The sequence below is a fragment of the Streptosporangium amethystogenes genome, assembly GCF_000721075.1.
Classification (GTDB): Bacteria; Actinomycetota; Actinomycetes; order Streptosporangiales; family Streptosporangiaceae; genus Streptosporangium; species Streptosporangium amethystogenes.
On record NZ_JOEQ01000010.1, the window covers coordinates 171,091 to 286,433 of the forward strand.

Annotated in this window: 108 protein-coding genes (2 of these 108 only partly in view); 31 read left to right on the top strand and 77 right to left on the bottom strand. The window is 69.2% G+C overall.

What is annotated here, in order from left to right; translation table 11 throughout:
* On the bottom strand, positions 1–842 hold the 5' portion of the coding sequence (guaA, locus tag IG98_RS0116725) for a glutamine-hydrolyzing GMP synthase (protein ID WP_425428052.1). Its footprint begins 730 nt before the window's first position; only the first 842 of its 1,572 coding nucleotides appear in the window; it begins with the start codon at positions 840–842; the stop codon falls past the left edge of the window.
* 36 nt (positions 843–878) lie between these two features.
* Complete coding sequence (locus tag IG98_RS0116730) at positions 879–1,712, bottom strand: SDR family NAD(P)-dependent oxidoreductase (RefSeq protein ID WP_051752230.1); 834 nt, start codon at positions 1,710–1,712, stop codon at positions 879–881.
* A 147-nt stretch (positions 1,713–1,859) separates the two neighbouring features.
* Between IG98_RS0116730 and IG98_RS0116735 the strand changes: the two genes are divergently transcribed.
* Positions 1,860–2,606, top strand: coding sequence for an SDR family NAD(P)-dependent oxidoreductase (locus tag IG98_RS0116735; protein ID WP_030912718.1), 747 nt, complete (start codon positions 1,860–1,862; stop codon positions 2,604–2,606).
* A 45-nt stretch (positions 2,607–2,651) separates the two neighbouring features.
* On the opposite strand, the gene IG98_RS50570 is transcribed toward IG98_RS0116735, so the two are convergent.
* A complete protein-coding gene (locus tag IG98_RS50570; RefSeq protein ID WP_483855312.1) occupies positions 2,652–4,028 on the bottom strand; it encodes an NsdA family TPR-like regulatory protein in 1,377 nt (458 codons plus the stop codon).
* A gap of 229 nt (positions 4,029–4,257) precedes the next feature.
* On the opposite strand from IG98_RS50570, the gene IG98_RS0116750 reads away from it, so the two are divergent.
* The gene (locus IG98_RS0116750) at positions 4,258–5,097 is read left to right on the top strand and encodes a class I SAM-dependent methyltransferase (RefSeq protein WP_169750130.1); all 840 of its coding nucleotides are present in this window, start codon (positions 4,258–4,260) and stop codon (positions 5,095–5,097) included.
* A gap of 11 nt (positions 5,098–5,108) precedes the next feature.
* Here the strand turns inward: IG98_RS0116750 and IG98_RS0116755 are convergent, their stop codons facing one another.
* Positions 5,109–6,473, bottom strand: coding sequence for a UDP-glucose dehydrogenase family protein (locus IG98_RS0116755; protein WP_245651592.1), 1,365 nt, complete (start codon positions 6,471–6,473; stop codon positions 5,109–5,111).
* Between IG98_RS0116755 and IG98_RS0116760 the strand changes: the two genes are divergently transcribed.
* A complete protein-coding gene (locus IG98_RS0116760; protein ID WP_030912730.1) occupies positions 6,457–7,776 on the top strand; it encodes a UDP-glucose dehydrogenase family protein in 1,320 nt (439 codons plus the stop codon). The genes IG98_RS0116755 and IG98_RS0116760 overlap by 17 nt on opposite strands.
* On the opposite strand, the gene IG98_RS0116765 is transcribed toward IG98_RS0116760, so the two are convergent.
* Positions 7,752–9,287 carry a DUF885 family protein gene (locus tag IG98_RS0116765; RefSeq protein WP_030912733.1) on the bottom strand — a complete coding sequence of 512 codons (1,536 nt, stop codon included), beginning with the start codon at positions 9,285–9,287 and terminating at the stop codon, positions 7,752–7,754. The genes IG98_RS0116760 and IG98_RS0116765 overlap by 25 nt on opposite strands.
* 135 nt (positions 9,288–9,422) lie before the next feature.
* Positions 9,423–9,545: a hypothetical protein gene (locus IG98_RS54305; RefSeq protein ID WP_281178491.1), complete on the bottom strand. Its 123-nt coding sequence runs from the start codon at positions 9,543–9,545 to the stop codon at positions 9,423–9,425.
* A 150-nt stretch (positions 9,546–9,695) separates the two neighbouring features.
* Between IG98_RS54305 and IG98_RS0116770 the strand changes: the two genes are divergently transcribed.
* Positions 9,696–10,016 carry a winged helix-turn-helix transcriptional regulator gene (locus IG98_RS0116770; RefSeq protein WP_030912941.1) on the top strand — a complete coding sequence of 107 codons (321 nt, stop codon included), beginning with the start codon at positions 9,696–9,698 and terminating at the stop codon, positions 10,014–10,016.
* Between the two features lie 28 nt (positions 10,017–10,044).
* Here IG98_RS0116770 and IG98_RS0116775 read toward each other — a convergent pair whose 3' ends face one another.
* The 3 genes from IG98_RS0116775 to IG98_RS0116785 form a co-directional block, all read right to left on the bottom strand.
* Entirely contained in the window at positions 10,045–11,436 is a 1,392-nt protein-coding gene (locus IG98_RS0116775) for a pyridoxal phosphate-dependent decarboxylase family protein (protein ID WP_051752234.1), read from the bottom strand.
* 70 nt (positions 11,437–11,506) lie between these two features.
* Positions 11,507–13,198 (bottom strand): GMC oxidoreductase, encoded by a 1,692-nt coding sequence (locus tag IG98_RS0116780; RefSeq protein WP_030912738.1) that lies wholly within the window; start codon positions 13,196–13,198, stop codon positions 11,507–11,509.
* Positions 13,199–13,342: 144 nt separating this feature from the next.
* A complete protein-coding gene (locus IG98_RS0116785; protein ID WP_030912740.1) occupies positions 13,343–14,908 on the bottom strand; it encodes a succinic semialdehyde dehydrogenase in 1,566 nt (521 codons plus the stop codon).
* An 89-nt stretch (positions 14,909–14,997) separates the two neighbouring features.
* Here IG98_RS0116785 and IG98_RS0116790 point away from each other — a divergent pair, with 89 nt between their 5' ends.
* Positions 14,998–17,064: a beta-propeller domain-containing protein gene (locus IG98_RS0116790; protein ID WP_037970547.1), complete on the top strand. Its 2,067-nt coding sequence runs from the start codon at positions 14,998–15,000 to the stop codon at positions 17,062–17,064.
* Between the two features lie 202 nt (positions 17,065–17,266).
* Positions 17,267–20,173 (top strand): M36 family metallopeptidase, encoded by a 2,907-nt coding sequence (locus tag IG98_RS0116795; protein WP_030912745.1) that lies wholly within the window; start codon positions 17,267–17,269, stop codon positions 20,171–20,173.
* Positions 20,174–20,315: 142 nt separating this feature from the next.
* Here the strand turns inward: IG98_RS0116795 and IG98_RS0116800 are convergent, their stop codons facing one another.
* Entirely contained in the window at positions 20,316–22,058 is a 1,743-nt protein-coding gene (locus tag IG98_RS0116800; protein WP_030912746.1) for a glycerol-3-phosphate dehydrogenase/oxidase, read from the bottom strand.
* Between the two features lie 182 nt (positions 22,059–22,240).
* Between IG98_RS0116800 and IG98_RS0116805 the strand changes: the two genes are divergently transcribed.
* Together IG98_RS0116805 and IG98_RS46945 are read left to right on the top strand one after the other, a co-directional pair.
* Positions 22,241–22,831 (top strand): RNA polymerase sigma factor, encoded by a 591-nt coding sequence (locus tag IG98_RS0116805; protein WP_245651593.1) that lies wholly within the window; start codon positions 22,241–22,243, stop codon positions 22,829–22,831.
* Positions 22,815–23,729 (top strand): hypothetical protein, encoded by a 915-nt coding sequence (locus IG98_RS46945; protein WP_030912751.1) that lies wholly within the window; start codon positions 22,815–22,817, stop codon positions 23,727–23,729. Before IG98_RS0116805 ends, IG98_RS46945 begins: the two co-directional genes overlap by 17 nt.
* Before the next feature lie 121 nt (positions 23,730–23,850).
* On the opposite strand, the gene IG98_RS46950 is transcribed toward IG98_RS46945, so the two are convergent.
* From IG98_RS46950 to IG98_RS0116825, 3 genes are all read right to left on the bottom strand, one after another.
* Positions 23,851–26,061, bottom strand: a complete 2,211-nt coding sequence (locus tag IG98_RS46950) for a phosphatidylinositol-specific phospholipase C domain-containing protein (RefSeq protein WP_169750131.1) — start codon at positions 26,059–26,061, stop codon at positions 23,851–23,853.
* Between the two features lie 537 nt (positions 26,062–26,598).
* Positions 26,599–27,024: an OsmC family protein gene (locus tag IG98_RS0116820; RefSeq protein ID WP_030912757.1), complete on the bottom strand. Its 426-nt coding sequence runs from the start codon at positions 27,022–27,024 to the stop codon at positions 26,599–26,601.
* A gap of 328 nt (positions 27,025–27,352) precedes the next feature.
* Positions 27,353–28,885 (bottom strand): HD domain-containing phosphohydrolase, encoded by a 1,533-nt coding sequence (locus IG98_RS0116825; protein WP_030912760.1) that lies wholly within the window; start codon positions 28,883–28,885, stop codon positions 27,353–27,355.
* A gap of 288 nt (positions 28,886–29,173) precedes the next feature.
* On the opposite strand from IG98_RS0116825, the gene IG98_RS0116830 reads away from it, so the two are divergent.
* The 5 genes from IG98_RS0116830 (at position 29,174) to IG98_RS0116850 (ending at position 33,341) form a co-directional block, all read left to right on the top strand.
* Positions 29,174–29,587 carry a nuclear transport factor 2 family protein gene (locus IG98_RS0116830; protein WP_051752239.1) on the top strand — a complete coding sequence of 138 codons (414 nt, stop codon included), beginning with the start codon at positions 29,174–29,176 and terminating at the stop codon, positions 29,585–29,587.
* 116 nt (positions 29,588–29,703) lie between these two features.
* Positions 29,704–30,777 (top strand): methyltransferase, encoded by a 1,074-nt coding sequence (locus tag IG98_RS0116835; RefSeq protein ID WP_037970549.1) that lies wholly within the window; start codon positions 29,704–29,706, stop codon positions 30,775–30,777.
* 164 nt (positions 30,778–30,941) lie between these two features.
* A complete protein-coding gene (locus IG98_RS0116840) occupies positions 30,942–31,643 on the top strand; it encodes a hypothetical protein (RefSeq protein ID WP_030912768.1) in 702 nt (233 codons plus the stop codon).
* Entirely contained in the window at positions 31,640–32,473 is an 834-nt protein-coding gene (locus IG98_RS0116845) for a hypothetical protein (RefSeq protein WP_030912770.1), read from the top strand. Before IG98_RS0116840 ends, IG98_RS0116845 begins: the two co-directional genes overlap by 4 nt.
* Before the next feature lies 1 nt (position 32,474).
* The gene (locus tag IG98_RS0116850) at positions 32,475–33,341 is read left to right on the top strand and encodes an ABC transporter ATP-binding protein (protein ID WP_030912772.1); all 867 of its coding nucleotides are present in this window, start codon (positions 32,475–32,477) and stop codon (positions 33,339–33,341) included.
* A gap of 123 nt (positions 33,342–33,464) precedes the next feature.
* Here the strand turns inward: IG98_RS0116850 and IG98_RS0116860 are convergent, their stop codons facing one another.
* Entirely contained in the window at positions 33,465–34,802 is a 1,338-nt protein-coding gene (locus IG98_RS0116860; protein WP_030912774.1) for an SWIM zinc finger family protein, read from the bottom strand.
* Positions 34,803–34,956: 154 nt separating this feature from the next.
* A complete protein-coding gene (locus IG98_RS0116865; RefSeq protein ID WP_157594369.1) occupies positions 34,957–35,220 on the bottom strand; it encodes a hypothetical protein in 264 nt (87 codons plus the stop codon).
* Between the two features lie 337 nt (positions 35,221–35,557).
* Between IG98_RS0116865 and IG98_RS0116870 the strand changes: the two genes are divergently transcribed.
* Together IG98_RS0116870 and IG98_RS0116875 are read left to right on the top strand one after the other, a co-directional pair.
* Positions 35,558–36,103, top strand: a complete 546-nt coding sequence (locus tag IG98_RS0116870; protein WP_051752242.1) for a DUF5753 domain-containing protein — start codon at positions 35,558–35,560, stop codon at positions 36,101–36,103.
* A complete protein-coding gene (locus tag IG98_RS0116875; RefSeq protein ID WP_030912780.1) occupies positions 36,091–36,303 on the top strand; it encodes a DUF397 domain-containing protein in 213 nt (70 codons plus the stop codon). The genes IG98_RS0116870 and IG98_RS0116875 overlap by 13 nt, the downstream gene beginning before the upstream one ends.
* 323 nt (positions 36,304–36,626) lie before the next feature.
* On the opposite strand, the gene IG98_RS0116885 is transcribed toward IG98_RS0116875, so the two are convergent.
* Together IG98_RS0116885 and IG98_RS0116890 are read right to left on the bottom strand one after the other, a co-directional pair.
* Positions 36,627–37,502 (bottom strand): DMT family transporter, encoded by an 876-nt coding sequence (locus tag IG98_RS0116885; protein WP_030912782.1) that lies wholly within the window; start codon positions 37,500–37,502, stop codon positions 36,627–36,629.
* 301 nt (positions 37,503–37,803) lie between these two features.
* Complete coding sequence (locus IG98_RS0116890) at positions 37,804–39,321, bottom strand: DUF2079 domain-containing protein (protein ID WP_245651594.1); 1,518 nt, start codon at positions 39,319–39,321, stop codon at positions 37,804–37,806.
* Positions 39,322–39,754: 433 nt separating this feature from the next.
* On the opposite strand from IG98_RS0116890, the gene IG98_RS46955 reads away from it, so the two are divergent.
* Complete coding sequence (locus tag IG98_RS46955) at positions 39,755–41,356, top strand: MDR/zinc-dependent alcohol dehydrogenase-like family protein (RefSeq protein WP_157594370.1); 1,602 nt, start codon at positions 39,755–39,757, stop codon at positions 41,354–41,356.
* A gap of 223 nt (positions 41,357–41,579) precedes the next feature.
* Here the strand turns inward: IG98_RS46955 and abc-f are convergent, their stop codons facing one another.
* Positions 41,580–43,214 carry a ribosomal protection-like ABC-F family protein gene (abc-f, locus tag IG98_RS0116900; protein ID WP_030912788.1) on the bottom strand — a complete coding sequence of 545 codons (1,635 nt, stop codon included), beginning with the start codon at positions 43,212–43,214 and terminating at the stop codon, positions 41,580–41,582.
* A gap of 302 nt (positions 43,215–43,516) precedes the next feature.
* Here abc-f and nagA point away from each other — a divergent pair, with 302 nt between their 5' ends.
* Positions 43,517–44,653: an N-acetylglucosamine-6-phosphate deacetylase gene (gene nagA / locus IG98_RS0116905; RefSeq protein ID WP_030912790.1), complete on the top strand. Its 1,137-nt coding sequence runs from the start codon at positions 43,517–43,519 to the stop codon at positions 44,651–44,653.
* A gap of 121 nt (positions 44,654–44,774) precedes the next feature.
* On the opposite strand, the gene IG98_RS0116910 is transcribed toward nagA, so the two are convergent.
* Both IG98_RS0116910 and guaB read right to left on the bottom strand, forming a co-directional pair.
* The gene (locus IG98_RS0116910; protein WP_030912794.1) at positions 44,775–45,893 is read right to left on the bottom strand and encodes a GuaB3 family IMP dehydrogenase-related protein; all 1,119 of its coding nucleotides are present in this window, start codon (positions 45,891–45,893) and stop codon (positions 44,775–44,777) included.
* A gap of 72 nt (positions 45,894–45,965) precedes the next feature.
* Positions 45,966–47,447, bottom strand: coding sequence for an IMP dehydrogenase (gene guaB, locus IG98_RS0116915; RefSeq protein ID WP_030912796.1), 1,482 nt, complete (start codon positions 47,445–47,447; stop codon positions 45,966–45,968).
* Positions 47,448–47,740: 293 nt separating this feature from the next.
* Between guaB and IG98_RS0116920 the strand changes: the two genes are divergently transcribed.
* Positions 47,741–48,118 (top strand): DUF5319 family protein, encoded by a 378-nt coding sequence (locus IG98_RS0116920; protein WP_030912798.1) that lies wholly within the window; start codon positions 47,741–47,743, stop codon positions 48,116–48,118.
* Between the two features lie 55 nt (positions 48,119–48,173).
* Here the strand turns inward: IG98_RS0116920 and IG98_RS50580 are convergent, their stop codons facing one another.
* The 4 genes from IG98_RS50580 to groES form a co-directional block, all read right to left on the bottom strand.
* Entirely contained in the window at positions 48,174–48,317 is a 144-nt protein-coding gene (locus IG98_RS50580) for a hypothetical protein (protein ID WP_157594371.1), read from the bottom strand.
* 142 nt (positions 48,318–48,459) lie between these two features.
* Entirely contained in the window at positions 48,460–49,098 is a 639-nt protein-coding gene (locus IG98_RS0116930) for a sigma-70 family RNA polymerase sigma factor (RefSeq protein ID WP_030912801.1), read from the bottom strand.
* Between the two features lie 273 nt (positions 49,099–49,371).
* Positions 49,372–50,991, bottom strand: a complete 1,620-nt coding sequence (gene groL, locus IG98_RS0116935; RefSeq protein ID WP_030912803.1) for a chaperonin GroEL — start codon at positions 50,989–50,991, stop codon at positions 49,372–49,374.
* Between the two features lie 90 nt (positions 50,992–51,081).
* Positions 51,082–51,393, bottom strand: coding sequence for a co-chaperone GroES (gene groES, locus IG98_RS0116940; protein ID WP_030912806.1), 312 nt, complete (start codon positions 51,391–51,393; stop codon positions 51,082–51,084).
* Positions 51,394–51,635: 242 nt separating this feature from the next.
* On the opposite strand from groES, the gene IG98_RS0116945 reads away from it, so the two are divergent.
* Both IG98_RS0116945 and IG98_RS0116950 read left to right on the top strand, forming a co-directional pair.
* Positions 51,636–52,802 carry a class I SAM-dependent methyltransferase gene (locus IG98_RS0116945; protein WP_030912808.1) on the top strand — a complete coding sequence of 389 codons (1,167 nt, stop codon included), beginning with the start codon at positions 51,636–51,638 and terminating at the stop codon, positions 52,800–52,802.
* A gap of 192 nt (positions 52,803–52,994) precedes the next feature.
* A complete protein-coding gene (locus IG98_RS0116950) occupies positions 52,995–54,254 on the top strand; it encodes a hypothetical protein (RefSeq protein ID WP_051752246.1) in 1,260 nt (419 codons plus the stop codon).
* Between the two features lie 81 nt (positions 54,255–54,335).
* On the opposite strand, the gene IG98_RS0116955 is transcribed toward IG98_RS0116950, so the two are convergent.
* A complete protein-coding gene (locus IG98_RS0116955) occupies positions 54,336–54,863 on the bottom strand; it encodes a MarR family winged helix-turn-helix transcriptional regulator (RefSeq protein WP_051752248.1) in 528 nt (175 codons plus the stop codon).
* Positions 54,864–54,969: 106 nt separating this feature from the next.
* Between IG98_RS0116955 and IG98_RS0116960 the strand changes: the two genes are divergently transcribed.
* A complete protein-coding gene (locus tag IG98_RS0116960) occupies positions 54,970–56,028 on the top strand; it encodes an alkene reductase (RefSeq protein WP_030912814.1) in 1,059 nt (352 codons plus the stop codon).
* Between the two features lie 76 nt (positions 56,029–56,104).
* Here the strand turns inward: IG98_RS0116960 and tsaD are convergent, their stop codons facing one another.
* The 12 genes from tsaD to glmS all read right to left on the bottom strand — a co-directional run bounded on the left by tsaD (position 56,105) and on the right by glmS (position 67,957).
* Positions 56,105–57,136: a tRNA (adenosine(37)-N6)-threonylcarbamoyltransferase complex transferase subunit TsaD gene (gene tsaD / locus IG98_RS0116965; protein WP_030912816.1), complete on the bottom strand. Its 1,032-nt coding sequence runs from the start codon at positions 57,134–57,136 to the stop codon at positions 56,105–56,107.
* Positions 57,129–57,581 carry a ribosomal protein S18-alanine N-acetyltransferase gene (rimI, locus tag IG98_RS0116970; RefSeq protein ID WP_030912820.1) on the bottom strand — a complete coding sequence of 151 codons (453 nt, stop codon included), beginning with the start codon at positions 57,579–57,581 and terminating at the stop codon, positions 57,129–57,131. The genes tsaD and rimI overlap by 8 nt, the downstream gene beginning before the upstream one ends.
* On the bottom strand, positions 57,578–58,261 hold the full coding sequence (gene tsaB, locus IG98_RS0116975) for a tRNA (adenosine(37)-N6)-threonylcarbamoyltransferase complex dimerization subunit type 1 TsaB (protein ID WP_030912822.1): 684 nt from the start codon (positions 58,259–58,261) through the stop codon (positions 57,578–57,580). Before tsaB ends, rimI begins: the two co-directional genes overlap by 4 nt.
* Positions 58,262–58,332: 71 nt before the next feature.
* Positions 58,333–58,887 (bottom strand): class F sortase, encoded by a 555-nt coding sequence (locus IG98_RS0116980; RefSeq protein ID WP_030912825.1) that lies wholly within the window; start codon positions 58,885–58,887, stop codon positions 58,333–58,335.
* Between the two features lie 6 nt (positions 58,888–58,893).
* The gene (locus IG98_RS0116985) at positions 58,894–59,571 is read right to left on the bottom strand and encodes a hypothetical protein (protein WP_157594372.1); all 678 of its coding nucleotides are present in this window, start codon (positions 59,569–59,571) and stop codon (positions 58,894–58,896) included.
* A gap of 169 nt (positions 59,572–59,740) precedes the next feature.
* On the bottom strand, positions 59,741–60,193 hold the full coding sequence (gene tsaE, locus IG98_RS0116990) for a tRNA (adenosine(37)-N6)-threonylcarbamoyltransferase complex ATPase subunit type 1 TsaE (RefSeq protein WP_030912828.1): 453 nt from the start codon (positions 60,191–60,193) through the stop codon (positions 59,741–59,743).
* A 41-nt stretch (positions 60,194–60,234) separates the two neighbouring features.
* Entirely contained in the window at positions 60,235–61,311 is a 1,077-nt protein-coding gene (locus IG98_RS0116995; RefSeq protein WP_037970554.1) for an alpha/beta fold hydrolase, read from the bottom strand.
* 20 nt (positions 61,312–61,331) lie between these two features.
* On the bottom strand, positions 61,332–62,459 hold the full coding sequence (alr, locus tag IG98_RS0117000; RefSeq protein ID WP_245651595.1) for an alanine racemase: 1,128 nt from the start codon (positions 62,457–62,459) through the stop codon (positions 61,332–61,334).
* Positions 62,456–64,045, bottom strand: a complete 1,590-nt coding sequence (locus IG98_RS0117005) for an NAD(P)H-hydrate dehydratase (protein WP_030912836.1) — start codon at positions 64,043–64,045, stop codon at positions 62,456–62,458. The genes alr and IG98_RS0117005 overlap by 4 nt, the downstream gene beginning before the upstream one ends.
* A gap of 10 nt (positions 64,046–64,055) precedes the next feature.
* Positions 64,056–64,406 (bottom strand): holo-ACP synthase, encoded by a 351-nt coding sequence (locus IG98_RS0117010; RefSeq protein WP_030912838.1) that lies wholly within the window; start codon positions 64,404–64,406, stop codon positions 64,056–64,058.
* Between the two features lie 116 nt (positions 64,407–64,522).
* Positions 64,523–65,938, bottom strand: a complete 1,416-nt coding sequence (locus IG98_RS0117015) for a PhoX family protein (protein ID WP_030912840.1) — start codon at positions 65,936–65,938, stop codon at positions 64,523–64,525.
* A 177-nt stretch (positions 65,939–66,115) separates the two neighbouring features.
* Entirely contained in the window at positions 66,116–67,957 is a 1,842-nt protein-coding gene (gene glmS, locus IG98_RS0117020) for a glutamine--fructose-6-phosphate transaminase (isomerizing) (RefSeq protein ID WP_030912842.1), read from the bottom strand.
* Positions 67,958–68,079: 122 nt separating this feature from the next.
* Between glmS and coaA the strand changes: the two genes are divergently transcribed.
* The 7 genes from coaA to IG98_RS0117055 all read left to right on the top strand — a co-directional run bounded on the left by coaA (position 68,080) and on the right by IG98_RS0117055 (position 74,174).
* Positions 68,080–69,015: a type I pantothenate kinase gene (coaA, locus tag IG98_RS0117025; protein ID WP_030912844.1), complete on the top strand. Its 936-nt coding sequence runs from the start codon at positions 68,080–68,082 to the stop codon at positions 69,013–69,015.
* A gap of 153 nt (positions 69,016–69,168) precedes the next feature.
* Positions 69,169–69,696 (top strand): DinB family protein, encoded by a 528-nt coding sequence (locus IG98_RS0117030; protein ID WP_030912846.1) that lies wholly within the window; start codon positions 69,169–69,171, stop codon positions 69,694–69,696.
* 46 nt (positions 69,697–69,742) lie between these two features.
* Positions 69,743–70,693 carry a DUF389 domain-containing protein gene (locus IG98_RS0117035; protein ID WP_030912848.1) on the top strand — a complete coding sequence of 317 codons (951 nt, stop codon included), beginning with the start codon at positions 69,743–69,745 and terminating at the stop codon, positions 70,691–70,693.
* A gap of 74 nt (positions 70,694–70,767) precedes the next feature.
* Positions 70,768–71,673 (top strand): ABC transporter ATP-binding protein, encoded by a 906-nt coding sequence (locus IG98_RS0117040; RefSeq protein ID WP_030912849.1) that lies wholly within the window; start codon positions 70,768–70,770, stop codon positions 71,671–71,673.
* A complete protein-coding gene (locus IG98_RS0117045) occupies positions 71,666–72,544 on the top strand; it encodes an ABC transporter permease (protein WP_030912851.1) in 879 nt (292 codons plus the stop codon). The genes IG98_RS0117040 and IG98_RS0117045 overlap by 8 nt, the downstream gene beginning before the upstream one ends.
* Positions 72,541–73,455 carry an ABC transporter ATP-binding protein gene (locus IG98_RS0117050; protein WP_030912854.1) on the top strand — a complete coding sequence of 305 codons (915 nt, stop codon included), beginning with the start codon at positions 72,541–72,543 and terminating at the stop codon, positions 73,453–73,455. Before IG98_RS0117045 ends, IG98_RS0117050 begins: the two co-directional genes overlap by 4 nt.
* Positions 73,456–73,457: 2 nt before the next feature.
* The gene (locus IG98_RS0117055) at positions 73,458–74,174 is read left to right on the top strand and encodes an ABC transporter permease (protein ID WP_051752253.1); all 717 of its coding nucleotides are present in this window, start codon (positions 73,458–73,460) and stop codon (positions 74,172–74,174) included.
* A 49-nt stretch (positions 74,175–74,223) separates the two neighbouring features.
* Here the strand turns inward: IG98_RS0117055 and IG98_RS0117060 are convergent, their stop codons facing one another.
* From IG98_RS0117060 to rplM, 5 genes are all read right to left on the bottom strand, one after another.
* Positions 74,224–74,874: a DUF11 domain-containing protein gene (locus IG98_RS0117060; protein WP_030912859.1), complete on the bottom strand. Its 651-nt coding sequence runs from the start codon at positions 74,872–74,874 to the stop codon at positions 74,224–74,226.
* 67 nt (positions 74,875–74,941) lie between these two features.
* Positions 74,942–86,629, bottom strand: a complete 11,688-nt coding sequence (locus IG98_RS0117065) for a DUF7927 domain-containing protein (RefSeq protein ID WP_051752255.1) — start codon at positions 86,627–86,629, stop codon at positions 74,942–74,944.
* Positions 86,630–86,952: 323 nt separating this feature from the next.
* On the bottom strand, positions 86,953–88,308 hold the full coding sequence (glmM, locus tag IG98_RS0117070; protein ID WP_030912862.1) for a phosphoglucosamine mutase: 1,356 nt from the start codon (positions 88,306–88,308) through the stop codon (positions 86,953–86,955).
* A gap of 1 nt (position 88,309) precedes the next feature.
* Positions 88,310–88,831 carry a 30S ribosomal protein S9 gene (gene rpsI, locus IG98_RS0117075; protein WP_030912863.1) on the bottom strand — a complete coding sequence of 174 codons (522 nt, stop codon included), beginning with the start codon at positions 88,829–88,831 and terminating at the stop codon, positions 88,310–88,312.
* 69 nt (positions 88,832–88,900) lie between these two features.
* Positions 88,901–89,344, bottom strand: a complete 444-nt coding sequence (gene rplM / locus IG98_RS0117080; protein ID WP_030912864.1) for a 50S ribosomal protein L13 — start codon at positions 89,342–89,344, stop codon at positions 88,901–88,903.
* Between the two features lie 507 nt (positions 89,345–89,851).
* Between rplM and IG98_RS46960 the strand changes: the two genes are divergently transcribed.
* The 3 genes from IG98_RS46960 to IG98_RS46965 all read left to right on the top strand — a co-directional run bounded on the left by IG98_RS46960 (position 89,852) and on the right by IG98_RS46965 (position 93,353).
* On the top strand, positions 89,852–90,541 hold the full coding sequence (locus tag IG98_RS46960) for a CAP domain-containing protein (protein WP_157594373.1): 690 nt from the start codon (positions 89,852–89,854) through the stop codon (positions 90,539–90,541).
* A gap of 260 nt (positions 90,542–90,801) precedes the next feature.
* Entirely contained in the window at positions 90,802–91,545 is a 744-nt protein-coding gene (locus IG98_RS0117090; protein ID WP_030912867.1) for a hypothetical protein, read from the top strand.
* Between the two features lie 95 nt (positions 91,546–91,640).
* On the top strand, positions 91,641–93,353 hold the full coding sequence (locus IG98_RS46965) for a hypothetical protein (protein ID WP_157594374.1): 1,713 nt from the start codon (positions 91,641–91,643) through the stop codon (positions 93,351–93,353).
* On the opposite strand, the gene truA is transcribed toward IG98_RS46965, so the two are convergent.
* From truA to fusA, 35 genes are all read right to left on the bottom strand, one after another.
* Positions 93,343–94,221 carry a tRNA pseudouridine(38-40) synthase TruA gene (gene truA, locus IG98_RS0117100; protein ID WP_030912870.1) on the bottom strand — a complete coding sequence of 293 codons (879 nt, stop codon included), beginning with the start codon at positions 94,219–94,221 and terminating at the stop codon, positions 93,343–93,345. The genes IG98_RS46965 and truA overlap by 11 nt on opposite strands.
* An 89-nt stretch (positions 94,222–94,310) precedes the next feature.
* The gene (gene rplQ, locus IG98_RS0117105) at positions 94,311–94,835 is read right to left on the bottom strand and encodes a 50S ribosomal protein L17 (protein WP_030912871.1); all 525 of its coding nucleotides are present in this window, start codon (positions 94,833–94,835) and stop codon (positions 94,311–94,313) included.
* A gap of 89 nt (positions 94,836–94,924) precedes the next feature.
* Entirely contained in the window at positions 94,925–95,941 is a 1,017-nt protein-coding gene (locus IG98_RS0117110; RefSeq protein WP_030912872.1) for a DNA-directed RNA polymerase subunit alpha, read from the bottom strand.
* A gap of 100 nt (positions 95,942–96,041) precedes the next feature.
* The gene (gene rpsD, locus IG98_RS0117115) at positions 96,042–96,668 is read right to left on the bottom strand and encodes a 30S ribosomal protein S4 (protein WP_030912875.1); all 627 of its coding nucleotides are present in this window, start codon (positions 96,666–96,668) and stop codon (positions 96,042–96,044) included.
* A gap of 19 nt (positions 96,669–96,687) precedes the next feature.
* Positions 96,688–97,092, bottom strand: coding sequence for a 30S ribosomal protein S11 (gene rpsK / locus IG98_RS0117120; RefSeq protein ID WP_012887860.1), 405 nt, complete (start codon positions 97,090–97,092; stop codon positions 96,688–96,690).
* Between the two features lie 45 nt (positions 97,093–97,137).
* Entirely contained in the window at positions 97,138–97,518 is a 381-nt protein-coding gene (gene rpsM / locus IG98_RS0117125) for a 30S ribosomal protein S13 (protein ID WP_012887859.1), read from the bottom strand.
* Between the two features lie 210 nt (positions 97,519–97,728).
* Positions 97,729–97,842, bottom strand: coding sequence for a 50S ribosomal protein L36 (gene rpmJ / locus IG98_RS0117130; RefSeq protein WP_003956441.1), 114 nt, complete (start codon positions 97,840–97,842; stop codon positions 97,729–97,731).
* A 23-nt stretch (positions 97,843–97,865) separates the two neighbouring features.
* The gene (gene infA, locus IG98_RS0117135) at positions 97,866–98,087 is read right to left on the bottom strand and encodes a translation initiation factor IF-1 (RefSeq protein WP_012887858.1); all 222 of its coding nucleotides are present in this window, start codon (positions 98,085–98,087) and stop codon (positions 97,866–97,868) included.
* A gap of 407 nt (positions 98,088–98,494) precedes the next feature.
* A complete protein-coding gene (locus IG98_RS0117140) occupies positions 98,495–98,932 on the bottom strand; it encodes a DUF1707 SHOCT-like domain-containing protein (protein WP_245651596.1) in 438 nt (145 codons plus the stop codon).
* A 50-nt stretch (positions 98,933–98,982) separates the two neighbouring features.
* Positions 98,983–99,801, bottom strand: coding sequence for a type I methionyl aminopeptidase (map, locus tag IG98_RS0117145; RefSeq protein WP_030912882.1), 819 nt, complete (start codon positions 99,799–99,801; stop codon positions 98,983–98,985).
* 123 nt (positions 99,802–99,924) lie between these two features.
* On the bottom strand, positions 99,925–100,575 hold the full coding sequence (locus tag IG98_RS0117150) for an adenylate kinase (protein ID WP_030912884.1): 651 nt from the start codon (positions 100,573–100,575) through the stop codon (positions 99,925–99,927).
* The gene (gene secY / locus IG98_RS0117155; protein ID WP_030912888.1) at positions 100,575–101,894 is read right to left on the bottom strand and encodes a preprotein translocase subunit SecY; all 1,320 of its coding nucleotides are present in this window, start codon (positions 101,892–101,894) and stop codon (positions 100,575–100,577) included. The genes IG98_RS0117150 and secY overlap by 1 nt, the downstream gene beginning before the upstream one ends.
* A gap of 179 nt (positions 101,895–102,073) precedes the next feature.
* The gene (gene rplO / locus IG98_RS0117160) at positions 102,074–102,529 is read right to left on the bottom strand and encodes a 50S ribosomal protein L15 (RefSeq protein WP_030912890.1); all 456 of its coding nucleotides are present in this window, start codon (positions 102,527–102,529) and stop codon (positions 102,074–102,076) included.
* 2 nt (positions 102,530–102,531) lie between these two features.
* Positions 102,532–102,714 carry a 50S ribosomal protein L30 gene (gene rpmD, locus IG98_RS0117165; RefSeq protein WP_030912892.1) on the bottom strand — a complete coding sequence of 61 codons (183 nt, stop codon included), beginning with the start codon at positions 102,712–102,714 and terminating at the stop codon, positions 102,532–102,534.
* Between the two features lie 3 nt (positions 102,715–102,717).
* Entirely contained in the window at positions 102,718–103,350 is a 633-nt protein-coding gene (rpsE, locus tag IG98_RS0117170) for a 30S ribosomal protein S5 (RefSeq protein ID WP_030912894.1), read from the bottom strand.
* Between the two features lie 61 nt (positions 103,351–103,411).
* Complete coding sequence (gene rplR, locus IG98_RS0117175; protein WP_030912897.1) at positions 103,412–103,795, bottom strand: 50S ribosomal protein L18; 384 nt, start codon at positions 103,793–103,795, stop codon at positions 103,412–103,414.
* A gap of 2 nt (positions 103,796–103,797) precedes the next feature.
* Positions 103,798–104,340: a 50S ribosomal protein L6 gene (rplF, locus tag IG98_RS0117180; protein ID WP_030912898.1), complete on the bottom strand. Its 543-nt coding sequence runs from the start codon at positions 104,338–104,340 to the stop codon at positions 103,798–103,800.
* Between the two features lie 17 nt (positions 104,341–104,357).
* A complete protein-coding gene (gene rpsH / locus IG98_RS0117185) occupies positions 104,358–104,756 on the bottom strand; it encodes a 30S ribosomal protein S8 (RefSeq protein ID WP_030912900.1) in 399 nt (132 codons plus the stop codon).
* A 146-nt stretch (positions 104,757–104,902) separates the two neighbouring features.
* Complete coding sequence (locus IG98_RS0117190) at positions 104,903–105,088, bottom strand: type Z 30S ribosomal protein S14 (RefSeq protein ID WP_012887844.1); 186 nt, start codon at positions 105,086–105,088, stop codon at positions 104,903–104,905.
* A 2-nt stretch (positions 105,089–105,090) separates the two neighbouring features.
* Positions 105,091–105,660: a 50S ribosomal protein L5 gene (gene rplE / locus IG98_RS0117195; RefSeq protein ID WP_030912902.1), complete on the bottom strand. Its 570-nt coding sequence runs from the start codon at positions 105,658–105,660 to the stop codon at positions 105,091–105,093.
* A complete protein-coding gene (gene rplX, locus IG98_RS0117200) occupies positions 105,660–105,956 on the bottom strand; it encodes a 50S ribosomal protein L24 (protein WP_063766231.1) in 297 nt (98 codons plus the stop codon). Before rplX ends, rplE begins: the two co-directional genes overlap by 1 nt.
* Positions 105,957–105,964: 8 nt before the next feature.
* Positions 105,965–106,333, bottom strand: a complete 369-nt coding sequence (gene rplN, locus IG98_RS0117205; RefSeq protein WP_012887841.1) for a 50S ribosomal protein L14 — start codon at positions 106,331–106,333, stop codon at positions 105,965–105,967.
* Between the two features lie 181 nt (positions 106,334–106,514).
* Positions 106,515–106,796, bottom strand: coding sequence for a 30S ribosomal protein S17 (gene rpsQ, locus IG98_RS0117210; RefSeq protein ID WP_030912907.1), 282 nt, complete (start codon positions 106,794–106,796; stop codon positions 106,515–106,517).
* A complete protein-coding gene (gene rpmC / locus IG98_RS0117215) occupies positions 106,789–107,025 on the bottom strand; it encodes a 50S ribosomal protein L29 (protein ID WP_030912909.1) in 237 nt (78 codons plus the stop codon). Before rpmC ends, rpsQ begins: the two co-directional genes overlap by 8 nt.
* The gene (gene rplP, locus IG98_RS0117220) at positions 107,025–107,444 is read right to left on the bottom strand and encodes a 50S ribosomal protein L16 (protein ID WP_030912912.1); all 420 of its coding nucleotides are present in this window, start codon (positions 107,442–107,444) and stop codon (positions 107,025–107,027) included. The genes rpmC and rplP overlap by 1 nt, the downstream gene beginning before the upstream one ends.
* Positions 107,445–107,446: 2 nt before the next feature.
* The gene (rpsC, locus tag IG98_RS0117225) at positions 107,447–108,304 is read right to left on the bottom strand and encodes a 30S ribosomal protein S3 (RefSeq protein ID WP_030912914.1); all 858 of its coding nucleotides are present in this window, start codon (positions 108,302–108,304) and stop codon (positions 107,447–107,449) included.
* Positions 108,304–108,657, bottom strand: a complete 354-nt coding sequence (rplV, locus tag IG98_RS0117230; RefSeq protein WP_030912916.1) for a 50S ribosomal protein L22 — start codon at positions 108,655–108,657, stop codon at positions 108,304–108,306. The genes rpsC and rplV overlap by 1 nt, the downstream gene beginning before the upstream one ends.
* Before the next feature lie 94 nt (positions 108,658–108,751).
* Positions 108,752–109,030, bottom strand: coding sequence for a 30S ribosomal protein S19 (gene rpsS / locus IG98_RS0117235; RefSeq protein WP_012887835.1), 279 nt, complete (start codon positions 109,028–109,030; stop codon positions 108,752–108,754).
* 11 nt (positions 109,031–109,041) lie between these two features.
* A complete protein-coding gene (gene rplB, locus IG98_RS0117240) occupies positions 109,042–109,878 on the bottom strand; it encodes a 50S ribosomal protein L2 (protein ID WP_030912920.1) in 837 nt (278 codons plus the stop codon).
* A gap of 90 nt (positions 109,879–109,968) precedes the next feature.
* Positions 109,969–110,271, bottom strand: a complete 303-nt coding sequence (rplW, locus tag IG98_RS0117245) for a 50S ribosomal protein L23 (protein ID WP_030912923.1) — start codon at positions 110,269–110,271, stop codon at positions 109,969–109,971.
* Entirely contained in the window at positions 110,271–110,918 is a 648-nt protein-coding gene (gene rplD / locus IG98_RS0117250) for a 50S ribosomal protein L4 (RefSeq protein WP_030912925.1), read from the bottom strand. Before rplD ends, rplW begins: the two co-directional genes overlap by 1 nt.
* Positions 110,915–111,568, bottom strand: a complete 654-nt coding sequence (gene rplC / locus IG98_RS0117255) for a 50S ribosomal protein L3 (protein WP_030912930.1) — start codon at positions 111,566–111,568, stop codon at positions 110,915–110,917. Before rplC ends, rplD begins: the two co-directional genes overlap by 4 nt.
* 14 nt (positions 111,569–111,582) lie before the next feature.
* Complete coding sequence (gene rpsJ / locus IG98_RS0117260) at positions 111,583–111,891, bottom strand: 30S ribosomal protein S10 (protein WP_030912931.1); 309 nt, start codon at positions 111,889–111,891, stop codon at positions 111,583–111,585.
* A gap of 335 nt (positions 111,892–112,226) precedes the next feature.
* Positions 112,227–113,420, bottom strand: a complete 1,194-nt coding sequence (tuf, locus tag IG98_RS0117265) for an elongation factor Tu (RefSeq protein ID WP_030912933.1) — start codon at positions 113,418–113,420, stop codon at positions 112,227–112,229.
* A 232-nt stretch (positions 113,421–113,652) separates the two neighbouring features.
* Positions 113,653–115,343, bottom strand: partial view of an elongation factor G gene (fusA, locus tag IG98_RS0117270; RefSeq protein WP_051752274.1) — the 3' portion only. The gene runs 358 nt beyond the window's last position; only the last 1,691 of its 2,049 coding nucleotides appear in the window; its start codon lies off the right edge, out of view; the stop codon is at positions 113,653–113,655.

Consider the following 115,343-nt stretch of genomic DNA (forward strand, 5'->3'; position numbering starts at 1 on the left):
AGCTTGACCCCGGTGACGGCCACGAAGTCGCGCTCGACCTGCTCGGCCTCACCCTTGCGCAGCAGCCCGTGGTCGACGAAGACACAGGTCAGACGGTCACCGATGGCCCGCTGGACCATGGCGGCGGCCACCGCGGAGTCGACGCCGCCGGAAAGCGCGCAGATGGCGCGGCCCTCGGGGCCGATCTGGGCGCGGATCGCCTCGACCGCGTCCTCGACGATGTTGAGCATCGTCCAGGAGGGGCGGCAGCCCGCGGCGGCCAGGAAGTGCTTCAGCACCGTCTGGCCGTGTTCGGAGTGCAGGACCTCGGGGTGGAACTGGACGCCGTACAGGCCCAGAGGGGGGTTCTCGAAGGCGGCGACGGGCGTCTCGGCGGTCGTGGCGGTGACCGTGAAGCCCTCGGGAGCGGCGGAGACGCTGTCCCCGTGGGACATCCAGACCGACTGCTTCGCGGGCAGCCCCGCGAAGAGCACGCCCTGCTCGCTCACCTCCAGGTGGGTGCCGCCGTACTCGGCGGTGCCGGTCCTGGCCACCTCCCCGCCCAGCTCCTGGGCCATGACCTGGAAGCCGTAGCAGATGCCGAAGGTCGGCACGCCGGTGTCGAACAGGCCCTTGGGGGCGGCCGGAGCGCCCTCGGCATACACCGACGAGGGGCCGCCGGACAGGATGATGGCCTTGGGCTTCTTGGCCATCATCTCCTCCACCGGCATCGTCGACGGGACGATCTCGGAGTAGACGTGGCATTCACGTACCCTTCGCGCGATCAGCTGCGCGTACTGCGCGCCGAAATCGACGACCAGGACCGTGTCGAACTCAGACACCAAGACCCCCAAAAGGAACAGAGCGGTGCTGCCAGTCTATCGGTGCCCGTCAGCACGCTACTCGTAGATGGGAAACGGGGGCAGCGCCCCCGCGAGCAGGGCCTCGGTCTGCTCGCGCAGGCCCGCCGCGTAGCCGGGATGGGTGAAGACCAGGAAACGCTCCTCACGGATGGCCGCCACCGCGGCGAGCGCCACCTGCTCGGGGTCGATGCCCCGTTCCACCAGGCCGTCGATGATCCCGGCGGAGGCCACCTCGTCCTCGGTGGGCCCGGCGACCAGGAGATTCTCCGGCCTGACCCGTTCCGAGCGGTTGATACCGGTCCGTACCCCACCCGGGCAGAGCGCGGTCACCCGGAGCTTGTGGCCGGCCATCGCGAGATCCTGGGCGAGGGACTGCGAGGCGGCGAACGCGGCGTACTTCGAGACCGAGTAGGCGCCGGAGAACGGCGCGGCGAACAGCCCCGAGACCGAGACGGTATTGAGGATGTGCCCCTCGGTGTCCTGGGCGATCATACGGGGGACGAAGGCCCGGATGCCGTGGAGCACACCCCAGAGGTTCACCCCGAGCAGCCAGGCGAAGTCCTCGGGCTCCCTGGTCCACATCTGGCCGCCCTGGAAGACCCCCGCGTTGTTGCACAGCACGTGGACCGCGCCCAGCTCGCCGAAGGTCCGGTCGGCGAGGTGCTGCACGGCCGTCCGGTCGGAGACGTCGGTGATCTCGGTGAGCACCTTGACCCCCTCCACCAGCGAGGCGGTCTCCGCGAGAGGGCCCGGGTCGATGTCGGCGAGCATGAGGGCCATCCCCTCCGCCGCCAGGCCCAGTGCGAGCGCCCGGCCGATCCCGCTGCCCGCCCCCGTGACGACCGCGATCTTGCCTGACAGTTCACGCATGGCGTTTCCTCCAGCCTGACGGTTCCCGCATCGTGTTACCACTGAACTGACGGTTCACACATCGCGCCGTCTCCGGCCGCACCATACCTAGCGGCCGCTTGGCCACAAAGCTAACCTGTGGCTCACCATCAGTCGAGGAGGCAGGCCATGACAGGTACCGGAGTCGTCGTCACCGGCGGAGCGTCAGGGATCGGCAGGGCCTGCGCGCTGGCGCTCGCCGAGGCCGGGCGCCCGGTCGCGATCTGGGATCTCGACGAGACGGGCGCCAAGGAGACCGCCTCCTTCGTCGCCATGAACGGCGCCCCGGCGATCGCCGTCACCGTCGACGTCACCGACGCCTCGTCCTTTCCCGCCGCGGTCGCCACCAGCCGCGACGCCCTGGGGGCCATCGGCGGCCTCGTGCACGCGGCCGGGATCGCGGCGCCCCTGAGCGTCGGCGAGCTGACCGAGGCGGCCTGGGACGCGGTGCTCAACGTCAACCTGCGCGCCCACGCCCTGCTGGTCAAGGCCCTGCTTCCGGACCTGCGCAAGCAGGAGGGCTCCGCGGTCGTCGGCATCTCCTCGGTCGAGGGCCTGGTCGGGCAGGCGTTCATCCCGGCCTACTGCTCCTCCAAGGCGGGCATGCTCGGCCTGACCCGCTCGATGGCCCACGAGCTGGCGCCGATCCGGATCAACGCCGTCTGCCCCGGCTACATCGACACCCCCATGCTGGTCAAAGCCACCGGCGGCGACCAGAGCTTCATGGAGTCCTTCGAACGCAAGTCCCTCTTCCACCGCCTCGGCCGCCCCGGGGAGGTCGCCGCGGCCGTACGGTTCCTGCTGAGCGACGAGGCGTCCTTCATCACCGGCACCCACCTGGTCGTCGACGGCGGCGCCACCGCCGTCGACCGCTGATCCCGCGATCGCCGGATCATACGGAGCGATGCCGTTGATCTCCGGTCAGGGCTGCTTTTCGAGCTCTGCCATTCCCTGCCGGAACCGTGCCGCAACTGCGGCCTTGGGGTAGGCGCGTTCCAGCGTGGCACCGAGGTCGTGGCTTCGAGCGACGATCGCGGCGGCGTAACGCGGCGTGGAGATCGCGGACAGGCCGTGGGCGACGGCCTGTTCCGGGTCGCCCAGCCGGGCGCAGGCGACCCCGAGGTCCAAGGCGGTGATCGCTCGTCTGGTCGGAGACACCTGCGGGGCCCGCTCGTACACCTCCATCGCCTGTCCGGCGAAGTCACGGGCCTGCCCGTCACGACCGAGCCACAGGCTGGAGGTCGCAGCGACCGACCAGACCCGTACAGCATCGGCGCTGAACAGCCCGGTCGCATGCGGTGCATGCCACTCGGCTTGATCGCGGAGCGCCTCCAGCGCGTCGGAGGCCGGAGCCTCGTGGCCGAGCCGGGCATGGGTCCGAGCCAGTTGCCCGGTCAGGCGCGTCTGCGCGGCACTTCCCGCCGAGGCCCGGCCCGCTCCCAACTGGGCGGCGCGGAGCGCTGCGTGCGGCTGATCGTCGTACAGCCAGGTCGTCGCCTCCACATCCCATGCCCACGCCGCCGTCTCATCGTGATCGGCTTCCCCCGCGTGATGACGGGCATCGGCCGCGTACGCGAGCGCGACCCGTACGTTTCCTCGGTCATGAGCGGTCCATGCGAGGACCAACGACAGCCAGGCCGCGGCGACGTACAACTCACGGCGCTGTCTAAGCGTCATACGCAGCTGAAGCAGTTCTGCGACGTGACGGCGGTCCCCGAGCGCGGCCTGCCACAGCTCGGCCGCACTGTATCGGGAGTAATACCGTCCATAGTCTTCGATGACCTGTTGGAGATGTTCCAGGCTGCTCGGCCCGAGATCGGTCTGTTCGCTGCGGCGGGTCAGCTCGCGGGCTTCGCTCTCGGCGTTCGTGATCAGCATGTCGGGGACGACGAGAGCCGCAGCCCCCAGACGCAGGGCGTCACGGCGGTTCGTAAGATCACCTCCCGGCGGGTGTGGCGTGTAGTCGATGCCGAATCCAAGCTGGACCGGCCCGGTTTCGAAAAGTCTGCCGAGCCGGTCCTGGTAATCATCGTCCGGACGGTTCCCGTTCTCCCAACGGCGCCAAGCCCGCTCGTCCACTCCACGCGGGACTTGAGCGACCGCGATGAGCTGAGCAACCGCCTCAGAGACAGTCCAACCCCGGGCGAGCCGGGCGCTTTTAAGGTGACCGTGACCGCAACAGGCGCGGATCTCTTGTGCGAGATCATGCAGGACCTGCGAAGGAAGCCGATCACCGTATATGGCCAGTGCACGGGCACGGATCGCACTAGCGCATCGCCTGTCGTGAGATGTCGGCACTTACTCTCTCCACAAGAAGGCACAGAAGCAGCTGACAGGGCAGTCACGCCCCACCCTTCCCCGATCGGCCGCATCCGACAAGGGGGCATGTGACGCCCTCACTCCGGACCGTATGTGCCCGAGTACAGGGCGTCAATCGCCACTGGCGATGGCGGGCGGCCGCAAAGGACAGTCATGACTCCGCCTCGTTTCACGGGGAGGCGGGCTCATTCAGCGCCACCCTCGCCGGGTGAATGCTTCGGAGGCAGACGTGATCGCACCGCCAGCTCGTACTCACTATCCCAACCCAGAAACGATCTTCACAACCACCGCCGACGCTTACGTTCGGTATCGACCGGAACACCCTGGTGTGCTCATCGACTACATCGCCGAAACCGCTCGTGCCGCCGCCGACGACGTACCCGTCCTGGACCTGGGGAGCGGGCCCGGTGTGATCGCCGTACGTCTCGCTGAGCTTGGTCTTCCAGTGATCGCAGTTGAACCCAGCGGAGAGATGCTGACAGTCGGCCGTCAGCGTGCCATCGAGCGTGGCATCGAAAACATCGACTGGCGGCAAGGCGACTCGTCCACTGTGTCAGCTCTTCCGCCTGTCCGAGGCACGGTGATCGGCGATGCCTTTCACTACATGCACCGAGATCAGGTTCTAGCGGACCTGCATGGGATCACCACGTCCGGGGGGTTCGTCGCCATAGTGGTCAGCCACGCGCTCGGTACACCAAAGGCATGGTGGGAACCGATTCTCGACCGCATCCGCGATCGGTTTCTCGGCACCCACCGCGCCGCAGGACCGGACGCCCCCTTCCAGTACCTCACCGAAGACCACGAGACGGTGCTGCGTCGGTCGGACTTCCCTCGTATACGAGTCCTACGCACCGATTACCGCCTGGACCTCACCACCGACAAGCTGATCGGCTTGCAGTACACCTACGCCTTCTCCTCAAGGGCGGTGCTCGGCGGCCTCCGAGAGGAATACGAACAAGCGCTACGGGATGCACTGACCGCTGTGGAACCGTCTGGAGGATTCACGGCGACTCTGCAGACCGCCGTGATCATCGGTGAGCGTCCGTGAGAGACCAGGCATCAGCTCCGACCAAGCCGGTGCATTGCCCAGTCGGCATCCTGCCACCTGGATATGTCGAGGGCGCTTCGAGCGTCGATCATGATCTGCCGGCTCACAACCTTGGCGACGGCTTCCGGATCGAGGTCCCGAAACTCTGGCCAGGCGGTCATGGTAACCAGGACGTCAGCTCCGGCAGCGGCTGTCAGGGCATCTCCGGCATAGCCAAGTTCCGGATGAACAAGGCGAGCGTTTTCCATCGCCATCGGGTCGTAGACCGTGACCGTCGCTCCAAGCGAGTGGAGACGCGCCGCGACGTCCAGTGCCGGGGAATCCCGCACATCGTCAGTGCCGAACTTGAACGCCGCCCCCCACACGCCAACATGTCGACCGGCCATGTCACCACCGCAGGCTTTCCGCGCCATCTCAACCACTCGCTCGCGGCGGCCGGTATTGATCCGATCCACCGAAGTCAACAAGTCCACAGCACCGTCCACACCGAGTTCGCGAGCTCTGGCGGCGAATGCGCGAGTGTCCTTGGGCAGGCAGCCGCCGCCGTAGCCGATACCGGCGTCCAGGAACGCCCGGCCGATGCGTGGGTCCAGGCCGATGGCGTCGGCGAGCTGGGTGACGTCGGCACCGGATGCCTCGCAGATGTCAGCCATCGCGTTGATGAAGGAGATCTTCATCGACAGGAAGGCGTTCGCCGCGCCCTTCACCAGCTCACAGGTGGCCGGGTCGGTGATGACAAGTGGCACCCCAGCGTCGGTGATCGGTTTGTACGCTTTCCGGATCTTCTCCTCGACCTCGGCGGAGGTCACGCCGACAACGATGCGGTCCGGGCGCAACGTGTCCTGCACGGCGTGGCCCTCCCGCAGAAATTCGGGGTTCCAGGCGACGGCCACGCCTTCCCCTGCCGGAGCAAGTTCTCTTACCAGTTCCTGGGTCGCCTCCGTCGTGCCAACAGAGACCGTGGACTTACCCACGATGATGCAAGGCTGGTGCAGGTGCGGCGCGAGCGAACGTATCGCAGCGAAGACCTGCGACAGATCGTAGTCGTCACGGTCGGCCATGCCGGGAGTGGCGACCCCGAGGAAGTGCATCTCACCAAACTCACCTGCCTCGGCGAAGTCCGTGGTGAACCGCAGTCGTCCGGAGGCGATGTGGCGGGCGAGCATCACGTCCAACCCCGGCTCGTGGAACCAGGCTCTACCTGAACTCAGCGTTTCGATCTTGGCCGCGTCGATGTCGACGCCGACCACTTCATGGCCGATCTCCGCCATCGAGGCCGCGTGTGTCACGCCTAGATGGCCACACCCGATCACCGTCATTCGCACGTGTTCATCGTCCCTCTCTGCAAGGAAGTGAAGCATGAAGATCAACATCATCGGCTGCGGGCGCCTCGGCCTCCCCTACGCGGTCGGGATGGCCCGCATGGGGCACCAGATTCTCGGCCTGGACGCCGACCCGAAGACCATGCGCATACTCAGTGCAGGCCGTACGCCCTTCGACGAACCAGGTCTGGCTGAGGCTATAGCCTCGCACGGTAGCCCCGGAAAGCTTCGCTTCACCGACTCCTACGACGACGCCACAGCCTTCGCGGATCTGCACATCCTGTGCGTCGGTACGCCACAGCAGATCGGAGCACTCGCCGCCGATCTGGGTGATCTCGAGAGAGCCGTGATCGATCTTGCGTCACGACTGCGCCGTGACGCAGTGATCGTGGTGAAATCCTCGGTGCCCGTCGGCACTACGAGGCACCTGGCCGAACTCGCACGCTCCATGGCTCCGGCGCATGTACGGGTGACGGTCGCCTGCTCTCCGGACTTTCTCCGGGAATCCACCTCCTTAGCTGACGTGGCTCGCCCCTCACGCATTGTGCTCGGCATCGCCTCCGGCGACGAGCACGCCGAACAGTTGCTACGCCGAGTTCGGAAGGCACAACTCGATGCCGGCGCGCTGATGGTCGTGACCGACCTGACGACCGCAGAGATGTGCAAGACCGCGGCGAACGCCTTCCTCGCTACGAAGATCTCCTTCATCAACGCCGTCGCCTCGCTGTGCGAGGCGACGGGAACCGATGTGTCCTCCCTTGCTCACACACTGGCGCTGGACCCCCGTATCGGCGACGCATACCTGGACGCCGGTGTCGGCTACGGCGGCAGTTGCCTGCCCAAGGACGTACGGAGTCTCATCGCCCAAGGGCGCACGCACGGTGTCGGCGCGGATCTGGAACTGCTGGTTCAGGTCGACAGGGTCAACCAGCGCCGCCAGCTTCATACCGTGGATCTGGCCCGGCACGCCTGCGGTGGTGACCTGACCAACCGCCGCGTCGGAATATGGGGACTGTCTTTCAAACCTGATGTCGACGACCTACGTGACTCACCCGCGCTGGCCGTGGCCCTGGCGATCCACCATGAGGGCGGCATCGTCACCGCCTACGATCCCGCCGCGATGGATTTCGCCCGGGACCTGCACCCGGAACTGCGATACGCGCTTGCCGCTGGCGGGGCCGTGGAAGGTGCGGAGGTGCTGCTACACCTGACGGCCTGGCCAGAGTTCATCGAGGCCGACCCCGCCAAGCTGGTGAGGTCGGCCGCCGTTCCGATCGTCGTCGATGGCCGAGCGGCCCTCGACCCTGATCTGTGGAGTGATGCCGGGTGGAGCTACCGGGCGTTGGGGCGAGAGTGAAGGGCGTGGTCCAGGAGGCCCAGGGGTGGGGAGCCGAGGTCGAACATGGCGGTGTGGAAGCGTTTGAGGCCGAAGTCGGAGCCCCAGGCGGTTCTGGCCCGGTCGCGGAGGTCGAGGATCTCCAGCTTGCCCCAGGTGTAGCGGCCATAGGTGGGATCGAAGGTGGCCCGTGCCGCCTCGGACAGGGCCGCCGAGCCGGCGATGTGGGTGTCGGCGGCGAAGCGGCGGGCGCCCTCCTCGACGGTCATCGCACCGGAGTGCACACCGATCGCGCAGGCCAGCCGGGTCACCCTGATCAGCGCCTCCAGCCAGACGCCGATCTCGAAGCGCGGGTCCTCGGGCGCGAAGCCCTCCTCGACACAGAGCTCCTCGGCGTAGTGCGCCCAGCCCTCCATGAAGGCCAGCGACATCAGCGTCCGCCGCACGTCGGAGCGGGCGCGGCGGAGCGCGCGGCCGTGCGAGAAGTGCCCGGGGGCGACCTCGTGCACATTGATCGCGGGGAGCGTGGTCTCGCTGAAGACCTCCAGCCACTCCTCGATGTCGCCCTGCGGCCACGAGGGGTCGGGCGGGGTGATGTGGTACCACGAGGGGCCGTCGGGCTCGCCGGGCGCCGAGAAGCTGATCATGGCCATGGCCCACCGGCGCGACTCGGGCGCGATGCCGACCAGGCACTCCCCGTCGTGGTAGGGCACCAGGTCCTTCTCCCTGGTGAAGGCGAGTGCACTCTCGGTGCCGATCCTGGCCGCCTCGATCACGCCCTCGGGGCCGGGGTGCTGCTTGACGAGCTCGCGCGCCACGTCCAGCGGCGGCCGATCCCCGAATCCCAGCGCCGCGCAGGACTCCGTCAGCCGGGCCATCAGCCGGTCGCGCTCGGCGTCGGCGCGCTCGGCGAGCCGCCCCAGGTCGACCGGGAGACCGTCACCCGCGCCCATCAGCCGGGCCAGGCCTGCGGCGCCGAGCGAGGCGTCCGGGTCGCCGGAGTACGCGGCCTTCTCGACGTGCTCCACCAGCCGGGCGTGCGCCCGGAACGCCGCCTCGCGCACGCTCTCCTTCGCGTCGCGGGGCACCCCGGCGGCCAGACCGCGTACCGCTCCGAGCAGCGCGGTCGCGACGGGGGCGCTGAGCAGGTCGAGCGAGGCGACCGCGTTGTCCACCGCCTCCGGCCAGCGGGCGAGGTGGGCCTGCTTGGCGGCGTTCCGCTCGGCCTCGGGGGCGTACTCGCGGTCGTAGGTGGCCAGGTCCAGGTTGCCCAGGTGCTCCATGGGGCTGCGCCGGTGCAGCTCCAGCTCGGCGAACTGCACCCGCTTGGCCTCCTCGAAGATCTGCAGGTGCGCCGCGTCATGGGGATCCCCGGGCAGCGGCCCCTGCCCCAGCGCGGCCAGCCCGGCGCGCACCCCCGCCGGCGAAAGGTCCTGGATCAGGCCGTCGTACTCGTGCCGCCCGGCCATTTCCCGGACACCGGACACAGTGAGGTCGCATACCGCCCGGAGGCGGCCGTCGAGTTCGCTCATGGTCGCGACGCTATATCAGGACCACGTTCGTCGCCCCGGCTCGCCGACGGGCACTTCCCGGCTACGCGCGCAGCGGCCCCGGGCCCGTGTTCCGTACGTGATCCGGCGCCCCTGACCGACCTGCGGGGAACGGTTCTAGGCGGGCAGCCTGGCGACGATGGTCTCCAGGGCGGACCGGGGAGCCCTGCCGAGCAGATTCCGCAGGTCGCCGTCCGTCCCGTTCATGAACCCGTTGGCGATGCTGGAGTAGGTGCTCACCAGCATCGGGACCTGGAAGGGCGCCAGGCCCAGGGTGACGAAGCCCTCCCGGGCCCCGGCGAGGGTGCCGGGCTCGTACGAGACGGCGCTCCCGGTGGCCTCGGTGAGGGCGGGGGCGAGGACTGCGGCATCCGCGAGGTCCTGGACCGGATCGGCGACAAGTGGTCGGTGCTGGTGGTCGTGGAGCTGGCCCAGGGAGTGCGCCGGTTCCGCGAGCTCCAGCGGGCCGTCCCCGGCATCTCGCAGCGGATGCTCACCCTGACCGTACGCCGCCTGGAGCGTGACGGCCTGATCACCAGGACCGTCCACCCCGTCGTCCCGCCGCAGGTCGACTACGAGCTGACCCCCACCGGGCACAGCCTCACCCACCTGGTGAGGGCCCTGGCCGACTGGTCGGCCGAGCACCGCGACGGCATCGCCGAGTCGCGTCGCCGCTGGGACGCCGCCAACCCCGACTCCGGCATTCGCTGAGGCCCGGCCGGGCCGTACGCTCCCGGACTCACCGGGGATCGGCGGAACCCCCCAGCTCGGCGATCCGGTCGAGCAGCGCCTCCAGCGTCTTGTCGTCCGTGGCCGGGGCCATGACGGTCACCCGCAGGTGGCGGACCCCGCCGAGCTCCGCCGAGGTCAGCTGGAAGGCGCCGTCCGCCATCAGACGCTCGCGGACGTCCACCGGGTCGGCGGTGCCGTACCCGAAGCAGACGATGTTGCTCTCCGGCTCGTACGGGCACTCGAAGCCCGGCCGCTCGCGGGCCAGCTCCCAGAAGCGGTGCGCGGTGGCGTACTGCCGCGCGACGTGCTCGCCTAGGCCGCCTTCGCCCCGCCAGGCCAGGTTGAGGAAGATCTTCAGGCCCAGCTCGGCCTTGCTGCACTCCACGGTCCTGCCGATGAGGTCGAAGCCCTGCTCCCCGTAGAACAGGTAGCTGGCCCGCTGCTGGAAGGCCGCGTCCAGGTCGCCCTCGCGCCGGGTCAGCACCGCGGCGGCCAGGCTGGAGGTACGCAGCATCTTGTGCGCGTCCCAGATCAGCGAGTCGGCGAGTTCGATCCCGTCGAGCAGGTGGCGGTGCTCGGCGGCCAGCAGCGCCGAGGCGCCGTGGGCGCCGTCCACGTGGAACCAGACGCCGTTGGCGGCGCAGAACTCCCCGACCCCGCGCAGGTCGTCGTACAGGCCGGTCCCGGTCGCGCAGGCGTTCGCCACCAGGGCCATCGGCCGCCGCCCGGCCCGGCGCACCCGCTCCATGGCCTTGGGCAGGCGGGCGACGTCGATCCTGCCGAGCCCGTCCACGTCCAGCGGCATGACCGCGCGCTCCCCCAGCCCGAGGATCGCGGCGGCGCGAGTGAGCGAGTAGTGCGTCGAGGCCGGGACGAGCAGGGCGAGGTCGCCGGGCACTCCGTCGGTCCACGCCTCAGGGGCCGCTGAGGCCCGCGCGGCCAGCAACGCGGTGAGGTTGGCCAGCGAGCCGCCGTGGGTGAGGACCCCGCCGCCCGTCTCACCGAACCCGACCTTGCCCAGCATCCAGCGCAGCACCTCGAACTCGACGGTCGCCGCCGAGGCGCCCATCTCGTAGACCGCCATCGGGTTGTTGGTCGCGCCGTGCACGAAGTCGGCGAGCGCGGCGGGGAAGTCGGGCGCGGCGATCTGATGTCCCAGGTAGGCCGGATGGTGCATCCGGGTGCCCTCGGCGAGGTAGTCGCGCAGGAACTCCCGGTACGCCTCCGCCGTCATCCCTCCCTCGCGGATCCACCGGGCGAGCCCGAGCCGCTCGGCCAGCTCACCCGGGGGCCTGCGCCGGATGACCGGCGTCGCCCCCGACTGGCTCTCCGCCACGTAGGCGGCCAGTTCGTCGACGGTCACCCCGGCCGCGCGTGCGAACTCCTCAACATTCCACATCACATCGGAATCCTGCTCGAATCCACCACACCCCGCCAATCGAGCCGAACGCGCGCCGCGCGAAGTGCTGCTAGGTGATGCCGGCGATGGGGAGACGGAGGGCGCCGGGGGCGGCGGCGGGGACGACGGGGTTGGCGGGGGCGACGGGGGTCAGGCGGGTGTACGGGGAGCCCTGGGCGGGGCGCGGGTCGGCCTCTCCCCGGTTCGGCCAGAAGGCCATCGCACGCTCGGCCTGGGCGGTGATGGTGAGGGAGGGGTTGACGCCGAGGTTGGCGGAGATCGCGGAACCGTCGACGACGTGCAGGCCCGGATAGCCGTGGACGCGGTGGTAGGGGTCGATCACCCCGGTCTCCGGCCCGGTGCCGATGGCGCAGCCGCCCAGGAAGTGCGCGGTGGCCGGAATGTCGAACAGGTCGAGCCAGGTGCCGCCCGGCATGCCGCCGATCTCCTCGGCGGCGTGCCGGACGAACTCGTGACCGGCGGGCAGCCAGGTGGGGTTGGGCTCGCCGTGGCCCCGCCCCGAGCGGAGCCTGCGGCCGAAGAGCCCCCTGCGCATGGACAGGGTGATCGAGTTGTCCTTGGCCTGCATGACCAGCGCGATGATCGTGCGCTCGGACCAGCGGCGGTGGTTGAACAGCCTCGGCACCAGGTGGGGCCTGCGCAGGGCCTCGCCGAGGAACCTGAGCCAGCGCGGCGCTCCGCCGCCGTCGATGAGCAGGGTGCGGAGCAGGCCCATCGCGTTGGAACCGTCGCCGTAGCGGACCGGCTCGATGTGCGTGTGGGCGTCGGGATGGATGGAGGAGGTGATCGCCACCCCGTGGTTGAGTTTCTCCCCCTTGACCGACGGGCGCTCGAAGCCGAGCAGGGCCTCGGAGTTGGTCCTGGTGAGGGTGCCCAATCGGTCGGAGAGCCGGGGCAGCGTCCCGGCGGCCTTGAGCCGGTGCAGCAGGCGCTGGGTGCCGTACGTCCCGGCCGCGAAGATCACCTGCTCGGCGGTGAACGTGCGGCGGCGCCAGGGCGCGCCGGTGCGGTGCGTCTCGATCCGGTAGCCACCGCCGGCCGGGGCGACCGAGGTGACCGTGGTCTCGGGGAGGACCTCCGCCCCGGCCCGCTCGGCGAGGTAGAGGTAGTTCTTGACCAGCGTGTTCTTGGCCCCGTGGCGGCAGCCCGTCATGCACTCGCCGCACTCGGTGCAGCCGCTGCGGCGTGGGCCGGCCCCGCCGAAGTAGGGGTCGTCGACCTCGACGCCCGGGGTCCCGAAGAAGACGCCGACCGGGGCCAGGTGGAAGGTGTCGCCCACGCCCATCCGCTCGGCGACGGTGCGCATCACCTCGTCGGCCCTGGTGACCGTCGGGTTGAGCACCACACCCAGCATCCGCCTGGCCTGGTCGTAGTACGGGGCGAGTTCGGCCTTCCAGTCGGTGATGCCCGACCACTGCGCGTCCTGGAAGAACACCTCCAGCGGCTCGTAGAGGGTGTTGGCGTAGACCAGTGAGCCGCCGCCGACCCCGGCGCCCGCCAGGACCATGACCCCGGTGCCCTTCTGGCCGCGGAGCAGGTGGATACGCTGGATGCCCTTCATGCCCAGCCCCGGCGCCCACAGGAAGTCACGGGCCCGCCAGGAGGTCTTGGGGAGCGTGCCCTCGTCGAAGCGGCGCCCCGCCTCCAGCACCGCGACCCGGTAGCCCTTCTCGGTCAGCCTCAGCGCGGAGACGCTCCCGCCGAAGCCGGAGCCGATCACCAGCACGTCGTAGTCGAACACGACGACTCCCTTCGAGTAACGACCTTCGGCGGTTTCCGGCGGCTCAGGTGACCTCGGGGCGCGGCGCCGTGACGGACGTTCGCCGTCGCGGCCCGGTGGGCCTGGCCGGAGTGGTCCGGATGTGCTTCCGACTCCCCCGGGGCCTCACTTCAGGTGAAGCGCCTTCATGACCCTGAGCGCGCCCGCGAGGGTGTCCGCGTACTTCTCGTACGCCATGCCGAGGATCGGCTCGAAGCCCAGCCAGGGCGCCTGGCTGGAGATGGTCTGCGCCTCGGTGTACCTCAGCAGCCCCTCGGCGCCGTGCCGGCGGCCGAGCCCCGAGGCCTTCATCCCGCCCATGGGCGCGTCGTAGGAGGCGTAGGCCGAGGCGTATCCCTCGTTGATGTTGACGGTGCCCGCCTTGATCCGGGAGGCCAGCGCGCGCCCGCGGGACAGGTCGCGGGTCCAGATGGAGGCGTTGAGCCCGTAGGAGGTGTCGTTCGCCTTCTCGACCGCCTCGTCGTCGTCGCCGAAGCGGTAGACCGCGACCACCGGGCCGAAGGTCTCCGCGCGGCAGAGCTCCATGCTCTCGTCGACGTCGGCCAGGACGGTGGGCTCGTAGAACAGCGGGCCGAGGTCGGGGCGGGCCTTCCCGCCGGCCAGCACCCTGGCGCCCTTCGCGACGGCGTCGTCCACCTGGGCGCCGACCGTCTCCAGTTGCCGCAGCGAGGAGAGCGAGCCCATCTGCACGTTCCAGTCGAGTCCCGCGCCGAGCCGCATGTTCCTGACCTGCCGGACGAACTTCTCCACGAAGGCGTCGTGCACCGAGTCGTGGACGTAGAGCCGCTCGATGGACAGGCAGAGCTGCCCCGCGTTGGTGAAGCAGGCACGCAGCGCGCCCTGGGTCGCGATGTCGAGGTCGGCGTCGTCGAATACCAGCATCGGGTTCTTGCCGCCGAGCTCCAGCGAGCAGCCGATCAGTCGCCTGGCGGCCTCCTCGGCGATCTTCCGGCCGGCCCGGGTGGAGCCGGTGAATGCCACGTAGTCGGCGCCGTCGAGCAGCGGGTCGCTCACCTCGTCGGGTTCGCCGAGCACGACCTGCCAGATCTCGCGGGGCATCCCGAGGGAGACCAGCAGATCGATGGTCCACAGTGTGGACAGCGCGGTCTGGGTGTCGGGCTTGTGGACCACCACGTTCCCCGCGAGCAGCGCGGGTACGGCGTCGGTGACACCGAGCGAGAGCGGGTAGTTCCACGGCGAGATCAGGGCCACCGTTCCCCGGGGCCGGCGCGCCTCGGCGGTCCTGGTGGCGACGGGCAGTATCCCGGCCCGCGATCTGGTCTCCAGCAGGCCGGGGGCCCGCCGCGCGTAGTAGAGGGCGCAGCCCGCGACGTCGAGCACCTCCTCGAAGGCGTGTCTGCGCGCCTTGCCGGTCTCCCACTGGACCACGTCGAGGATCTCCTCGCGGCGGTCGAGGATGGCGTTGTGCAGGCGGAGGAAGGGCTCGGCCCGCTCCCTCACGGGCAGCGCCGCCCACGCCCGCTGTGCCTCCCGCGCCGCGGCGTGCGCGGCGCGGACGTCGTCGGCGGTGGAAACGGGCAACTCGGCGAGCACGTCGCCGGTGAACGGCGCGGTGATCTCCTGCGTCTTGCCGGCGGAGGTCACGTACGGTACGACACGTTCGATCATGCGGGGGTCGAGGGCCCGTGTCATTTCAGGGGGAACGGCCATGTTCGCAGGGTAATCGCGGGAGGCGTGCCGTGGCTACTCACCGGTAGCGAAGTGTTGAACCACACCCCTCTCCGATCCGTCGTAGTGGCATGAGGACATCGATTCGTACAGCCGGCGCGGTCACCCTCGCCGCGGCCCTGCTCGCCACGGCGTGCAGTTCTACGGAGACGAGGAGCGGCGCCGGCCCCGCGGCACCGGTCAAGCTGGGGAACATCAGGCTGGTCTCCTACAGCGGCTGCGACGACATGCTGGCCGGGCTGCGCGCGGCGACGGCGAAGAACGTCGGCCCGTGGGGCCTCGGCAGCCCCCCGATCCTGTACGCGGAGGCACGGTCGGACGCCTCCGCCGCCAAGGTCGGCGGCGCGGCTCCGCCCGAGCACTCCACCACGAACACGCACGAGGCCGGGGTCGACGAGCCCGACCTGGTGAAGACCGACGGCGACCGGGTGATCACCGTCAACCGCGGCGTGCTGAGGGTGGTGGACACCGCGACCAGAAAGGTCACCGGCACGCTCAAGCTGGTGGACGCCGAGCAGGCGTGGGCCCCGGCCGACCTGCTGGTCAGCGGGGACCGGGCGCTGGTGCTCTTCTCCGGCGGCGGAATCATCCCGTACGGCGCGGTGGCCAAGCGCGCGCCGAGCCCGGGGCCGCGCTACGTCCTCGTCGATCTGTCCGGGGAGCCGAAGGTGATCGGCTCGCTCACCCCGGACGGCTCCCACGTGGACGCCAGGATGGTCGGCTCGGCGGTGCGGATCGTGGTCCGCAGCCAGCCGCGGATCGACTTCCCCGAGACCGGGCCCGACCTGTCGGACAACGAGCGCACCCGGCGGAACACGGAGGTCGTCGCGACGGCGCCGATCGAGGCGTGGCTGCCGAAGTACGAGCTGACGTCCGCGACCGGCGTGACCTCGGACCACACCGTCGACTGCGAGCGGGTCAGCCACCCGGCGGAGTACAGCGGGACGTCGATGCTGACCGTGCACACCCTCGACCTGTCCCAGGCGCTCGCCGAGACGGCCCCGATCAGCGTGGCCGCCGACGGCGACACCGTCTACGGGACGGGCTCCAGCCTGTACGTGACCAGTAACCCGCGCTGGTGGTGGCCCAGGTCGATCGAACCGGCGAGCGTCGAGGAGGCCCCGGCCGCCACTCCCACGGCCGCCGCGACCCCGGCCGCCGCCTCGGGCCTCGATCCCGCTCCCACCCTGCTCCCGGAACCGACCCCCACACCGAGCGACACCCCGCCGAGCGACACCCCGCCGAGTGACACGGCCTCGCCGACGCCGACGCCGGAGGAGCCTCCGGAGGAGACCGAGGTCCACCGGTTCGACATCACCGCGGCCGGAGCACCCCGCTACGTCGCCTCGGGCAAGGTGCCTGGCAGGCTGCTCAACCAGTACTCCCTGTCCGAGCACGAGGGGCACCTGCGGGTCGCCACCACCTCGACCGTCGGGCAGAACAGCTCCAGCGCCGTCTATGTGCTCGACTCCGGCACTCTGGCCGAGAGGGGCAGGGTCGGCGATCTGGGGCTGGGCGAGCGGATCTACTCGGTCCGCTTCATCGGCCCCGTCGGCTACGTGGTGACGTTCAAGCAGGTGGACCCGCTCTACACGCTCGACCTGCGCGACCCGGCGGCGCCGAGGAAGACCGGCGAGTTGAAGATCACCGGCTACTCGGCCTACCTGCACCCGGCGGGTGACGGGCGACTGATCGGCGTAGGCCAGGAGGCCAGCGAGAAGGGCCGCACGCTCGGCACCCAGGTCTCCCTGTTCGACGTCAGCGATCCGGCCAATCCGCGCCGCCTGTCGCAGATGTTCCAGAAGGACTCGGGCTCCGAGGCCGAGTGGGACCCGCACGCCTTCCTGTACTGGGCCAAGACCGGGACGGCGGTCCTGCCGCTGAACTCCTGGACGGGCCCCGAGCAGACCAACGGGGTCGCCCTGGTCCTCAACATCGGTGATTCCGCGATCACCAGGACCGGCACGATCGTCCACCCCAAACCCAAGCCGGTGAACGATACCCGCTTCGCCCCCTACGACCCGGGCATCCGCCGCTCGGTCGTGATCGGCGACAGCCTGTGGACGGTCTCCGACCTCGGCCTCAAGGTCAGCGACCTGAAGGAGCTGGCCGACCAGGCCTGGATTCCCTTCTCCTGAGCCTCCCGAATCCGCGCCCCCGGCCCACCGCCGGGGGCGTGCCCCTCACCGCCCCGGGCGCTCCACAGAACCTCCTATTACACCGACATATCAGCCTTTACAAGATCTTGTTATGACACTTGAATAAGTGTTACCTCTTGCGCAACACACGTGATCCGCGTGTGGCATGGCCAACGACGGCCATCTCTCCGCAGGAGGATCGGTGTCGACCAGACCCTGGTTACGCATCACCGTCATCGCCGCCGCGACCGCGGCGCTTGCCCTTCCCCTGCCGGGAATCGCGCAGAGCGAACCCGGCGCCCAGCCTCCCAAGGCCCACGACTTCCAGGCCGAACAGGGCGCCAAGCCCGACCTGGACAACCGGCACGGCAGCATCGCGCCCCCGGCCTCGCTCTCCAGATCGGCGGCGAGCACCGCGACGATCCGGTGGAACGCCCTCGGCACCCCCGCCGTCGTCACCGGCTCCGCCCCCCTCGCCGAGGGCCTCGGCGCCGACCCCGAACAGGCCGCGCGGGCCTATCTCACAGCGAACGAGAACCTCTTCGGCCTCTCCGGCGAGGCGGTGGACGCGCTGGAGAAGATCGCCGTCAACCCGATAGGGGGCGGCTACGCCGTACTGCTCAGGCAGAGGTTCGGCGACCTGCCCGCGGGCGTGGACGGGCAGGTCGTGGTCGGTGTGCGGGACGGCAAGGTCCTGCACGTCACCTCGACGCTCTCCCGCTCCTCCGAGGCCCCGCCCGCCGCCAGGCTCACCGAGCAGCAGGCACTGGAGATCGCGGCCAGGGACGGCGGGATCGACCTGGCCACGGCCACCGTCAAGAAGGCCACCGCCACGGCGGTGCCCGCCCCCGACGGGACGCACAACGCGTTCCAGGTCGTCCTGATCGGCGGCGGCGACGGTGAACCGGCCGCGTACACCACCCACGTCGACGCGGTCAGCGGCGAGATCCTGACCCGCGAGAACCTGGTGGACCACCACGCCGCGCCCGACGACCCCAACTGGAAGGCGTTCCCCGCCAACCCGCCGGGCGACTACTCCGCCACCGACACCCGCAGGACCTGGTGCCCCGCCGCGGGCCCCGGCTGCGACCTGGTCGGGGCCGACCCGGCCACCGGCAAGGCCTGGGACCTGACCCACGCCACGGACGCCTCGACGAACACCAGCGTCGGCAACGCCGCCAAGACCGTGGAGAACCGCGCCAGCGGCGACGCGTTCTCGGTGGGCACCCGGAGCAACGTGGCCACGCCGAGCCGCCAGTACGCCTATCCGTGGACCAACAGGTGGCACACCGCCAAGTGTGACCCTGCGGCCCTGGACGAGCCCGGCGAGGCCGACCTCGAAGCCGCCATCGCCAACCTGCACGTCATGCACAACCGCATGCACGACTGGTCCTACCGGCTCGGGTTCACCGAGACCGCCTGGAACATGCAGAACGACAACGGCGGGCGCGGCGGTCTCGGCGGCGACCCCGAGCAGGGCAACGCGCAGGCAGGCGCCCGGGTGCTCAGCGTACGCGACAACGCCAACCAGATCACCGGTCCCGACGGGATCGCCCCCATCAGCAACATGTACCTGTGGCAGCCGATCGCGGGCTCGTTCTACTCCCCCTGCGTGGACGGCGACTACGACATGTCGGTGATCGGGCACGAGTACACCCACGCGATCTCCGGCCGCATGATCGCCGGCCCGAACGCCGGGTGGAGCGGCGCCCAGGCCGGAGCCATGAACGAGAGCACCTCCGACCTGCTGGCGATGGAATATCTCGCCGAGTACGGCTTCCGCCCCGCAGGCGACACCCCTTCCGTCACCGGCGGCTACGTCACCGGCGACAGGAAGGCGGGCATCCGCAACTACGACATGGCCACCTCACCGCTGAACTACAGCGGCATCGCCTACGACCTCGTCGGCCAGCAGGTGCACGCCGACGGCGAGATCTGGTCGGCGACCCAGTACGACGTGCGCAAGGCGTTCCTGAAGAAGTACGGCGAGGGCACCCCGGCCAAGCAGAAGGCGTGCGCCGACGGCCAGACCCCGCTCGACCAGTGTCCCGGTAACCGCCGCTGGGCGCAGGTCTCCTTCGACGCGCTGCTGCTGATGGCCTCCGGCGCGGTCAGCTACGTCGACCACCGCGACGCGCTGCTCGCGGCCGACGCCATCCGGTTCGGCGGCGCCAACCAGGCGATCATGTGGCGGGCGTTCGCCGAGCACGGCCTCGGCCAGGGCGCGGCGAGCACCGGGCCGAACGACCCCGATCCGACGCCGAGCTTCGTCGATCCCGCGGGGAAGAACGGGAAGCTCCAGCTCAAGCCGTTGGCCGAGGCCAAGGACGCGGCGCTTCGGCTGTACGTCGGCGACTACGAGGGCCGCGTCGTGCCGGTGGCCGACACCGACCCGGCGACCGAGCTCGGCGACACCGTCGAGATGACCCCGGGGGTCTACGACTTCGTGGTCGTGGGCAACGGGTTCGGGCACACCCGGGTGAAGTTCGCGGTGCTGCCCGGTGTGAAGCTGCCGCTGCCGCTGGCGGTGCCGAAGAACGTCGCCTCGGCGGCGCTCGGCGCCACGGCGACGGGTGACGGCGTCAACCACGGCAAGCTGATCGACGAGACCGAGGCGACGAACTGGGCCTCGCTCACCGGACCGGTCAACGGCAAGGCCGTCACCGTGGACCTGGCCGGGACCGCCCCGGTGAAGGTCCGCCGGGTGCAGGTCAGCGCCATGCTCCGGCCCAACGTGGGCGACCCTGCCGACCCCGGCGGCCAGAACCGCTTCAGCGCCCTGCGCGCCTTCGAGGTCCTGGCCTGCGACGCCACCAGGAAGGACTGTGCCTCGCCCGCGTCCTTCTCCGTCGTCTACACCAGTCCCGCCGACGCCTTCCAGACCCGCCTGCCGCGCCCCCGGGGCGCCGACCTGCTGATCAAGTCCTTCAAGATCCCGACCACCACCGCGACCCACCTGACCCTGCGGGCCGTCTCCACCCAGTGCACCGGCAACCCGCTCTACGCCGGTGAGCAGGACGCCGACCCCAACTCCGCCACCGACTGCGGCACCGCCAGCCCCGCCAGGGACCAGCTGCGCGCCGCCGAGTTCCAGGCCTTCACCCGCTGAACCCGGGCTCACCGCGGCTCCCACCTCCCAGGTGGGAGCCGTTCCCGTCCACCCGCTGCCCGTCTTCGTACGGCGCGAAGGCGGGATCCGGCGGGAGCGGCCGGTGACACACGCGGCGGGCGGAAGGCCGGGTGGCGGGGCCTTAGACCGGGTGGACCTCCGGACCGGCCACCGGCACGATCTCCGGGGCGCCCAGGCGGATGGCGTCGGCCTCCTGGTCGGTGTCCTGCTCCTGGGAGAGCCGCTCCGACTCGACGCGCTTGGTGTAGTAGCCCACCTCGCGCTTGACCTGCTCGTCGTCCCAGCCCAGCGGCCCGGCGAGCAGCTGGGCGGCCTCCTCGACCACGGCCACGCCACGGTGAAAGGTCTCGATCGAGATGTGCGTGCGCCGGGTCAGCACGTCGTTCACGTGCCTGGCCCCCTCGTGGGTGGCCGCGTAGACCACCTCCGCCCGGAGGTAGTCGTCCGCTCCGGTCAGCGGTTTGGCCAGCGACGGGTCCCGCTCGATCAGCTCCAGCACCTCGTCGATCATCGAGCCGTACCGCTGGAGCAGGTGCTCGATCCTGGCCACGTGCAGCCCGGAGGAGTGGGCCAGCCGCTGCCGGGAGTTCCACAGCGCCTGGTAACCCTCGGCTCCGGCCAGCGGGACACGGTCGGTGCAGGAGGGCGGGACCCGCTGGTCCAGGCCGTGCGCCACCGCGTCCACCGCATCCTTCGCCATAACACGATATGTCGTGTATTTTCCTCCGGCCACCATCACCAGCCCCGGAACCGGGTGGGCCACCACGTGCTCGCGGGAGAGCTTGGAGGTCTCCTCGGACTCTCCCCACAGCAGCGGCCGGAGCCCCGCGTAGACGCCCTCGACGTCCTCGTGGGTGAGCGGGACCGAGAGCACCTCGTTCACATGGTCGAGGACGTAGTCGATGTCCGACCGCGACGCCGCCGGATGTGCCCGGTCCAGCTCCCACGCGGTGTCGGTGGTGCCGATGATCCAGTGACGGCCCCAGGGGATGACGAACAGCACCGACTTCTCGGTGCGCAGGATGATCCCGGTGAGCGAGTGGACCCGGTCGCGCGGCACCACCAGGTGGATGCCCTTGGAGGCGCGCACGTGGATCTGCCCGCGCCCGCCGACCAGCTCCTGGATGTCGTCGGTCCACACGCCGGTGGCGTTGACCACCTGGCGGGCCCGCACGTCCAGCTCACGGCCGCTCTCCAGATCGCGCACCCGGACGCCGGTGACCCGCTCCCCCTCACGGAGGAAGCCCACCACCTGCGCCCGTGAGGCGACATGGGCCCCGTACGTGGACGCGGTCCGCAGCATGGTCATCACGTAGCGGGCATCGTCGACCTGGGCGTCCCAGTACTGCACCGCGCCGGAGAACGCCGACTTCCGCAGCGCGGGCGCGAGCCGCAACGCCCTGGTACGCGACAGGTGCCGATGGCCGGGCACGCCCCGGGTGAGGCCGGTGGAGAAGCCCATCGTGTCGTACAGCACCAGGCCCGCGCCGACATAGGGCCGCTCCCAGCCCATGTGCTTGAGCGGGAACAGGAAGGGCACCGGCCGCACCAGGTGCGGGGCGATCCGCTGCAGCAGCAGGGCCCGCTCCTGGAGCGCCTCCCTGACCAGCTCGAAGTTGAGCTGTTCCAGGTAGCGCAACCCCCCGTGGATCAGCTTGGAGGATCTGGACGAGGTGCCCGAGGCGAAGTCGCGCGCCTCCAGCAGCCCGACCGACAACCCCCGGGTCGCCGCGTCCAGCGCGACCCCGGCTCCGACGACTCCGCCTCCGATCACCACCACGTCGAGTTCCTCGGCGCTCATCTGCGCCAGTGCGGCGGACCGCTCGGCAGGACCGAGCCGTGCGGTGCCCATTCGCGCCGTCATTTGCAACCCCCTGGGGTGCGACTTGTCGCCTTACGCGATGTATCTACCCATCTACCCTAGGCACCATTACTGACCAGTAGGAAGCACCGGGCGAGATTCACCCCATATCCCCATGTACAGCGAGAAAACCGCCCCCGAAGATCGATTGAACCCCGACCGGGGGCCGACGCTACCCACCTGGCGTGAACGGGGGAACCGAGGGGATGGCACTGCGCTGGTTCGGCGCCGCGCGCCGACGTGCCCGCGCGCGGGAGGACGACACCCGCGTGCTGGCCAGGGTGGCAGACGGCGACGCGGGCGCGCTGACCGAGCTGTACGAGCGGTACGCCAGGCCGCTGTTCGCCTTCATCTACCGGCTCGCCGGGGATCGGGGCACCGCCGAGGAGATCCTCCAGGACACGCTGCTGGCCGTGTGGCGCTCGGCGGGCACCTACCAGGGCCGCTCCAGCGTCAGCACCTGGCTGTTCGGGGTGGCGCGCAGGCAGGCGCACAACCGGCTGCGCGGCATCCCACCTCCCTTCGCGGCCGAACCACCCGACGGCGTCGACCCCCTGCCCGGCCCCGAGGAACTGGCCGTGGGCGACGACCGGGTGCGGGCGGCGCTGGCCCGGCTGCCGCTGCCCCAGCGCGAGGTGGTCGTCCTCGCCTTCCTCGACGACCTGAGCCACCGGGAGATCGCCGAAGTGCTGGAAATCCCGGTCGGCACGGTGAAAAGCCGCCTGCACCACGCCCGAGCGACCCTGAGGGGATGCGTCGATGAACAACCATCCTGAGCCGGCAGAACCCCACAGGCGGCCCGAGGCTCCGGGAGCCCACGGCCGGCCCAAACCATCGGAGATCCACGGTCGGCCCGAGGCGTCAGGAATCCATGGACGATCCGAGGCGCCGGAGATCCACGACTGGCCCGAACTGCGGGAGATCCACGACGGTGTCCCGCCTCCGCCCGGCCCCGAGATCGTGAGCGCCGCCCTGATGAGGTCCGCCCTGATGAGGTCCGCACTCGACGAGGCGGAGGTGGCCCCGGCCACCCCGAGGCCCTACCGGGCGTGGGCGCTGCTGGCGATGGAGGCCAGACTGCTGCATCCGGCGATCTGGCTGGCCTCCGCGCTGGTCATGGCGATCAGCGTCGGCTTCGTCATGGCCAAGGGCGGCTATGGGGAGTTCCTGCTCACCCTCGCTGCTCCGCTGATCGCCATGGCCGGTGTCGCCGCGTCGTACGGCCCCGAACACGACGACGCCTTCGAGCTGGTCGCCGCCACGCCGACGTCGCCGCGCGTCATCCTGCTCGCCCGGCTGACGCTGGTGTTCGGCTACGACCTGGCTCTGGCACTGCTCGCATCGGCGGCTCTGGCACTGTTCCCGCTGAACTCCGCACCCTGGGGGCTGGTGCCGTTGATCACCACCTGGCTGGGCCCGATGGCGATGCTCGCGGCGCTCAGCCTGCTGCTGTCGGTGTGCTGGAACCCCTCCGGCGCGACGAGCGTCGGGCTGGCGGTGTGGACCCTCTACGCGCTGACCACCACCGACCTACCTGTCCCAGACGGTTTCCGGGACTTCTGGACGACCAGCCCGGCCACGGTCGGACTCGCCCTGGCCCTGACCCTCGCCGCCGTGACCGCCGTCGGTACGGGTGAACCCATCCGGCGCGCCCACACGGCTCACCGGCCATGAAACAGCCTTACAAGACACGAAGGGCAGGCCCGCCTGAACCTTGCCCCGAGCCCCCCGCCTTCCCGTACGGAAGACCGTCCGGGCTCCTCGGCCCGGACGGTCTTCCGTGTGGCGGGTCCCGTTACGCCGGGTCACCGCCCTTGCTGATCCAGGCCTCGACCATGCCGCTCTCGTCGACGACGAGGTAGTCATCCAGGCCGTCGCCGTTCACGTCGGCGAAGCGGACGTCGTCCGCCGTGGCGCCGACGCCCTTGGCGATGCGGCCCCGCGCGATCCAGCCGGGGGTGCCACCCGAGTCGCCCCCGGCGTTCAGCCAGGCGTGCACAGCTCCGCTGGAGGGGGTGACCACCAGGTAGTCGGCCTTCTTGTCGCAGTTGGCGTTCCCGAAGACCACCGGGGAACCGCCGCTGACGCCACCGGCGACTCCGAGGCGGATGTGCCAGCCGGGGGTGTCGCCGACGTCGCCGCCCTTGTTGATGTAGGCGTCGACCGCACCGGTCTCGGGATCGACGACGAGGTAGTCGGCCTTGCCGTCACCGTCGAAGTCGGCGAAGCGGATGTTGTCCCGGTTCGCGACACCTCCGGCGATCCGGCCCCTCTTGAACCATGTGTTCGGGGTGGTGCTGCACGTGCCGTTGCCGGTGTCACTGGCGGGGTGCTTGATCCAGCCGGCGTGGGAGGCCGTGACGATGCCGTCGTAGAAGGCGTCCGCCATTTTCGCGTACCCGGCGTCGTTGGGGTGGAGATAGTCGTTGAGGTCGCTCGTCGTCACGGCGCTCATGTCGACGAGTGCCACGCGCTTGCCCGCGTTGCGGCGGTTCGCCACGAGATCGCGGACAGCCCGGTTGTAGGTGGTGATCTTGGACTGTGTCCCTGCGGTCCGGGAGGGCACCAGCGTGGCCACCAGGACGGTCGTCTCGGGCGCGTCGCCGAGGATTTGGTCGATCATGGATCCGAGCCGGCCGGGAGCTCCGGCGGCGTCGCCGCGGTCCATGTCATTGGTTCCGGCGTGCACCAGGACCACGTTCGGCTGGTGGCCGGGCACCGAGGAGTGTGCCATCTGCGCGATCGTGTCGATCATCGCGCCGGACCAGCCCTCGTTGTCGCGGTCGGGCAACGAGCCGGACTGCTGCGAACCGACGAAGTCCAACCTCTGGGTACGCTTGTCGAGCCGTGACCACAGGTTCGCCCGGTAACTCGACTCCGTGCTGCTGCCGATGCCGTAGGTGATCGAGTCCCCCAGCGGCATGATCCGCAGATCGGGGAAGACCGACAGCGCGTTGCGTTCGATGATCTCGTTGACCAGGCCGAAGCCCGGATAGTCCATCATCACGACGCCGGTGCGCTTGACGATCGAGGTGCCGCAGCGGTCGTTCACGCCGGTGAGACACTGGTGAAGGAAATCGTTCACCCCGGTCACACTGCCGTGGCCGCCCGCGACGATGTACGGGTAGGCCCCGAGGCTCGTGCCGCTGGTCCAGTTGTAGTGCATCTTGTCGTGGTTGGGCTGGGTCGAGTCCCGGCAGTCGGGCTCCTTGTTGGTCCGCTCCAGATGGTGGCGGACCTTCTCCCACTTCGTGTCGATCACGAAGCTGGTCTGCACCAGATAGTCGTTCTGGACGTAGCAGTTGGGCTGGCTGCCCTCGGCCGGCCAGGGATCGTGGTTGAGCTGGCTGAAGCCGTAGCCGGTGAAGTTCCCGCCGAGGGGCCCGCTGAAATTGACCAGGACGAGCTTGCCGCGCACCGCGTCCAGGGTCGGCACGTCGACCGCGCCGGTGGCCGACGGCATCCAGAACAGGTTGGTGTTGGCGTCGCGGTAGGTGTTGAAGATCTGCTGGACCCGTACGTTGTCGCTGGGGGCGTTTTCGGGCCCCTCGGCGGGGGGGACGTCGGTGCACGACCCGACCTTCTCGGTGCACTCGGCCTTCAGGTTGAGCAGGATCGTCTCGGTCGGATGCGCGGTCAGGAAGGTGCGCGCCTCGCGGATCACGTCGTCGAAGTTGGCGTTCTGGTAGAAGGCGCCGTGGTGCACCGCGAACTTGGAGTCGTTGTCCGCGTCCTGAACCATCCGGACCCGGATGTCGATGGCCCGGATTCCGGCGCCGAGCTGGAATTCGAGGGGGGCACCTCCCCTCCCGTCGTCGTGCTCGCGCTTTTGCTGGGTCTCGACCGCGTCCCCGCCGTAGACGGAGAGGGTGTCGTGCGTCCCGGGAACGGACAACTTGGCGAGGCTGGTGCTGCCGGGGATATCCCCCATCCAGTCCAGGTGGGCGTTCTCCTCAAGGCTGTTGTAGGCCTCCTCGAGGCTGCGGCGGGTATCCGTCGGGTCCAAACCCGACGCCTGCGCCGTCCCGACCGGTCCCACTACGACGGCCCCCGAAGCGGCCACGGCCAGTGCCAGCGGCACGGCCAGGCTTCGTAGGGCCTGTCTCCATTTGCTTCTACGGCGTCCGTCGCCTTCACGGCGCCGCCTGATCGTTTCGGACATCGTTCACTGCCCTTTCTGTCACACACGATTCCGCCCGCGCGCGATTTCCGCGGCGGAGCGAGGGCGGCTACGGGCACGGCCGGTGGTCCGCCCAGCGGGCTCACGCCAGTGCGCACGGTCTCGCGTGCGCGGGGAACGAGCAGCGGCGACCAGGACGCGAAGCAGTCCTTTGTGGCGAGTGAGGTTCCCTCAACCAGATGATCTTGCACAGTGGTGTGAAGTGCCGCGTGCGTGCTTGTGCGCCGCCTGGCCTTCCGGTTCAACGGCTTGCGTGACCGCTCCGCGTACGGGCTCGGATGTTCCCGGCCCCGGCGGTACTCATGGCACGGGGTACCGCGCGCTTCCGCAGCGCGCGGTACCCCGGGAGACGTCCGGTCCGGTTCAGACGAGTTTGGCCGAGAGCGTGATCGTCGTGCCCGACAGGGCCTTGCTGACCGGGCAGTTGGCCTTGGCGTCCTGCGCCGCGGCGACGAACGCGTCGTCGTCGATGCCGGGAACGGTGCCCTCGACGGTGAGGTGGACGCCGGTGACGCCTTCGCCGGGCTGGAACGTCACATCGGCGGAGGTGACCAGCCTGAGGGGCGGGGTGCCCGCTTCCGTGAGGCCGTGCGACAGCGCCATGGAGAGGCAACTGGAGTGGGCCGCGGCGATCAACTCCTCCGGGCTGGTCTTTCCGTCCGCCTGCTCGGCGCGCGACGGCCACGACACCGGCTGGTCACCGATGCCGGAGGAGTCGAAGGTGACGATGCCGGTGCCGTTGAGCAGGTCGCCTTCCCAGAAGGTGCGTGCTGAGCGCGTGGTTGCCACAGTGGATCCTTTTCTCGTGCGGTGTGTAGGCGGAAGGGGTGGAAAACCCGAGGTTCCGGCTGCGGCCCGTGTGACCGCTCGTTCCATCCGGACCGCGCGCAGCCCGGCGGCCGGGCTCGTGCTCCGCCTCCGCAGATCTTGCTTGAGGACCGACCGGCGGACATCGGTCGATCGACCTATATCGCCGGTCTGTCTGCCTCGATGGGGAACGCTGCGAACAGCAGGTACGCACCGAGGGTCCAGGACGTACATCCTGGCGGACGCGGACGGACCGCCCCTGGTCGTCGGCGCCTCAGCCGCCGACGTCCGGGCGAAGGCCGATCGGCGGTCAGGGCAGGAGCTGTTGCTCCATGGCGAAGATGGCCACCCCGGCCCGGGTCCGCCGCCCGGTCTTGTCGTAGATGTGCCCGAGGTGATGGCCCACGGTGCGGCTCGATATGAACAGCTCAGCACCTATCTGCTGGTTGGTCAGCCCACGAGCGGCCAGTCGCAGTACTTCGACCTCCCGCGCCGTGAGCCCGGCCGAAAAGCGGGGCCGGGACGGCCGTTCGCCCGCCGCCTGGAGTACGAGGTCGCAGGCAGCGCGGTCCAGGGTGCCGGAGTCCGCCTCGCGCGTCAGATGTCCGACGGCTTCCTCGACGGTGAAGGCGTCCCGGTGCGCCCGCGGCTCGGTCAGCGCCGCGAACACATCGGCGGCGGCGAGAATGCGGGCCGCGGGGGAGGTAGCGGTCCCGAAGTCACCGCGGTGGTAGCCACTGCCGTCGAGGCGCTCATGGTGCGCGGCGGCGATCGGTGCCAGCGGAGCGAGCGCGGGCACGCGCTCCAGCACTCGCTGGGTCCAGTACGTGTGCATCCTCACCCGCTCCGTGTCAGCGGTGCTCAACGGCCCGGGCCGGTCCCACACGTCGGTGGAGATCCCGGCCCGCCCCAGGTCGTGCAGCAGAGCCGCGCACCGCAGCCGGGTCACCTCATCGGCGGCGAGACCTCCCAGCCGACCGGCACTCTCCGCCAGCCGCGCGACGTGCTCGCTGTGCCCGACCAGCCACCTGCTCTTGAGGTCCACGAACCTGCCGAGAACCGCGCACAGGCCGGGGACCTCCTCCGCGGACAACGTGACGTACGGCGGCGGTTCGGCGGCCACCGCGGAGGCGACGGCGTCGGGTTCACCAAGCGGGGCGAGCACCTTCGGGGCGTCGGCTGCGAAAGCGCGCGCCAGTTCGGGATCGAGGTGGCCGCCGGCGCGCCTGACCACCTCCGAGATGGCGGCCGGCTCGCCGCCCCTCGCATGGGACAGGACAGCCTGTTCGGCCACGTGGACGACACGAGCGGCGAAGGACAGGTGCTCGCCCGCAGTTCCGAGGGGAATGCCCTGTCCGTCCCATCGCTCGTACACATCGTTCAACGCCGCGAGGGTCTGCGGCAGCACGCCGAGACCCGAACCCAGCGCCTGACTGGCCTCGCAGCCGTTGCGCATGGCCTCCACCCCGGCCGTGGGCAGCACCTCGGTCAGCGTGTCCGTCAACCGCTGGGCCTTCTCGCGCGTCCAGTCGCCGAGCCGGAGCAACTGTTCGGTCAGAGGCACGTCGAGACCCGGATCGAGGTACTTCAGCGCGCTCTGGAACGCCACCTCGTCGCCGAAGATCGCCGCGAGCTCAGGAGCGAAGGACGTGCAGCCGACCGAGCGCAGCAGTGCCGTCTCGTAGACCACCCGGCAGGTCTCCCGGTCGCATGCGAGGACGTCGCGAGCGAACACCGTGGCGACGACGCAGGTCCGCAGCCCCTTTTCGAAGGTCATGCCCGCGGCCAAGTCGGTTGTCAGGGACAGCGCTACCAGAACCTCGGCCAACCGGACGTCTTCCACCGCCCAAGCGTAACCGTCCCTTTCCAGCGCCTTAGACATGTCCGCACGCTGCTCCTCACGCGCAGGGTGCGCACCGGCAGCCGCGCCGTAGAGGAGAGCGAACCCTCCCCGGAGGGGGGTAGACCAGCGATATAGGTCGATCGGCCGATGTCCGTCAGCCGGTTTACGAGGAGGATCCACGGAGGCTGGCGCAAGCTTGGCCGCAGCGCTCGGAACACGCGTTTCGCGCCGCGGAGACGGGCCGCCGGGGCGCGCCAGCCGCCCATCGACATAGCACGGAGGTTCCACATGACCACGCACCAGCACGACGAACACACCGCCACGGGGAACCCGGTGGTGGAGGCGTTGTACAGCTCGCTCGCCCAGGGTGACGTCGCCGCGCTGCTCGCGGGACTCGACGAGCGGATCGAATGGGTCGTTCCGCCGGGTCTGCACTACGGAGGCACCTACCGGGGGCGCGAGGCGGTACTCAAGAACGTGTTCTCCCGTTTCGTCACCGATTGGCAGGACTTCACCGTTGCCCCTGCGGAGATCATGAGTGCCGGGGACCGTGTCATCGCGCTCGGCCACTACAGCGGCACGAACCTGGCGACCGGGAAGCCGATGAGGACCCGTTTCGCGCACGTGTGGCGACTGCGGGACGGCGTCCCCGTGCACTTCGAGACCGTCCTCGACACCCACATCATGGTCGCCGCGATGTGAACCGGCTCTCCCCAGCAGCCGAGCAGAACCACGCGGGGCAGGCCCCCGCCCCTTCGGGGGCGATCCGGTCGAACGTTCCTGGCTCTGCCCCATCTCCGAAGTGAAAGACGCAGCACATGACTTTGTTCGAGCACGATTTCGTCGCGGCGGGTTCCGCCGAACCGCCTCGGGATGACACGGGGCGCATGCTCCAGATGATGACCGGGTATTGGGTCACCCAACTGGTGCGGACCGCGGCCGAGTTGCGCATCGCCGATCATCTACAGGCCGACGGTGCCACCCCTGCGGAAGTGGCTGTGGCGGAGTCGCTGGACCCCGAGGCGACCTTCCGGTTCCTGCGGGCGTGTGCCTCACTCGGTCTGGCGGCATCGACGGACGGGAAACGGTTCGTCAGCACGCCCCTGCTCGACACCCTGCGCACCGATGCCCCGGGTTCCCTGCGGGATCTGGCGTTGTGGGGCGGGGCGGAGTCGCACTGGCTGCCGTGGGGGCGGTTGCCGGACGCGGTCCGTACCGGAACCACCCAGGCTGAAGCCGCCCTCGGGGCCTCCTTCTTCGACTGGCTGACCACGGTCCCGGGAGAGGCCGAGGTCTTCACCAATGCCATGACGGCCATGACGCGCGGCCTGGCCCACCAGCTGGCGGACGTGATCGACCTCAAGGGCACCGAGGTCGTCGTGGACGTCGGCGGCGCCGGCGGCAACCTCGTCCAGACGCTCATGCGGCGCCATCCCGGACTGGCCGGGATGGTCCTCGACCTCCCGCACGTGGGTGCCGAGGCCGACGCCTCCGCGGCGAGACTGGGCGTCACGGACCGGTTCACCTTCGTCGGTGGTGACTTCTTCGAGGAGGTGCCCTTCGGGGACGTGCACCTGCTCAAGTTCGTCCTGCACGACTGGGATGACGACGCCTGCGTGCGCATCCTGCGCAACTGCCGAAAAGCCCTCAGGCCCGGTGGACGCGTACTGGTGATGGAACTTCTCATCGACAAGGTGGGCACACCCGGCCTGGGACCGCTGATGGACCTCAACATGCTGGCGCTGTCCACCGGACGCGAACGCAGCCTCAACGAATACGAGAACCTCTTCGAGCAGGCCGGACTGACGCCGACCAGAACCATGCCATCCGCGTCCCTGGTCTCCGTCCTGGAGCTCGTCCCCGTCCAACCCCGGCTGGTAGTAGTTCGTTAAGTTAAGAGGTGTTTGATGGCGTACGTGGCAAGCGCCGGCCCATGTGGCGAGTAGCCAAGGACCTCCGCTCTCTGCGCCAGAGCCACTTTTGCACGGCCACGGACAGCAGCCCTTCCCGCAGACGGGAATGAACCGATCCGGCTTACCCACGCTACTCACCGGTCATGAGATCACTCGGCCTCTGGTCGCACGAGATGAAAAGGGCCGGTCCCGCGGCCCTGCTGGCCCCACCGGCACTTGTCCTGCTCGTCGTGTTCCTCGTCGCCTTCGGCACGCGGCTCGGCTCGCGGGAGGGGAACACCGCGTGGTTCCTGATGACGATCCTGGAAACGGGGATCCCGCTCCTGGCCGGCATCGCCGCCGCCTCGCTGATCGGCAGGGACCGCGCGGTGGAACTGCAGCTCACCCTGCCCGTGGGGTACCGCGCGACCCTGCTGCGCCGCCTGGGAGTGATGGTCGGGTGGACGGCCCTGTGCGCCCTGGTCGTCTCGGCGCTGCTGGTCGTCACCGGCTGGTGGGACCTGCTGCCAGCCGCGTCCCACGGCCTGGCCGGGCAACTCGCCTGGCTGTCTCCCATGCTCTGGCTGACGGCCCTGGGCCTGCTCGTCGCGGCCGCGCTTCGTAGCGCCGCCGCCGCCACCGCGATCGTCTCGTTCGTCTGGTTGTTCGAACAGATGCTCGCGCACCTCTTTCAGGAGAACCCGATGCTCCGGTTGTTCCACATGTTCGCCACCACGTACGGGACGGCGCCCGACGAGTGGCTGCCCAACCGGCTGACCCTGCTGGCGACCGCTCTACTGCTCGCCGCCGCGGCCTGGCCGCTGCTCGGCGACGCCGAGCGGACTCTCGGGGGTGAGAAGGAGTGATCGCGACCTTCCGCTACGAGTTCCTCATGCAGATCCGCCGGCCCGTCCTGTGGATCGTCTACGGGCTGACCTTCGCGGTGATCGTCGTCACCTTTGGCCAGCCGTACGCGGAGCTGAGCATGGGCGCGGGCGTCGACCGGCACGACCCGACAACGGCCATGATCGTGTCGGCCGACCTGCTCATGCTCCTGCTGCCCATCGTCTACGGATGCCTGCTCGCCGACCGGCTCATCCGTGACCGGCGGCTCGGCGTCGTCGGGGTCCTGGACGCGACCCCGACCGGTCACACCAGCCGGTTGATCGGCAAATACCTCGGCACATGCGCGGCCACCGCCGTACCGTTCGCGCTCGCCTATTTCGGCCGGGCCGTGGCCTACGCGATCACCGAGGGCGAGCCCTCCGCGCTGGGCTGGGCGGTGGCGGTCTTCGTGACGACCACCGTGCCCGCGCTGCTCTTCGTCGGAGCGCTCGCCCTGGCCGGTCCTCTGCTGATGCCGCCGATGCTGTTCCAGGTGCTGTTCGTCGTCTACTGGTTCTGGGGAAATCTCATCCCTCCGAGGATGATGCCCACCCTGGCCGACAGCATCCTCTCGCCCAACAGCCGGTACGTGGCCTATGGCCTCTTCGGCTACCGGCCGGCACAGCAACCACCGGACGTCCTCGTGGCACCCGACTACTACACCTACGGCCCCGTTTCCGAGGCCGCGCTGAACTTCCTGCGGCCCGAGGCCGGCGTGGCCGTCGCCCTCCTGTGGATCGGCGTGATGCTCGTGCTCGCGGTCTCCGTCCTCTCCCTCGCCCGTCTCCACGCCATCCGGACGGAGTCCTGACATGCGCATCGAAATCTCCCGCCTGACCAAGACCTACCGGGGTGGCGTACACGCCCTCGACGGGCTCGACCTCGACGTGCCGACCGGCATGTACGGGCTGCTCGGCTCCAACGGGGCGGGCAAGACCACCCTCATACGCATCCTGGCGGGGCTGCTCAAACCCACCTCGGGGACGGTCCACATCGGCGGCCACGACATCGCCACCACCGCAGGGCGCCTCGCCGTCCAGCGGACCCTCGGCTACCTCCCCCAGGACCTCGGCGTCTACCCCGACCTGACCGCGCGGCAGTTCCTGGACTACATCGCGCTGCTCAAGGGGATCGACTCCCGCACCACCCGGCGACGCCGGATCGGTGAGTTCCTCGAAGTGGTCGCCCTCACCCAGGACGCCGACCGCAGGCTCAAGGGCTTCTCCGGCGGCATGCTGCGCCGGGTCGGCATCGCGCAGGCGCTGCTCGCCGACCCCCGCCTGCTCATCGTAGACGAGCCGACCACCGGGCTGGATCCCGAGGAGCGGATCCGGTTCCGCACCCTGCTCTCCCAGCTCGCGGGGGAGCGCACGGTCCTGCTCAGCACGCACATCGTCGAGGACGTGGCCCAGACCTGCCGTCTCCTCGCGGTGCTCGCCAAGGGACGTCTCGCCTTCACCGGGAACGTCGGCGAACTGGTCTCCCAGGCCGACCACCGGGTGTGGACCCTGACCACCCCCGGCCCCGCCCCCTCGCACGGCAGGGTCGTGGCCGCCGTCCCCGAGGGCACCGGAATGCGCTACCGGCTCATCGCCCCCACCGCCCCCGACCCCTACGCCCGCCCGGCCGAGCCGACCCTGGAGGACGGCTACCTGGCCCTGATGGAAACCGGCCGCTGACGCTCTGTTCCCCAGGTAGGTGGACAAGCGCGGCCGGTCCGGCCGTTCAGCGAACGGCCGGACCGCGGTCAACGGAGCTGGTCTGGCGCTCGGTGACCAGGTCACACACCTCCTGCCAGGCGGTCACGGGGCCACCTCAACGGTGCTGCGGGCGACGATCCTGGCGGCCAGCACGTGTTTGCACGGCCCGCGCGAGCCGCGGTGGTCCCACCACCACGGGCAGGTGCACGACCCCTCGGCCAGACCGACCGCGCGCACTCCACCCTCGGTCCGCACCCGCGCCGAGTCACCGGCGATCTGTACGGCACCGGCCTCGACCAGCGCCCTCGCGGCGGTCAGCCGGGGGTTGAGGTGCTGCACGTGCTCCCTGTCATAGGGCAGCTCGCGGTGGAAGTGCGCGGCCTCGGCCAGGTCGTAGCCGACCCGGCCGGCCGTACCGAGCTGGGTGAGCGCGGCGCGGACCCGCGTGGTGGACAGGCCGGCACGGTCGGCCAGCAGGCCGATCTCCACCTCGGGCTCGAAGTTGAGCAGCATGCCCACCAGATCGGCGTCGGCCTCGGCCTCGTCGGTCGCGAGATCGGCCAGCACCGCGCCCTCTCCGGAGAAGCCGCGCCAGCGCTGCGGCGACAGGGCGAGCGTGTAGCGCATCCCCGGCAGTTCGAGCTCCCATGCGCTCGACGCGGCGTCGCCGGTCTCGGCCGGACCGTACACCCTGAGGCTCTTGGCGAAGCGGAGCAGGGGCAGCAGCGTCGCCAGGCGTCCCACGCCGGACAGGCACACCGCTCCCGCGCCGGGCCGGTCACCGACCCGCAGGTCACGGCCCGCGGGAACGACCCAGAGATCGGCCGTCGCCCGCTTGGGCAGGGAGCGCAGGAACCGCACCGCGCTCATACCCGCCAGCTCGGTCCTCAGGTCCATACCCGCCGCGATCACCTGCACCTCGGCGAAGCCCCGCAGCCACCGCTCGGGCAGCGGCACCTTCTTCTCCACCACCGCGCCGTCGAGCGTCGTCACCGTCAGCTCGTCGGCGCCGACGCCGAGGTGGAGCGGGTCGCGCGCGCCCACCCTGGCCAGCGCCTCGCGGAGCGGCCCGTTGACGTCGACGTTGGTCGTCCCCCTGTCGAACACCTCGCCGTCCAGGGCACCGTCGAGCACGTCGAGCCGGGCGTAGACCCCGCCGCAGGCGGAGAACGACTCGAACCGGAGCCGATCACCGCCGCACGTCACGACCGGGTCGCGGGTCCACCCCGGACGCGGCTGGTGGTAGCGGGTGAGGGCCACGTCGGCTATGCCCAGCAGGGCCGCGGCCGCGGGCGCCGCCTGCGTCACCATCCCGCTGAAGAACCTGGGCGCGAGAGCGGGGCCGCTGAGGGCTCTGCCACCGGACGTCGACAACCCCAGACGCCCGTCTACCAAACTGGAAGGCGCGGCGTAACTGTACGCCTGCGTCGCACTTGTCATGGGCGGGACACTAGACACCGTCTCCGACAAAAGCGCTGTGGTGCCGGATCAACCGAACAGCCGGACGTCCTTGCTCACCGAGAGCAGCAGGACCTGCCCCTTGAGTGAGCCCGCAGAAAATGGCTTTCCATCGAACTCCCAGCGGATTCGCAGGTCAACCTGACAACTGCTCCAGCTCGGACTCCCGCATTCGCCGGCGCAGTTCGTCGACGTTGGCGGCCTCCACCCTGATGGCATGAGGGGCGTTCCACTCCGCCATCTCGATGAATCGGCGGCTGCCCACCCCGTACATGACGGTCCAGGCGGGTTCCAGCCGGTCGAGCTGAGCGGCTGCCGCCCGCTGCGCGTCGTCCCACCGGCCGGGACGCACTCTGACGATGGGCGCGCCGGCCCTGTGCCGTCCTGAAGTCGCCCTCATGTCGCGCCCCCTCGTCGTCCGCGTGGAGCGGTGAGATCGGGCGAGCGCCCCCGACCTGGGGCTGCGGCCGTTGTCGGTCGCGCGTGCCGTCCGAGCCTGGCCTGCGGAGCAGCGGGCGGGGAGACCTTCAACGGTCGCGTCGACACCGCGGCCGGCAACGAACCACACAGGCCAAGACGCCGCCGCACGGTCATCCGGGCGTGAACCTGCGCGGGCGTGGGCTGCTCCCACAGGTGGTCACGGCGGTGCGGCAGGCTGCGCGCCTCGTGAGCATAGGAGGCGTGGGCGGAAGGCGAACGAGCAGGCCACCCGCCTGCCGACCTGGTTCCGGCGCTGGGTGGAGATCGAGCAGAGCGCAGACTCGCTGCGAACCTGGCAACCGCTGATCGTTCCCGGCCTGCTCCAGACAGCGGACTACGCGCGGGCGCTCCTCAGCGGCAAGCCGGGTGTCACCCACGACCGGGTGGAGACAAGCCTGGCCGCGCGGATAGACAGGCAACACATCCTCGACCGGGAAGACCCGCCCATGCTATGGGTAGTTCTGGACGAAGGCGTCCTCACCCGCCCGGTCGGTAACAAGGCGGTGATGGCCGGACAGATGGATCATCTTCTCGCGATGGCGGAACGCCCGCGCGTGACCGTTCAGGTGCTCCCCCGCGACTCATGGAACACCACGGGGCTCATGGGAGCGTTCGCGATCGCGCGCGGCCGGAACATGCCCGAGATGGCCTACGCCGAGTCCTCCGTGTATGCCCAGGTGACCGGTGATCCCGACGAGGTGGCGGAGATCATCGCAAGATACGAGACGATCCACGGTGAGGCCCAGACGCAGCGAGCCTCATCCGACCTGATCAGGGAGACGAGGAAGCAATGGACGACGTAACCAGGGAGCTCGGCACGGCCGCGTGGCGCAAGTCCTCGCTGTCCGGCGACAACGGCGGCGACTGCGTGGAAGTCGCGAAACTGCCCGACGGCCACCGAGGCATTCGCGACAGCAAGAACCCCTCCGGCCCGGCCCTGACCCTCACCCCGACCCAGTGGACCACCTTCCTGCGCAGCGTGCGGAGCGGCGAGTTCGGCTGACCCCCGTTTTTCGGAGGCCTCCGAAATCGACATCCAGGAGATTGAGCGGGTCGACCTGGAGAGGCATCGGCTGAAGATGATTGACCGGTCCCGAGAACGGTCCAGGACCGGCCAGGGCCTTGAAGATCAGCCCTCCGGCGTACAGCTTGGTGATCCTGCGGAGAGGCAGGGCTCGCCGGACCCGAATCAGATCGGCCCAAGAGGGCCGATGAGAGCCGGGCGGAACGCCTTGTGCTGGGGCGCCGATCGTGCCGTGCGGTGCCGCAGCACCGAGGCCAGAGCATCGCTGGTCGCCGCGGGCGACACCGGGACCGCGGAGACCACTACCGCTCCCCGTCCGGGCGCCGAGGAGCATTCCGCGTCGGCTTGGCCAGAAACGAGGACCGGCCGAGGATGACGATTCCGGTCACCATCGCGATCAAGCCGGCCACCTCCGCCGCGAGCGCCTCCGGAGTGACCCGCAGACGCTCGGAGAAGATCGCCACGCCCAGCACGATCCCGGTGATCGGCTCAGCGGCCGTGGTGGCCGGCAACGAGATCCGGAGCGGGGCGGCGTCGAACGCGCTCTGGTTGAGCAGCAGCCCCACCACCGCGACGCAGGGCAGAAGGTACGGCTGCCAGGTACCGGCCAGGTTCAGCCCGTTGTCCAGCGTGAGCAGGGAGCTGCGTGTCAGCACGTCCTGCAGCCCGTACAGCACCCCGGCGGCTGCCGCCAGCAACATCGCCTTGACCTGCAAGGAGCGCCGCAGACCGACCAGGACCAGCACACCCGCCACCACGACCACCGACAGCACCGCCAGCCACCGCATGGAACCCGGTCCGGGCAGAGCCCCGCCATGGGGCCGGCCGCCGTACAGGAACAGCGCCACTCCTCCGCTCACCAGTACCGCGCCCAGCTGCAGCATGCGTCCGAACGGCTCCTGGTAGACGACATGGGCCGCGGTCAGCGCGAACAGCAGGTTCATCGCCAGTAGCGGCGTCACCTTCGCCACGTCCGCCTCCCGCAACGCGAGGGCGCCGAGGATCTGGCCGCAGAGCATCAGCCCTATCCCTGCCAGCCACAACGGCGTGCGGATGAGGTCCAGCAACAGGCGCAGGCGCAGCATGTCCTCCAGGGGCCGGTGGTACGCCGCATGCTGCTGTGCGACGAAGCCGAGGCCGAGAAGGCACGCCGCACCCAGCGAGATCACGATGATCACAAGGGTGACCTGTTTCGATGTCCGGTCCGACAGAAGGGCACCGGGCGGTGCCAGTGCCCCCTACGTGAGTGGTCCGGCCCGGCAGGCTGGTGCTGAGCGGGCCCTCGAACAAGCCTTTCCCTGAACTCCGGCACCGTATCCGACCTGCCGGAGTTCGGGGAAAGGCTTGAACTCCGGTCACCGGAGCCGGCCACAGCCCCGGCCGGAACATGCCCGAGATGGCCTACGCCGAGTTCGACCAACCGGTCTTCCGTTTGTGTCTGATCTTCAGCGAAGGCCCTCGGGGTCGACATCCAGAAGATCAGGCGCGGTGCAGGACCACGTAGCCTTCGCGGTCGTAGACGACCTGGTAGCCCTGGCTCCTCAGTTCGTCGACGTGCTGGCGTTGGCGGTCGACTGAGACCCAGGGGTAGGCGACGCGGGCGGTGTCGGCGACGATCCAGGGGGCGTTGGGGGGTCTGTCCTCCCACAGCAGGACGGTGGTGCGGGCGGACAGGCGGGGGCCCACGTGGTTGACGGCCGCGACGACCACGCCGGAGGGTACGGCCGCGACCGCCTGCTCGGCCGCGACCACATCGGGCTGTTTCTCGTAGAAGGCGGGCCTGATGAGCTGGTCGAGGGGGAATCTCGGGACGAGGGTGAGCGCGACGGCGCAGACGGCGGCCGCCCAGAGCAGCGACGCGCCGCGCTCGCTCAGGCCGGGTTCGCGCTCTCGTGCCCAGCGGATCACCCGGGCGGCTCCGTCGACTCCCGCGCAGAACAGGACGGCCACCGTGATGGCGCTGTGGTGGAAGTCGGTCACCCACCACTGCGCTCGGTCCGAGAGCATGCGCTCCAGCAACTGGGGGAGGGCGAACAGTGTCAGCGGGGAGAACAGGCAGGCCAGCAGGGTCGGCCACAGCAGGAAGGCCAGCGTGTCGAGCTTGACCTGCGGGCTGAAGAGGCTGCCGAGGACGCCCAGCGGGTCGCTGAGGACGTGCACGGCCACCGCGGACATGTCGCCACCTAGGTGGCCGTACGCCCAGTACATGGTGGAGTCACCGCCCACGGACGGGATGAGGACGGCGAGGACGAGACCGGTGTACGTCAGGCCGGCCCCCATGTACATGCCCCCGTACACGACCCCGTGCAAGGTCCCGTGCCGGCGTCGCATCTGGAGCAGGACGTACCCGCCGAACCCGACGAGCATCAGCCCCATGTCCTCCTTGACCAGCAGCAGGGCCGCCGCTGCCAGCGCGGTGTGGCCGTGTCTGCCGGCGCTGAAGCGTTCGATCATGACGGCGGTGAGCAGCGGGGCGAACGCGGCCTCGTGGAAGTCGAAGTTCACCGCCCTCGCGATCGGCCAGGACACCGCGTAGGCGACGGCGACCAGGTAGGCGGGGCCGGTGCCGAGCGTCCGCCGGGTGAACAGCCACAGCGGCGGTATGGCCAGCGCGAACAGCGCCGCCTGGGCCACGATCAGCGTCTCGGGGCCGTCATGCAGCCAGTACAGCGGGGCCAGCACCGCCAGGATCGGTGAGAAGTGCTCGCCCAGCTGCACGAAGTCCATGCCCAGACCGAGGTTGACGCCGCGTACCGGACTGGTCGGGGCGCCGAAGGAGGCGAAACCCCGCACCGCCTGGTCGAACAGCGTCAGGTCCATGCTGGTCGCCCGGAACAGGTCGTACCTGACCAGCCCCAGCAGGCAGTAGACCCCGGTGGCCGAGACGACCAGGGCGGTCAGGGCGACCGCGTGCCGCCTCCGTGCCATCAGCCGGAGCACCGCGGGGACCGCCGACCGGAGGCTCACCCGCTCGGTCGTGTATGGCTGCAAGCCCACCTGTCTCGTCTCCAGCGCGCCGGATACCAAAGTGATCAAAACTAGCATCACGGACATTAGCTGGACACTGCCATATTTTGCTTTCGCAAAATGCCCCGTCTGCCCCAATTGCTCTCCCGGCTCACCGGCGACGGAGGCCAGGGAGGTGACTCCAGGGCCTGAAGCCCCGCGTACGGCGCTCCTGCCCCGTGCTGGAACAACCGGCGCGGCACCGCCCGGTCGATCCGCGGGAGGCGGGGATCAACTGCGCGGCGGAGCGTCGATCAGTCCCACGGAGGACGACGCGAGATGAAGGCGTTGCCTAATCTCCCGGTTAGTCCCAGCCGCGCCCCTGGGCTCGACAGCGGGCACTCGTCCGCCTCAGCAAGATCAAAGGGGCCCGCAAGACCGATCTGGACTCTCGGGTCGTCTGCCGCCCCGCAGAGGAGAATCCGTGCGCTTAAAAAGATCGCTCCTGGCCGTGCTGGCCTCGGCAGTGGCCCTGACCTGGCTTCCCGCCCAACCCGCGCTCGCCACCCCCATCCAGGGGCAGACCCCCTGGTCGGTACTGCTGTGCAAGTTCGCCGACCATTCCGAGGAGCCCAAGGATCCGCAGTACTTCAAGGACCTGTTCACCACCGAGGGCCTGGGCAAGGGCGGCCTCGCCGACTTCATCGCCGAGCAGTCACGCGGCCGGGCCTCGATGGCCGGCTCGGTCGTGAAGGGCTGGTTCCCGATGTCGGTCACCGCCGAACAGTGGAAGGCACAGAGCCCGGAGGCGAGGGTCAAGAGCTGCACGAACACGGCGAACCCCGTACCGGCCAACCACCGCCTGGCCGTGATGGTCAACGCCCCCGTCGGACTCGACGCCAAGGTCCCGCTGAACGAGACCACCGCGCCGGTCGTGCTGGACCCGCCGCTGTGGGACCTCGCCACGGTCACCGCACACGTACTGAACCGATCGGGCCTGTCCTATCCCAGGTCGACGTTCTGGCGTGACCCGTCGTGGCCCATCTGGGGCCCCCCGGAACAGTACGACGACCAGTGGGACGCGTTGAGCAACCCGAACATCCACGCCGCCCCCTCGCAGCGGTTCGGCCGCGGCACGGTCGGGCTCAGCGGCCCGCACCTGGACGAACTCGGCTGGCTGCCCGGCGACCGGGTCGTCACCCTGGCCAAGGACGGGGTGACCACCCGGACCGTCAAGCTCGCCCCCCTGGAGCGGCCCGACCTGCCGGGAACGCTGCTGGTCCGCATCCCCCGCGCCTCGGACCCGTCGCAGTATTACACGGTGGAGTTCCGCAAGAAGACCGGGCAGAGTGCCGGCATCCCCAACGACACCGTGCTCATCCACAGTTACTACGCCGGCAGGCCCATGCTGGCCAAGAAGTTGAGCGACAAGGAGCCGATGCAGGCGATCGACTACGGCGTGACCGTGACCGTCGACTCGGTCGGCTCGGACTCCGCGACCGTCACCGTCAGCACCGACGTCACCACCAAGTGCCTGGACGGCTATGACCACCGCGGAGCCGTGGCCGGTGACAAGGTGTGCGTGACGCCCGCCGCCCGCGAGCAGGCGCGGGTCGACAACGAGGACGCGCCCAGATGGGTGGACTACGAGACAGGAGGCTGCCTGTACACCCGGCGCTGGCGGCTGATCACGCCCGACGACCACGTCTGCATCACCCCCGAGACCGAGCAGCAGATCATCGCCGACAACCAGGCCGCCCCCTCCCGGACCAACCCCGCCCGCAACGTATGGGGACCGAACGCCTGCACCGACGACTACGTCTGGCGCCAGGCCGACGCGAGCGACTACGTCTGCGTGACCATGGAAACCCGCCTGCAGACCATCGAGGACAACACCGCCGCGGCGAGCAGGTGGACCAACGGCCCCTACGGCCCGCATACCTGTGTGTCCGGCTACGTCTGGCGCGAGGCCTTCATCGGCGACCAGGTCTGCGTCACCGGCGACCGCCGCGAACAGGCCCGCCAGGACAACAGCCTGGCCCACACCCGCGTCCGCTGGCCGAGCGGAGGAACCAGCGGAAACTGACCGGGCATCCGGCACGGAGCATGAAGACGACCTTCCCGAGGAGCTCGCCCACTCACACGACCGCGAGCTCCTCGGGCGCCCCGAGTCACCGGCGCCCTCGCGACCTACCTCGCCCCGAAGGACTCCGTTGCCCAATTCGTTTTCGATCTCCGCGACCTGCGTGCCCGGCACCGGATAACGACGCCAGACGTCGACCGGCGGCCACCAGGCATTCAAGGTCACCTCACAGGTCAGGGGCGCTCGTTTCGAGGAGGCGGCCCTCGGACAGGCGTAGCCAGCGGGTCACGCCGATCTCGGCGAGGAACCGCTCGTCGTGGCTGACCACCACGAAGGCGCCCTCGTACGAGCGCAGGGCGCCCTCCAGCTGGGCGACGCTGACCAGGTCGAGGTTGTTGGTCGGCTCGTCCAGCAGTAGCAGCCGGGGCGCCGGTTCGGCGTACAGGACGCAGGCCAGGGTGGCGCGCAGCCGCTCGCCGCCGGACAGCACCCCGACCGGGAGATGAACGCGGGAGCCCCGGAACAGGAAGCGGGCGAGCAGGTTCATCCGCTCCGCCTCCGGCAGCCCGGGGGCGAACGCGGCCAGGTTCTCCGCCACGCTGCGGTCCAGGTCCAGCAGGTCCAGCCGCTGGGACAGGTAGGCGACCCGGCCGTCGGCCCGCTTGGTCCCACCCCCCTCCGACTCCAGCTCACCGTTGATCACCCGCAGCAGGGTGGACTTTCCGGCGCCGTTGGGGCCGGTCAGCGCGATCCGCTCGGGCCCCCGGATCGTCAGGTCGACCCCCTGCCCGGCGAAGAGGGCCCGCTCACCGTGGCGGACCCGCATCCGCTCGCCGAGGAAGACCGTACGGCCGGCCGGGACGTTGGTCCCGGGCAGCTCCAGCGAGATCCGCTGCTCGTCACGCAGGGCCCGGCCCGCCTCGTCGAGCCTGGCCCTGGCCCCGCTGACCCGCGCGGCGTGCGTCTCGTCCGCCTTCCCCGCCGACTCCTGGGCGTTCCGCTTCATCCTGCCGGAGACGATCTTCGGCAGACCGGCGTCCTTGAGGGTGCGGGCGGCGTTGCCGGCCCGGCGCGCGGCCCGCTCCCGGGCCTGCTGCATCTCCCGCTTCTCCCGCCTGACCTCCTGCTCCGCGGTGCGGACGTTCTTCTCGGCGACCTCCCGCGCGGCGCGCACGGCCTCCTCGTAGGAGGTGAAGTTCCCGCCGTAGGAGCGGATCTCGCCCCGGTCGAGCTCGGCGATGCGGTCCATCCGGTCGAGCAGCGCCCGGTCGTGGCTGACCAGCAGCAGGCAGCCGTTCCAGTCGGCGAGCACGTCGTAGAGCCGTCTGCGCGCGTCGAGGTCGAGGTTGTTGGTCGGCTCGTCCAGCAGCAACACGTCGGGCCGTTTCAGCAGCTGTGCCGCCAGGCCGAGGGAGACGACCTGGCCGCCGCTGAGGGTGCGCAGGTGCCGGGTGAGGGAGACGTCCCCGAGGCCGAGCCGGTCCAGCTGGGCGCGGGTGCGCTCCTCGATGTCCCAGTCGTCGCCGACCGTGGTGAAGTGCTCCTCGTTCGCGTCCCCGGACTCGATGGCGTCCAGTGCGCTGATCACCGGGGCGATCCCCAGGACCTCGGCCACGGTCAGGTCGCCGACCAGGGGCAGTGTCTGGGGCAGGTAGCCCGGCACCCCCCGTACCGTGACCGAGCCGGCGGTCGGGCGAAGGTCACCGGCGATCAGCCTGAGCAGCGTGCTCTTGCCGGCGCCGTTGGGCGCGACCAGGCCGGTGTGTCCGGCGGGGACGGTGAAGGAGAGGTCCTCGAACACCGGGGTGTCGTCGGGCCAGGAAAAGGACAGGTTGGAAACCACGATCAGGGCGTCGGACATCGAATCGCTTCCGCGTTCGGCCGGCACGGTGAGGCCCGTCCGGCGAAATGGTCAGGACACGAAGGCATCACCGATCGGCGGTCCCGCGATGCGCGCGTCACCGATGGCGATGGGAACCGGTATCACCCGGAGATGTCTTCTTCGCCTGCCATGTCATGTTCCGTTCCGCCGTTACTGACCGACTACCTTATCAGCGAAGGGTCCTTCTCTCATCGTCAACAAATCAGGGGCCCGACGAACCGACGGCACTCCCCGGTCGCGTCGGGAGCGGCTTCTTCCGGGAACCCGAGAGGATGGGGACCATGAGCATCACACTCGCTGACGCACGCATCGTGACCCCCGAAGGTGTCCACGGGGGCTGGCTCACCATCGAAGACGGCCGCATCACCCACGTGGGCCAGGGCTCCGCGCCGGGCCCCGGGCTCACCCTCGGCGGACGGTACGTCGTGCCCGGCTTCGTGGACATCCACAACCACGGCGGGGCGGGCGGCTCCTTTCCCAGCGGCGATCCCGAGGAGGCGAGCCGGGCCATCGAGTTGCACGCCCGGCACGGCACCACCACGCTGATGGCCAGCCTGGTCACCGCCTCGCTGGACGACCTGGCCAGGGCCGCCGCCTCCCTCGCCGACCTGTGCGAGGACGGTCTGCTGGCCGGAATCCACCTTGAGGGCCCCTACATCTCCGCGTCCCGGTGCGGCGCGCACAACCCGGCACTGCTCCGCGAACCCTCGCCCCAGGAACTGTCCGAGCTGCTCAAGGCCGGGCGCGGCCAGGTGCGGATGGTCACCATCGCCGCCGAACTGCCCGGCGCGCTGGACACCATCCGGGAGGCGACGGCGAGCGGTGTGATCGCCGCCCTCGGCCACAGCGACGCCACCTACACCCAGACGATCGCCGGGATAGATGCGGGCGGCAGCGTCGCGACCCACCTCTACAACGCGATGCCGCCGCTGCACCACCGTGACCCGGGGCCGATCGCCGCGCTGCTCCAGGACGAGCGCGTCACGGTCGAACTGATCAACGACGGCGTGCACCTGCACCCGGCCATGACCCGCCTGGCCTTCGAGGTCGCCGGTCCCGGCAGGACCGCGCTGATCACCGACGCGATGGCGGCGGCGGGCATGGGCGACGGCGTCTACGGGCTCGGCCCGATGACGGTGGACGTGGTGGACGGGGTGGCCCGGCTGGCCGAGGGCGGCTCCATCGCCGGCAGCACCCTGACCATGGACGTCGCGTTCCGGCGGGCCGTGCGCGAGGTGGGCCTGTCGCTGGCCGAGGCGTCCGAGATCGCCTCCCTGACCCCCGCCAGGGTGCTTGGCCTGGCCGACCGCCTGGGGTCCGTCTCGGTCGGCAAGCAGGCCGACCTGGTGGTGCTCACCGAGGAACTGGAGGTCTCCGGCGTGATGCGCAGGGGCTCCTGGATCACTGAACCCCGCTGAATCCCCCACCGCCGGGTGCGGTCCCCGGCTTCGGCCGCGGGAAGGAGATCATCTCGGCGACCGGTGACACCTGAGAGACGGCGAACGCCCGGCCCACCGGACCGGGCGTTCGCGCGAGAGCTCAGCCGGCCTGCGGGGCGACGACCACCTCGACCCGCTGGAACTCCTTGAGGTCGGAGTATCCGGCGGTGGCCATCGTGCGCCTGAGCGCGCCCATCAGGTTCATCGAACCGTCGGCCACCGATGAGGGGCCGTGCAGGATCTGCTCCAGCGTGCCGATCGTGCCGAACTCGACCCGCTTGCCCCTGGGCAGCTCTGGGTGCTGCGCCTCCGACCCCCAGTGGAAGCCCTGGCCGGGGGCCTCGGCGGCCCTCGCCAGCGGCGAGCCGACCATGACCGCGTCCGCACCCACCGCGATCGCCTTGGCGATGTCGCCGGAGGTGCCCATGCCGCCGTCGGCGATGACGTGGACGTAACGGCCGCCGGACTCGTCCATGTAGTCGCGGCGGGCGGCGGCCACGTCGGAGATCGCGGTGGCCATCGGCACCGCCACGCCCAGCACCGTGCGGGTGGTGTGCGAGGCACCGCCGCCGAAGCCGACGAGCACCCCGGCCGCGCCGGTCCGCATCAGGTGCAGCGCCGCGGTGTAGGTGGCGCACCCCCCGACGACCACCGGGACGTCGAGCTCGTAGATGAACTGCTTGAGGTTGAGCGGCTCGGCCCTGCCGGAGACGTGCTCGGCGGAGACCGTGGTGCCGCGGATCACGAAGATGTCCACGCCCGCGTCGATGACCGCCTTGTGGTACTGGACCGTGCGCTGCGGGGAGAGCCGGACCGCCGTGGCCACCCCGGCCGCGCGGATCTCCTCGATGCGGCGGCCGATCAGCTCTTCCTTGATCGGCGCGTTGTAGATCTCCTGCAGCCGCCTGGTGGCGGGCTCGCCCTTGAGCTCGGCCACCTCCTGCAGCAGCGGCATCGGGTCCTCGTACCGAGTCCACAGCCCTTCGAGGTCGAGCACGGCGAGACCGCCGAGCCTGCCGACCTCGATGGCGGTCCTCGGCGAGACCACGCTGTCCATCGGGCTCACCACGACGGGCAGCTCGAAGCGGTAGGCGTCGATCTGCCAGGCGATCGAGACCTCCTCCGGGTCGCGGGTACGACGGGACGGAACGATGCCGATATCGTCGAGCGCGTAGGCACGACGGCCGTTCTTGCCGCGGCCGATCTCCACCTGAGTCATATGTCTGTCTTTTCCGTTCCGTGGCGCGCATGGCGCACGCCACGCTTTCACGCGTGCGCGGTGCGCGCCGCTCTAGCGACCGTGGTAGTTGGGGGCCTCGACCGTCATCTGGATGTCGTGCGGGTGGCTCTCCTTGAGGCCCGCCGACGTGATCGGCATCAGCTCGCACCGTACGTGCATCTCGGGGATCGTGCGGCATCCGGAGTACCACATGCCCTGGCGCAGGCCGCCGACGAGCTGGTGGGCCACCGCGGCGACCGGGCCTCGGTAGGGGACCTGCCCCTCGATGCCCTCGGGGATGAACTTGTCCTCGGTGCCGACGTCGGCCTGGGCGTAGCGGTCCTTGCTGAACGAGGCACCGCCGCGCTCACGGTTGCGGACCGCACCGAGCGAGCCCATCCCCCGGTACGACTTGAACTGCTTGCCGTTAATGAAGATCAATTCGCCCGGGGACTCCTCGCAGCCCGCCAGGAGCGATCCGAGCATGACCGAGTCGGCCCCGGCCGCGATGGCCTTGACGATGTCGCCCGAATACTGCAGGCCACCGTCGCCGATCACCGGAACCCCCGCGGGGCCGGCGGCCAGGGACGCCTCGTGGATGGCCGTCACCTGCGGGGCGCCGACGCCGGCGACCACCCGGGTGGTGCAGATGGAGCCGGGCCCGACACCGACCTTGACCGCGTCGACCCCGGCGTCGACCAGCATCTGGGCACCCCCGCGGGTGGCGATGTTGCCGCCGATCACGTCGACCTTGCTGTTGGCCTTGATCTTGGCGATCATGTCGGCGAGGCCCTTGGAGTGGCCGTGCGCGACGTCCACCACGATCACGTCGACCCCGGCCTCGATCAGCGCGCTCGCCCGCTTGTCCGCGTCACCGCCGACGCCGACGGCCGCCCCCACGACGAGCCGGCCGTTGGCGTCCTTGGTCGAGAGCGGGTACTTCTCGCTCTTGGTGAAGTCCTTGACGGTGATGAGCCCGCGCAGCCGCCCGCCGGCGTCGACCAGCGGGAGTTTCTCGATCTTGTTCTTCCTGAGCAGGTCGAACGCGTCGTCGGTGGAGACCCCGACCGGCGCGGTGACCAGCGGCATCGGGGTCATGACCTCGCGCACCGGACGGCTGTGGTCGCTCTCGAAGCGCATGTCGCGGTTGGTGACGATACCGACGAGCACGCCGCTCGCGTCGGTCACCGGCACGCCGGAGATCCGGTAGGTGGCGCAGAGGCGCTCGACGTCGGCGAGCGTCTCGTCGGGGGAGCAGGTGATCGGGTTGGTGACCATCCCGGCCTCGGAGCGCTTGACGAGGTCGGCCTGCTGGGCCTGGTCCTCGATCGACAGGTTGCGGTGCAGGATCCCGATGCCGCCCTGGCGCGCCATCGCCACCGCCATGCGGGCCTCGGTCACCGTGTCCATCGCCGCGGAGATCAGCGGGATCCGCAGGGTGATGCCCCGCGACAGCCGCGTGGTGGTCTCGGCCTCCCCGGGTTGCAGGTCCGAATACGCGGGCACCAGCAACACGTCGTCAAACGTGAGCCCCCGATCGGTGAACTTGGCCATCTGCAACCCTCCTGCCGCGGCGCTCTCATGAAGGGGAAAGGCGCCGACCCCCGGGTCACAGTTTAGAGTCTGGCGCCAAACCTGGTGGACCCGGGGGAAAAAGCCGGAGGCCCGGATCTCCCACAGAAGTCGCATACTGGAAGTAGCCGGGTTTCCAGTACGGGTCGGAGATCTTCAGGTCCCCGCTTCCAGGACCTCCCGGTCACCGTGGTCGCCTGTCCGTACCGCCCCGGACCGTCATACTCGTGCCGGTTCGGGGGCTGTCTGTCACATCCAGGCCATAAGGTGGGATCGTGCTCGACGATGTCCCTCGCGACCCGTTCGCGGATGACCCCGACGACCCGGCGGCGGCGCTGGGCGATCCCGACGATCCCGAGCCGCTGACCACTGACGAACGCGACGAGGCCATGACCGACCTCGCCGACGTGGAGGTTTTCCGCTCACTGCTGGAGCCCCAGGGCGTGCTCGGTCTGGTGCTCGACTGCCCCGAATGTGGGGAACAGCACTATTTCGACTGGGAACTGCTGCGCGGCAACCTGCGCCAGATGATCGAAAACGGCCAGCCCCAGGTGCACGAGCCCGCCTACCAGCCCAACCCCACCGACTACGTGAGCTGGGAGTACGCCCGGGGCTACGTGGACGGCGTGATCGACACCGAAGAACACCACTGACCCACGTCGCCGGTCACCCTGGCCCGCCCACCATGAGCCGTGAACACGCCCGGGATCAGCCGGACGGCGTGATCGACACCGAGGAACACCGCTGATCCACGTCGTCGATCAAGGCGGCCAGCAGGGTGACCGCGGCGTCCGACGTGGAGACGGGCATCCTGCGCGAGAGCGCCTCCACGAGGGTGTCGGTCTCAGCCACGGCCGGGTCCTCGTCCGGCCCATATCTTCGAGCCGGACGTCGCGGGTGAACCGTTGTCATGATCGTTCTCGCTCCGGGTCGTCGCGAGCCCCGTCCCGCGGTTCGGGCTTTCGCTCGCGGCCCCTGCTCGACAGCTCGGCGGTCAAGCTATCGACTCCAGCTCCGCCATCGCTCGTAGCCGGGCCAGCGCCCTGTGCTGGGCGACCCGGACCGCACCTGGTGACATACCGAGTACATTACCGGTCTCCTCGGCGGAAAGGCCCGACACCACTCGGAGCATGAGGAGCTCGCGCTGGTTGTCCGGCAGCCTGGACAGCAGCCGGCGTGCGTGTTCGGCCTCGATGTAGCGCACCACGGTCTCCTCCGGCCCCGGCCCCTCGTCGGGCCCGTCAGGAAGGTCCTGGGTGGGCACGGCGGACCGTACGGAGCTGCGCAGCGCGTCGGCCACCTTGTGCGACGCGATGCCGAAGACGAAGGACGCGAACGGGCGCCCCATGTCACGGTAACGGGGCAGCGCGGACAGCACCGCGATACATACTTCCTGGGCCACGTCGTCCGCGATGTGATACTGACCGGAAACCCGGCCCAGACGACCACGGCAATAACGGACGACCATCGGCCGCAGTTGCGCGATCAGAGATTCGATCGCGGTGCGATCCCCCTGAACGGCGAGGCTTGTCAGATCCTTGAGATCGTCCCTATGGACGCCCCCTTCGGACCTCGTCGCAAGCCTCACCCCATTTTTGGCGTCGGCGACGCATCCCTCGGTCACGTTAGGCATGATGCCCGCCCTGATAGTGCCTGTCGTCATAGCAAACGGCTACGGATTGGTCACATTGAGGCGGAGATAACGGCGCGTAATCACACAGTGACTGCAGCGACTGCGGTATGTGCAAATATTTCATTCGATTGCCAAATACATCGACTATTCGGATGAACCGCGTTTGCGCTTACCGGTGACGCGCCATGACGCGCTGCGGGCACATTTGGTTTACCGCAAAACGCGAACGGCTCGCGCCTCCGGGGAGACGCGAGCCGTTCGGAACCGGTGAGATCAGTGACCGTGGCCGTGGCCGTGGCCCTGACCGGCGGCCGGAGCCTCCTCCTCGGGCTTGTCCACCACGAGCGCCTCGGTCGTCAGCAGCATGCCGGCGATGGAGGCCGCGTTCTGGACGGCCGAGCGGGTGACCTTGACCGGGTCGATGACACCCTGGGCGATCAGGTCGCCGTACTCGCCGGTGGCGGCGTTGAAGCCGTGGCCGACGGGCAGGTCGGAGACCTTGAAGGTCACCACGTAGCCTTCGAGGCCGGCGTTCTCCGCGATCCAGCGGGCCGGCTCGACGAGCGCCTTGCGGACGATGGCGACACCGGTCGCCTCGTCGCCGGTCAGGCCCAGGTCGTCGAGGACCTTGGAGACGTGCACGAGCGCGGAGCCACCGCCGGAGACGATGCCCTCCTCGATCGCCGCACGGGTCGCCGAGATGGCGTCCTCCAGGCGGTGCTTCTTCTCCTTCAGCTCCACCTCGGTGGCCGCGCCGACCTTCAGCACGCAGACGCCGCCGGAGAGCTTGGCGAGACGCTCCTGGAGCTTCTCGCGGTCCCAGTCGGAGTCGGACTGCTCGATGGCGAGCTTGATCTCCTTGACCCGGTCGGCGATCGCCGAGGCCTCACCGGCACCGTCGACGACGGTGGTGGAGTCCTTGGTGATGACGACGCGCCGGGCGGTGCCCAGCACCTCCAGGCCGACGTGCTCCAGCTTGAGGCCGATCTCCTCGCTGACCACCTGGCCACCGGTGAGGATGGCGATGTCCTGCAGCATGGCCTTGCGGCGGTCACCGAAGCCCGGCGCCTTGACGGCGACGGAGGTGAAGGTGCCACGGATCTTGTTCGTGACGAGAACCGCGAGGGCCTCGCCCTCGACGTCCTCGGCGATGACCAGCAGGGCCTTCTTCGTCTGCGCGATCTTCTCAAGCAGCGGCAGGAAGTCCGCGACAGAGGAGATCTTGTTCTGGGTGATCAGGATGTAGGGGTCCTCCAGGACCGCCTCCATGCGCTCCTGGTCGGTCACCATGTAGGGCGACAGGTAGCCCTTGTCGAACTGGAGGCCCTCGGTGAACTCGAGCTCCAGGCCCATGCTGTTGGACTCTTCGACGGTGATGACACCGTCCTTGCCCACCTTGTCGAACGCCTCGGCGATCAGCTCGCCGATCTTGGCGTCCTGCGCGGAGATCGTCGCCACATTCGCGATCTCCTTCTTGTCCTCGACCGGGCGCGCCGACTCGATCAGCCTGTCGCTGACGGTCCTGGCCGCGATGTCGATGCCGCGCTTGAGGGAGAGCGGCTGGGCTCCGGCGGCCACGTTGCGCAAGCCCTCGCGGACCATGGCCTGGGCCAGGACGGTCGCGGTGGTGGTGCCGTCACCGGCGACGTCGTTGGTCTTGGTCGCCACTTCCTTGGCCAGCTGCGCGCCAAGGTTCTCGTACGGCGCCTCCAGCTCGACCTCGCGGGCGATGGTGACACCGTCGTTGGTGATGGTCGGCGCACCGAACTTCTTGTCGATGACGACATTGCGGCCACGCGGGCCCAGCGTCACCTTGACCGCGTCCGCGAGAGCGTTCACGCCGCGCTCGAGAGCTCGGCGTGCGTCCTCCTCGAACGACAGGATCTTCGGCATGACAGTCCTCTCTATAAGTACGTCGGCGCATCAAAGCCCCGGGCGCTCTCGCGACCCGGGGCTCGATACGTCATCTTTGTGAAGCGAGAACTACTTCTCGATGATGGCGAGCACGTCACGGGCGGAGAGCACGAGGTACTCCTCGCCGTTGTACTTCACCTCGGTGCCGCCGTACTTGCTGTAGAGGACCACGTCGCCCTCCTTGACGTCGAGCGGAATCCGCTTCTCGCCCTCGTCATCCCAGTTGCCCGGACCCACCGCGAGGACTTTGCCCTCCTGCGGCTTCTCCTTGGCGGTGTCCGGGATGACCAGACCGGAAGCGGTGGTCTGCTCGGCCTCAAGCGGCTGGACCACAATGCGGTCGCCAAGCGGCTTAACGGGAACCTTGGTGGCGGTCGTCACGTCGGACCTCCCCTTCAGATTTGAATGATCTAGAAGAGGCGACCAGCGGTCTGCCGTCGCGGGTGTCAGACCTGCCTCGTCGCATGTATTTGGCACTCTCACTAGGAGAGTGCCAATACGGAACAGTATGCAAGGAGGGCTTGACAGTCAACACGGAGCGCCCGTCTGCGCTTCGGGCGAACGTCAAACCAGGTGGAAGCCCTTCGCGAAGCCCCACGGTGGAGGCGGTAGCGTCGGGTGGTGTGAATCTCGACGCATTCCGCGAACTCCTGACCCCGCGCGGCCAGGAGGCGCTGGGCGCGGCGGCCGAGGCCATCGGCGACGACCCGGTGGCGGCGGTGACAAGGTTAAGAAAGATCTACGACGCGGACCTGACCTCGGCGGCGCTCACCCAGGCCGAACTCCGGCTGCGCGCGAGGGAGAAGTTCGGCGCCGACGCCGATCTCATGTACTTCACCCGGCCCGGCCTGGAGCAGGCCACCCGCCGCGAGGTGGCCGACCATCGGGCGCGGCGCGTCCCCGCGGGTTCCCGGGTCGCCGACGTCTGCTGCGGTATCGGCGGAGATCTCCTCGCCCTGGCCAGGGCCGGATGCGTCGTCGAGGCGGTCGACGCCGATCCGCTCACCGCCGCGATCGCGGCGGCCAACGCCGACGCCCTGGGCTTCGGCGACCGGGTCTCGGTCCGCGCCGCCGACGCCGCCGCCCTGGACCCGGCCGCCTTCGACGTCCTGTTCGCCGATCCCGCGCGCCGTACGGCGCGAGGCAGGACCTTCGACCCGATGGCCTACTCGCCCGCCTGGCCCGCCGTACTGGAGATGGTGGCCAGGGCCGGGGCCGCCTGCCTGAAGGTCGCCCCCGGGATCCCGTACGAGTTCGTCCCCGCCGGCGCGGAGGCCGAATGGGTCTCCTACCGGGGCGACGTCAAGGAGGCCGTGATCTGGTGCGGCACGCTGGCGGGTGAGACGGCGCGCAGGGCCACGATCCTGCCGTCGGGCGTCACGATGACGCCCGACCCCACCCTCGGCGACCCCGGCACCGGCCCGGCGGGCCGCTACATCTACGAGCCTGACGGCGCGGCGATCCGCGCCCACCTGGTCGCCGAGATCGCCGCGTCGGTCGGCGGGCGCCTGCTCGACCCGCAGATCGCCTACATCACCGGCGACGTCGCGACGCCGACGCCGTGGGCGTCGCGGTACGAGGTCCACGAGACGCTGCCCTTCTCGCTCAAGCGGTTGCGGGCGGCGCTCCGCGAGCGCGGGGCCGGCAATGTGACGATCAAGAAACGTGGCTCCGCGGTGGACGTCGACCGTCTCAGGAAAGATCTCCGGCTGCCCGGGGGTGAATCCGCGACGGTCATTCTCACCCGAATAGGGGACAGGCCATTTGCTTTCATATGCAGCCCCAGCTGACCAGCCAAAATGGTTGATTATTCCAGCAAGCCGACAATTCCTGTCTTTTAACCTCGCCCCCGGAAAACCTTGATCCAGAGGCTAAGGTTGCCGGGCGGGAGTTCTCTCTCGCCTCCGATTTCATCCCGTTCATCGGCAGAACCGACCTAATCCAACCGCGCGGCTGAGCGTCGGCGAGCGAAGGAGCTCTCGGTGGATCACTCTGACCACACCCTGCTCCAGGCGGGCAGCCAGACCGCCATCTCCGACCGGATGCGTGAGCTCCTCGCCCGGGCGGCCCAGGACCACGTCTACGAGCAGCGGACCCAGGGCGCCGTGCTCGACGAGATCCGGCAGCGCCTGGAGGGCATGGAGTGGCTGCTGCGCGAGGTCAGGGAGCGCGAGATCGGCGGGCTGAACGGCACGCTTGAGTCCGTCAACGGGCGCCTGGACGACATCGCCGCCCGCCCGCCCTCCTGGGCCGAGGGCCTGGCCCAGCACGTCGAGGCGGTCCGCGACCACGTCGACGCCGTCGGCGAGCGGGTCGAATCCTTCGGCAGGCGGGTCGACGCCGTCCGCGACCGGGTCACCCCCCTCGGCGAGTTGCCGAGCCTGTGGACCGATCTCGGCACCGTGGGCGAGAGCGTGGACGAGGCGCTCACCCGCCTCCGGGCGATCTCCGACGGCACCCAGGGCATCGACGAGCAGGTGCGGCAGCTGGCCGAGCACCTCGGCCGGCTCCAGGCCGACATGGGCATCGCGGCGCACCGGTTCGGCCGCCTGGACAGGGCGCTGGCCGACCTCTCCCAGCGTGCCGGGCGCATCGAGGCGGGGATGCTCAACCTGTCCGCGAGCGTCCAGCAGGCGGTCGGCACGGCCGCCGACCGGGTGCTCGCCGCCGTCGAGCAGGTCAACGGCAGGGTCGAACGGGTGGGGGCCGGGGTCGATCTGGTGGTGCCCAGGATCGACGAGCGTGCCGCCGCCATGGAGAGCCGCGTCGACCGGCTGACCGGCCATCGCATGGCGGCGGGCGGCCGTTTCGACACCCTCGACGAGCGCCTCGACGACATCGAGGGCCGCCTCACCGGCCGGATGGACGTCATCGACTCCCGCCTGTCCACCCTGGACGGCCGCGCGGAGAAGTCCGGCGAGCGCCTGGAGAGCCTGGACGAGCGCCTTGAGGCGCTGCCCTCCGTCCTCGGCGTCGGTATCGGCGTCAGCGCGCTCATCGGCGCCCAGACCGACGAGCAGCGCGAGCGCTTCGACTCCCTGGACGAGCGTGTCATCCGGGCCGAGGCCGCGCTGACACCGCTGGCCGAGATGCTCCGCGCCCAGCCCGACCGCGACCAGCTCTCCGATGCCCTGAGCGAGACCGTGGAGCCCGCGCACGCGGCTCTCACCCGCCGGCTGGGCGCCCTGGAGGAGACCATGCTGGCCCTGGCCGAGGCACTGCTCCGCCCCACCAGGGACTGACCAAAGCGCCCCCTTACCGCCAGGGGCCCACGCGCCCCGACCGGTCCGGATCCGCTCCTTGCCGATCCGGTACGGGGGCCGTCAGCCGGTCCGAGCGGCGTCGAGGGCCTGTTCCCCGGCCGGGTCTCGCACACCCGCCTCGCGGCACAGGTTGCCCCTGACCACGTCGAGCAGGGAGGTCAGCTCCTTCGCCTGCTCCTCCGTCAGCCCCCGGGTCATCCGGCGGTGCATCTCGGTGAGGACCCGGTCCACCTCGGGGCGGAGCGCGTGCCCCCTGGGGGTGATCTCGACGATGCTGATCCGCCGGTTGACCGAATCGGGCCTGCGGCTGACGAAGCCGCTGCGCTCCAGGCGCTGCAGGGTCTTGGTCATGGTGGACACGTCGACGCCGACGATCCTCGCCAGCGCGTTCTGCGACTGGGGACCGTTGTCCCACAGGGCGCCCAGCACGCGCTCCTGGCCCGGGTAGAGGTCGATCTCCCCGAGGAGGCTGGCGAGCAGGACCCGGTGCCCCCGGGCGGTGTAGGCCATCAGGCAGTTGAGGTCGGCGTCGTACTCACCGCATCCCTTGGTCGCTTCGCACCTCTCGTCGAACAGCGGCTCCGCCATGTTCAGGTCCTTCCGTCCCCCCGAGCCTACCGCTTGCATATTGGCCGACCAAGTTGTAGAACTGCTTATTGGCTAGCCAAGTTGGCCAGCCAAGAAGGGAATCGCCATGCCGTTCTCACCGTTCACGCTTGCCGGCCTCCAGCTGCCCAACCGCCTGGTCATGGCACCCATGACCCGCTCGCGGTCCTACGTCGACGGGATCCCCTCGTCGCTGACCGCCCTCTACTACGCCCAACGGGCCTCCGCGGGCCTGATCATCACCGAGGGGGTGCAACCCAGCCAGGCCGGAAAGGGGTACATGGACACCCCGGGACTGCACACCGACGAGCAGGTGGCGGGATGGCGGGAGGTCACCGACGCCGTCCACGCGGCGGGCGGCAGGATCTTCGCCCAGATCATGCACTCCGGCCGGATCGGCCACCCCGACAACACCGGCGCGCTGCCCGTCGGGCCGTCCGTCGTACGACCTGCGGGACAGATCTTCACACCCAGCGGCCTGCAGGACTACCCCACACCTCGGGAGCTGACGACCGCCGAGGCGGAGACGACCATCCAGGACTTCGCGGACGCCGCCGCCCGCGCCGTGGACGCGGGCTTCGACGGGGTCGAGCTGCACGGCGCCAACGGCTATCTCATCCACCAGTTCCTGTCGCAGAACGCCAACCTGCGCGAGGACCACTTCGGCGGATCGGTGGACAACAGGATCCGTTTCGGCGTGGAGGCCGCGCGGGCGGCCGCCGACCGGATCGGCTCATCCCGGGTCGGCATCCGGCTCTCGCCCGGCAACGGAGCGGGTGACCTGGTCGAGGAGGACCGGCACGAGGTCTACCCGGCGCTGGTCTCCGAGCTCGCCGAACTCGACCTGGCCTATCTGCACCTGGTGGCGAGCGGTTCGGACGACCTCAGCGGAGAGATCCGCAAGTCCTGGCCCAACACCCTCATCGTCAACGACCCGTCGATAGGCGACCCGGCCACGAGGATCTCGCACTCCCTGGAGCGCGGCGCCGACCTGGTCTCGCTGGGCGCGTCGTTCCTGGCCAATCCCGACCTGCCGCTCCGCCTCCGCCTCGGCGCCGAGCTCAACCAGGCCGACTTCGGCTCGGCCTTCGGCGGCGACCACCGCGGTTACACCGACTACCCGGTGCTGGCTCTGCACTCCGCGTAGGAGCCTCGAAGGGCCCCTACGGCCGCCGCCCAGCGGGGGCGCGGCGGCCCCCCGCCCCGCGACGGCTGTGAGCCCGTCACACGTGGACCGTGGTGACGGGCAGCGAGGAATCGGCGGGGATGTCCAGCGGCGACGGCTCGACACCTGCCGCCACCAGATCGGAGCCCAGCGCCGCCACCATGGCACCGTTGTCCGTGCACAGCCCGGGACTGGGCACCCGGAGCCGGACCCCGGCCGCCTCGCAGCGCTCCTGGGCCATCGCCCTCAGCCGGGAGTTGGCCGCCACCCCGCCACCGATCAGCAGGTCACCGACGCCGTACTCGGCACACGCCCGCAGGGCCTTGCGGGTCAGCACGTCGACGACGGCCTCCTGGAAGGACGCCGCCACGTCGGGCACGTGGATCGACTCGCCCGCCTTCTCCCTGGCCTCCACCCACCGGGCCACGGCGGTCTTCAGGCCGGAGAAGGAGAAGTCGAGCGTCCCGTCGTCGTACTTGCCGCGCGGGAACGCGATGGCCGCGCCGGAGCCGTCGCGGGCCACCCTGTCGATGTGCGGCCCGCCGGGGAAGGGCAGGCCGAGCACCCTGGCCACCTTGTCGAACGCCTCGCCGGCGGCGTCGTCCACGGTGGACCCCAGCGAGATGACGTCCCTCGCGACATCGGGCACCAACAGCAGGGACGAGTGCCCGCCGGAGACCAGCATGGCGATACACGGCTTGGGCAGGGGACCGTGCTCCAGCTGGTCCACCGCGACATGGGCCGCCAGGTGGTTGACGCCGTACAGCGGCACGCCCAGACCCAGCGAGTACGCCTTGGCGGCGGCGACGCCGACGAGCAGCGCGCCGGACAGGCCCGGACCGGCGGTGACCGCGATCGCGTCGATGTCCGCGAGGCGCAGGCCCGCCCGTTCCAGTGCCCGCTCGACGGTCGGGGTCATCGCCTCCAGGTGCGCCCTGGAGGCGACCTCGGGCACCACCCCGCCGAAACGGGCGTGCTGCTCGACGCTGGAGGCGATGGCGTTGGCCAGCATGGTGTGCCCCCGGACGATTCCCACCCCCGTCTCGTCGCAGGAGGTCTCGATGCCCAGGACCACCGGTTCGTCACGCATGGAGATCCTTTCTCATCATGATCGCGTCGGTGCCGTCCTCGTAGTAGCGGAGGCGCATGCCGATCCGCTCGAACCCGAACCTGTCATAGACCGCCTGCGCGCCCGGGTTGTCGGCGCGCACCTCAAGGAAGACCGAGACCGCGCCCCTGCGCTCGGCCTCGGTCAGCAGCTCGGTCAGCAGGGCGCCGCCGATGCCGCTCCGGCGCCACTCGGCCAGGACCGCGATGGTCTGCACGTCGGCCTGGTCCCCCGCCGCGGCGAGGCCCGCGTAGCCGACGATCGCCTCCTCGGCCAGGGCCACCACGTAGTGCCTGGTCCTCGGCTGGTCGTCGAGTTCACCGCGGAGCATGCCCTCGCTCCAGGCGTCGGCGGGAAAGGTCCTGCGCTCGATCTCCATGACCGCGGGCAGGTCGTCGAAGGTCATCTGACGGAGCACCGTCGTCATGCGGAGACCTTCTTCGGCGCCGAGGGCACCCGGGCGTCGGGACGGCGCAGGTAGATCGGATGGGGCAGGCCGAGCACGGGGTGGGTGCCGCTCTCGACGACCGCGTCGACGTCCGGCTCACCGAGCTGCTCGGCGGCCAGCGCCGCCAGCGCGCCCGCGTGGGGATACTCCGGCGCGTCCAGCAGCCGGGAGGCCCCGACGACCTCGGCGTACATCCGCGCGCCCGCGCCGACCAGCGGGAGCTCCCCCGGCAGGTCCTGGGGCCGGTCCACCGCGGGGCCGGACAGCCGGGTGCGCATCTCCTGGTAGTGCCCCCAGAACACCTCCTTGCGCCGGGCGTCGGTGGCCACCAGGAACGGCTCGGTCAGCCCGCTGCCGTAGGCGAGCGCGTCAAGCGTGCACACGCCGTACGCCGGGACGCCCAGTGACGTCGCGAGGGCCTGGGCGGTCATCAGGCCGACCCGGAGCCCGGTGTAGGGGCCGGGGCCGGAGCCCGCGACGACCGCGGTGACGTCGCGGAGCGAGGCGCCGGCCTCACTCAGGACCGTCTCGATCGTGGGGACGAGCAGCTCGCCGTGGCGGCGCGCGTCGACCGTCGTCGACTCGGCGAGGACCCTCGCACCGTCGTGCAGCGCTGCGGTGACGGCGGGGGTTGCGGTGTCAAAGGCCAGGACCAGCACGAACAGTTAGCCTAGTCCTTCCGGGGAGGGCTCAGGAGCGCCGCCCCGGTACGGGCCTCGGGCAGGCGGGCTCAGGTCTTGACCAGGGTGGCGTAGACGATGAGGTTGTCGCGATACTCGTGGTTGTCCCAGTCGAAGGTCCCGCCGCAGGTGATGAGCCGCAGGCCGTCCTCAAGGTAGACCTTGTCGGCGGGGAACCGGCTCTTGCTGATCTGCTCGATCGTGTCCACCCGGTACTGGGCGACCTTGCCGTCGCTGCGCACCACCTTGATGACCTGTCCCTCCCGCATCTCCTTGAGCTTGTAGAAGACGGCTGGCGCGGTCTTGGTGTCCACGTGCCCGAGGATCACCGCGGAACCCTCGTCACCGGGGACCGCGCTGTCCTTGACCCAGCCCGCGGTGTCCGGCTTCTCGTACGGCGGCAGTTCGATCTGGCCGTCCTTCACGCCGAGCTTCATCAGGGGCGCCTTGATGCCCAGGGACGGGATGTCGATGCGGCTGGGCACGATCGAGGCCCGGGACGGCGGCTTCTCCTCGCCGCCGCCCCTGCTGTTGAGCGCGACCATGACGGCGCCGGTGACGACTCCGGCCAGGATGATCCTGGACCAGCGGGTGGAATCGGCCATCGGGGACTACGAACGGCGGCGACGCACGACCGCGATGCCGATGCCGCCCGCCAGGGCGAGAGCGAGCAGGACGCCCGTCGTACCGATCGGCCCGCCCGACTCGGTGGGGCCTCCCGCCGCGGTGCCGCCGCCGCCCGTGCCCGGCGCCTCGGTGCTGATGATCGTCCTGGTCGGCTTGGAGGTGGGCTTGGACGTCGGGTTGGAGCTCGGCTCGGTGTCGGCCACGATCCTGAGGTTGGTCTTGCCCGTGTCGTTGGTCCCCTCGCACCTGGCGTTGACCTCGTAGACACCGGCGGCCACGCCGTCGGCGACGGTGGCCTGACCGCGGACCCACGGGCGCGGCGTCGGGCTGGCGGTGTTCGCCGGGGCCGGCGTGGGTGTCGCGAGGATCGGGTCGAGGGTCACCGGGGTGCGGAAGATCCGGGACGACGCGGTGCCGCGGTGCTCGGGGCCGCCCTGCGGGATCGGGCAGTTCGCCAGGACCCACACCTTCTGCCCGGCCTTGGCGCGGGCCGGCTGGAGCTGGACCTCGATGTCCTGCCGGCTGATGCCGGAATCAGGCGGGGTAGGGGTGGGTGTACCTGTCGGGCTCCCCGAGTTGGCCTCCGCCGAACACCCGACCAGTCCGGCCATCCCGAAAAGGACGATGGCTCCCGCAACCGCGACACGCTTGACGCTTGGCACCGTCGAACTCCACTTCGCCCTCCGGCCGACGACCCTCGCCCGGCACGATGTCCCACCTGTTCCCCATTAAACATGGGCAAACCCGCCAGAGTCGATCAACGCGCCCGACGATCTAGACCAATGGGGCGGGGTACCAGCCTGTCAGGATTTCCCAGCCCCCGTGGGGAAATCAGATGACACCTTCCCAGCGGGGTCCGATCCCGCGGAGGGTCACGGTCCGTTCCTCACCCGGCTCGCCGGACGCTCCCCTGCCGATGAGGATCTCCAGCCGGTCCTCGGCGAGCCCTTCCACCAGGCCCTCGCCCCACTCCACGACGGTCACCGACTCCTCCAGCGAGGCGTCCAGATCCAGGTCGTCGACCTCCAGGTCCCCGCCGAGGCGGTAGGCGTCGACGTGGACCAGCGCCGGACCGCCGGAGAGCGAGGGGTGCACCCGGGCGATGACGAAGGTCGGCGAGGTGATCGGCCCGCGTACCTTGAGCCCCTCGGCGATGCCCTGCACCAGGGTCGTCTTGCCCGCGCCGAGCGGGCCCGACAGCACCGCCAGGTCCCCCGGCCGCAACAGCTCGGCCAGCCCCTGGCCCAGTTCCCGCATCTCCTCGGCGGTCGCCACGACTCTCATCGCTGCGTCACTCCCGTCACCACTCCCACCCGTGTCCGGGCTCATCGGTTCTCGTTGCCCGCGTCGGTGTCGGCGATCGCCCGCTTGAGCAGGTCGTGCAGCGCGTTGTTGACGAGCGCCGGTCGCTCCAGCTGGACCAGGTGCGAGCTCTCCGGGATCTCGGTGAACCGGGCGCTGGGCAGCGCCGCCGCCATCGCCTTGCTGTGCTCGACGGGGGTGAGCCAGTCCTTGTCGCCGACCATGATGGAGGTGGGCACCTCGTCCAGCACGCCCAGCGCACTCAGCTTGTCGTGCGACATCAGCGCCGGGTAGAACTCGGCGATCACCTCGAAAGGGGTGGAACGGATCATCGACTCGACGAAGTCGACGACCGTGGGACTGACATTCTGGGAATCGCCGAAGCCCAGATGGCGCAGGGCCAGGAAGGCCACGTCATTGCCGACCTGGCGGCTCTTGTCGACCAGCGCGCCACCGCGCCTCAGGATCGACACCGTGCCCGGCGTGACCTTGTGCACCGCCTTCGACAGCAGCGCGGGCAGGCCGAGGGAGATCTCGCCGAGCTTGCCGGGGGAGGTGGAGATCAGCGCGACGCCCTTGATCTTGTCGCCGAACAGCTCCGGGTATCGGTCGGCGAGCGCCATGATCGTCATACCGCCCATGGAGTGGCCGACGAGCACGCACGGACCCGGTACCAGCGCCTCGATGATCTCGGCCAGGTCGTCGCCGAGCCGGTCGATCGAGCAGTCCTCCGTCGGGATGCGCGGCGATCGCCCGTGGGAGCGCTGGTCCCACAGGACCAGGCGGTAGGCGTCACCCAGATCGCGCCGCTGGTAGTGCCAGGAGTCGAGGTTGAGCGTGTAGCCGTGGCAGAACACCACGGTCAGCGGAGCGTCCTGGAGGCCGTCCACCTCGGCGTACAGCGGAACGCCGTCGGAGGTGGTGACCGTGGTGGGACGGCCCCGAAGCTCGCCGAGCGGCTCGCTCGCCTCCAGGTCGGGACGGAGTCTGATGCGGCCGACGGCGTAGCGCTTGGCGAGGGCCCCGGCGGCCACTCCCGCGGACGCGACACCGACGATCGCGCTCGCGATACCGACCTTGCGCCGTGTGGTAGTACTCATGCGACCCCCTGAGCTGCCTTTCACCGGTAAACGCGTGGGACCCGCGAACCGATCCCGGTCACGATCTCATGCGTGATCGTGCCGAGGGAATCCGCCCATTCCTGGGCGGTCGGCTCGCCCCGCGATCCGTCACCGAACAGGATCACCTCGTCGCCCTCCGCCAGTGGGTCGTCCCCTACGTCGATCATGAACTGGTCCATGCAGACCCGGCCGGCGATCCGCCGCCTGCGGTCACCCGCCAGCACCTCCGCCAGGTTGGTGGCGCGCCGCGAGATCCCGTCCGCGTACCCGAGCGGGACAAGACCAAGCGTGGTCTCCCTATCCGTGACATACAGGTGGCCGTACGACACACCCGACCCGGCGGGCACCCGCTTGACCAGCGCGACCCGCGCCACGAGCGTCATCACCGGGCGCAGCCCGAAGTCGCCGAGCTCGGGCACGGGGCTCAGCCCGAAGGTCGCGATCCCGGGGCGGACCATGTCGTAGCGCGCCTGCGGCAGCGTCAGGGTGGCCGCCGAGTTGGCGATGTGCCTGATGACGTGGGAGCCTCCGGCACCCGCCTTCTCCGCGACGGCCAGCGCCTCGTCGAACGCCATCAGCTGGGCCGCGATGGATGGATCTCCCGGAATGTCCGCGCAGGCGAAGTGGGACCAGAGCCCGGCGATCTCGATGGTCCCCTCGGCCTGCCGCCGCAGCGCCCGGTCGAGCAGGTCGGGCCACTCACCCGGCGTCGCACCGCCACGTGACATGCCGGTGTCGGCCTTCAGATGCACCCTGGCCGTCCGGCCGGTCAGGGCCGCGGCGTCGGCAATGGCGTCGACCACCGCGACCGAGCCCGCCGACAACTCGATGTCGTGCTCGACCGCCTGCTCCAGAGGCTCGCCCGGCGGGAGGATCCACGACAGGATCGGCGCGGTGATCCCGGCGGCCCGCAGTTGGAGGGCCTCTCGGACGTAGGCGGTGCCCAGCCGCCCGGCCCCGCCCTCCAGGCAACCGCGCGCGGCCGGGACCAGCCCGTGCCCGTAGGCGTCGGCCTTGACCACCGCCATCATCTCGGCGCCGGGAGCGTGGCTCCCGAGCAGCGCCAGATTCTCGCGGATCGCCGAGAGGTCCACCCGTGCCTCGGCGGGAGTCATCGGGAAGCTCATCGCTCCAGTTTGGCAGGTGAGCGGCCCTGCCTGAGCCCGTTGACCAACGACCGCACCGTCTCCGGCAGGGCCTCGGCGACGTCGGAGGCGGCGAGAGGGCCGCGCCTACCGGCGATTCCGTGCAGGTAGGCGGCGCAGGAGGCCGCGTCGTAACCACTCAGTCCCGCGGCCAGCAGCGCGCCCGCCAGGCCGGCCAGCACGTCGCCGGTGCCGCCGGTCGCGAGCCAGGGACTTCCGGTGGGGTTGATCCTGACCGGCCGCCCCTCCTGCGCGACCAGCGTGGTCGACCCCTTGAGCAGTACGGTCACCTCCAGCTCGGCCGCCGCCCGCCGGACGTTCTCCAGACTCCGTGCCTCGATCAACTCCCTCGGCACCCCCGTCAGGCGGGAGAGCTCGCCGGCGTGCGGGGTGATCAGGACGGGCGCGGCGCGGCGGAGCAGTGACCGCTCCTGGGCCACCAGGGTCAGCGCGTCGGCGTCGACGAGCACGGGGACATCCTCTGCCAGCACCGAGCGGGCGATGGCGCGCGCCTCGTCGCCGGTGCCGAGCCCGGGACCGAGCACCCACGCCTGCACCCGGCCCACCTCCTCGACGCCCTCGCCGGGGGCGAGCGTGGTGATCACCGCCTCGGGCCAGTGGGCCCGCACCTGGGCCACCGGCTCGGCGCTCCCCGCGTAGCGGACCATGCCCACCCCGGCCCGCAGGGCCCCGCCCACCGCCAGCACCGCCGCGCCGGTGTAGTGCTCGCTGCCCGCCGCGATCCCGACGACGCCCCGGCGGTACTTGTCGGAGGAGGCGCCGGGCCTGGGCAGCAGGGCGACCACGTCGGCGTCCGTCAGCGCGACCGCGTCAGGTTCCGGCAGGTGGGGGCCGAGACCGATGTCGACGAGTTCCGTCCGGCCCGCGTGCCCGGCGCCGGGATCCACCAGCAGCCCGGTCTTCCACGCTCCGAACGTGACCGTGGCGCCCGCGCGGACCGCCGCGCCCTCCACCTGGCCGCTGCTCGCGTCCACCCCACTCGGCAGGTCCACCGCGACGACCTCGCCGGGCGCGTCACCCGCGAGCCGGGCCAGGGTCGCGTACGGCTCCCTGAGCGCCCCGGTCCCGCCGATCCCGAGCATCCCGTCCACGATCAGGTCCGCCGCGCCGATCAGGTCGCGGACCGCCCCGCCCACCACCGTGTCACCGCCCGTCACACCGTCCCCGGGCGCTCCCGCGAGGTTTCCCGCCACCGGCCCCGGGGTGGTCGCGGGGGTGGCGGCTTCACCGCCGGGCAGACCGGTCACCCGGCCGCCCGCGCGGCGCAGGGCCTCAAGTCCCGCCTCGTGGACGCGCTTCCCGGCGATGATCGCGTCAACCCCGGCCCCCCTGGCCGCCAGGCGTGCCCCGGCGTAAAGGGTGTCGCCGCCGTTGTCGCCGCCGCCGACGAGCAGCACGACGCGGGAGCCGTACACGCCGCCGAGCATCCTGGCGCAGACCACCGCGAGCCCGGTGGCCGCCCTCTCCATCAGGGTGCCCTCGGGCAGGGTCGCCATCAGCGCCGCCTCGGCCGCCCTGATCTGGTCGGATGTGTACGCGGTTCGCATTCCACCGAATTTATCCCTCGGCGATCACATAGGCGATGGCGACACCCCCGTCGTGCGTCAGGGAGACGTGCCATCTGACCACGCCCAGGGCCAGGGCGACGTCCGCCACCTTGCCGGTCACCCGCAGCTCGGGCCGCCCGTGCTCGCCGGTGAGCACCTCGGCGTCCAGGTGCCGCAGCCCGGGGGGCGCGCCCAGCGCCTTGGCGACGGCCTCCTTGGCCGCGAACCTGGCGGCCAGCGACTCCGTCGCCAGCGCGCTCTCGGCGGCGGTGAACAGGCGCCCCCGCAGCGCGGGCGTCCGCACCAGGGTCGCCTCGAACCTGGCCACGTCCACGACGTCGACGCCGATCCCAACGATCATTTCCCCAGGCTACCGATGATCTTCGCCGACCGCCCGCCCCGCCCGCCTGTCGTCACGGACGTCGTACGGCCGGCCCCGGAGCGGGCCGTGGAGGCCCGCGGGGGGCCGGCGGGGGGTCAGAAGCCGCCGCGCTGCCAGGGCCCCCAGATGGCGAAGCTCATTCCCGCCGACGACTGGACGTTGACGTAGAGGGTGTGCCCGCCGGGACCGAAGGTCGAGCCGGCGAACTCGGCGCCCGAGTCCCCGGCGACGGGGGCCAGCCGGGAGAAGTCGAAGATCTCGCCACGGCTGGTGAGGCCGCGCAGGTAGTTGTCGCCCGAGCCGTCCTCGCACAGCACCAGCGTGCCCCGGGGGCTGGCGGTGACGTTGTCCGGCAGGTCGAGGGTGACCGAGCCCGGCGACTCGTAGACGAGCCTGAGCCTCCCGCTCCACGTCTCGTACGCCCACACCTGGCCGCGCCCCTTGCCGAAGCCGCTGGGCGGGGTGTCGCCGGACGCGGTCGCGCCGCCCTGCGTGGAGGTGAAGTAGATCGTGCCGTGATGGTTGATCGCCCCCTCCAGCCGGGAGAAGATCGCCGCACCCTTGGCCCTGCCCTGGTTGCCGACCGCCTGGATCGCGAGGTCGTTGGCGGGGGTGCCGATGAAGGTGGGGTCGGGGTCGTCGATGTCCACCCAGGTGGTCGCGTAGGTGGCCCCCCTGGACTGGCCGAGCGAGAGGTTCTTGCCCGGCGCGCCCCGCACGGCCAGCATCTGCAGCCTGCCGCCGTCCAGGATGCGGCCGGCCCGGAGCGGGTTCTGCGGAGGCAGGTAGCGGTAGAACCCGGAGGCGAACGCGAAGTTGTCCTCGGTGAGGTAGACGGCGCCGGTGAACGCGTCGAACGCGGCCGACTCGTGGGCGAACCGCCCGGCGCTCCTGATCGGCCCCGAGGCCCTGCCGTCGATCGGGACCTCGAAGATGTAGCCGTGCTTCTGGGTGAGCTTGCCGTTGTCCTGGCCGGTGAAGTCGTTGCCCACGTCCGGCCCGTTGACCGTCTCCTCGCAGGTCACCCAGGCGCCCCAGGGCATCGGGCCGCCTGAGCAGTTCATCTGGGTACCGGTCAGGCTGGGGGCCGCGGAGATCACCTTGCCGTAACGGGTGACCCTGAGCGTGGAGGTGCCGCCGCCCGCCGCCGGGTCGTAGGCCCTGGCCGGGTCGCCGAACGCGCCGACCGGGCCGTTGACCTCGTGGTTGCGGACGAGGATCGCGGTGTTCCCGGGCCCGCGGAACGCGGCCATGCCGTCGTGACGGGAGGGGACGGCGGACCCGTCGTCGAACGTGCCCCCGGCGACGCTGAAGGAGGTGTAGCGGAAGCCGTCGGGCAGGTGCAGCCGGATCGCGCCGTCCCGCTCGTCGGCGACCGGCTTCAGCGGTCCGTACCCGCCTCCGGGGCGGGTCTCCCCGTTCAGCCCCGCCCGCGCGACACCGGCGAACGGCCCGGCCACCCCCACCGCGGCCAGCGCGCTGCTACCGGCGAGGAAACGACGACGATCCATCTTGCGACTCCCTGAGGTCCGGTGGATTCACGCCACGTTAATCCGCCGCCAGCAGTTCGCTATATGGCACATATCGACAATTAATCATGCAAGAAGGCGGGCGCCTCTGTTCCCACTTCTGACCCTTGGTAATCCATAGGGGTTGTCCACAGGTTGTGGACAACCCCCGTCCGGGGTTTATTCCACCGTGACCGACTTGGCGAGGTTGCGGGGCTGGTCGACGTCGTGCCCCTTGGCGGTGGCCAGCTCGCAGGCGAAGACCTGGAGCGGCACCGTGGCCACCAGCGGCTGGAGCAGGGTCGGCACGGCCGGGATGCGGATCAGCGTGTCGGCGTACCGTTCGACCACGTCGTCGCCCTCCTCTGCGATGACGAGGGTCCTGGCGCCCCTGGCCCTGATCTCCTGGATGTTGGACACGATCTTGTCGTGGATCACCCGCTGGCCGGACAGCGAGGGGACGACGACCACGACCGGGAGCCCCTTGTCGATCAGCGCGATCGGGCCGTGCTTGAGCTCCCCCGCGGCGAAGCCCTCGGCGTGCATGTACGCCAGTTCCTTGAGTTTCAGCGCTCCTTCCAGCGCGACCGGAAAGCCCACGTGCCGCCCGAGGAAGAGCACGCACCGCTCGTCGGCCAGCGATCTGGCCAGCGCGCGGACCGGTTCGACCGTCGAGAGGACCTCGCTCACCTTCGACGGCATCTCCGCCAGCCGGTCGACGATCTGAGTGATCTCGTCGCCGAACTTCGTGCCCCGGACCTGCGCGAGGTAGAGCGCCACCAGGTAGCAGGCCACCAGCTGGGTGAGAAAGGCCTTGGTGGAGGCCACCGCGACCTCCGGGCCCGCGTGCGTGTAGAGGACGGCGTCGGACTCGCGGGAGATCGTGGAGCCGTTCACGTTGCAGACCGCCAGCACCCGGGAGCGCTGCCCGCGCGCGTGCCGTACCGCCATGAGCGTGTCCATCGTCTCGCCCGACTGGCTGATCACGACGACCAGCGTGTCCCGGGTGAGGATCGGGTCGCGGTAGCGGAACTCGCTGGCCACCTCGACCTCGCAGGGCAGCTGAGCCCAGTGCTCGATGGCGTACTTCGCGATGAGCCCGGCGTGGTACGAGGTCCCGCAGGCCACCAGAATGATCTTGTTGATGTCGCGTAGCTCCTGGTCGGACAGGCGCATCTCGTCCAGCACCAGCAGGCCGTCCTGGCCGACCCTGCCGAGCAGCGTGTCGGCGACGGCCCTGGGCTGCTCGGCGATCTCCTTGAGCATGAAGTGGTCGTAGCCGTCCTTCTCGGCGGCCGAGGCGTCCCAGCCGATGTGATAGTCGCGCGTCTCGGCCGGAGCCCCCTGGAAGTCGAAAACCGTGATCTTCGAGGGACGCAACTCGACCACCTGGTCCTGTCCCAGTTCCACCGCCTCGCGGGTGTAGGCGATGAAGGCCGCCACGTCCGAGCCGAGGAAGTTCTCCCCGTCCCCCCTGCCGACCACCAGCGGCGAGTTACGCCGCGCCCCCACCACCACCTCGGGCTCGTCCACCGAGACCGCGAGCAGCGTGAACGCCCCCTCCAGCCTCAGGCAGACCCGGCGCATCGCCTCCGCCAGGCCACCGGCGGCGAACTCCTCCAGCAGGTGCGCCACCACCTCCGTGTCGGTCTCGGAGACGATCCGGTGGCCGTTGTCCTCCAGCTCGCTCCTGAGCACGGCGAAGTTCTCGATGATCCCGTTGTGGATGACCGCGATCCGCCCGTGACAGTCGGTGTGCGGGTGGGCGTTGCGGTCGGTGGGCGCCCCGTGGGTGGCCCATCTGGTGTGCCCGATCCCGACCGTCGACGGCGGCGCGGGCCGCGAGACCAGTGCCGAGCGCAGGTTGGCCAGCTTCCCCGCCCGTTTCTCCACGATCAGGCCGCCGGATCCGACCAGTGCGATTCCCGCCGAGTCGTACCCCCGGTACTCCAGCCGGCCCAGTCCCTCGACGGCGACCTCGATCGCCTGCCGCTGTCCCGTATATCCCACTATGCCGCACATGACCTACCCCCTTCCCTGAGAGATCGGCCACCTTGTCTATGGAGAATCCCCCAGACACCCCAAGAATCCCGCCCGGCACCCGGCAGGATCGTACGCAGGGGCGATCAGTAGGCTTGCTGAACATGGCCAACGGTTTGGACACCGCGACACCGTACGTGCAGCTGAGCCGGGCTCAGTGGAGCGACCTGCGCAAGAACACCCCCCTGACGCTCACCGAGAGCGAACTGGAGGAGCTGCGCGGCGTCGACGACCCGATCGACCTGACCGAGGTCACCGACATCTACCTGCCGCTCACCCGGCTGCTCAACCTGCACTTCACCGGAGTCAGGCAGCGCAGTGCGGCACTCAACACCTTCCTCGGCGGCGAGCGGCGGACGGCCCCGTACGTCCTGGGCATCGCCGGCAGCGTCGCGGTCGGCAAGTCGACCACCGCCAGGCTGCTGCACACCCTGCTGGCCCGCTGGCCGGAGCACCCCCGGGTGGACCTGATCACCACGGACAGCTTCCTGTTCCCGAACGAGGTCCTCACCGCCAGGAACATCATGCACAGGAAGGGCTTCCCGGAGAGCTACGACCGGCGGGCCCTGGTCAGGTTCGTCGCCGGCGTCAAGGCGGGCCTGCCCGAGGTGACGGCCCCGATCTACAGCCACCTGGAGTACGACATCGTGCCCGGTGCGACCCAGACCATCCGCCGGCCCGACATCCTCATCGTCGAGGGTCTCAACGTGCTGCAGCCCGCCCCGCCCACCGCGCTCGCGATCAACGACTACTTCGACTTCTCCATCTACGTGGACGCCAAGGTCGAGCACATCCGCGACTGGTACGTGGACCGCTTCCACAAGCTGCGGCAGACCGCCTTCGAGGACCCGAAATCCTACTTCAGGTATCTCGCCGAGCTGTCCGACGAGCAGGCGACCGAGTTCGCCGAGGGCATCTGGCGCGACATCAACGAACGCAACCTCCTGGAGAACATCGCCCCCACCAGGGGCCGCGCCGACCTGGTCCTGCACAAGAGCGCCGACCACTCGGTCAGCCGCGTCCGCCTCCGCCGCATCTGACGCCCCCTGAGATCAGCGGCCACCCGGGCCTTCGTCAACAACGCGTCGGCTGGTCGGTGTCTGCGCGCCGGTGGGGACGGCGGCGGAGCCGGCCGTCCCCAGCCGCCGGAAAACGGCTTTCTGAACGGGCCGGCGGTGTGGCAGGGTCGGCCGGTGCCTGTTTCCCGCGCCGAACTGCTCCGCTGGCAGTTCGATCTGACCTGGTCGCTGTTCGAATTCCATCTGGAGCGGCTGCAACCGGAGGACTTCCTCTGGGAGCCCGCGCCCCACTGCTGGACGGTGCGCCCGGACGCCGACGGGATGTGGGTGCCGGACTGGGAGGACGCCGAACCCGATCCCATTCCGGTCCCCACCCTCGGGTGGGTCACCTGGCACCTCGGCTGGTGGTGGACGGTGACCATCGACCACGCGCGGGGGCGAGCACCACGTGACCGGGAGGAGATCGGGTGGCCGGGCGACGGGCAGGCCACCGTCGACTGGCTACGCGGCCTTCGCGTGGAGTGGCTGGCGGTGCTGGATCGGCTCACCGACGCCGACCTGGACGCCACCGCCCCCTTCCCCTGGCCGGACAGCCCCGAGCTGACCGTCGCCCACATGATCGCCTGGGTCGACTCCGAACTGATGAAGAACATCGCCGAGATCGGCCAGCTCCGCCTGCTCCGCGTCGCGTCCGCCGGGTGAGTTCTCCGGGGTTCGGTGAGCCGCCCACAGGTTCTAGGGTTGGCCCGTGTTGCATCTACGCGTGATCAGTCCGCCGGAATTGTCGGACGGGGTGCTGGAGGTGCTCGAAACCTGCGTCGGCGTGGTCAACGTCGTCGTGCTCCCCGGTGCCGCACGCTCCCCCGCCGGGGACCTCGTCCAGTTCGACGTCGCCCGCGAGGCCGCCAACGAGGTGATCGAGCACCTGCAACGGCTCGGCCTGCACTCCGAGGGGTCGATCGCGGCCGAGGAGGTCGACCTGTCGATCTCGGAGGTGTCCGAGCGCGCCCAGGAGGAGGCGCCCGGTGACGGGGACGACGCGGTGGTCTGGGCGGAGTTCGCCCAGCGGGTCGGCGACGACTCCCGGCTCACCTGGGCCTTCCTCGCCTTCCTGGTGATCGCCACACAGATCGCGGCGATCGGGGTGATCGTCAACTCGCCGATCCTCATCGTCGGCGCGATGGTGCTGGGGCCGGAGTTCGGGGCGATCGCGGCCATCTGCTTCGGCCTGATCCGTACCGACCGGCAGCTGATCGGCCGCGCGCTCCGCACCCTGGCCGTGGGCTTCGCCGCCGCCCTCGCGATCACCTTCGCCTGCGCACTGGCCTGGCGGTGGCTGGGCTGGATCGACAGCGGCTCGCTGCGGATCGGGCACGAGGAGATCGAGTTCATCGTCAAGCCCGACAGGTGGTCGTTCATCGTGGCGCTGCTCGCCGGGGCAGCCGGGGTGCTCTCGGTGACCGCCGGCAAGTCCTCGGCGCTGGTCGGCGTCTTCATCTCGGTCACCACGGTCCCGGCCGCGGGCTACTTCGCGGTCGCCGCCGCGCTGTCACGCTGGGGTGACATGGGCGCGTCGGCCGTCCAGCTCGGGGTGAACGTCGCCGGAATGATCATCTCCGGGGTGCTGACGCTCCTCGTGCAGAGGGCCTACTGGTCCCGGTTCGGCATGCGGCTTCCAGCACCCCCCGGCAGGCGGTGAACCGCCCTTTCGGACGAGGGGGACTCCTTCGTATGACTGAGGTGTTCGCCCGCGACGGCGGATAGTGTCCCGGTATGACTATCCTCGCCACCGAGGGACTGACCAGACGTTTCCCCCGGGTGACGGCGCTCGACCAGCTCACCGTCACCGTCGGCCCCGGCGTGACCGGTCTGGTCGGCGCCAACGGCGCGGGCAAGTCCACGCTGATCAAGATCCTGCTCGGCCTGCTCGAACCCAGCGCCGGCCGCGCCCAGGTATTGGGCATGGACACCGCGACCAAGGGCGCGGAGATCCGCCGGATCGTGGGCTACATGCCCGAGCACGACTGCCTGCCGCCCGATCTGTCCGCCACCGAGTTCACCGTGCACATGGCCCAGATGTCCGGCCTGCCGCGTACCGCGGCCCGCGAGCGCGCCGCCGACGTGCTGCGCCACGTCGGGCTCTACGAGGAGCGCTACCGCGCGATGGGCGGCTACTCCACCGGCATGAAGCAGCGGGTCAAGCTGGCCCAGGCCCTGGTGCACGACCCGCGCCTGGTCCTGCTGGACGAGCCCACCAACGGCCTCGACCCGCAGGGCCGTGACGAGATGCTCGCGCTGATCCGCAGGATCGGCTCGGAGTTCGGCATCAGCGTGCTGGTCACCTCCCACCTGCTGGGCGAGCTTGAGCGGGTCTGCGACCACGTCATCGTGATCGACGGCGGCAAGCTGCTGCGCTCCTCGGCCATCGGGGAGTTCACCCAGCAGACCCAGACCGTGACCGTCGAGGTGGAGGAGGGCCAGGACGCGCTCGCGGCCCGGCTGGGGGAGCTGGGCGAGACCGTGACCCCGCACGGCAGGATGCTGCTCGTCCACGTCCGCGCTCCGGAGACCTTCGACGTCCTCCGCGACGCCGTCTGCGAGCTCGACCTCTGCCTCGTCCGCCTGGAGCAGGGGCGCCAGCGCATCGAGGACGTCTTCAGGGAGCCGGTCAATGTCTGAACCCACGGGTGTCATCCACGACATCGGATACCGCCACTACGACGGGGCCCGGCTCGGCCGGGGCCACGCCACCGCCGCGCTGGCCGTGCACAGCCTGCGCGGGATCTTCGGGCTCGGCCGCACCGCCCGCTCCAAGATCATTCCCTTCGTGCTGGTGGGCGTCATGCTCCTGCCCGCCGTCGTGTCCATCGCGATCATGGCGCTGATCAAGCAGGAGGGGATGCGCTACACCGAGTACGCGGTGATCATGCAGGCCGTCCTGGCGATCTTCCTGGCCTCGCAGTCGCCGTACGCCGTCGCCCCCGACCTGCGCTTCCGGGTGCTACCGCTCTACCTGTCGCGCCCGGTGACGCTCTGGGACTACGTCGGGGCGAAGCTGGCGGCGATGACCGCGGCGATGTTCCTGCTGCTGGCGGTGCCGCTCACCGTGCTGTTCGTCGGCGAGGTGGTCATCGACCTGCCCGGCGACACGCACACCGTCGAATACCTCACCAGCATGGCCGGCGCGGCCGGCTACGCGCTGCTGCTGGCCTGCCTCGGCATCGCCGTCGCCTCGTTCACCCCCAGGCGCGGTCTGGGCGTGGCCTCGGTCATCGCGCTCTACCTGCTCGCCTCCGCCGTCTCCACCGTGCTGTTCGGGGTGCTGGAGTCGATGGGCGACGACGCCGCCGCCGCGTGGGCCTGGCTGATCAACCCGTTCTTCGTGGTGGACGCCGCCGTGCACGTCGGAATCTTCGGGGCGACCCCCGCCTCGAACGTCATCTACCCCCCTGGCGCGGGCAGCCTGGTCGCCGGAGTGATCATGATCGCGCTGATCGGCCTGTCCGTGACGGCCCTGATCGCGCGCTACCGGAAGGCGGCCTCCCGATGAGGATCGAACTGGCCCAGGTCTCCCGCTGGTACGGCAACGTGGTCGCCGTCAACGACATCACCATGACCGTCGGCCCCGGCGTCACCGGGCTGCTCGGCCCGAACGGCGCGGGCAAGTCCACGCTGCTGCACATGATGGCCGGGTTCCTGGCGCCCTCGGGCGGCACCGTCACCCTGGACGGCGACCGGATCTGGCGCAACCACCAGATCTACCGCTCCATCGGCCTGGTCCCCGAGCGCGAGGCCGTCTACGGCTTCCTCACCGGCTGGCAGTTCGTGCTGTCCAGCGCGAAGCTGCACCGCCTGCCCGACCCCGAGGACGCCGCCGGCAAGGCGCTCGCCCTGGTGGAGATGGAAAGCGCCAAGGACCGCAGGATCGAGACGTACTCCAAGGGCATGCGCCAGCGCGTCAAGGTGGCCGCCGCCCTGGTGCACGACCCCCAGGTCCTGCTGCTCGACGAGCCGTTCAACGGCATGGACCCCCGCCAGCGCCTGCACCTGATGGACCTGGTCGCCACCATGGGCGCGGCGGGCAAGACCATCCTGTTCAGCTCGCACATCCTGGAGGAGGTGGAACGCGTCGCCCAGCACATCGAGGTGCTGGTCGCGGGCCGGCACGCCGCCTCCGGGGACTTCCGGGAGATCCGCCGCCGGATGACCGACCGCCCGCACCTGTTCCGGGTCCGCTCCAGCGACGACCGCCGCCTGGCGTCCGCGCTGATCGCCGACGCCTCCTCGGGCGCGGTCTCGCTGACCGAGACGGGCCTGGAGGTGCAGGCGGTCGACTTCCGGCGCTTCACCCGCCTGCTGCCCAGGGTCGCCAGGGACGCTGACGTACGCGTCTGGCAGGTCTCCCCCGCCGACGAGGACCTGGAGAGCGTCTTCTCCTACCTGATCAACAGGAGCAGCTGATCATGAACGGTGTCATCGCCGGAATCTCCTACCGGGCCCTTCTCGGCCGCCGCCGGATCTGGCTGCTGATCCTGCTGCCCCTGGTGCTGGTCGCCATGGCGACCCTGCTGAACCTCATCGGCGCCGCCGACGAGCGGACCGCGGTCACGCTCATGCGGACCTTCGCCATCGGCACCATGCTGCCGCTGCTCGGCCTGATCGCCGGAACCGGGGTGATCGCCCCCGAGATCGACGACGGCACGATCATCCACCTGCTGGCCAAGCCGATCTCCCGCCCGGTGATCGCGCAGACCAAGTTCGCGGTCGCCGCCTCGATGCTCGCGCTGTTCGCCGCCGTACCGACCTTTGTCGCGGCCTACCTGCTGGTCAACCTCGAATCCGGGATCGCCTACGGCTTCGCCCTCGGCGCCCTGGTCGGCGGGATCGCGTACGCGGCGGTGTTCATGCTGCTGGGCGTGCTGACCCGGCACGCGGTCACCATCGGCATCGTCTACGCGCTCGTCTGGGAGGGGGTGGTGGGCAACTTCGTCCCCGGTGCCCGGAGGTTCTCCATCCAGCAGTGGGCCCAGTCGATCGCCGACCAGGTGTCCTCCTCGCCGTTCTTCTCCACCGAGATCACCCTCGGCTTCGCCGTACCGGCGCTGCTGATCGTCACCGTCGGCGCGGTGGTCTGGTCGGGCCAGCGCCTCCGCGGCTTCTCCCTCACCGGCGACGAGTAGGCCGTCCGAGGTCGTGTGCCCCCTTCCGCGGGGGCACACGACCTCGCTGTCACGAGGGGTGGCGACGGAGCCTGGCGCGGCGGAGGAGCAGCAGCCCGGTCAGCAGCAGGGCCAGCAGGGCGGCGCCCGCACCCGCGTACCACAGGCGGCTCGTCACGGGGCCGGCCGCCTCGTGGGCGGCCGCCTCGGCCGCCGCGCCGGCCGGCAACTGGTCGGAGTGGGTGGCGCAGACGATCGGCTTGTCGCTTCCCTCGATGCTCGCGCAGGCGATGCTGGCCAGGCGCAGCAGGTCCTCCGGTGTGGCCCCCACCTCCGCGGTGGTGTGGAAGGTGGCGTCTTTTCCGGGCGGCACATCGACGCTCCAGTGGACCTGCCCCTTCGAGGCCGAGCCTCGGCCGTCCGCCGAGACGAACTTGAGACCGGTCGGCAGGGTCTGGGTGAGATCGAGCCCGCGCGCCCGGGTCGTGCCGACATTGCGGACGGTGACGGTGTAGGTGAGCCTGTCCCCCTCCTCGGCGGTGGTCCGGCCGTTGTCGATGCTGATGCTCAGGCTGGGTACGGCCGCCGCGACCGCCTTCCCCTCCTTGTCGTCGGGGTGCGGCTTGAGCGTGGACGCCGCCGCCGGGTGTGATGCGAGGACGACGACCAGGACTGTGCCGAGAGCGCAGAGAGCGGCGGCACGCCGCGTGATCACTGCCATGGTTTTCTCCTTCACGTTGCTCGTGTACCGGGTGAGTGACGCGCGCCGGGATGTCGCTCCCACCGCGTCAACTGGCCGCCGCGACGTAGGTGAGCGTCGCCGAGTAGCTGCCGACCGGGACGAAGGGGATGTCGGCTTCGAAGTCATTGCCGATGGCGTCTCCGTTGGGCGAGGACGGCCCCGGCTGACTGTGGACGAGCACCGGGGTGGTCGCCGAAAGGGTGTGGAAGGTCGACGTGCCGCTCTCGCGCACGCGCAGGTTCCCGATCGGGATGGTGGCGTCGTTGCCCACCTGGTCCGAGGTGAGCTCGGTGGACGTCGCCTGCACGGTGACCGTGTAGCCGTCGGGGCTGTTCGTGGTGACCGTCATGGTCACGGCCCCGTTGTCGCGGACCGTCGAGTCCGGATTGCCGGCCAGGGTGAAGGCACTGGTCAGCTCGGTGAGGTTGATGCTGGTGGGGGTCACGACGGTCTGGACCGAGCAGTCGGGGTCACTGCCGCCGACGGGGCAGTTGCTGCCGACGGTCGCCGAGGTGACCCGGTTGTCCAGAGCCCCGTCGCCGATCTGTTCCTCATCGGTGCGCACGCTGAAGGTGACGACCGCGCTCGCGTCCACCGGCAGCGCTCCGGTCCAGCCGAGGGCGCCGTCGGCATAGGTGACGGTTCCTGAGGAGGCACTCGCGTCGTTGCCGTAGGCGGCGTCGTCGAGCACCCCGGCCAGTGAGTCGGTGACCGAGGCCGCCGGGTAGGGGGCCTCGCCGGTGTTCGTGATCACGATCGTGTACCGGACCACGTCGTCCACCACCACGGCACCGGTGTTGTTCGCGGTCTTGACGATGGTGAGGCCGGGAGTGAGCACGGTGACGGTCGTGGTGCAGCGCGGATCGTCTCCCTCCGCAGGACAGGTCGATCCGGCGGTGCTGGAGACGACGGTGCCGGTCAGGACCTTGTCCCCCGGAGGGGGATAGCCGGTGGTGACCGAGTAGGTGACCGTGGCGGTGGCACCGATCGCGAGGTCGCCACTCCAGCCGAGGACGTCGTCGGCGAAGGTGGCGGTGCCGGCGGAGGCGGTCGCGTCGTTGCCGTAGGCGGCATCGTCGAGCACCCCGGCCAGCGACTCGGTGAACGCGGCTCCAGCGTAGGCGGTCTCGCCGGTATTGGACAGGGTCACCGTGTAACGGACGACGCTCCCCGCGACGACCACACCGGTGTCGGCGGTCTGCGTGATCGTGAGCCTCGGCACCAGGACGCGCACGAGCGTCGCGCACGCCGGGGCGGTGCCGCCCACCGGGCAGCTACTGCCCGGTGCGGTGGAGCTCACGTAGCTGGTCAGGGCCTTGTCGCCGGGGTCGGGATCCTTCACCGTGATGGAGTAGGTGATCGTGGTGCTCGCACCGACCGCGAGGGCGCCGGTCCAGGTCAGGCTCGGCGCGGTGTAGTCGAAGACGCCGGTGGAGGCGCTCGCGTCCTCGTTGTAGACCGAGTCCGGGAACACCCCGTTGAGCGCGGCGACCACGGAGGCGTCGGCGTAGTCCGTCTGCCCGGTGTTGGTGAGCGTGATCGTGTAACCGATCGTGCCACCGGGGGTCGTGGTCGCCGTGTCCGCGCTCATCGCGATGCTCAACGCCGGGATCAGGATGGTGACGGTCGCGGTGCAGGCCGGGGCGGTGCCGCCCACCGGACAGGTGCTGCCCGGCGCGGACGAGGAGACGACGCTGGTCATGCTCGTGTCTCCGGTGTTGGGGTCGTTCGCCTTCACCGTGTAGGTGACGGTCGCGGTCGCCTCGACCGCCAGATCTCCGGTCCAGGTCAGCACCTGATCGGCGATGGCGATCGTGCCGGAGGTGGCGGTCGCGTCATCGTCGTAGACGGCCTCGTCCAGCACCTCTCCGAGATCGTTCGCCACGCTCACGCCTTCGTACCGGGTCTGGCCGGTGTTGGCGATCGTGACGGTGAACCGGGTGACGCCGCCGGGGGTCGTGGTCGCCTGGTCGGCGGCGATGGAGACGGCCAGGCCGGGAACGAGGACGGCCACCGTCGAGGTGCAGGCCGGGGCGGTGCCGCCCGCCGGACAGGTGCTGCCCGGCGCACCGGAGGCGACGGTGTTGGTGAGCAGTAGGTTGCCGGTGTCCGGGTTTTTGACGGTGACCGAGTAACCGATGACCACCGTCGCTCCGATCGCCAGGTCACCGGTCCAGGTCAGGGTCTGGTCGGCGAACCCGGTCGTGCCCGTGACGGCGGTCGCGTCATCGTTGTAGGCGGCGTCGTCCAGCACCGCCGCCAGCGGATCGGTGATGGTCACCCCGGTGTAGGCCGTCTGCCCGGTGTTGGTGGCCGTGATCGTGTAGCCGACCGTGGCCCCGGGGGTCGTGGTCACCGTGTCGGCGGTCTTGACGATGGTCAGTGCCGGGACGAGCACGGTGACGAGCGTCGTACAGGCGGGGGCGGAGGCGGTGGACGGGCAGGTGCTGCCCGGCGTGTCGGAGAAGGCCCGGTTGACCATCAGCTTGTCACCCGGATCGGGGTCCAGCACGGTGACCGAGTAGGTGATCGTCGCGGTCGCGCCGACCGCGAGGTCACCGGTCCAGGTCAGGGTGGGGCCGGTGAAGGTGACGGTGCCGCTCGTGGCACTCGCGTCGGCGTTGTAGACCGCGTCAGGGAACACCGCCGTGAGGTCGTCGGTCGCCGTCGCCCCGGTGTACGGGGTCTGGCCGGTGTTGGCGACCGTCATCGTGTAGGTGACGGTCCCACCGGGAGTGACGGTCGTCCGGTCCACGCTCTTGGAGAGGGTCAGTACGGGGGTCAGCACGGTGACCGTCGAGGCGCAGAGCGGGTCGGTGCTCTCGGCGGGACAGTTGTTGCCCGGGGTACTGGAGGTCGCGACGGCGTTCAGCACTTTGTCGCCCGGGTCGGGGTTCCGCACCCTCACCGAGAAAGTGACCGTGACGGTCGCGCCGACCGCGAGGAGACCTGTCCATGTCAGCTGACCGCTCGCGGGGGTGAAGATGAGATTGCCCGCCGAGGCGGTCGCGTCACCGTTGTAGACCGCGTCGTCGAGAACACCGGCGAGCAGGCTGTTCACGACGGTGTCGTCGTACGGCGCCTGCCCGGTGTTGGCGATCGTGACCGTGTAGTCGACGGCCTCGGCCGGGACGGCGGTGACGACGTCCGCCGTCATAGTGATCTTGATTCTTGAGATCAGGACCTCGTCGAAGCAGCGGGGGTCGGTACTTCCGGTCGGGCAGGTACTGCCCGCGGTGGCCGAGGTGACCGTGTTGGTCAGCCTCTGGTCACCGGTACCGGGGGTGTCCGCCGTGACGCTGTAGGTGAGGGTGGCCCCGTCGCCGGGGTTGAGAGCTCCGGTCCAGGTCAGGTTGGAGTCGGCGAAGGTGACGTTGCCGCGCGTGGCGCTCGCGTCGGCGTTGTAGGCCGCGTCGTCCAGCACCCCGGCCAGCGCGTCGGTGAACGTCGCCGCCGCGAAGGGGACCTGCCCGGTGTTGGTGACGGTGATCGTGTAGGTGACCGTACCCCCCGGAGTGGTCGACGTGGCGCTGGACGTCTTCACGATCGTCAGGATCGGCGTGAGGACGACGACCCCCGAGCGGCAGGCCGAGCTTCCGCTGCCGGGCGGGCAGGTGCTGCCCATCTCGGTGGAGGCGACGGCGTTGCTCAGGAACTTGTCACCGGTGGGAGGGCTGGTGGTGGTGACGGAATAGGTGACGGTCGCGGTCGCGCCGACCGCCAGATCACCGGTCCAGGTCAGGACCTCGTCCGCGAGGCCGACCGTGCCGGTCGTCGCCGCCGCGTCGCCGTTGTAGGCCGCCGCGTCCAGCACCCCGGTCAGCGTGTCGGTGACGACGGCCCCGGTGTACGCACTGTTCCCGCTGTTGGCGATCGTGACGGTGTAGGCCACCGGAGCACCTGGAACCACACTGCTCCGGTCGGCGGTCTTGGTGATCGTCAGCCCGGGGGTCAGCACGGTGACCGAGTTGGTACAGCCGGGAGCGGTCGCCACCGGGCAGGCGCTGCCCTGCGCCGAGGAGACCGAGGTGAGGGTGATCAGCTTGTCGCCGGTGTCGGGGTTGTTCACCGTGACGCTGCCGGTCAGTGTGACACTGCCGCCCACCGGAATGCTCCCGGTCCAGGTCAGCCCGTCGAGCCCCAGGGTCAGCGACCCGGAGGTGGCGCTCTGGTCCCCGTTGGGCACGCTGTCGTCGACGCCCTCTATCCCGTTGAACAGCACACTGATCCCGTTGTACGGCGTCTGTCCGGCGTTGGTCATCACCGACGTGTAGTGCACCACCTCGCCCGGTAGGTAGGTCGCCGCGTCGGAGGTGGTCACGATGGTCAGCTTGGCCACGGTCACCGTGACCGAGCAGCGCGGGTCGGTGCTCGCCGCGGCGCAGTTGCCGTTCGGTGAATCCGACACCAGGGTGTTGACGAGGGTCCCGTCGGGTGAGGTCTGCACCGTCACCGAGTAGACGACCGTGGTCGACCCACCGGCAGGGACGGTTCCGGTCCAGGTCAGGTTGGGCGCGGTGTAGCCGACGGTGCCCAAGCCTGCCACGGCGTCGTTGTTGTAGGTCCCGTCGTCCAGGACGTCGGTCAGATCGTCGGTGAACGTCGCCCCGACGTAAGGGGTCAGCCCACTGTTGCTGATCGTGACGGTGTAGGTGACCGTCTCGCCCTGCCCTGCCGAGGGGGTGCTCGCGGCCTTGCCGAAGGTCAGCGAGGTGGTCTGGGTGACCGGAACACCGCTACCGCAGCGGGGGTCGGTCCCGCCGGACGGGCAGTTGTTGCCTGCGGCGGTGGAGGTGATCGCACTTACCAGGGTCGCGTCACCGATCACCGGATTGTCGACGATGACCGTGTAGGTGATCGTCGCGCTCGCCCCGACCGCCAGATCACCGCTCCAGGTCAGGTCGGGGCCGGTGTACGACACGCTGCCGCCGGAGGCGGTCGCGTCCGCGTTGTAGACCGCGTCGTCCAGCATGCCCGCCAACGAGTCGGTGAACGTCGCCCCCGTGTAGGGGAGTTGCCCGGTGTTGGTGACGGTGGTCGTGTAGGTGACCGTGCTCCCCGGCACCGCCGTGGTGGGAGTGGCGGTCTGGACGATGGTCAGCGCGGGGACGAGCACGATCACGTTGCTGGTGCACTGCGCGTTACCGCTCGCCGGGGCGCAGTTGCTGCCGGTGGTGGGCGAGGAGATCGTGCCGGTAAGGTTCCTGTCGCCGGGATCGGGGTTTCGCACGGTGACCGAGTAGGTGATCGTCGCGCTCGCCCCGACCGCCAGATCACCGCTCCAGGTCAGGTTGGGGGTGGCGAAGGAGACGGTGCCGGTCGTCGCCGCCGCGTCGCCGTTGTAGAGCGCGTTGTCCAGCATGCCCGCCAGCGCCTCGGTGAACGTCGCACCGGTGTACGGCGTCTGCCCGGAGTTGGTGACGGTGACCGTGTAGTTGACGGTGCCCCCCTGGACCGTGACAGGGGTGTCGGCGGTGTTGGTGATCGTCAGGCCGGGGACGACGACGTTGAGCAGGGCCGTGCAGCGAGGGTCGGAGCCGCCGGCCGGGCAGTTGTTACCGGGAGCGGCCGAGACCAGGGTGCCGGTGACGATCTTGTCCCCGGTGGGGGGATTCTTCACGGTCAGGGTGCCGGTGACCGTGACGGTGCCTCCGACGGGAACGTTGCCGGTCCAGGTGATGGCCGTGGCACTGAGGACCAGCGTCCCCGAGCTCGCGGTCTGGTCACCGTTGGGGACGGCGTCGTCGACGGTGCCGGCGATCGGACTGGAGATGCTGATCCCCGTGTAGGGGACCTTCCCGGTGTTGGTGAAGGTGGCGTTGAGCCGGATCGTCGAGCCCGGTGTGGCGCTGCTCCCGACGTAACTCTGGGAGATGACGAGCCGCGCCACCGCCACCACGACGGTGCAGCGCGGATCGGTGCCCCCTGCCGGGCAGTTGCTCCCCGTGGTGGACGAGACGGCGGTGCTGGAGAGCAGCGCGTCTCCGGTGTCGGGATTGTCGACGGTGACCGAGTAGGTGATCGTCGCGCTCGCCCCGACCGCCAGGTCACCGGTCCAGCCCAGGTTGGACCCGGCGAGGGTGACCGTACCCGTCGTGGCTCCGGCGTCCGCGTTGTAGGTCGCGTCGTCGAGCACCCCGGCCAGCAGGTCGGTGACGGCGGCCCCGGTGTACGGGGTCTGCCCGGAGTTGGTGACGGTGACCGTGTAGTTGACGGTGGCCCCTGGCGTCGTCGTGCCGGTGTCCGCGCTCGCCGCGATGGTCAGCCCCGGCACCAGGACGGCCACCGTCGAGACGCACGCGGTGTCGGCGCTCCCCGCCGGGCAGGTGCTGCCAGGGGCGGACGACACCGCGACATTGAGCATCCGCCTGTCGCCGAAGTCGGGATCGTTCACGGTCACCGAGTAGGTGATCGTCGCACTCGCCCCGACCGCCAGATCGCCGGTCCAGGTCAGGTCGGGGCCGGCGTAGGCGACCGTGCCGGTCGTCGAGGTCGCGTCACCGTTGTAGTCGGCGTCGTTGAGCACCTCGGCCAGCCGGTTGGTGACCTGGGCACCGCTGTAGGGGGTCTGCCCGGTGTTGGTGACCGTCGTCGTGTAGGTGACCGTGCCGCCCGGCGTGGTCGTCTGGGTGTCGGCGACATTCGTGATCGTCAGTGCCGGGACCAGGACGGTGACGACGGAGGAACAGCCGGCCGCCCGCGTGCCGGTGACCGGGCAGGTGCTGCCGGGCGCGGCGGACGTTATGGAGGTGCTCAGGGCCTTGTCCCCGGTGTCGGGGTTGTTGACGGTGACCGAACCGGTGATGGTAACCGTCGCGCCGACCGCGACATCCCCCGTCCACAACATCGAACCGTTCGGGTTCAACCCGATACTGCCAGAGCTGGTCACGATGTCGCCGTTGTAGGTCGCGTCATCGAGCATGTCGGCGAAGGTGAACGTGGCACCGATGCCCGCGTAGGGGGTCTGACCGGTGTTGGCCAGCGTGAGCGTGTAGGTCACGACGCCGCCCGGGACCGTGGTGGACACATCGGTCTTGTCGGTGACCGTCAACCGCGGGATGAGGACCGTCACGACGGCGGCGCACCGGACGTCGCTACCGCCCGTGGGACAGTTGCTCCCGACGGTGGATGAGGTGAGGGTGTTGGTCAGTGTCCTGTTCCCGGTGTCGGGGTTGTTGACGGTGACCGAATAGGTGATCGTGGCGCTCGCGCCGACCGCCAGGTTGCCGGCCCAGGTCAGCGTGGAACCCGCGAAGCCGACCGAACCGCTGGTCGCGGCGGCGTCCGCGTTGTAGGTCGCGTCGTCGAGCACCCCGGCCAGCGCGTCGGCGAACGTCGCGCCGGTGTAGGCGGTCTGCCCCGAGTTGGTGACCAGCACCGTGTAGTTCACCACCGAGCCGGGGGTGCTGGTCGACGTGCCGACCGACTTGGCGATCGTCAGGCCGGGGATCAGGACCGTGACGGTGCTGAAGCACCCGGGCCCCTGGTTGCCCACCGGGCAGTTGTTACCCGGCGCGGCGGAGGTGACGGCGGTCCGGAGAACCCTGTCGCCGGTGTCGGGATTGTTCACGGTGACCGAGCCGGTGATGGTGACGGTCGCGCCGACGGCCAGGTCACCGGTCCAGGTGAAGGTGCCGTTCGGGTTGTTGACGACGGTGCCCGACGTCGCCGCGATGTCGCCGTTGCCCGTCGCGTCATCCAGCACACCCAGCAGGGAGGCGGTGAAGCTCGTCCCGACGTACGGGGTCTGCCCGGTGTTGGAGGCCGTCAACGTGTAGTTCACCACCGAACCCGGCGTGGTGGTGGCCGCGTTCGCGCTGCTGCTGAAGGTGAGACCTGGAATCAGGACCGTGACGGCGGTCGTGCACTGCGCACCCTGCTTGCCGGACGGGCAGGTGCTGCCGGGAGTGCCGGAGGTGATCGTGTTGGAGACGGTCCGATCCCCGGTGTCGGGGTTTCGCACCGTGGCCGAGTAGGTGATGTTCGCGCTCCCCCCGGGAGCGAGGTTCCCGGTCCAGGTCAGGTTGGGGCTGGTGTACGACACGCTGCCGCTCGACGCGATCGCGTCGGCGTTGTAGACGGCGTCGTCGAGCAGGCCGGCCATCGCGTCGGTGAACGTCGCCCCGGTGTACGGAGTCTGGCCGTTGTTCGTCACCGTGACGGTGTAGCCGATCGTCTGACCGGGAGTCGTCGTCGAGAGGCTGGCGACCTTGACGATGGCCAGTCCGGACACGGTCACGGTGGCCGAGCATCGGGGGTCGCTGCCGCCTGCCGGACAGGTGCTGCCGATCGTCGACGAGGTCACCGCGTTTGCCAGCACCTTGTTACCGGTGCCTGGGCTGCTCACCGTGACCGAGTAGCCGATGGTCACGGTCGCCCCCGCCGCCACGTTGCCGGCCCAGTTCAGGGTCTGACCGGCCACGGACACCGAGCCGCTGCTCGCGGTCGCGTCGGCGTTGTAGATCGCGTCGTCGAGGACGTCCGCCAGCGGGTCGCTCAACGTGACCCCGGTGAAGGCACTCGCCCCGGTGTTGGTCACAGTGATCGTGTATTTGAGCGTGCCACCGGGGACCACCGAGGAGGCATTGGCGGTCTTGACCATGACCAGGGGCCCGGTCCCCATGACGAGGGTCGCGGACTGGGTGGCTGCCAGACCGTTCGCGTCGACCACCCGGAAGGTGACCGGGTAGGTGCCCGTCGCCGTCGGGGTGCCGGACAGCACGCCGGTGGAGGCGTTCAGGGACAGCCCCGGCGGCAGGCTACCCGCGCCGACCGACCAGACAAGCGGCGCGGTACCACCGCTCACGGTCAGCGGCACACTGTAGGCGACCCCGACCTGGCCGGTCGGCGGCGGGGTGAAGGTGAACGCCGGCAGCGCCGCGACCGTCAGGCTCACCGTCCTGATGCTGCTCTGGCTCAGCGCGTCGACCACCCTGACGGAGAAGGAGTAGGCGCCTCCCGCCGTCGGGGTGCCGGACAGCAGACCGGTGGAGGCGTTCAGGGACAGCCCCGGTGGCAGGCTGCCCGCCGTGACCGACCAGACGTACGGCGCGGTGCCCCCGGTGACCGTCAACGGGACGCTGTAGGGAATGCTCACCGCGCCATTGGGCGGTGCCGCGAACGTCAGGACCGGCGCCGCCGTGATGACCATGGTGACATCGCGGTTGACACGCGCACCGCTGGCGTCCGTCACCCGTACGCTGAAGGAGTAGCTGCCTCCCGCCGTCGGGGTGCCCGACAGCAGACCGGTGGAGGCGTTCAGCGTCAGACCGGGCGGCAGACTACCGTCGTTGACCGACCAGGTGTACGGCGCGGTGCCCCCGGTGACCGTCAGCGAGACGCTGTAGGGGACGTTCACCTCGCCGGCGGGCGGCGGGGAAAAGGTGAAGCTCGGCGAGGTGTTCGGCACGACCGCGCCGGAGGGCAGGGACGCCTGTCCGGAACCCGCCGCGTTCACCGCGGTGACGGTGAAGGTGTACGAGATCCCCGCTGTCAGGTTGGTAACGGTCTGGGTGGTCACGGTGCCGCTGAACGTCTGGGTCGACTGCGCGACCCCGGCGATGTAGGGCGTGACGACATAACCGGTGATGGTGCTGCCGTTGCCGGCCGGCGCCGTCCAGGTGAGGTTCGCCGACAAGGTGCCCGCCGTGGCCGAGGTGACGGTGGGCCGGCCGGGGACGTCGTAGGGGGTGACCGCGCTGGAAGCGGCGCTGGCCGGGCCGGTGCCGACCGCGTTCACCGCGGCGACGGTGAACGTGTAGGACGAGCCCGCGGTCAACCCGGTCAGCGTCCTGTTGGTGGCCGAGGCGTCGAAGGACAGCGGGGTTTGGGCCACCCCGCCGATGAAGGGCGTGACGACATAACCGGTGATGGTGCTGCCGTTACCGGCCGGCGCCGTCCAGCTCACCGCCGCGCTGGTCTTCCCCGCCACCGCGGTGGGCGTGGCGGGCGCCGAGGGGGCGGAGATATAGGTATAGGTCGCGGACCCGGCGCGTCCCAGGGTGACGACCGTGACATTGACCGTGCCGGCCGTGGCCCGCGCGGGCATGGAGGGGATGGTCAGGGTGCCGTTGCCGTTGTTGACGAAGCAGCCGCTGGTGACCCCGGTGGGACACGGGAGCAGGACCGCCGAGGTTCCCGCCTGCTGCTGGGCGGTGGTGCCGATCTCGACGGCGGTGGCACCGGAGATGTTCGTCCCGCTCACGGTCACCGCCTCGCCACCGGCGATCGTGCCCGAGTTCGGGCTCAGCGCGACACCGCCGGGCGCCGACGGCAGGGTACCGGCGGTCGCCGTCGTCGAGTAGGCGGGGTTGGCGTCGACGGACGACGAGGTGACCACGGTCGCCGTCTGGATCAGCGTCGACGTGACGCTGCTTCCGGTGACGACGCCGTGTACGGTGATCGGCGGCAACGTCGCCGCCGCCGGGAACGGGCCGTTGCTGTTCGTACAGGTGATGGACTGCCCCGACGGCGCCGCGCACACCCACCCCGTGCCGGACGCGCCCACCGGCGTCACCCCCGCGGGCATGGTCTGGGTCATGGAGATCGGGGCAGCCTCCGCGATACCGACGCCGACTCCCGCGACGACGTTGTAGGTCACCGGGTTGCCCTGCTGCGGACTCGTGACGCTGTAACTCGTCTGGGCGACGGTCAGCTCGGGGACGGCACTGATCGTGGTCACCTTGGCCTCGCCGATCTCATGGAAGTCGGTCACCGCCCCGGTGGAGCCCACCCAGCCGAACGCCAGCTGCCGGGGGATCCCCGCGGAGGTCAGCCAGCTCGACGGGTACAGGCCGGCGGCGACGGTGGGAAGCGTCCCGGTCAGAGTCCTGGTGGCACCGCCGACCAGGGTGACCACCACCTGGTAGCTGTTGGCCGGGACCGTCAGACCACTGGCGGTGGTCTGCGTGGAGCTCGTGGGATTGATACCGATCTGGACCGGGACGGCCGTGCGGGTGGCCGCCCGCAGGGGGAGGGCGGCGGAGGTCGTCGAGGTGGCCGTGCTGTTGATCGCACAGTAGCCGACGGTGCCGTTGCCCGGCCCGCGCACGACGACCTGACCGGCGACCTTGCCGCCGGTCGTACTGATATAGGCCGGATTCGCGCAGCCTGTTCCCTGGTAGGTGCTGGTGCTGTAGTTTCCGAACACGTCAAGGCCGATGCCGAGATAGCCGTAGGCCAGACCGGCGAGGCTGTTGGTCCCGGTGTAGCCCAGCGCTCCGCCCAGCTGACCGATGTTGGCCGGCGACTGAGGGGTGACCGGGTCGACGGCGGCCAGCACGAAGGCGATGCCGTCGGCGTTGTTCCCGCCGTACTGGTAGGTGTTGAAGGTGACGTCGAGCCCCTGCGAGGTGGGCACGCTGACCGCGCTGAAGACGCCGCCCACCTTGTTGGTCGTGTTGTTCGTCAGGCGCAGCTCGCCGGAACCCGGACTGTCCAGGTTTCCGGTACAGCTGCGCAGCACACCGGTGCTCGTGTTCCCCGAAGCGGTCAGGCATGCGAAGTTCGTCACACTCAGGCCGGCCGGTAGCGCGGGCAACACCACGGCACCGTCGCCGTCCGCCGTGTTGTTGTGGAAGGGCTGGTTGAACACGACGGTGCCGGCCGCCGACGCGGGAACCGCCGGGGTCAGCACCACGGAGGTGCCGAGCAGGGCCAGGGTGAGAAATCTGGCGAGCCCCCGCTCTGGCAGCGACAGCGGGCCGGCGCCTCGGGCAATGGTGAACGGTGACACGCCACCCTCCGATCGATCACGATGTCAGCGGCCGGCCGCCCTACGGGCGCCGCGAGAGCAGCGTGGACGTCGGCGGCCAGGATCGGGCCGCCGATTCGATGAGTGTTGTTTCCCGGCGGAAATCTCGCCTCAACCACTGAAAGTGTCTGATCAGCGACCCAGAGTGTCAATCAGCGTGAACTCCGGCGTGGCGGTGGACAGAAGCAGGCATGATCCAACAAACCAAGCAGGGAATGACAAAAAGCACGGCCCACACCGGAGTGTGGGCCGTGCTTTCGATATTCGTCTCTAGAGTGGTCGCTCCCGGACGGTCACCGGCCCCCTCAGACGCAGGCCGTACGGACGACCTCGGCCAGCCGGCCCGCCAGTTGCTCGGCCTGCTCCGCCGAGGCGGCCTCGACCATGACGCGGATCATCGGCTCGGTGCCGCTCGGCCGGATCAGCACCCGGCCGGTCTCCCCCAGCTCCGACTCCGCGGCGGCGACCGCGGCCTCCAGCTCCGGAGCCGAGGCCTTGGCCCGGTCGACGTCTTTGACGTTGACCAGGACCTGCGGCAGGCGGGTCATCACCGAGGCCAGCTCCGCCAGCGACTTCTTCGCCCGCGCCACGACCGCCAGCAGGTGCAGCGAGGTCAGCAGGCCGTCCCCGGTGGTGGCGTGGTCGAGCATGAGGACGTGGCCGGACTGCTCGCCGCCCAGGTTGTAACCGCCCGCCCTCATGGCCTCCAGGACGTAGCGGTCGCCCACGGCGGTCTCCACCACGTCGATCCCCGCGCTCTTGAGCGCGAGCTTGAAACCCAGGTTGGACATGACCGTGGCCACCACGGTGTCGCCGACCAGCTTCCCCTCTGCGTGCATGGCCATGGCCAGCACCGCCATGATCTGGTCACCGTCGACGACCTCGCCGGTGTGCGAGACGGCTAGGCAACGGTCCGCGTCGCCGTCGTAGGCGATGCCCACATCCGCGTCGCGGGAGACGACGATCTGCTGGAGCTTGTCCAGGTGGGTGGAGCCGACCCCGGCGTTGATGTTGAGGCCGTCGGGGCGCGCCCCGATCGTCTCCACCGTGGCCCCGGCCCGCAGCAGCGCCTCGGGAGCCACCATGTGGGCGGCGCCGTGGGCGCAGTCGAGGACCACGTTGAGGCCGTCGAGACGGCAGTCCACCGTGGACAGCACGTGGGACACATAACGGTCGGCCTCGCCGTACGCCTCGCGTACGCGGCCGACCGAGGCGCCGACAGGGCGCTCCCACTTCTCGCCGAGCCGCTGCTCGATCTCGTTCTCCACCGCGTCCGGCAGCTTGTAGCCGCCGCGGGTGAGGAACTTGATCCCGTTGTCCGGGGCGGGGTTGTGGGAGGCGGAGATCATCACGCCCATGTCGGCTCTGAGAGCCGTGGTCAGGTAAGCGACCGCCGGGGTGGGCAGCACGCCGAGCCGGAGAACGTCCACGCCAGACGACGCAAGGCCGGCGACCACCGCGGCCTCCAGGAATTCTCCTGAAGCCCGGGGGTCCCGGCCCACGACGGCGACGGGACGGCCTCGCCGCCCGACGCTGGCGTTGAACGCCCCGGCATCGCCGAGGACATGAGCCGCGGCCACGGACAGGTCCATGGCGAGCTCGGCCGTGAGGTCGCGTCCCGCGACCCCACGTACCCCGTCGGTGCCGAAAAGGCGCCCCAACTTAACGCTTGCTGTACTGCGGAGCCTTACGGGCCTTCTTGAGACCGTACTTCTTGCGCTCGGTGGCGCGGGCGTCACGGGTCAGGAAGCCTGCCTTCTTCAGCGGCGGGCGGTTGACCTCGACGTCCAGGGCGGTCAGCGCGCGGGAGAGACCCATGCGCAGGGCACCGGCCTGGCCGGTGACGCCGCCACCGTTGATGCGGGCGATGACGTCGAACTGGTCCTCGGCGCCAAGAACCACGAAGGGCTCGTTGACGATCTGCTGGTGGACCTTGTTCGGGAAGTAGTTCTCAAGCGTACGACCGTTGATCGTCCACTTGCCGGTGCCCGGCACGATGCGCACGCGGGCGACGGACTCCTTGCGGCGCCCAGTGCCGTACGAGTTGCCGGTGGTGATGGGCTTGCGGACGGCGACATCGCCGCTGACAGTGGACTCGGAGGTGTACTCGGAGGGGAACTCCTCCGCGGAGTACGCTTCCTGATCGCCCTCGATGGGCGTCTCGACACCGGTGGGCTCAGCCACGGTTCTCCTCTAACTTTCCTACTCGGCGTCGGCCGTCGGCCAACGCTGCTGGCGACAAGCAGCTAGCGACTACTGGGCGATCTGGGTGAGCTCGAAGGGCGCCGGCTGCTGCGCCTGGTGCGGGTGCTCGGAACCGGAGTAGACCTTGAGCTTCTTGATCATCTTCCGGCCGAGGGCGTTCTTGGGCAGCATGCCCTTCACGGCCTTCTCGACGGCGCGGTCAGGACGCTTGTCCATGAGCTCGCCGTAGGTCATGGAACGCAGACCGCCCGGGTAGCCCGAGTGGCGGTAAGCCTTCTTCTGCTCAAGCTTGTTGCCGGTCAGCGCGATCTTGTCGGCGTTGATGATGATGACGAAGTCACCGGTGTCGACGTGGTTGGCGAAGGTCGGCTTGTGCTTACCGCGAAGCAGGATCGCGACGTGGCTGGCCAGCCGGCCAAGCACGATGTCGGTGGCGTCGATGATGTGCCACTGACGCTCGACTTCGGCAGGCTTGGGTGTGTACGTGCGCACGGTCGTATGCCTTCTTTGGTCGCGTCTTCGGCGCTGTCGGAGATGACAGCAACATGGGTCGGTAGGTGCGGGCACACGACAGCCCGGACCTTCCGTCTCCAGAACAGAGGAGATGACGCCGGACGCGCCGCGTATCGGTCTGCAGAGGAGACCAATTCGCACACAACGAACTAGCAGAGTACCCGCGCGGATGAGCACGAGTCAAAAAAGACATGACTCTCCGGCGGTGCCCCTGGCATTCTACCTGGGACCCGGCAGTACCCGGGAACCGCCACGCACCGGCGGGCGATCAGCCGTGGCCGGGCAGGTAAGGCCTGGGTTCCCGGGGAAGCCCGGCGCCGGAGCCGGGCGAGGAACATGGATCCGTGACGGTTCCAACACGTTCTCACCATTCTCTTTTTCCTCACCGCAAACATCTCTATCTTTGATAGCGGTATGTGGCAGCTTCCTCACCCCGGGCATGCCCAGCGAGCGCGCCTGCGTCGTATGGGGGTGTTCGTGTGCCTGATGACGGTTCTGCTGGTCGGCTTCATCATCGGCCGGGGCAGCCGTGACGAGGAGGCAGCCGACCAGATCTACCTGAACAACCCCGGGTCGACCAGACCCACGCCCAGCAACGGCGCCCTGGCCGGGCAGGTGGAGCGGGCTCCGCTCACCCGGGTCGCCCGCCCCTCGGCCCTCCCCGACGTCCCGGTGGACCGGCGCCCGCGCCCCACCCACGACGCCGACACGAAGCCCGGCGGATCCGGCGACGACGGCCCCTCTCGCTACCTGCTCAATGGCAACGGCGACGACGACGCCACCACCACCTCCGCCCTCGGCGCGATGGAGCGCGAGGTCGTCAGGCTCATCAACATCGAGCGCAGGCGGGCCGGGTGCGGACCACTCCGCATCGACCGGAGGCTGATCCTGTCCGCCAGGAGACACTCGGCCGGGATGGCGTCCGCCGGCAACCTCTCCCACACCTCTCCCGACGGCACGTCGCCCTGGGAGCGAATGGACGCCACCGGTTACCGTGACGGCGGCGCGGAGAACATCGGGCGCGGCTACACCTCTCCCGACGAGGCGGTGCGGAACTGGATGGAGACCAGCGGCCACCGGCGCAACATCCTCAACTGCGAACTCACCGCCACCGGCGTCGGAGCCGTCCAGGGACCCGACGGGCCGTGGTGGACCCAGGACTTCGGATACTCCTGAGCCGACCGGACCCGATACCGGGCTACGCTCGGCGCATGGGTTTTCCCGTGGAGCCGCCGCGCCGCCAGCCTTACAACCAGCCTGACGCGTCGCCGCCCGCACAGGGCCAGCACTGGTTTGGCGCCTCGCCGCACAACCGTGCCCCCGAGTCCCCACGAGCGCCGCAGGCGCCACCTGTGCAGGCGCCACCTGTGCAGGCGCCACCTGTGCAGGCGCCACCTGTGCAGGCTCCCCCGACGCAGGAACAACCGCGGAAGGAGATGTGGAGCCCGTACGACGAGGGCCCCCGCTCGCGCCGCCCGATCTTCATCGCGCTCGGCGCGCTCGCCGCGCTGATCGCCGGGGGCGTCGGCCTGGCCATGCTGGCCAACTCCGACCCCGCGGTGCCCGGGGCGGCGACTCCCTCGGCCGCCGCCCCCCTCGTACCGCCCGTCAACATCGCGAACGGCAAGTTCGGCCTCGCCTCCTCCCGCGCCACCGACCCGTACGCCCTCACCCTGAACGAGGTGTTCAAGCACAGGAAAGTGCGGATCGGCGGGAAGAGCTATCTGATGACCACCCGCAGGACGGACAAGAAGTGCGGCGAGGCCGTGGTGGGAGCCAAGCTCCAGAAGGCCCTCACCGCCGCCAAGTGCACCCAGCTCCTGCGTGCCAGCTTCCGCGACACCTCGGGGAAGATCATCGGAACCGTCGGAGTCGCCAACCTCAAGACGTCCGCGGGGGCGGCCAAGGTCGTCTCGGCCAGTTCGGGCAAGGAGCGGGAAGAGTACATCAAACCGCTTCCAGGTAAGGATAAGGTCACCAAACTTCTCGGAACCGGCGAGGCTTTCGTTGGCGAGTGGCGCCATGGACACTACGCGGTAATGGTCTGGTTCCAGTACAAAGACGGGCACCTGCCGAAGAAGAAGGAGGTCAAGCAACTGAACCAGGCGGCCTTCGGAGCGGCGGACGCGACCGTCACCCCCGCGCTGGAGTCGCGTTCGCTGACCGGCAAGCGGCCCTGAGCATGGGGCCATACTGCCGCTTTCAGGCATGAATCCGGCAGACGATACGGCCATACCCGCATGACGATCTCTCTTCTGTCGCTAGGCTGCCGCGTATGCGTGGCCAGGAATCCGGGTCCGAGCACCGACATGAAGCCGAGGGTTCGGCGACACCGGCGACGCCGCCGCCGAGTTTCGGCCAGCCCTCGCCCCACGTGCCGCGGACCGATCTCACAGGTGATGAGCAGCCCGGCAGTCCTTCTCCGTGGCCGGAGGCGGATCCTGGTGCGGCCCAGCCATGGACGGTCCCCGGTGACGACGGAGCTCCCTACGACTGGTACGCCCAGCCGGAGGACGGCCCGCCACTGTCCACCGCGCCCATCGTGCCGGGAGCACCTCCCTGGCACCCGCCTCCGGCCTTCACCGCCGCCGCCGCGGGCATGCAGGTCTGGCCCTCGTCCGGGCAGGAGGCTCCCTGGCCCGCCGCGACCGGCGAGCCGGTGTGGACAGACCAGGAGGAGCCCGTCGCCCGCCCGGGAGAACCCGGCGACGTCGCCGTCTGGCCACCGGACGCGGTCTTCCAGGAGGGGGGCGGGAATGAGAAGACGGCCGACGTCCGCGCCACCTCGCCCCGGCAGGTCCCCCTCGCCCCCCAGGACCCACCACCCCAGACTCCCGCCCCCTCCCAGGACGACCCCCAGGACGTCCTGGGGGACAGCGACCGGTCCGAACCGGCGGCTCGGCCCCCGATGCCCGCACCCGTCACGCAACCCGTCGCGCGACCCGTGGCCATCGAGCCGGAGCCGATCTCGCAGGTGCCGCTGCCGGCCACCGAGCGGACCGCTCCCGTCCGGACACCTCCCCTGCCGGCCGCCTCCGGCCCGCCCGCACCGCTCTTCACCCCCGCGGAGCAGGTGACCCCGCCCAGCGGCGCCCCGGCGGTCACCCCGCCGTTCCCGCTCCCAGCCTTCCCTCCCCCGCCGGTGGCGTCCTCATCCGCGAGCGAGCCGACGGCACCCCCGAGCGACCCCGCGGCGACGCGCGGGGCGTTCACCCCGCTCTCCGCGTTCACCCCCGAGCCGCCTCCCGCTCCCCCACCGCCCACCCGGGGCAGGGCCGGCACGACGCTGCTCGCGGCCGTGGTCGCGGTCGTGGTGGTCGGCATCGGCATCGGGGCCTTCTTCGCCTACCAGTCGTTCAACGCCAAGCAGGCAGCGAACGCGGCGGATCCGATCCTCGGTCCGGGAAAGATCGACCCCACCGACAAACTGGACATCACCAGTGAGCCCGAGCCGATCAACACCACGATGCTCAACTCCGAGAAGACCGACCCGGGCAAGATGAGCGTGGCCGACGCCTTCGTCAAGAAGGTGTCCGTGGCCGGGACGACGTTCACCCGGGTCAAGACCAACCTCACCGAGCAGTGCCAGAAGGCCGCGACCGGCAGGTTCGCCGGCACCCTGCGCAGCCAGGAGTGCCGCCGGGTGCTGCGGGCCACGTATGTGGACAGCAAGCGCAGGTACGCCGTGACCACCGGGATCGCCGTGCTTCCCACCCGCGAGTCCGCGGTCGCCGCCGACCGGGCCAAGGACCTGGAGCGCAACCTCTGGTTCCGCGGCCTGCCCTCGGCCGCCGGCACGGGAGGTGAGCGGGTGCACATCGCGGGCGGCTACGCGGCCGGGATGGTGTGGGGCCGCTACATCGTGTTCAGCTACGCCACCTACAGTGACGGCCATACACCGACGGCCAAGGAGAAGGCCCTGGGCAAGATCAGCGGTGCCTTCCGCGACCAGACCGCGAAGGTCGTGGAACGCCGCGTCACGAACTGAGCGTCCGCACCCGGCGGGTCTCCGCGGCCCGCCTGGCGAGCTCCTCGGCGCCGGGGTAGCGCACCTCCTCAAGGCAGAGCCCGTGCGCGGGCGCGACGTGCACCCCCGAGTCCCGTACGGCCCGCGACAGCACCCCTTCCGGCCACTCGACCGCGAGCCTGCCCTCACCGACGGGCAACAGCGACCCGACGAGCGCCCGGACCATGGAGTGGCAGAAGGCGTCGGCCACGACCGTGGCCACGATGAGCCCGTCCTCGCGGACCCAGTCGAGCCGCTGCAGCTCGCGGATCGTGGTCGCGCCCTCACGCCTCTTACAGAACGCGGCGAAGTCGTGCTCACCGAGGAGACCCGCGGCCGCCGCGTTGAGCCTGTCCACGTCCAGGGGCCGGTTGTACCAGACGATCTCGCGGCGGCGGAGCGGGTCGACGCCGCCGGGGGCGTCGGAGATCCGGTAGGCGTACCGCCTTGACAGTGCCGAGAACCTCGCGTCAAAGCCTTCAGAAGCCACCGTGACGCGATGTACCCGTACATCTGGGGGCAGGACTCCGGCAAGCCTCCTGCGCGTGGCAGAGAGCCTCTCGTCGAGCTCCTCGACCGATCCGGGCTCCCACGCGGGCGCCCCGCGGCGGTTGCGGCTGTCCAGCGCGCCGAGCGCGCCGGCGTCCAGGTCGACATGGGCAACCTGACCGCGGGCGTGCACACCCGCGTCGGTCCGCCCCGCCACGGTCAGCGCCGGAGGCTCGGGAAGCCGGAGGATCCTGCCGAGCGCCTCCTCGATCTCCCCCTGGACCGTACGCCGTCCCGGCTGCTTGGCCCAGCCGGAGAAATCGGTCCCGTCATAGGCGAGATCCAGCCTCAGCCGCACCACGATGTTCCTCTCGAAAGACTCTCGGAGAACGGAAAGGGCCCGGCATCCCGGTGCGGGGAGTGCCGGGCCCGTTCACTGGGCCTGAGAGATCAGGCGTTGTCCTTCTTGGCCTCGGTCTCCTCGGCGGGAGCCTCGGTCGCCTCGGCGGTCTCCTCGGCGGCCTTCGGCTCCTCGGCGCTCTCGGCCTTGGCCTCCTCAGCCTTGGGGGCCGGGGCGGCCTTGGCGGCCTGGGCCTGGCCGACGCGGACCGTGTTCAGCGGCTCGGACACCAGCTCGATCACGGCCATGGGGGCGGCGTCGCCCTTACGGAGGCCGACCTTGGTGATCCGGGTGTAACCACCGGGACGCTCGGCGAAGGTCGAGGCGATCTCGGTGAAGAGGTGGTGGACGACACCCTTGTCCCTGACGACCGTCAGCACCTGGCGACGGTTGTGCATGTCGCCCTTCTTCGCCTTGGTGATCAGCTTCTCCGCCAGCGGCCGCAGACGCTTCGCCTTGGCCTCGGTGGTCTTGATCCGGCCGTGCTGGAACAGCTGGGTGGCGAGGTTCGCCAGGATCAGCCGCTCGTGGGCCGGGCTGCCGCCGAGACGGGCACCCTTGGTGGGCCTAGGCATAACGTTCTCCTTGGGAGTAAACCCGCCCCGGCCGTACGAGGTACCGGGGTCGGGCCGGGGAGTCGCGCACGATCCCCGTTATTGAAAAATCAGTACTGCTCGGTCTCGACGTAGGCGCTGTCGTCGTCGTCGTAGCCGCCACCGGCCACCGCGCTCGGGTCGAACCCGGGCGGGGAGTCCTTGAGCGCGAGCGTCATCTCGTGCAGCTTCTGCTTGACCTCTTCGATGGACTTCGCACCGAAATTCCTTATGTCGAGGAGGTCCTGCTCGCTGCGCGCCACGAGCTCACCCACGGTGTGGATGCCCTCGCGCTTCAGGCAGTTGTAGGAGCGGACCGTGAGGTTCAGCTCCTCGATCGGCAGCGCCAGGTCGGCGGCCAGGGCCGCGTCCGTCGGCGACGGGCCGATGTCGATGCCCTCGGCCTCGACGTTCAGCTCGCGGGCGAGGCCGAACAGCTCGACGAGGGTCTTGCCCGCGGAGGCCACCGCGTCGCGGGGCTTCATGCACGGCTTGGTCTCGACGTCCAGGATCAGACGGTCGAAGTCGGTGCGCTGCTCGACACGGGTCGCCTCGACCTTGTAGGTGACCTTGAGCACCGGGGAGTAGATGGAGTCGATCGGGATGCGACCGATCTCCTGGCCCGGCTGCTTGTTCTGCGCGGCGGAGACGTAACCGCGACCGCGCTCGACGGTCAGCTCCATCTCCAGCTTCGCCTTCCCGTTCAGGGTGGCGATGCGCAGCTCGGGGTTGTGCACCTCGACACCGGCCGGGGGCGCGATGTCGGCGGCGGTGACGTCACCGGGGCCCTGCTTGCGCAGGTACATCACCACCGGCTCGTCGTGCTCGGAGGAGACGACCAGGTCCTTGAGGTTCAGGATGATGTCGGTGACATCCTCCTTGACGCCCGGCACGGTGGTGAACTCGTGCAGCACGCCCTCGATGCGGATGCTGGTGACCGCCGCGCCCGGAATGGACGACAGCAGCGTGCGCCGCAGCGAGTTACCGATGGTGTAGCCGAATCCCGGCTCCAGCGGCTCGATGATGAACTTGGACCGGGTCTCCTCGATCGACTCTTCGAGGAGGGAGGGACGCTGAGCGATCAGCATGTGAAATCTCCCTTGCATGGCGGCGCCCGCTATTTGACGCCACTCGAACAACAGCATAGGTGCCGTGCGGCGATTGGCCGCACGGCACCTACAGGAGCCGCTACTTGGAGTAGAGCTCGACGATCAACTGCTCCTGGACCTGGGTGTCAATCTGCTGACGGACCGGGAGCTGGTGGACCAGGACGCGCAGCGCGTCCGGGACGACGCCGAGCCACGCCGGGTACGTCTTGTCACCGGCGGTGGCGCGGGCCACCTCGTAGGGCAGGAGGTTGCGCGACTTCTCGCGGACCTCGACGATGTCGTGCTCGCGCACCCGGTACGACGGGATGTCGACCTTCTTGCCGTTCACCAGGATGTGGCCGTGACGGACCTGCTGGCGGGCGGCGTCGCGCGACTCGGCGAAACCGGCACGGTAGACCACGTTGTCGAGACGGCTCTCCAGGATCTGGAGGAGGTTCTCGCCGGTCTTGCCGGTCTTGCGGTTGGCTTCCTCGTAGTAGTTGTGGAACTGCTTCTCGAGGACGCCGTAGATGCGGCGGGTCTTCTGCTTCTCACGAAGCTGGAGCTGGTACTCAGACTCCTTGGGACGGCCGCGGCCGTGCTCACCCGGCGGGTAAGGACGGATCTCGATGGGGCACTTCGCGGACTCGCACTTCTTGCCCTTGAGGAAGAGCTTGGTCTTCTCCCTGCGGCAGAGCTTGCAGTCCGCACCCGTGTAACGAGCCATTTTCTATCTTCTCCTGGGCTCAGACGCGCCGGCGCTTGGGCGGACGGCAGCCGTTGTGCGGCACTGGGGTGACGTCCTGGATGGACCCGACCTCAAGACCGGTCGCCTGCAGCGAGCGGATCGCGGTCTCACGACCGGAGCCGGGGCCCTTGACGAAGACGTCAACCTTGCGCATGCCGTGCTCCATGGCGCGGCGGGCGGCGTTCTCCGCGGCCATCTGCGCGGCGAACGGGGTGGACTTGCGAGAGCCCTTGAACCCGACGTGGCCGGCGCTGGCCCAGGAGATCACGTTCCCACTCGGGTCGGTGATCGAAACGATCGTGTTGTTGAACGTGCTCTTGATGTGGGCGTGCCCATGAGCGACGTTCTTCTTTTCCTTGCGGCGCACCTTCTTCGGTGCACCCTGGCGGCTCTTAGGAGGCATTCTTTGCCTTCACTCCTGAGGTCTTCGGTCCTGCGGCTACGCGGACTACTTCTTACCGGGCTTCTTCTTGCCGGCCACGGTCTTCTTCTTGCCCTTACGGGTGCGTGCGTTGGTCTGCGTGCGCTGACCGTGCACAGGAAGGCCACGGCGGTGCCGAATGCCCTGGTAGCACTGAATCTCGATCTTGCGACGGATGTCGGCCTGAACTTCGCGACGGAGGTCACCCTCGATCTTGTAGTTCGCCTCGATGTAGTCGCGCAGCGGGACGAGTTCCTCGTCCGTGAGCTGGTGAACGCGGAGGTCGCCGTTCACACCGGTGGCCTTGAGGGTTTCGAGCGCGCGCGTGCGGCCGATCCCGAAAATGTAGGTGAGAGCGATCTCCAGCCGCTTGTCGCGGGGGAGGTCGACGCCAACCAGGCGAGCCATGGTCGGGCATTCTCCTTCGTTGTGGCGGAGGTCCTACGCCTCACTTCCCCTCCCCATGCCCGGGGTGAGGGCCCCGGCCTCCGACCGGGGGTCTCCTGCGGGGTACGACGTGAGCCGCCTGCGCAGGTGTGAAACGCGATTACCTTGAAAGCCTCACACGGGTCGAGCCCGCCTCTTAGGAACGGACTCTCGTGAGGCCTGTTGGAACGACTAGCCCTGGCGCTGCTTGTGGCGCAGGTTGTCGCAGATCACCATGACGCGACCGTGCCGGCGAATCACCTTGCACTTGTCACAGATCTTCTTGACGCTCGGCTTGACCTTCATAGTCCTATTCGTCCCTCAGACGCTTACTTGTATCGGTAGACGATCCGCCCACGACTGAGGTCGTAGGGGCTCAGTTCGACGACAACCCTGTCGTCAGGAAGGATCCGGATGTAGTGCATCCGCATCCGCCCGCTGATGTGGGCCAGGACCTTATGGCCGTTATCGAGTTGCACCCTGAACATCGCGTTCGGGAGCGACTCAACCACAGTGCCCTCGATCTCGATGGCGCCGTCTTTCTTGGCCATGTCCCTCGCGTTTCACTGATCGGTCGTCTGAGGCTTCGGAACACTAAGCAGCCGCGACCCAGCGCTTCGATGAGAGCGGCGGTTGCGACACCGCCGACGCGCATTGGTCATAGTGAACCGAAGAAGGAGTGTACGGCACCGGGCGAGGAAATGCGAAACACACGGCCGGCGCCTTGACACAACCGCTACAAAGGATACCGCAGATCCCTTCAGGGATGGACGGCCCGGCTCGACGCGCGAATGCCCGTAGCCTCATTGTGGCATGTCCAGCCTGGTCAGACCAGCATTCCTCCGGCCCGGTCGGACCGGATCCCCGCGGACGACCGCCCCTATCGAGGCCGTCCGCGGGGATCCGCCCGATGTCCCGCTGCGGCTCGCACCCTGGGAAGACCCCGATGACCCACCGCTCAGGTGGACTTCTTGTCCCCGCCCAGTCCGGCGAGGACGGTCGTCACCAGCAACACCACACCCCACGGGCCCATGACCCAGAGCGGCCACGGGTAGGGGAAGTCGAAGCCACCGGTCACCCCGATGATGAGCCAGATCATCCAGTTGACGCCGCTGGCCGTCGCCCAGGCGGCCCAGGCGGCCGCCAGCCCCTTGTTCTGCGCCTTGTCCGGCTTGCCCCCCTTGGCGCGCTCAGGGGCGCGGGAGGGGGCCTCTGGAAGCCGGCGCAGGTCGACGTCGGGAAGGTCGGAGGTGAGGACGGCGAGCTCGCCGTACGTCTTGCTGCTGTAGAGCTGTTCGAGGCGCTCGTCGAACTCCTCGGTGGTCAGACGGCCCTGCGCGTAGTGCTCCCGCAGGACCGAGGCGACCTTGTCGCGGTCCCCATCGGAAGCTCGCATATCCGGACCAGCCGCCATATCAACCACATCCGCTCACCGGCGAGCCCGATCTAGCCCGCGTCTCCCAACAGGTCGGCAAGCCGCTCTTTACCCCCGTCAAGGGCGGTCAATACCCAAGGTCCATTATGTGTCACGGCGACGCTGTGTTCGAAGTGTGCCGAGGCCTTACCGTCGATCGTGACCACGGTCCAGTCGTCGGCCAGCACCTTGGTCCGGTCCGTCCCCAGGTTGACCATGGGCTCGACGGCGAAGCACATACCCACCTCGAAACGCGGGCCACGACCCGGCTTGCCGTGGTTGGCCACCCACGGGTCCATGTGCATCTCGGTGCCGATGCCGTGCCCGCCGTACTCCTGTGGGATGCCGTAGCGCCCCTGGGAGCGGACGTACTTCTCCACCTCGTGCCCGATATCGGACAGGTGGCGACCCACGGTGAGCGCGGCGATGCCCCGCCACATGGCCTCCTCGGTGACCCGCATCAGCTCGGTCAGCTTGGGGTCCACCTCACCGACACCGACCGTGATGGCCGAGTCGCCGTGCCAGCCGTCCAGGATGGCGCCGCAGTCGATCGAAATGACGTCGCCCTCCCGCAGCGCTCTGCGGTCGCCCGGGATGCCGTGGACCACCTCGTGGTTGACCGACGCGCAGATGGTCGCCGGGAAGCCCTGGTAGCCCTTGAAGGAGGGGATCGCCCCCTCGCCCCTGATGGCCTTCTCCGCGATCGCATCGAGGTCCAGGGGCGTCATGCCCGGCTGGACGCTCTCCCGCAACAGCTGCAGGGTACGACCGACCACCAGGCCCGCCGCCCGCATCTTCTCCAGCTGCTCGGGCGTCTTCATCTGAATTCCGTGCTTGTTCTTCTTGAACACGTGCGCACCCCCTGGGGTGGTTCAACGGGCGGTCCGGGAGCCCAATTCCCCAGATTCTGCCCTAAATGACAGCACGCCACCCATGGGAAGCCATGGGTGGCGTGCAAGGTGAATATCGCTTCACTAGCCGACGAAGGGGCTCAGGGCCTCCATAGCGCGCTGAGTGATCTCTTCCACCGGACCGGTGGCGTCGACTCCGACAAGGATGCCCTCGTCCGCGTAGAAGGAGACCAGGGGGGCGGTCTGCTCCTGGTAGACCTCCAGGCGGTGCCTGACGGTCTCCTCCTTGTCGTCGTCGCGCTGGTACAGCCGGCCGTCGCAGGCGTCGCAGATGTCGTCCTTCTTGTCGTCGAAGTCGACGTGCCAGATACGGCCGCACTGGCTACAGGTGCGGCGCCCGGCGAGCCTGCGGACGACCTCCTCGTCGTCGACCACGAGCTCCAGAACGATGTCCAGACCGGACCCGAACTCGGCGAGGATCTTCTTCAGGATCTCGGCCTGGGGCACGTTCCTGGGGAAGCCGTCGAGCAGGAAACCGTCCTGCGCGTCCTTCTCAGCGAGGCGGTCGCGGACCATCGCGATGGTGACCTCATCAGGCACGAGGTCACCGCGGTCCATGTACTCCTTGGCAAGCTTGCCGAGCTCCGTGCCGCCCGAGACGTTGGCACGGAAGATGTCACCTGTCGAAATCTTCGGGATCGACAGGTTCGACGCAATGAACTGGGCCTGTGTCCCCTTACCCGCTCCGGGGGGCCCGACCAGGACGAGGCGCACTATTTCAGGAAGCCTTCATAGTTGCGCTGCTGCAGCTGGCTTTCGATCTGCTTCACGGTGTCAAGGCCGACACCAACCATGATCAGAATGCTCGTCCCTCCGAACGGGAAGTTCTGACTCGCACCGACGAGCGCCAGCGCGACGATCGGCACCATGGAGATCAGGCCCAGATACAGCGCGCCAGGAGCGGTGAGTCGCGTGAGCACATAGTTCAAGTACTCAGCCGTCGGGCGCCCCGGGCGGATGCCCGGGATGAAACCACCGTACTTCTTCATGTTGTCAGCGACTTCAACGGGGTTGAAGGTAATCGACACGTAGAAGTACGTGAAGAACACAATAAGCAGGAAGAAAGTGATCATGTACGTCGGGGTGGTCCCTCCGCCGCCGAACTCCTGCGAGATCCACTGGATGATCTTGTTCGGCTCTTCCTGGCTGTTCGTGAAGAGCGTCGTGATCAGCTGCGGAAGGTAGAGCAGCGAGGAGGCGAAGATGACCGGGATGATGCCGGCCTGGTTGACCTTCAGCGGGATGTAGGTCGACGTCCCGCCGTACATCCGGCGGCCGACCATGCGCTTGGCGTACTGCACCGGGATCCGGCGCTGGGCCTGCTCGACCATCACGACCAGGGCGATCATCGCGATACCGACGACGATGACCACGGCGAAGACGAAGCCGCCCTTCTGCCTGGCGATGTTCAGCAGCTCGGACGGGAAGACGGCGATGACCTGAGTGAAGATCAGGATGGACATACCGTTGCCGATGCCACGGTCGGTGACGAGCTCGCCCAGCCACATGACGACGGCGGTGCCGGCGGTCATGGTCAGCACCATCGTGACGATGGCGAAGACATTGTCCTTGTCGAGGAGGATCTCTTCGCGGCACTGCGGGAACAGCTGGCCGCCGCGGGCCAGGGCCACGAAGGCGGTCGACTGCAGGATGGCAAGACCGACCGTCAGGTAACGCGTGTACTGCGTGATCTTGGTCTGTCCGGCCTGCCCCTCCTTCTTGAGGGCCTCCAGGCGCGGAATGACCACGACGAGCAGTTGGAGAATGATGCTCGCGGTGATGTACGGCATGATGCCGAGGGCGAACACTGAAAGTTTCAGAAGGGCGCCGCCGCTGAACAGCTGCACCATTCCGTAGATGTTGCCCGCGTCCCCCGCCTGCGCCTGGGTGAGACAACGGCTGATGTTCTCGGTATGCACACCCGGAGTCGGCAGGACCGACCCAAGTCGGAACAGCGCAATGATGCCCAAAGTGAAGAGCAGCTTCTTACGCAGGTCCGGCGTACGGAACGCTCGGGTAAATGCGGTCAGCACGGTCCCTCCTGCGCGCCTGAAAGGCGAGGTCGGTCAGCGATGGTGCGGGGGTGTTCCATCTTTGCCATATCCAGTCAATGAGCCCAAGGAAATGAGTCGAGGCCCACTGTCCAGCGAACTCTAACGCACTACGGGCGCGGGGGCCCATTACGAGCCCCCGCGCCGCGTGATGATGACACCTACAGCTCGGAGACGGAGCCTCCGGCAGCAGCGATCTTCTCCTTGGCACTGGCGGAGAAGGCGTGCGCCTCCACGTTCAACGCCACGGAGATGTCACCGGTTCCCAGAACCTTGACGAGCTGGTTCTTGCGAACCGCGCCCTTGGCGACCAGCGTCTCCACGGTGACGTCGCCACCGTCGGGGAACAGCTCACCGAGCCTGTCCAGGTTGACGACCTGGTAGGTCGTCTTGAACAGGGCGTTGGAGAAGCCCTTGAACTTGGGCAGGCGCCGCTGCAGCGGAACCTGACCACCCTCGAAGCCGAGGGGAACAGTGTTCCTGGCCCTCGTGCCCTTGGTTCCGCGACCCGAGGTCTTGCCCTTGGACGCCTCGCCGCGGCCCTTGCGGACCTTCGACTTGTTGGCGCCGGGGGCCGGACGCAGGTGATGGATACGAAGCGGAGTGTTCTCTGCCATGTCTAGTCGACCTCTTCCACGGTGACGAGGTGCGTCACCACGGAGACCATGCCGCGGATCTCCGGGCGGTCCTCCTTGACGACGACGTCGCCGATTCGCTTAAGACCGAGCGAGCGCAGCGAGTCACGCTGCTTCTGCTTGCCACCGATCTTCGAGCGGACCTGGGTAATCTTCAGGCGTGCCATGGGCTAGCTCACCGCCTTCGCCGCCGCGGCCTCCGCGAGACCCTCGGCGCGAGCCTTGAGCATCGCCTTGGGGGCGACGTCCTCGATCGGCAGGCCACGGCGGGCCGCGATCTCCTCGGGGCGGCTGAGGCCCTTCAGAGCGGCCACGGTGGCGTGCACGATGTTGATCGGGTTGTCCGAGCCGAGCGACTTGGACAGCACGTCGTGGATGCCGGCGCACTCCAGCACGGCGCGCACCGGGCCACCGGCGATGACGCCGGTACCGGGCGACGCCGGACGCAGGAAGACGACGCCGGCGGCCTCTTCGCCCTGCACGATGTGCGGGATGGTGCCCTGGATACGGGGCACCTTGAAGAAGTGCTTCTTGGCCTCTTCGACACCCTTGGCGATCGCCGCGGGCACTTCCTTGGCCTTGCCGTAGCCGACACCGACCATGCCGTTGCCGTCACCGACGATGACGAGGGCGGTGAAGCTGAAGCGACGACCACCCTTCACGACCTTGGCCACTCGGTTGATCTTCACAACGCGCTCGATGTACGAGACGCCCTTGTCAGCGTTGCCACCGCGGCGGTCGTCACGACGACCGTCACGCCGCTCGCCACCGGCGGCGCCACCGCGACGCGGAGCTCCAGCCATTAGTGGTTCCTCTTCTCATTCGTAAGACGGGCCATCGGTTGCGCTCTGGTGAAAGGAGTCATCAGAACTCCAGTCCACCTTCGCGGGCGCTGTCCGCGAGAGCCGCGATGCGGCCCGCGTAGCGGTTGCCACCCCGGTCGAACACGACCGCGGTGATCCCGGCTGCCTTGGCCCGCTGAGCGAGAAGCTCGCCGACCTGCTTGGCCTTGTCGGTCTTGGCGCCCTCGGCCGAGCGCAGGGAGGCGTCCATGGTGGAGGCGCTCACCAGCGTGTGGCCCTGGGCGTCGTCGACGATCTGCACGAAGAGGTGCCTCGTGGAGCGGTTGACGACCAGACGCGGACGTGTGGCCGTACCGACAACCTTCTTGCGGACTCGGCCGTGGCGGCGGGCCCGCGAGACGGCGCGGGCGGCCGTGTGCTTGCCGAACGCAGTCTTGCCAGCCATGCCTACTTACCAGCCTTTCCGACCTTGCGGCGGATAACTTCACCCTGGTAGCGCACGCCCTTGCCCTTGTACGGGTCGGGCTTGCGCAGCTTACGGATGTTCGCGGCGATCTCGCCGACCTTCTGCTTGTCGATGCCGTCCACGTGGAACAGCGTCGGCCTCTCGACGCGGAAGGTGACACCCTCGGGGGCGTTGACGATCACCGGGTGGCTGAAGCCCAGAGCGAACTCAAGCTGAGTCGGGCTCTTGGCCTGCACGCGGTAACCGACGCCCACGATCTCCAGGGACTTCGAGTAGCCCTGGGTCACACCGGTCACCATGTTGGCGACCAGGGTGCGGGACAGGCCGTGCAGCGCACGGACCTTGTTCTCGTCGTTGGGGCGGGTGACGGAGAGATTTCCGTCCTCACCCTTGGCGATCGCGATGGGTTCCGCGACCGTAAGCGAAAGCGTGCCCTTGGGGCCCTTGACCGTGACGTCCCGGCCGTCGATAGCGACGTCCACTCCGTTCGGTACGGGGATGGGCAGCCGTCCGATTCTTGACATGCTGTTCGTTCTCCCCTCTACCAAACGAAGGCGAGGACTTCCCCGCCCACTCCACGCTTGCCGGCCTGCTTGTCCGTCATGAGACCGCCGGACGTCGAAATGATCGCGACGCCCAGTCCACCCAGGACTCGGGGCAGGTTGTCCTTCTTTGCATAGACCCGCAGGCCGGGCTTGGAAACCCGTCGCAGGCCCGCGAGCGACCGCTCGCGGCTCGGCCCGAACTTCAGCTCCACCACGAGGTTCTTTCCGACCTTGGCGTCTTCGACGGTCCAGGCCTGGATGTAACCCTCCTGCTGGAGGATCTCGGCGATGTGCGCCTTGATCTTCGAGTACGGCATCGCCACGCTGTCGTGGTACGCCGAGTTCGCGTTTCGCAGACGCGTCAGCATGTCTGCGATCGGGTCGGTCATCGTCATGGCCGGTGGCCTTCCTCACCGCGGTTTCCACTGGGGACCTTCGGTGTGGTCATGGGCGCTTGTAGTCAGCGCCCGGTGAATACGAACTTCTATGTGTGGCCGGTGCCCCGCGCGGGCCCGTGATGGTCACGGGACCGCGCGGACGGCTACCAGCTCGACTTGGTGATGCCGGGCAGCTCGCCCCGGTGCGCCATCTCACGGAAGCAGATGCGGCACAGGCCGAACTTCCGGTAGACGGCGCGGGGACGACCACAGCGCGAGCACCGAGTGTACGCCCGGACCTCGAACTTGGCCTTGCGAGCAGCCTTGACCTTGAGCGACGTCTTCGCCATGATCAGGCCTCCTTGAAGGGGAAGCCGAGGTGCTTCAGCAGCGCCCGGCCCTGGTCGTCGGTCTTAGCGGTGGTCACGACCGTGATGTCCATACCCCGCTGACGGTCGACCTTGTCCTGGTCGATCTCGTGGAACATGACCTGCTCGGTGAGACCGAAGGTGTAGTTCCCGTTGCCGTCGAACTGCTTGGGCGACAGACCGCGGAAGTCACGGATACGGGGCAGCGCCAGCGAGAGCAGCCGGTCGAGGAACTCCCACATCCGGTCGCCACGGAGCGTGACGTGCGCGCCGATCGGCATGCCCTCGCGCAGCTTGAACTGGGCGATGGACTTGCGGGCGCGGACGACCGCCGGCTTCTGGCCGGTGATCACGGTGAGGTCGCGGACGGCGCCTTCGATGAGCTTCGAGTCACGCGCGGCCTCGCCGACGCCCATGTTCACCTTGATCTTGGTGATGGTGGGCACCAGCATGATGTTCTCGAACCCGAACTGCTCGTTCAGCTTCGCGATGATCTCTTCGCGGTAGCGCTGCTTGAGGCGCGGGAGGGTCCGCTCTTCAGTGTTCGCGGTCATCAGTTGTCCTCACCCGTCTCCTCGGAAGCAGCCTTGGCCGACTCCTTCTTGGCGGGCTTGTCGTCATCCTTGAGCTTCTTGACGTTGCTCACGTGGATGGGAGCCTCCATGGTCTGCACGCCGCCGGTCTTGGCGCCACGCGGACCCTGGTTGGTCTCCTTGGAGTGCTTCTTGACCATGTTGACGCCCTCGACCACCACGCGCTCGTCGCGCGGGTGGGCGGCGATCACACGGCCCTTGGCACCCTTGTCCTTGCCGGCGATGACCAGTACGAGGTCACCCTTCTTCACATGCAGCTTCGGCATTACAACACCTCCGGCGCGAGCGAGATGATCCGCATGAACTTCTTGTCACGCAGCTCACGTCCAACGGGACCGAAGATGCGGGTGCCCCGGGGGTCACCGCTGTCCTTGATGATGACGGCGGCGTTCTCGTCGAAGCGGATGTAGGAGCCGTCGGGCCGGCGGCGCTCCTTGACAGTGCGGACGATGACGGCCTTGACCACATCGCCCTTCTTCACGGTGCCGCCGGGAATGGCGTCCTTGACAGTGGCGACGATGATGTCGCCGATTCCCGCGTAGCGCCGGCCCGAGCCACCGAGCACACGGATGCAAAGGACTTCCTTCGCACCGGTGTTGTCGGCGACCTTGAGCCGCGACTCCTGCTGGATCACTTGTACTCCTGTTTGTCTCGCTGGTTCTCACCCGTGGGTGAGCCTTGCGGAACCTGCTGGGTCTTTTTCCCCCGGCGACAGTCCTTGGCGGACCGCCGACGCAGGCGGGGCGAAGATCGCTTCGCCCCCTTGGACGCCGTCGTGGGGGGTGACGGTGTCACCCCCCACGAGGCGCGTTGACTTACTTGGCCTTCTCGAGGATCTCGATGACCCGCCAGCGCTTGCTGGCGGAGAGCGGCCGGGTCTCCATCAGGAGAACGCGGTCGCCGACACCACAGCTGTTGGCCTCATCGTGCGCCTTGTACTTGGTCGTCCTGCGGATGACCTTGCCGTACAGGGGGTGCTTGACGCGGTCCTCGACAGCGACCACGACAGTCTTGTCCATCTTGTCGCTGACGACCAGACCCTCACGGGTCTTGCGGTAGTTCCGCGTCTCGGTCGTGGTTTCCGTGGCCTCAGCCATCAATCGACTCCTTCTCTACCGTGACGATTCCGAGCTCCCGCTCGCGCATCACCGTGTAGATACGGGCGATCTCGCGGCGAACGGCACGCAGCCGCCCGTGGCTCTCCAACTGGCCGGTCGCAGCCTGGAAGCGGAGGTTGAACAGCTCCTCCTTGGCTTCCTTCAGCTTCGTGACCAGAGTGTCCTGGTCTTCCACCCGCAGCTCACCGGCGGTCAGGCCCTTAGCCATCACGCCTCACCCACTTCACGCTTGACGAACCGGCACTTCATCGGCAGCTTGTGCATCGCACGCCGCAGGGCTTCGCGAGCCACCGGCTCGGCGACACCCGACAACTCGAACATGATGCGACCGGGCTTGACGTTGGCGATCCACCACTCCGGTGAACCCTTACCGGAACCCATGCGGGTCTCGGCGGGCTTCTTGGTGAGCGGACGGTCCGGATAGATGTTGATCCAGACCTTTCCACCACGCTTGATGTGACGGGTCATCGCGATACGAGCCGACTCGATCTGGCGGTTGGTCACGTAGGAGTGCTCAATCGCCTGAATGCCGAACTCGCCGAACACGACCCTGGTGCCGCCCTTGGCAGCTCCGTGACGGTCGGGCCGGTGCTGCTTACGGTGCTTGACCCTGCGCGGGATCAGCATGGTCAGCTCCCTTCAGCACCCGGCTGCGCAGCCGGGCCGGTCTCGGGGGCAGCCTGGGAGGCCGCCTCGTTCCTGGGGGCGCGGTCGCCACGGCCGGCGCCGGCACCACGACGGGCGCCACCGGCGCCACGACGGGGACGGTCGCCGCCACCGGCACCGGGGCCGCGACGGTCGTCGCGGTCACGACGCTGGCCCGCACGAGCACCGGCGGCAGCCGCCTCGCGCTCGGCGCGGCTGGTCGGAGCCTCACCCTTGTAGATCCACACCTTCACGCCGATGCGGCCGAAGGTGGTACGGGCCTCGTACAGGCCGTAGTCGATGTCCGCACGGAGGGTGTGCAGGGGCACGCGGCCCTCGCGGTAGAACTCCGAACGGGACATCTCAGCGCCGCCGAGACGACCGGAGCACTGCACCCGGATGCCCTTGGCGCCGCTCTTCATCGCCGACTGCATCGCCTTGCGCATGGCACGACGGAACGAGACACGGCTGGACAGCTGCTCGGCCACCCCCTGGGCGACGAGCTGAGCGTCGATCTCAGGGTTCTTGACCTCAAGGATGTTCAGCTGGACCTGCTTCTTGGTCAGCTTCTCGAGGTCACCGCGAATCCGGTCCGCCTCGGCGCCGCGGCGGCCGATGACGATGCCCGGACGGGCGGTGTGAATGTCGACCTGAACCCGGTCGGTGGTCCGCTCGATCTCCACCTTGGAGATGCCGGCCCGCTCCATGCCCTTTTTGAGCATGCGGCGGATCGCCACATCTTCGGCAACGTACGACTTGTAGAGCTTGTCGGCATACCACCGGCTCTTGAAGTCGGTCGTGATGCCGAGGCGGAACCCGTGCGGGTTAACCTTCTGACCCACTAGCGGGTCCTCCCCTTCGGCTCGCGGGACTCCACGATCACGGTGATGTGGCTGGTCCGCTTGTTGATCCGATAGGCACGACCCTGAGCACGGGGACGAAACCGCTTCAGCGTCGGGCCCTCGTCGACCCAGGCACGGCTCACGAAGAGCGTGTCACGGTCGAGCTTGAAGTTGTGCTCCGCGTTGGCAATGGCGCTCGACAGCACCTTGTACACGGTCTCGCTCGCCGACTGGGGAGCGAACTGCAGCACGGCCTGCGCCTCCGAAGCGGGCAGCCCGCGAATGAGGTCCACCACGCGGCGGGCCTTCATGGGCGTGTGGCGCGCGAACCGCGCCTGAGCCCTGGCTTCCATCGCTTACTCCTCTTACCTTCTGCTTCGTATCGGGCGAGTCCGTCGTGCCGGGTGACGATCGTCTCCTCGGCTCGACTTCCTCTCCCTAAGGCGCTTATCGCCGGCTGCGGCGGTCTTCCTTGACGTGGCTGCGGAAGGTCCGCGTCGGCGCGAACTCGCCCAGCTTGTGACCGATCATCGACTCGGTGACGAACACCGGGACGTGCTTACGGCCGTCGTGAACGGCGATCGTGTGACCGAGCATGTCGGGCACGATCATGGAGCGCCGCGACCACGTCTTGATGACGTTTTTGGTGCCCTTCTCGTTTTGGACATCCACCTTCTTCTGAAGGTGGTCGTCCACGAAGGGACCCTTCTTGAGGCTACGTGGCATTTTGGCTGCTCCTACCGCTTCTTCCGCTTGGTACGACGGCGGATGATCAGCCGGTCGCTGGCCTTGTTCGCCGCACGAGTACGACCCTCGGGCTTGCCCTTGGGGTTGACGGGGTGACGACCGCCGGAGGTCTTACCCTCACCACCACCGTGCGGGTGGTCGACCGGGTTCATCGCGACGCCGCGGACGGTGGGGCGCTTGCCCTTCCACCGCATACGTCCGGCCTTACCCCAGTTGATGTTGGCCTGCTCGGCGTTGCCGACCTGACCGATGGAGGCCCGGCAGCGAACGTCGACCTGGCGCATCTCACCGGAGGGCATACGCAGCGTGGCGTACTGGCCCTCCTTGGCGAGGAGCTGAATCTGCGCGCCGGCGGACCGGCCCAGCTTGGCGCCACCACCCGGACGGAGCTCCACCGCGTGGATGAAGGTACCGGTCGGGATGTTGCGCAGCGGGAGGCAGTTGCCCGGCTTGATGTCGGCCGTGGGGCCGTTCTCGATCTTGTCGCCCTGCTTGATACCGGTCGGGCAGAGGATGTAGCGCTTCTCCCCGTCGGCATAGTGCAGCAGCGCGATACGGGAGGTGCGGTTCGGGTCGTACTCGATGTGAGCGACCTTGGCCGGAATCCCGTCCTTGTCGTGACGCCGGAAATCGATGATCCGGTAGGCGCGCTTGTGGCCACCGCCCTGGTGACGGGTGGTGACACGGCCGTGGACGTTACGGCCACCCTTGCTGTGCAGGGGTGCAAGCAGCGACTTCTCGGGCGTGCTGCGCGTGATCTCGGCAAAGTCCGAGACGCTGGCGCCGCGGCGACCCGGGGTCGTCGGCTTGAGTTTACGGATGCCCATCTTTTTCGTTCATCCTTCGTCGGTTAATCCGGTCGAACGCCCCTCACCTGGCGGTGAGGGGCTTCTCCCTGTACTTACTGAGCGAGCGCGTCAGCCGATCTGGCCGAAGATGTCAATCCGGTCACCTTCGACCAGGCTGACGATCGCTCGCTTGGTAGCCGGACGCTGGCCGTAACCGAACCTGGTCCGCTTACGCTTGCCCTGGCGGTTGATGGTGTTGACGCTGGCTACCTTGACGCCGAAGATCTTCTCAACAGCGATCTTGACCTGCGTCTTGTTGGCCGTCTTCCGCACCAGGAACGTGTACTTGTTGTGCTCGTCGATCAGGCCGTAGCTCTTCTCGGAGACAACCGGCTTGATGATGATGTCGCGCGGGTCGGCGATCTTCTCCATCAGGCGTCTTCCTTCCCGCTCTTGCTCAGACGCACGACGACCTGGTCGTACGCCGCCTGAGTGAAAACGACGTCGTCGTAGCAGAGCACGTCGTAGGTGTTGAGCTGCCCGGCGTCCAGCAGGTGGACCTCGGGAGCGTTACGCAGGCTCAGCCAGCTGAGCTCGTCACCCTCGTCTACGACGACCAGGACGCTACGGGCCTTGGTGATCCTGCGAAGCGACTCAAGAGCCGCCTTGGTCTTCGGGGTCTCCCCCGCGACCAGACCGCTGACCACGTGAACGCGGCCCCCGGTCGCCCTGTCGGACAGAGCCCCGCGCAGAGCGGCGGCCTTCATCTTCTTGGGAGTCTTCTGCGAGTAGTCCCGCGGAACCGGACCGTGGACGGTGCCACCGCCGGTGAACTGCGGAGCGCGGGTCGAACCCTGGCGGGCGCGGCCGGTGCCCTTCTGGCGGTACGGCTTCTTGCCACCGCCACTGACCTCACCACGGGTCTTGGCCTTGTGGGTGCCCTGCCGGCGAGCGGCGAGCTGGGCCACGACGACCTGGTGGATCAGCGGGATGTTGACCTTCGTGCCGAAGATGTCCTCCGGCAGATCGACGGTCCCGGCCTTGTCGCCGCTCACGTCGAGGACGTCAATGGTGCTCACTTGGCAGCCCCCTTCTTGGCGGCGGTGCGGACCAGGACCAGGCTGCCGTTGGCGCCGGGGATCGCACCCTTGATCAGGATGAGGCCCTTCTCGGCGTCCACGGCGTGAACCTTGAGGCTCTGGATGGTCGTGCGGGCGTTGCCCATCCGGCCGGCCATGCGCACGCCCTTGAAGACGCGGCCCGGGGTGGCGCAGCCACCGATGGAACCCGGCGAGCGGTGCTTGCGCTGCGTACCGTGCGAGGCGCCCAGGCCCTTGAAGCCGTGCCGCTTCATGACACCCGCGTAACCCTTGCCCTTGCTCTTGCCCGTCACGTCGACGTACTGGCCGGCCTCGAAGGTGTCGGCCGAGAGCTCCTGGCCCAGGGTGTACTCGCTCACGTCGTCAGTGCGGATCTCCGCGAAGTAACGGCGCGGGGTGATGTCGTGCTTGCGCAGGTAGTCGCCGAGCGGCTTGTTGACCTTCCGCGGGTCGACCTGTCCGAAGCCCAGCTGGACGGCGGTGTAGCCGTCCTTCTCAGCGGTGCGGACGCGGGTCACGACGCACGGACCAGCCTCGACGACGGTCACCGGGACCATCCGGTTGTCCGCGTCGAAGACCTGGGTCATGCCGAGCTTCTTGCCCAGGACGCCCTTGATCTGCTTAGCCATGTCAGTGCGTTCCCTCAGAGCTTGATCGAGATGTCAACGCCAGCGGGAAGGTCGAGTCGCATGAGCGAGTCGACCGTCTTCGGCGTCGGGTCGATGATGTCAATCAGCCGCTTGTGCGTGCGCATCTCAAAGTGCTCGCGACTGTCCTTGTACTTGTGCGGCGAGCGGATGACGCAGTACACGTTCTTCTCGGTCGGCAGCGGCACCGGGCCCGCGACCTTGGCGCCAGTCCTTGTCACCGTCTCGACGATCTTCTTGGCCGAGACGTCGATGACCTCGTGGTCATAGGCCTTGAGCCGAATGCGGATCTTCTGTCCCGCCATAATGGCCTCGGTGTCCTTCACTGTCGTCTGAAAAAGTTACGTGCGGCCTGTTGCCGCTGTGTCATGGCCGGGTCCGTCTCGGACGTCCCCTCCATGTCGCGCGGAGCCCGCTTCGCCCTGGGGCGACGTTCTCCGCGCATGCCCCACGTAGCAGACGCTGTGAGTCCGCGCTTTCTTCCGTGATCTGGCAGTTACTTCGGTCATTCTTCGGCCGAACCAACTGCGAGATCACGGTTCGTGGGGTCCCTGCCAGGGTTCGTGCCCTGCGGCGCGAGCCCCTCGTGGGGAAGCGGCCGGCCCTTTCGTTGAGGGCCGACCGCCACTCCGCGATCGTACTACTTGATGATCTTGGTCACTCGACCCGCACCGACGGTGCGGCCACCCTCACGGATGGCGAACTTGAGACCGTCCTCCATCGCGATGGGCTGGATGAGCGCCACGGTCATCTCGGTGTTGTCGCCCGGCATGACCATCTCGGTGCCCTCGGGGAGGTTCACCACGCCGGTCACGTCAGTCGTACGGAAGTAGAACTGCGGGCGGTAGTTGTTGAAGAACGGCGTGTGGCGGCCGCCCTCGTCCTTGCCCAGGATGTAGACCTGGGCCTCGAACTCGGTGTGCGGGGTGGTCGTGCCCGGCTTGATGATGCACTGGCCGCGCTCGACGTCCTCACGCTTGATACCGCGCAGGAGCAGACCGACGTTGTCACCCGCCTGGCCCTCGTCGAGGAGCTTGCGGAACATCTCGACACCGGTGACCGTGGTGGTGGTCTTGGTCTCCTTGATGCCGATGATGTCGACGGTCTCGCTGACCTTGACGATACCGCGCTCGATACGGCCGGTGACGACCGTGCCGCGACCGGTGATCGAGAAGACGTCCTCGACCGGCATCAGGAACGGCTTCTCGATCTCACGGACCGGCTCGGGGACGTTCTCGTCCACGGCGTTCATGAGCTCGATGATCGAGTCGCCCCACTTGGCGTCGCCCTCAAGCGCCTTCAGCGCCGAGACACGGACGACCGGCAGGTCGTCGCCGGGGAACTCCTGAGCCGAGAGGAGCTCGCGGACCTCGAGCTCGACGAGCTCCAGGATCTCCTCGTCGTCCACCATGTCGGACTTGTTGAGGGCCACGACGATGTAGGGGACGCCGACCTGGCGGGCCAGGAGGACGTGCTCCTTCGTCTGCGGCATCGGGCCGTCGGTGGCGGCGACCACGAGGATCGCACCGTCCATCTGAGCCGCACCGGTGATCATGTTCTTCACGTAGTCGGCGTGACCGGGGCAGTCCACGTGGGCGTAGTGGCGCTTCTCCGTCTGGTACTCGACGTGCGCGATGGAGATCGTGATACCACGAGCCTTCTCCTCGGGCGCCTTGTCGATCTTGTCGAACGGGGTCGCCTCGTTGAGGTTCGGGAAACGCTCGTGGAGCACCTTGGTGATCGCCGCGGTCAGAGTGGTCTTGCCGTGGTCGATGTGCCCAATGGTGCCGATGTTTACGTGCGGCTTGGTCCGCTCGAACTTGGCCTTGGCCACTGCTCTCTCCTTAGAGATTCTGACGTGACTTGCGTCTTCATATTCGGGTTTGGGGAGGCCGATCCCTGTCGGAACCGGCCCATGAGAAAGCTCTCGCCCCACACCCCCGGCAACGGGCGGCGAGTCTCCTCGCTATCCGCCACCAGAGTGAGTGCTGGACTTACTCGCCCCGCACCCCCTGGTAGCGGGGCGACGATCTCCTCGCCACCCGCAACCAAAGTGAGTGCTGGACTTACTCGCCCCGCACCTTCGCGACGATCTCCTTGGCGATGTGCGCGGGCACTTCCGCGTAGGAGTCGAACTGCATGCTGTAGCTCGCGCGTCCCTGCGTCTTGCTACGGAGGTCTCCCACGTAGCCGAACATCTCAGAGAGCGGCACGAGCGCCTTGACGATCCGGGCGCCGGAGCGCTCGTCCATCGCCTGGATCTGCCCGCGGCGACCGTTGAGGTCACCGATGACGTCACCCATGTAGTCCTCGGGCGTGGTGACCTCAACGGCCATCATCGGCTCCAGGATTACGGCGTCCGCCTTGCGCGCGGCCTCCTTGAAGGCCATCGAACCGGCGATCTTGAAGGCCATTTCGGACGAGTCCACCTCGTGGTAGGCACCGTCCTGCAGGGTGACCTTGACCCCGACCATGGGGTAGCCGGCGAGAACACCGAACTCGGCCGCCTCCTGGGCGCCCGCGTCGACCGAGGGGATGTACTCCCTCGGGATGCGGCCACCGGAGACCTTGTTCGCGAACTCGTAACCGTCGTTGCCCTCACCCAGCGGCTCAATGTCAATGATGACCTTGGCGAACTGGCCGGAACCACCGGTCTGCTTCTTGTGGACGTAGTCGACCTTCTCCACCTTGCGGCGGATGGTCTCCCGGTAGGCCACCTGAGGCCGGCCGATGTTGGCCTCGACCTTGAACTCGCGGCGCATCCGGTCGACGAGGATCTCCAGGTGGAGCTCGCCCATACCCCAGATGACCGTCTGCCCGGTCTCCTCGTCACGACGGACCTGGAAGGACGGGTCCTCCTCGGCCAGACGCTGGATCGCGGTGCCCAGCTTCTCCTGGTCGCCCTTGGTCTTGGGCTCGATGGCGACGCTGATGACCGGCGCCGGGAAGTTCATCGACTCCAGGACCACGGGGTGAGCCGGGTCGGCCAGGGTGTCACCGGTGGTGGTGTCCTTCAGGCCCATGACGGCGACGATCTGACCGGCGACAGCCGATGGGCGCTCCTCGCGCTTGTTGGCGTGCATCTGGTAGATCTTGCCGATCCGCTCCTTACGGCCCTTCACCGCGTTGACCACGGCGGTACCGGTCTCGAGCGTGCCCGAGTAGATGCGGATGTAGGTGAGACGGCCCAGGTGCTGGTCGCTCATGATCTTGAATGCCAGCGCGGAGAACGGCTCGTTCACATCCGCGTGGCGCTCGATGACCTCGTCTTCCTTGCCGACCGCGTGGCCCTTGAAGGCCGGGATGTCGGTCGGAGCGGGAAGGTAGGCGACGATCGCGTCGAGCAGGGGCTGAATGCCCTTGTTCTTGAACGCGGTGCCGGTCAGGACCGGGTTGATGGCGCTGTTCAGCGTCGCGCGGCGGATGGCCGCGACCAGCTGCTCCTCGGTGGGCTCGACGCCCTCCAGGAAGAGCTCCATCAGCTCGTCGTCGTTCTCGGCGACCGTCTCGACCAGCTTGTCACGCCACTCGCGAGCGGCCTCGACGTGCTCGGCCGGGATGTCGACGGTCTCGTACATCTCGCCCTTGGCCGCCTCGGCGCTCCAGAGCAGACCCTTCATCCTGACCAGGTCGATGACGCCCTTGAAGTCGGCCTCGACGCCCCAGGGAAGCTGAAGCACCGCGGGGGTCGCGTTCAGGCGGCTGATCATCATGTCGACGCAGCGGTGGAACTCCGCGCCGACCCGGTCCAGCTTGT

Bases quoted from the DNA above. Each gene is read 5' to 3' on its own strand.
- rpmC (WP_030912909.1), bottom strand. From the start codon at position 107,025: ATGGCTAAGGGCCTGACCGCCGGTGAGCTGCGGGTGGAAGACCAGGAC.
- abc-f (WP_030912788.1), bottom strand. From the start codon at position 43,214: ATGTCCGACGCCCTGATCGTGGTTTCCAACCTGTCCTTTTCCTGGCCC.
- IG98_RS0116785 (WP_030912740.1), bottom strand. From the start codon at position 14,908: ATGGCCGTTCCCCCTGAAATGACACGGGCCCTCGACCCCCGCATGATC.
- IG98_RS0116790 (WP_037970547.1), top strand. From the start codon at position 14,998: ATGAGGACATCGATTCGTACAGCCGGCGCGGTCACCCTCGCCGCGGCC.
- IG98_RS46965 (WP_157594374.1), top strand. From the start codon at position 91,641: ATGCGTGGCCAGGAATCCGGGTCCGAGCACCGACATGAAGCCGAGGGT.
- nagA (WP_030912790.1), top strand. From the start codon at position 43,517: ATGAGCATCACACTCGCTGACGCACGCATCGTGACCCCCGAAGGTGTC.
- rplP (WP_030912912.1), bottom strand. From the start codon at position 107,444: ATGCTGATCCCGCGCAGGGTCAAGCACCGTAAGCAGCACCGGCCCGAC.
- IG98_RS0116865 (WP_157594369.1), bottom strand. From the start codon at position 35,220: ATGAGGGCGACTTCAGGACGGCACAGGGCCGGCGCGCCCATCGTCAGA.
- IG98_RS0116800 (WP_030912746.1), bottom strand. From the start codon at position 22,058: ATGACGGCGCGAATGGGCACCGCACGGCTCGGTCCTGCCGAGCGGTCC.
- IG98_RS0116875 (WP_030912780.1), top strand. From the start codon at position 36,091: ATGGACGACGTAACCAGGGAGCTCGGCACGGCCGCGTGGCGCAAGTCC.
- IG98_RS0116760 (WP_030912730.1), top strand. From the start codon at position 6,457: ATGAAGATCAACATCATCGGCTGCGGGCGCCTCGGCCTCCCCTACGCG.
- IG98_RS46960 (WP_157594373.1), top strand. From the start codon at position 89,852: ATGACGGTTCTGCTGGTCGGCTTCATCATCGGCCGGGGCAGCCGTGAC.
- rplE (WP_030912902.1), bottom strand. From the start codon at position 105,660: ATGACCGCGAACACTGAAGAGCGGACCCTCCCGCGCCTCAAGCAGCGC.
- groL (WP_030912803.1), bottom strand. From the start codon at position 50,991: ATGCCGAAGATCCTGTCGTTCGAGGAGGACGCACGCCGAGCTCTCGAG.
- IG98_RS0117040 (WP_030912849.1), top strand. From the start codon at position 70,768: ATGACTATCCTCGCCACCGAGGGACTGACCAGACGTTTCCCCCGGGTG.
- IG98_RS46945 (WP_030912751.1), top strand. From the start codon at position 22,815: ATGAACAACCATCCTGAGCCGGCAGAACCCCACAGGCGGCCCGAGGCT.
- IG98_RS0116960 (WP_030912814.1), top strand. From the start codon at position 54,970: ATGCCGTTCTCACCGTTCACGCTTGCCGGCCTCCAGCTGCCCAACCGC.
- IG98_RS0116775 (WP_051752234.1), bottom strand. From the start codon at position 11,436: ATGTGGAATGTTGAGGAGTTCGCACGCGCGGCCGGGGTGACCGTCGAC.
- rplO (WP_030912890.1), bottom strand. From the start codon at position 102,529: ATGGCAGAGAACACTCCGCTTCGTATCCATCACCTGCGTCCGGCCCCC.
- IG98_RS0117090 (WP_030912867.1), top strand. From the start codon at position 90,802: ATGTGGAGCCCGTACGACGAGGGCCCCCGCTCGCGCCGCCCGATCTTC.
- IG98_RS0116730 (WP_051752230.1), bottom strand. From the start codon at position 1,712: ATGCGTGAACTGTCAGGCAAGATCGCGGTCGTCACGGGGGCGGGCAGC.
- rpsK (WP_012887860.1), bottom strand. From the start codon at position 97,092: ATGCCTCCTAAGAGCCGCCAGGGTGCACCGAAGAAGGTGCGCCGCAAG.
- rimI (WP_030912820.1), bottom strand. From the start codon at position 57,581: ATGACGACGGTGCTCCGTCAGATGACCTTCGACGACCTGCCCGCGGTC.
- rplW (WP_030912923.1), bottom strand. From the start codon at position 110,271: ATGGAGAAGATCGCCGACCCGCGCGACATCATCATCAAGCCGGTTGTC.
- alr (WP_245651595.1), bottom strand. From the start codon at position 62,459: ATGAGCTTCCCGATGACTCCCGCCGAGGCACGGGTGGACCTCTCGGCG.
- tsaE (WP_030912828.1), bottom strand. From the start codon at position 60,193: ATGAGAGTCGTGGCGACCGCCGAGGAGATGCGGGAACTGGGCCAGGGG.
- IG98_RS0117045 (WP_030912851.1), top strand. From the start codon at position 71,666: ATGTCTGAACCCACGGGTGTCATCCACGACATCGGATACCGCCACTAC.
- rpsQ (WP_030912907.1), bottom strand. From the start codon at position 106,796: ATGGCTGAGGCCACGGAAACCACGACCGAGACGCGGAACTACCGCAAG.
- IG98_RS0117005 (WP_030912836.1), bottom strand. From the start codon at position 64,045: ATGCGAACCGCGTACACATCCGACCAGATCAGGGCGGCCGAGGCGGCG.
- rpmJ (WP_003956441.1), bottom strand. From the start codon at position 97,842: ATGAAGGTCAAGCCGAGCGTCAAGAAGATCTGTGACAAGTGCAAGGTG.
- rpsH (WP_030912900.1), bottom strand. From the start codon at position 104,756: ATGACGATGACCGACCCGATCGCAGACATGCTGACGCGTCTGCGAAAC.
- rplQ (WP_030912871.1), bottom strand. From the start codon at position 94,835: ATGCCTAGGCCCACCAAGGGTGCCCGTCTCGGCGGCAGCCCGGCCCAC.
- IG98_RS0117140 (WP_245651596.1), bottom strand. From the start codon at position 98,932: ATGCGAGCTTCCGATGGGGACCGCGACAAGGTCGCCTCGGTCCTGCGG.
- IG98_RS0116830 (WP_051752239.1), top strand. From the start codon at position 29,174: ATGACCACGCACCAGCACGACGAACACACCGCCACGGGGAACCCGGTG.
- guaB (WP_030912796.1), bottom strand. From the start codon at position 47,447: ATGGCCAAGTTCACCGATCGGGGGCTCACGTTTGACGACGTGTTGCTG.
- rpsE (WP_030912894.1), bottom strand. From the start codon at position 103,350: ATGGCTGGAGCTCCGCGTCGCGGTGGCGCCGCCGGTGGCGAGCGGCGT.
- IG98_RS0116835 (WP_037970549.1), top strand. From the start codon at position 29,704: ATGACTTTGTTCGAGCACGATTTCGTCGCGGCGGGTTCCGCCGAACCG.
- IG98_RS0116955 (WP_051752248.1), bottom strand. From the start codon at position 54,863: ATGGCGGAGCCGCTGTTCGACGAGAGGTGCGAAGCGACCAAGGGATGC.
- tsaD (WP_030912816.1), bottom strand. From the start codon at position 57,136: ATGCGTGACGAACCGGTGGTCCTGGGCATCGAGACCTCCTGCGACGAG.
- rplC (WP_030912930.1), bottom strand. From the start codon at position 111,568: ATGGCTAAGCAGATCAAGGGCGTCCTGGGCAAGAAGCTCGGCATGACC.
- rplV (WP_030912916.1), bottom strand. From the start codon at position 108,657: ATGGAAGCCAGGGCTCAGGCGCGGTTCGCGCGCCACACGCCCATGAAG.
- IG98_RS0117050 (WP_030912854.1), top strand. From the start codon at position 72,541: ATGAGGATCGAACTGGCCCAGGTCTCCCGCTGGTACGGCAACGTGGTC.
- IG98_RS0116765 (WP_030912733.1), bottom strand. From the start codon at position 9,287: ATGAGCGAACTCGACGGCCGCCTCCGGGCGGTATGCGACCTCACTGTG.
- IG98_RS0117015 (WP_030912840.1), bottom strand. From the start codon at position 65,938: ATGGATCGTCGTCGTTTCCTCGCCGGTAGCAGCGCGCTGGCCGCGGTG.
- rpsS (WP_012887835.1), bottom strand. From the start codon at position 109,030: ATGCCACGTAGCCTCAAGAAGGGTCCCTTCGTGGACGACCACCTTCAG.
- IG98_RS0117010 (WP_030912838.1), bottom strand. From the start codon at position 64,406: ATGATCGTTGGGATCGGCGTCGACGTCGTGGACGTGGCCAGGTTCGAG.
- IG98_RS0117110 (WP_030912872.1), bottom strand. From the start codon at position 95,941: ATGCTGATCGCTCAGCGTCCCTCCCTCCTCGAAGAGTCGATCGAGGAG.
- IG98_RS0116910 (WP_030912794.1), bottom strand. From the start codon at position 45,893: ATGACTCAGGTGGAGATCGGCCGCGGCAAGAACGGCCGTCGTGCCTAC.
- IG98_RS0117055 (WP_051752253.1), top strand. From the start codon at position 73,458: ATGAACGGTGTCATCGCCGGAATCTCCTACCGGGCCCTTCTCGGCCGC.
- rplF (WP_030912898.1), bottom strand. From the start codon at position 104,340: ATGTCAAGAATCGGACGGCTGCCCATCCCCGTACCGAACGGAGTGGAC.
- IG98_RS0116980 (WP_030912825.1), bottom strand. From the start codon at position 58,887: ATGGCCGATTCCACCCGCTGGTCCAGGATCATCCTGGCCGGAGTCGTC.
- IG98_RS0116850 (WP_030912772.1), top strand. From the start codon at position 32,475: ATGCGCATCGAAATCTCCCGCCTGACCAAGACCTACCGGGGTGGCGTA.
- IG98_RS0116930 (WP_030912801.1), bottom strand. From the start codon at position 49,098: ATGCCTAACGTGACCGAGGGATGCGTCGCCGACGCCAAAAATGGGGTG.
- glmS (WP_030912842.1), bottom strand. From the start codon at position 67,957: ATGTGCGGCATAGTGGGATATACGGGACAGCGGCAGGCGATCGAGGTC.
- IG98_RS0117190 (WP_012887844.1), bottom strand. From the start codon at position 105,088: ATGGCGAAGACGTCGCTCAAGGTCAAGGCTGCTCGCAAGGCCAAGTTC.
- IG98_RS0117060 (WP_030912859.1), bottom strand. From the start codon at position 74,874: ATGGCAGTGATCACGCGGCGTGCCGCCGCTCTCTGCGCTCTCGGCACA.
- rpsJ (WP_030912931.1), bottom strand. From the start codon at position 111,891: ATGGCGGGACAGAAGATCCGCATTCGGCTCAAGGCCTATGACCACGAG.
- rplB (WP_030912920.1), bottom strand. From the start codon at position 109,878: ATGGGCATCCGTAAACTCAAGCCGACGACCCCGGGTCGCCGCGGCGCC.
- rpmD (WP_030912892.1), bottom strand. From the start codon at position 102,714: ATGGCACGCCTGAAGATTACCCAGGTCCGCTCGAAGATCGGTGGCAAG.
- IG98_RS0116840 (WP_030912768.1), top strand. From the start codon at position 30,942: ATGAGATCACTCGGCCTCTGGTCGCACGAGATGAAAAGGGCCGGTCCC.
- rpsM (WP_012887859.1), bottom strand. From the start codon at position 97,518: ATGGCTCGCCTGGTTGGCGTCGACCTCCCCCGCGACAAGCGGCTGGAG.
- rpsD (WP_030912875.1), bottom strand. From the start codon at position 96,668: ATGGCTCGTTACACGGGTGCGGACTGCAAGCTCTGCCGCAGGGAGAAG.
- IG98_RS0116860 (WP_030912774.1), bottom strand. From the start codon at position 34,802: ATGACAAGTGCGACGCAGGCGTACAGTTACGCCGCGCCTTCCAGTTTG.
- IG98_RS0116735 (WP_030912718.1), top strand. From the start codon at position 1,860: ATGACAGGTACCGGAGTCGTCGTCACCGGCGGAGCGTCAGGGATCGGC.
- IG98_RS0116755 (WP_245651592.1), bottom strand. From the start codon at position 6,473: ATGATGTTGATCTTCATGCTTCACTTCCTTGCAGAGAGGGACGATGAA.
- IG98_RS0116995 (WP_037970554.1), bottom strand. From the start codon at position 61,311: ATGAGTACTACCACACGGCGCAAGGTCGGTATCGCGAGCGCGATCGTC.
- coaA (WP_030912844.1), top strand. From the start codon at position 68,080: ATGGCCAACGGTTTGGACACCGCGACACCGTACGTGCAGCTGAGCCGG.
- rplR (WP_030912897.1), bottom strand. From the start codon at position 103,795: ATGGCTGGCAAGACTGCGTTCGGCAAGCACACGGCCGCCCGCGCCGTC.
- infA (WP_012887858.1), bottom strand. From the start codon at position 98,087: ATGGCCAAGAAAGACGGCGCCATCGAGATCGAGGGCACTGTGGTTGAG.